This window comes from Sphingomonas epibiotica (assembly GCF_039615155.1).
Classification (GTDB): domain Bacteria; phylum Pseudomonadota; class Alphaproteobacteria; order Sphingomonadales; family Sphingomonadaceae; genus Sphingomonas.
In genome coordinates, this window is the sequence record NZ_JBDGHY010000002.1 from 223,511 (window position 1) to 334,427 (window position 110,917).

Consider the following 110,917-nt stretch of genomic DNA (forward strand, 5'->3'; position numbering starts at 1 on the left):
CCACCAAATCGTCAAGCGGGGTGCTGCCGACCACTTCGAACCCAAGGCTCAAGCCGGGATGCATCCACCCGCGCGTGGCCACCCCGGCGCCGCTCGGTCGTACGAAGCCATGGTCCTGCAGGACCGATTCCAGTTCGGGTTGGACGGGTTAGCACAAGTCGAAATTACCGGTCGAAACGGCGCTACTCGACCAATATTCGACGGCCGCACCGCCGACCAGGATTGGGCGAGGCTGTCCGGAGGCGCGCAACGCTTCGCTGACGCTGGCGAACATTCGCAACGCCGCCTCGAACGGTGCGCGCCATAATGTCACTCCGCCGCCTGCGCTCTTGCCGGATCGAGCAACGGCTTCAGATATTTTCCCGTAAAGCTCCCTTCGACCGCCGCGACCTTCTCCGGCGTCCCTTCGGCGACCACGCGACCGCCCTTGACGCCGCCTTCGGGGCCCATGTCCAAAATCCAGTCGGCGGTCTTGATGACGTCGAGATTATGCTCGATCACCACCACCGTATTGCCCTGCTCGACCAGCTGGTGGAGCACTTCGAGCAGCTTGCGCACATCCTCGAAATGCAGGCCGGTCGTCGGTTCGTCGAGGATATACAGCGTGTTGCCGGTCGCGCGGCGGGCCAGTTCCTTGGCCAGCTTCACCCGCTGTGCCTCCCCGCCCGACAGCGTCGTCGCCTGCTGCCCGACCTTGACGTACCCGAGGCCCACTTCGGCCAGCATCGCCATCTTGTCGCGGATCGGCGGCACCGCCTTGAAGAACTCGACCGCGTCCTCGACCGTCATGTCGAGCACGTCGGCGATGCTCATCCCCTTGAACTTCACCTCCAGCGTCTCGCGATTATAGCGCGCGCCATGGCACACGTCGCACGTCACATAGACGTCGGGCAGGAAGTGCATCTCGATCTTGAGCACGCCGTCGCCCTGGCAGGCCTCGCACCGGCCGCCCTTCACGTTGAAGCTGAACCGACCGGGCTTGTAGCCACGCGCCTGCGCCTCGGGCAGCCCGGCGAACCAGTCGCGGATCTGCGTGAACGCCCCGGTATAGGTCGCCGGGTTCGATCGCGGGGTGCGGCCGATCGGCGACTGATCGATGTCGATCACCTTGTCGAGATGCTGCAGCCCGGTGATCTTGTCATGCTTGCCCTGCACGATCCGCGCACCGTTCAGCGTCCGCGCGGCGGCGGCATAGAGGGTGTCGATGGTGAAGCTCGACTTGCCCGACCCCGACACGCCGGTGATGCAGGTGAATGTGCCGAGCGGGAGCGAGGCGGTCACGCCGGTCAGGTTGTTGGCGGTGGCATTGTGCACCGTCAGCTTCTTGCCATTGCCCTTGCGCCGCTTGTCCGGCAGCGGCACGGACCGCGTGCCATTGAGGTAGTCGGCGGTGATCGACCCCTTCGACTTCAAAATCTGCTTCAGCGTCCCCTTGGCGACGACCTCGCCACCATGCACACCAGCGCCCGGCCCCATGTCGATGACGTAATCGGCGGTACGGATCGCGTCCTCGTCATGCTCGACCACCAGCACGGTGTTGCCAAGGTCGCGCAGGCGGCGCAGCGTCGCCAGCAGCATGTCGTTGTCGCGCTGGTGCAGCCCGATCGATGGTTCGTCGAGGACATACAGCACCCCCGACAACCCGCTGCCGATCTGCGACGCCAGCCGGATGCGCTGGCTCTCACCGCCCGACAGCGTGCCGCTGGTCCGGTCGAGGTTCAGATAGTCGAGCCCGACATTGTTGAGGAAACCCAACCGTTCGACGATCTCCTTCAGGATCGACTGCGCGATCGCGCGCTGCTGCTCATTGAAATGCTCGGGCAGCCCTTCGAAGAAGCGCAATGCATCGACCACCGACAGGTGCGTCGCATAGGCGATGTCCTGCATCGCGACCTTCACCGCCAGCGCCTCCGGCTTCAACCGCGCGCCATGGCAGGTCTCGCACGGCTGCGACGCCTGGTATTTCGACAGTTCCTCGCGCATCCACGCGCTCTCGGTCGACAGCATCCGGCGGTTGAGATTGCCGAGCACGCCCTCGAACGGCTTCTTGACGTCGTACGACTTCTTGCCGTCGATGAAGGTCAGCGTCACGGGCTTGCCGGCGGTCCCGTGCAGGATCACCCGCTGCGCCTCTTCCGGCAAATCCTTCCACGCCGCGTCGAGCGAGAAGCCGTACGCCTTCGACAGCGATCCCAGCACCTGCATATAATAGGGCGAGGGCGGGTTGGACTTCGCCCACGGCACCACCGCGCCCTTCTTGATCGACAGTTCGTGGTTCGGGACGATCAGATCCTCATCGAACTCCAGCCGTTCGCCAAGACCGTCGCACGCGGGGCACGCCCCCTGCGGCGCGTTGAAGCTGAACAGGCGCGGCTCGATCTCGCTGATCGTGAAGCCGCTGACCGGACAGGCGAATTTCTCCGAGAACACGATGCGGTTGTCGGGAATGCCGGCACCCTTCAGCTTGCCGGTCTGGGGTGCAGCTTCGGTCGCACGGTCGCCCTGTTCACTGTCCAGCGGCGGATTGCCCGACTGCGCCTGCGCCACCGTCGTATCGACCAGATCGACATAGGCGAGCCCATCGGCCAGCTTCAGCGCGGTCTCGAAACTCTCCGCCAATCGCGTTGCGGCGTCGGCGTTCACCACCAGCCGGTCGACGACGATCTCGACATCATGCTTGAACTTCTTGTCGAGCGCGGGCGCATCCTCGATCAGATGGACTTCGCCGTTGATCCGCACCCGCTGGAACCCGGCCTTCTGCCATTCGGCCAGTTCCTTGCGAAACTCGCCCTTGCGCCCCCGCACCACCGGCGCGAGCAGCAACAACCGCGTCCCCTCGGGCAGCGCCAGCACCCGGTCGACCATCTGGCTGACCGTCTGCGCGCTGATCGGCAGGCCGGTGGCGGGGGAATAGGGCACGCCGACCCGCGCCCAGAGCAGGCGCATATAGTCGTAGATTTCGGTGACTGTCGCGACGGTCGATCGCGGATTGCGGCTGGTCGTCTTCTGCTCGATCGAGATGGCCGGCGACAGCCCCTCGATATGCTCGACGTTCGGCTTCTGCATCAGTTCGAGGAACTGCCGCGCATAGGCCGACAGCGACTCGACATAGCGCCGCTGCCCCTCGGCATAGATGGTGTCGAAGGCGAGGGAGGACTTGCCCGAACCCGACAGGCCGGTAATGACCGTCAGCGTATCGCGCGGAATGTCGATATCGACACCCTTGAGGTTATGCTCCCGCGCACCGCGGACGGAGATATGGGTCAGGCTCATGCGGTCCGTTCTATCTTCGTTCTTTTGGATTGGCTAGGGCGAGACATGGGGGTGCCACCTGCCGGTTTCGAGGGGGTCTTGCTGCGCCAGTCGAGCGAGCGGCGGTTCAGTTCGGCCAGATCGACCGTGCCGGCGATTACAGCCTCGCCCAGCGTCACCGCCCGCGCCAGCGCCGCCGGATCGGCGTGGATATAGGCCGGTCGGGCGCTGACATGGTCGTACCAGACCCCGCCAAACGCGTTGTCGAGCAGGATGCGCTGGAAACAATGATCGGCACGCACCGGCCAGCCGCGTGCAGCCGCCAGACCCGGCATCTCGCGCCGCGTCAGGTCGAGCCACCGGGCCCGCACCGCATCGATCGTCATGCCGGGAGGTCGACCGAAATGCGCCGCCACCGCGCCTCGACGAAGCTGTAAATGCCGAACGCCACAAAGCCGAGGCCGGTAGCGGTCAGCAGAAACTGTCCGCCGGTCTGGCTCTGCAGCGTCGCCAGCGCATGGGCCATGCCGCCGGCTTCATCGGCATCGGCCGCCCATGCCGCGCTGACGAAGAACAGCGCGATCAGCGCAAAGACCAGTCCGCGCGCGCCGTAGCCGATGCGACCGATGGTGCAGACATGGCCGGGCACCGGCGTGTCCCGCCCCAATTCGCGGGCGAAGCTGCAATCCCATGCCTTCTTCGCCTGTTGCAACGCCGCGCCGATCAGCCCGGCCGCGACCAGCGCCACCAGCACCCGGCCCATCGGCTGGTCCAGCAGCCACGCGGTCCAGTCGCGCGTACTCTCCTCACCGCCGACCCGGCCGCCGGCCGTGCGGGCATGGACCGCCAGTTTCGCGGCGGTCCACGCCAGGATGACATGGGCGATGCCGCTGATCGCATGGCCAGCGCGCTTGAACGCGCCCTTGGCGGTGGTGCCCTGCGCTTCGGGGTCGGTGATCGCTTCGGCCAGCCGCCACAGCGCATAGCCCGCAAGGCCCGCCGCCATCACCGCCAATATCCATTCGCCGAACGGTTCGTCGGCAAGGCTGGCGATCGCGCCCTGATTGTCGCCGACCTTGCCGCCGCGCAGCGCCGCATCGATCGCGAACCAGCCGACGAGGCAATAGACGATGCCGCGTGCCGCAAAGCCGAGCCGGGCAAGGAGCGTAGCGCCGGAGCGGGTGGTCATCGCACGCAAGCCTTTCGAATCGTTTCGCGCGGCCAACCATCTGCGCCCGGCTGCGGTTCCGAACGCACCGACTCTTGCGGTCCGATGGGGACGCTGGCAGCTTTGCGTTGGGGAATGGGGGAGGTTACGATGCGACTGTTGCTGTCGGCTGCGTTGTTGATCGGGCAGGCGGGCGCGGCGACCCCGCCACAGCCATTGGCTCCAGCCAGCCGCTGGACGGTCGAATACGCCGAAAAAATGTGCGTCGTCGCTCGTGGCTATGGCGATCCGGCGCATCCGATCTTCATTGCCTTCAAACCCACGCCCTTCGGCGAATTCATGCAGTCGGTAATTCTCGGTAGTCGCGCGCAACTCGGCAAGGAAGGGTGGTTCGATCTGACGTTGGAAGCGCCGGAACGCACCTTCGACAAGAAGCAGAGCGGAAACCGGCTCTATTTCCCGGAAGGCGACAAGGCGGTACTGACCTTCTACATCAGCCGCGCCGAATTCGAAGGACTGGTCGATGCTCCGACCTTCACCGTGCGTCCGAAGAACGGACCGGTCATCTCCGTCGCGCTGGCGATGACCAAGGCGCTGCTTCCGGCACTGAAGAAATGCGAAGTCGATCTGATGGAGCGGTTCGGCTACGATCCCGAAAAGGTCGCCGCGGTCGTAACCCGTGCGGAGGGCGAGCGTCCGGGCGAATGGATCAATCAGGACGATTATCCGGCGTCTTCGCTCTCGAAGGGCGAGCAGGGGGTGGTGGTGATCGCATGGACCATCTCCGCCAATGCTCGCGTGACCGATTGCAAAGTGATTGAATCCTCCGGATCGAACGATCTCGACGAGGCCGCCTGCGGTGCCATTCTCCGCCGTGGCCGCTACCTTCGCCCGGCACTTGATGCTGCGGGCAAACCAGTGGAATCCTATTCGACCCGCCGCGTAATGTGGCAATTGCCGCGCGGATAGGCGTTACCGCCCGAACGGCAACAACGCCTCGTAAACCTCCAGCGCCGGCTTGTCCTTCACCGCCACCCCCTGTCGCAACAGAAAGGCATGGCGGACGATCTCCGCCTGCTGCTCGATGCCATACGCTTCGAACGGCTTCCCCGGCACGATAGCGTAGCGATAGGTGCACAGCGGATGCCGCATCAGCGGCAGCCAATATTGCCCGCGATGCTGCGTCTGATGGATATGCATCATCTCGTGCAGGAACAGCGCGGCCAGATCGCGTCCGGCGCTCGCGAAATCGTCGCGGTACAGCGTGCCGCCCGGATGGAAATGGATGCAGCCGGTCGGGGCCATCGCCACCTGTTTCGGCTGGAAGAACGCCCATTTGGCATTCGCCACCCGCGCCCGGCCATAATCGATTTCGTCGCCGAACATCGTCCGGGCAAGCTCGACCTCGGCGGGGGTGAGGGGGCGTTTCATCGCCGACAGATGGGACCGGCCCCCGCGCCGGTAAAGGACGCGGGGGCCGGCAATCGTCAGAAGCGGTAACCGATCGCGAACTGGAAGATCGGATAGACCTTCACCTTGTCGACATCCTTCTGCAGCGACAGGCGCTCGGCCTCCAGATCGGCGCGGAAGGTCGCGTCGTTGCGCGCGGTGCCGGTCGACGTCAGCGGATCGATCTTGAACGATCCCTGGAAAAGCAAGCCGCTTTCCATGCCGAACATGAAGCCGCGACGGTTCTTGCCCGACCAGCCGAAGGTCAGCGCCGGCGAGAATTTCTTCGGCGCGGCGCTGGTGCTCAGCGTGCCGATCTCCTGCGGCGAATATTCGTTGCCGTTGATCTCGACATCGACATTGGGCGTGGCCGACATGCCGATCTCGTTATTGTTGATCCGTGCGCCGCCCGACAGGCGGAAATTCCCGCCAAAGGGATAGACATCGACCATCGCACCGAACGAATTCAGCTTGATCTTGCCGTCGAAGCTGACGTCCTCCGGCTCGAACGATGCGCTGACGTTCAGGAAACTCGCCCCGCCGCGAATGCCGACATGGTCCGACAGGCGCCAGCCGATCTCCGGCCCGATGCCGAGCGACCCTGCGGCGACCGCCACCGAAAAGGTCGAACCCGGATCTTCGTCCGTCGACGACATGGTCGGTTCGACGGGGCCGGCGGGCGCGGTCTGTGCCGCGGCGGGCAGGACGAACAGGCAGGTTCCGGCAATCGCGCCGGTCAGAAGCTTACGCATGATTCCCCCAAAGCTATGGTCCGGTGCGGCGTCGGCCTCCCCGACCGTCGCCGCGCCGCCTCAATCTATGAAACGGGCGGCGGCGGCATCCCTCAAATAAGGTATACCTGCCGCGGTCGCTGAATTGTACCACTGCCGGGCTAGGAGGGGTGACAGGTCGGCACAGTGGCAGGGGGCGGTGCGATGGATGTGACCGGTATCGTCGATCAGTTTCGGCGGGCGGCGTTCGGGATGGACGTTTGGCAGGATGGGTTGCGCGCCGTCGCGAACGCGACCGGGGCACAGGTCGTGCATCTCTCCGGTCTCGACCCGACCGGCGCGCCGATGGTGAACCTGATCCACGGGGTGACGCTCGACATGCTCGACCTCTTCGTCCGGCATGGCGGTTTCGATCCGCGAAGGAACCCGCGGGCCGGCGTCGGAGGAAAATGGCCCTCGCTGCGAACGGTTGTCGACGAGGATATCGTGACCGAACGCGACCGGGACGTGCTGCCGATCTATGGCGACCTGTTCGTACCTGCGGGGGCCGGCCGTGCCGCAATGAACCGGCTCGACATTCCGCAAATCCGAGGATTGCTGGCGGTCATGCGTCCCCGTTCCTATGCGGATGGGGGATGCATGGAGAGGCGACTGCTCGAAGCGATCACGCCTGCCATTTCCGAAATTGTGATGCAGGCGATGCAACTGGGCGGGCAACAGGACCAGATGATCCGGTCGACGGCCGAGGCGCTGGAGCGGTCGGTGCTGCTGCTCGACAGGACACGACGCATCGTGCTGATGTCGCAATCGATCGAGCATTGGTTCGAACAGGGCGGTCCGCTGACCGTGCGGGGCGGGGAGGTGCTTGCGCGCGACCCCGCCAGCGAAGCCGCGCTGGCAACGGCGATCGCCAGCGCCCGCGATCCCGCCCGATCGCTTCGCCCGGGTCGAAAGGTCGTGTTGCGGATGGCGGCGCCGCATCTTGCCGGCGGGGTCGAAAGGCTGATCGTCACGGTCAGCGCGGTGCCGCAACGTCCGTCCGGGCCGCTCGGGCGGGCGCAGGTAATGATCTCGGGCAAGCGGGTCGCGGAGCCCTCGGCGGATGTCTATTCCGAACTGTTCGACCTTACCCGCGCGGAGGCGAATATCGCGGTTCTGCTGGCGCAGGGGCATAAACTCGCCGCCATCGCCGCGCTGCGCGGTTGCAGCGTGCTGACCGTTCGGACCCAGTTGCGGACGATCTTCGAAAAAACCGATACCAACAGCCAGAGCGCGCTCGTCACCCGGCTACATGCCGTCGACTGACGTTCGGCGGTCCGTTCAGGGCGCCGGATCGCCCGCCGCCACCAGCTTCGCATCGACCGTAACCTTCGCCCCGTCCTCGAATGCGAAGGTCATCGGGGCGCTGGCGCCCGCGCGCAGGTCGGGCGACAGGCCGAACAACATGATATGCTTGCCGCCCGGGCTGAAGCTGACGGTCCCGTTGACCCTGACCCTGTCGAGCGGCTGCATCGCCATCATGCTGCCATGCCCGGTCATGCTCTCATGCAGCTCGGCCCGCTCGGCCGCCGGGCTGCTCACCCCCGTCAGCACCCGGCCTGCACCCCCGCCGCCATGGACGATCGCATAGCCCGCCGCCGGCCGTCCCGGCACCGCGGGCAGGCGTACCCACGCATCCTCGACGCTCGGCCCCTGCTGGCATCCGGCCAGCGCCACTGCCGCCATCAACGCCGCCCACCGTGTCTTCACGCCCACGCTCCTGTGCCGATACGGTTCCCTATGCCGCGCATAATCTTGCGGCAAGCCGAACCCTGCCTATATCCGCCCTCGGAACGATCGGCCGGCACCTCCCCGTGCCGGTCGTATCAACGCTTTATTTCAACCCGGGGGCCAATGAGGGACCATGGCTAAAGTTATCGGTATCGATCTGGGCACGACGAACAGCTGCGTCGCGGTGATGGAGGGCGGCAGCCCCAAGGTCATCGAGAACGCCGAAGGCGCGCGGACCACGCCGTCGATCGTCGCCTTCGCCAAGGATGGCGAGCGTCTGATCGGCCAGCCGGCAAAGCGTCAGGCAGTGACCAACGGCGACAACACGATCTTCGCGGTGAAGCGCCTGATCGGACGTCGTTTCGACGATCCGGTCACCAAGAAGGATACCGAACTGGTTCCCTACACCATCGCGCGCGGCCCGAATGGCGACGCGTGGGTGAAGGCGGGCGGCGAGGAATATTCGCCGTCGCAGATCAGCGCGTTCATCCTGCAAAAGATGAAGGAAACGGCGGAGTCGTATCTGGGCGAGACCGTGACCCAGGCGGTCATCACCGTTCCGGCCTACTTCAACGATGCCCAGCGTCAGGCGACCAAGGACGCCGGCAAGATCGCCGGTCTCGAAGTCCTGCGCATCATCAACGAACCGACGGCGGCGGCGCTCGCCTACGGTCTCGACAAGGACAATAACAAGACCATCGCGGTCTATGACCTTGGCGGCGGTACGTTCGACATCTCGGTCCTCGAGATCGGCGACGGCGTGTTCGAGGTGAAGGCGACCAACGGCGACACCTTCCTCGGCGGCGAAGACTTCGACGCGAAGATCGTGCAGTTCCTGGCGGACGAGTTCAAGAAGGTCGAAGGCATCGACCTGACCAAGGACAAGCTGGCGCTCCAGCGTCTGAAGGAAGCCGCCGAAAAGGCGAAGATCGAGCTGTCGTCGGCGCAGACCACCGAAGTCAACCTGCCGTTCATCACGGCCGACGCTACGGGCCCGAAGCATCTCGTCAAATCGATCACCCGTGCCGACCTCGAACGGCTGGTCGAGGATCTGGTCAAGCGGACGCTCGAGCCGTGCAAGAAGGCGCTGGCCGATGCCGGGGTGCAGGCGAGCGCGATCGACGAAGTGGTGCTGGTCGGCGGCATGACCCGCATGCCGCGCGTCCGCGAAGTCGTGAAGCAGTTCTTCGGTAAGGAGCCGCACACCGGCGTGAACCCCGACGAAGTCGTGGCGATCGGTGCCGCGATCCAGGCCGGCGTGTTGCAGGGTGACGTGAAGGACGTGCTGCTGCTCGACGTGACCCCGCTGTCGCTGGGTATCGAGACGCTGGGCGGCATCATGACCCGCATGATCGATCGCAACACCACCATCCCGACCAAGAAGTCGCAGGTCTATTCGACCGCCGACGACAATCAGGGTGCGGTGACGATCCGCGTGTTCCAGGGCGAGCGCGAGATGGCCGCCGACAACAAGATGCTGGGTCAGTTCGATCTGGTCGGCATCCCGCCCGCGCCGCGCGGCGTGCCGCAGATCGAGGTCACCTTCGACATCGACGCCAACGGCATCGTCAACGTGTCGGCCAAGGACAAGGGCACCGGCAAGGAACAGCAGATCCGCATCCAGGCCTCGGGCGGCCTGTCGGACAGCGACATCGACCAGATGGTCCGTGACGCCGAACAGTTCGCGGAAGAGGACAAGAAGCGTCGTGCTTCGGCCGAAGCCAAGAACAATGCGGAATCGCTGATCCACACCACCGAACGCCAGCTTGCCGACAATGGCGACAAGGTCGACGCCTCGCTCAAGGCCGAGATCGAAGCCGCCGTCGCCGAGACCAAGGCTGCGGTCGAAAGCGGCGACAGCGATCGCATGACCGAAAAGAGTCAGGCGCTGGCGCAGGTCGCGATGAAGCTGGGTCAGGCGATCTATGAACAGCAGCAGCAGGCCGAAGCCTCGCCCGCTGCCGACACCGTGCAGGAGAAGAAGGCCGACGACGACGTCGTCGATGCCGAATTCTCGGAAGTCGACGACAGCCGCAAGGCGTAAACCAACGCCCCTCCCTCTCCCCCATGGGGGAGAGGGTCGGGGAGAGGGGGTGTGTCGGGCGGGTCGTTTCGGACAGCCCCTCTCCCAAACCCTCTCCCCCATGGGGGAGAGGGCTTTTTGATGACCACCGAAGTCGATTTCTACGAACTGCTCCAATGCGAGCGCACTGCGGACGCGGGGACGATCAAGTCTGCCTATCGCAAGCTCGCGATCAAATATCACCCGGACAAGAATGCCGGCTGCAAGGATTCCGAGGCGAAGTTCAAGGCGATCAACGAAGCCTATGACTGCCTGAAGGATCCGCAGAAGCGTGCGGCGTACGACCGCTACGGTCATGCCGCCTTCCGCCAGGGCGCGGGCGGGGCCGGCGGCGGTGCGCAGGATTTCAACGGTTTCTCCGATATCTTCGAAAGCGTCTTCGGCGAATTCATGGGCGGCGGGCGGCAGGGCGGTCGTTCCGGCCCCCGGCGTGGCGCCGACCTGCGCTACGACATGGAAGTCACGCTGGAAGAGGCGTTCCACGGCAAGAGCACGCAGATCACCGTCGACGTCTCGACCAGCTGCGCCCCGTGCGGCGGCAGCGGCGCGTCGCCGGGGACCAAGGCGCGGACGTGTCAGACCTGTGCCGGCCATGGCAAGGTGCGCGCGCAACAGGGCTTCTTCGTCGTCGAACGCGCCTGTCCGACTTGCCACGGCGCCGGACAGGTGATCGCCGACCCTTGCCCCGTCTGCCATGGCGAAGGCCGGGTCGAACAGACCAAGACGCTGGAGGTCAACGTCCCCCCCGGTGTCGACGAAGGCACGCGCATCCGCCTGTCGGGCGAGGGCGAGGCGGGCGCGCGTGGTGCGCCGGCCGGTGACCTCTACATCTTCCTCCACGTCAAACGTCATCCGCTGTTCGAACGCGAAGGGACCGCGCTCCACGCGCGCGCGCCGATCAGCTTCACGACGGCGGCGCTGGGCGGGATGATCGAGATCCCCGGCCTCGACGGGCAAAAGCACAGCATCCGCATCCCGGCCGGCATCCAGTCGGGCAAGGAACTGCGCCAGCGTGGCGCCGGCATGCCGGTGCTGCAGGGGCGCGGCCATGGCGACATGGTCATCCATATCGAAGTCGAGACCCCGACCCGCCTGTCGGCCCGGCAGAAGGAATTGCTCGAAGCATTCCGCGAGACCGAGACCGGCGACGAATGCCCTGAATCGAGCGGTTTCTTCAGCCGCCTGAAGACCGCGCTCGGTGGCTGATTGGCGTCCGGCGGTGGCGAGCGACGCCACCGCCATCGCCGCGCTCGCCCGTGCCGAACTGGGCGACTATGGCGAGGCGGCCGAGCTCTACGCCGAACGCATCGCGCTTGCTCCGGACGGCTGCTGGGTGCTCGTCGACGAAGCCGACACGATCCTCGGCCACTGCATCAGCCACCCTTGGGTCCGCCGCGCACCACCGGCAATGCACACGCGGCTCGGCACGCTCCCGTCGCGAGCCGATTGCTGGTATCTCCACGATGTCGTCGTCGCGCCGCAAGCGCGCGGTACGAAGGCGGTCGAGCGTCTGCTTCCGATCCTGAACGCCGTCGCTATCTCGCGAGCGATCCCCACGCTTGCGCTCATCGCGGTTGGCGGTGCCGATCGTTATTGGTCGCGACAGGGTTTCGTCGCCACGAACGGCGGTGCCGAAGGCTTTGGGGCGGATGCGGTCTATATGGAGCGCTCGGCCTAGGCATTGTCTTTGATCGAAGGCGTTGGCCGCACGCTCCGGTATCTGCCGGGGAGAGGGGGAGGAAGCGGCGTCATCTGTGCAAAGGTGAGGCGACCAAGCCCAAGACCCTGTCGGCGCCGGAGTGCCCCGGCCGCTTTCCTACACGCCACCATCCTGCGACACCTGTTGCCGCTTCCTTGAACCCGTAAACCCTCCATCCGACGCCGGCGGACAGTTGCGCGTGAAACATGCGGCAAGTGTGAACTTAGTGAACTTTGGACCCGCAATTATCACCCCGCCGGACCCGAAGCCCGGCGGGGCGCGTCGATCACGCCTGTCCGAACACCCGCGCGAAGATCGTGTCGACATGCTTGTAGTGATAGCCGAGGTCGAACCGGCTCTCGATTTCTTCCGCCGACAGTGCGGCAGCGACGTCCGCATCGGCCTTGAGCAATTCGAGCAGCGATAGTTCGCCGTCCGATTCCCACACCTTCATCGCGTTGCGCTGTACGTAACGATAGGAAGCCTCGCGGCTCACCCCCGCCTGGGTCAGCGCCAGCAGCACGCGCTGCGAATGGACGAGGCCACCCATCTTGTTGAGGTTCTTCTCCATCCGCGCCGGATAGACGACCAGCTTGTCGATCACCCCGGTCAGGCGGGCGAGCGCGAAGTCGAGCGTGATCGTCGCGTCCGGCCCGATATAGCGCTCGACCGACGAGTGTGAGATGTCGCGCTCATGCCACAGCGCGACATTCTCCAGCGCCGGGGTGACATAGCCGCGCACCATACGGGCGAGGCCGGTCAGGTTCTCGGTCAGCACCGGGTTGCGCTTGTGCGGCATCGCCGACGAACCCTTCTGACCCGGCGAGAAATATTCCTCGGCCTCCAGCACTTCGGTGCGCTGCAAGTGGCGGATCTCGGTCGCCAGCCGCTCGATCGACCCCGCGATTACGCCCAGCGTCGCGAAGTACATGGCGTGGCGGTCGCGCGGGATGACCTGCGTCGACACCGGCTCGACGGTGAGGCCCATCTTCTCTGCGACATGTTCCTCGACCCGCGGGTCGATGTTCGCGAACGTCCCCACCGCGCCCGAAATCGCACAGGTCGCCACCTCGGCACGGGCATTCTTGAGCCGCGTGCGGCAACGATCGAACTCGGCATAGGCCTGTGCCAGCTTGAGCCCGAACGTAACCGGCTCGGCATGGATGCCATGGCTGCGGCCGATCGTCGGCGTCAGCTTGTGTTCGCGCGCACGCCGCTCAATCACCGCCAGCAGCTTGTCGAGATCGGCGAGCAAAATGTCCGACGCCCGCGCCAGCTGCACCGCCAGACAGGTGTCGAGCACGTCCGAACTCGTCATGCCCTGGTGCAGGAAGCGCGCCTCCGGCCCGGTCCGCTCCGAGACGTGCGTCAGGAAGGCGATGACGTCGTGCTTGGTCTCTGCCTCGATCGCGTCGATCCGCGCGACGTCGAAATCGGCGTCGTTCATCGCCCAGATCTTCTCGGCAGCCTCCTTCGGTACCACCCCTAGCTCGGCCAGCGCATCGGTCGCGTGCGCCTCGATCTCGAACCAGATGCGGAATCGCGACTGGGGTTCCCACAAAGCGGTCATTTCGGGGCGGGAATAGCGCGGAATCATGTGCGGGCCTTTCAAAACGGGCGAACGGTTGGCCGCGCACTAGCAACAAGTCGGGGATGAATCGAGCCTGTCCTGCGATAGACGAGCATCGAAAGGGGCTTCAATCGACGCCGAAACGACCTAAGTAGGTTCCGTCATCGCAAAGTCGTTCGGATGAAAATTCGAATGACTGGATGAAGTACCGAACCAATCCGAAAGGAGAAATTCGATGATGAAGCGTATTCTTCTCGCCAGTGGCGTTCTGATGTCGACCCCGGCATTTGCACAGGATGCCGCACCGGCGCAAACGACTGCCCCGACCGCGCAGACGGTCCCCGCAGAGCCGACGACGACTGCGGCTGATCCGGCGGCTGCTGCGACGCAGGCGGCTCCGACGACCCCGGCCGATCCGTCGACCCAGACCGCGCAGACCACTGCCGAAGCGGGACAGCCGGCCAGCGGCACGCAGATCGCGCAGATCGTCGAGGCCGAATTCCCGAAATACGACAAGAGCGGGAAGGGTCAGTTGACCGAGCAACAGTTCGGCGAATGGATGGTCGCGCTGCGCTCGGCGAGCGAACCGGGCGTCACTGCCGAGAAGCCCGAGGTCAAGAAGTGGGTGAAGCAGGCCTTCGCCCAGGCCGACAAGGACAAGTCCAAGGCGGTGTCGAAGGCGGAGCTGACCAGCTTCCTCAGCCAGAGCGCATAAACGTCGCCAGACGCTGATATCGAGTACGGCAGCCGGGAGCGATCCCGGCGGCCGTTTTCATGGGCCGACTGCCCGACCCGCCGTTGCCCCGGACCTGATCCGGTGCCCCGCTTCTTGGGTCGCAACGTTGATGCATTGGCGGCCTGTCAAAACAAGAAGGGGTTCACGCGAAGGGGTTGCGCGCCGGGCGGGCCGGGCGCGAACGGGAGACCTTCCTACCCGTTGCAACCGGGATCGAGGCTGCTGACGCGGGTGACGTCTTCGCAGGCGCAACTCCTCCGCGCCTCCGCGCCTTCGCGTGAACCCCTTTCTTCTTTCTACCGAACCCGAGCCGGATTCCCTACGACCGTAGCCCCCTCCGGCACATCACGCGTCACCACCGATCCCGCTCCAATGATCGCGTCGTCGCCGACGGTAATCCCCGGCAGCAACAGCGCCCCGCCGCCGATCCACACATTCGCCCCGATCACGATCGGCCGCCCATATTCCAGCATCTGCGCCCGCACCGCCGGATCGCGCGGATGGTCGGCGGTCAAGATCTGTACCCCCGGCCCGATCTGCGTCTTCGCGCCGATCGTCACCGCGCACACGTCGAGGATGACGCAGCCGAAGTTCAGGAAAACCCCGTCGCCCAGCGTGATGTTATAGCCGTAATCGACGTGAAATGGCGGCCGGACGTTGACGCCGTCGCCGACCGACCCCAGCCCAGCGCGCAGGATCGCCAGCCGCTCGGCCGGGTCCATCGCCAGCGTCGCGTTATAGCGTTCCATCCACCGCCCCGCCGCCGCGCAATCGGCGACCAGTTCGGGATCGCCCGCGTCATACAGGTCGCCGGCGATCATCTTCTGCTTGTTCGACAAAGTCATAGCATTCCTTGTGCGCGCAGGCTGGTATGCCCCTTCGCGCCGATGATGAGGTGGTCGTGGACGGTGATGCCCAGCGGCTTACCGGCGGCGGCGATCTGCCGCGTCAGGTCGATATCGGCACGGCTGGGGCTATGATCGCCGCTCGGATGGTTGTGGACCAGGATCAGCGCCGCCGACCCCAGATCGAGCGCGCGGTGGATCACCTCGCGCGTATAGAGCGGTGCCTCGTCGAGCGTCCCCTCCGCGACCAGTTCGTCGCGGATCAGCAGGTTGCGGGTGTTCAGATGCAGCACCCGGATCCGTTCGACCGCCTGATGCGCCATGTCGGCGTGCAGATAGTCGAGCAGCGCCTGCCAGTTCGACAGCACCGGCCGCGCCAGCACCTGCGCCTGCAACATCCGCGTCGCCGCACACTGTGCGATGCGGATCGCGGCGACCGCGGTATCGCCCATGCCGGAAACCTTGCCCAACGCTGCCGGATCCGCCGACAGCAACCCGCCGATCCCCCCGAATTCATGCAGCAGCGTCTTGGCCAGCGGCTTGGTATCGCGGCGCGGAATCGCCAGCGTCAGCAGATATTCGACCAGTTCATGATCAAGCAGCGCCTCGCCCCCATGCTTCAGCAACCGCCCCCGCAGCCGCGCGCGGTGGCCGGTACCGTCGGTTTCGGGCGGGGTGTTCATAAGGAATATGCCTAGCCGATCGGACGAGGCGGGGCGAGGGGGCGGCTCAATCCTCGTTCCCGGCCCGCCGATCGTCATCGGACGGCGAATAGTCGAGAATGTCGCCCGGCGTGCAGTCCAGATAGTGACAGATCGCCGCCAGCGTTGCGAAGCGCACCCCCTTCACCTTGCCCGATTTGAGTAGCGACAGGTTCGATTCGGTGATGCCGATCGCTTCGGCCAGTTCCTTTGACCGGATCTTCCGCCGCGCCAGCATCACGTCGAGATTGACGACGACCGGCATCAGACGAAGTCGGCCAGTTCGCGCTCGGCCCGGATGCCCGCCTCCAATGCCCAGATGGTTGCGTAGGCGGCCATCGCCAGCATCAGTCCAATGCCGACATCGGCAAAATCGACCATGATGTACCAGTATCCGCCGGACGGCGTGCCCAGCGACAACAGGCTAGCCCGCAGGCTGGCCGATACGGGCTGCGCGATGGCCCAGACGATCGCCGCCAGCGACGCTCGTCGAAGCCATTGTAGCGCGCGACCCAACGGGTTGGGGCTGCGATGACCCAAGTGACGCAGTGCTGCGCCGACGCCCAGAAGTAACAGGGCGAACGGCAAGGAACCGATCAGGACGACACCGAGCAGTCCGGCTCGTACGATCGGGCGGGAGACGTGCGCCGAAAGCCGTCGTTCCGCTTCCGGCGATGCGGCAACCTTTAGCCTTTCGTCATTATCCAACATTCCGGCGGGATCACTACGCCAGCGGCATCCGGTTTTGCAGTCGAACACGGGCGCCGGCCACAGGCTGATAACGAATGCCTGCGCCACGTTGCAGATCGCGAGCAACAGAAACACCGCCCCCGCAATCCGACAGAGCCGCGCCTTTCGCGCCGAAAGGTGGTACTTGTCCAACAGTAAGCTCTTTCTGTTTTACAGCAATTATTGTCAATGATACGACATTGGCAGCGGCGAAGCGACTGCCGTTTGCCGAAAGGGGTTCGGATGATTCGGTTGCAAAAGGGCGTCTTGGGCGCAGTGTTGGCGTTCGTCTCCACAACGGCGATGGCGCAGGCGGGGCCGGAAACGGCACCGCCAAGCGAAACGGCAGAGGTCGCCGTCGGCGTGCTGCATCACGGCACCAACTTCCACCCGCTCGGCAGCCGACTGATGTTCGACCTGCCCGACTTGCTGCCGGGCGAGTTCTATGAAGGGTCAGAGGAAGACGGCACGGTTGACGTGCAGATCGCCTATCGCACCGCGCCGTTGCGCATCCTGCTGAAACCGCGCCTGACCGCCAAGGCGCAGATCAATACCGCCGGACGCACCAGCTTCTTCAGCGCGGGGGCGGAGTGGCGCCAGCACATTCTGCGCGGCCGGGTCTATGGACAGGCGGGGATCGGCGTGACGGTGATCGACGGCTACCGTTTCACGCCCGACCCGTTCGAGCCGGACATCTCGAACCACGAGGCATGGCGGCGGTACGAGATCTATCGTCGTCGTACCTCGTTCGGCTCGAAAATTCTGTTTAATCCCAATGCGTCGATCGGGGTCCGGCTCGACCGGCGCTGGGCGGTCGAACTGGCATGGGAGCATTTCAGCCACCGCCGGATATTCTCCGACACCAATCCGGGGATCGACAATGTCGGCATCCGCATCGTCCGCCGGCTCGGACGCTGATGATCGCCATCGTCGCCGCCTTGATGCTGGCGCAGACCGCGTCGTCAACGGCATCGCCCGATGACGAGATCGTGGTGATCGGCGAACGTCTCCGCAAGATACGGGTAACGGCCAAACGTAATCGCCGGACAGGCGCCACGCGTTGTGTGTTGAAGCCGTCTACCGGTGATCCGCAACTCGATACAGGCATCTGCCAGACATATCTCGCCTGCCTACCCACGGCGCGGACCCTAGGAGAGTTGGAGGCGTGCATGCGCCCACCGCTCGAACGCGAGGTGAAAGCTTGGCAGGAACGTCGCAAGGCGGCGATGCAGAGGCGCTGACCGTCGGCGTCCTTTCCCTCTCCCGACGGGAGAGGGAGGGAGCGGCGCAGACGCGGAAGGGTGAGGGCCCCAGCGCCGATCGAGTTCGGCTCTGGAATCGGATGGTATGAACCTTACCGTTCGTTCTGAGTAGCAATTGAGCGAAGCCGAAATGGCGTATCGAAGGACCGCCGGGGGCAGATGCTTCGATACGGGTCTTCGACAAGCTCAGCCCCTACGCAGCACGAACGGAAAGCTTCAAACTCCCACCTCATCCCGCCGCAACGTCAGCACCTCGACCCCGGTCGCCGTCACCGCGACCGTATGTTCGAACTGTGCCGACAGCTTCCCGTCGCCGGTCACCACCGTCCAGCCATCCTCCTCGGTCTCGACCCGCCGCGTACCCTGATTGACCATCGGCTCGATGGTGAAGGTCATGCCCTCACGCAGCCGCACGCCTTTGCCCGGCTTGCCGAAGTTCATCACTTCCGGCGCCTCGTGCATCTCGCGGCCGATGCCGTGGCCGCAATATTCGCGGACCACCGAATAACCGTGCCGCTTGGCATGGCGTTCGATCGCGAAGCCGATATCGCCCAGATGCGCGCCGGGCTTCACCTGCCGGATGCCTTGCCACATCGCCTCCTGCGCCACCCTGACCAGCCGTCGCGCGACCGGTGCGACCTCGCCGACCAAATAGGTCTTGCTCGAATCGGCGATGAAGCCGTTCTTTTCCAGCGTGATGTCGAGGTTGATGATATCCCCGTCGCGCACGATCGTCCCGGCATCCGGCACGCCATGGCACACGACCTGATTGATCGAACAGTTCAGCACGAACTTGAAGCCATATTGCCCCTTGCTGGCGGGGCGCGCGGCCAGGTCGTGGGTGATGAAGCGTTCGACCAAATCGTTGATCGCCAGCGTCGACATGCCGGCAAGGTCGGTCTCGTCGAGCATCTCGAAAACGCGCGCGAGCAACCTGCCCGAAATCCGCATCAGCGCCAGTTCGTCGTGCGTCTTGACCATGTCAGGCGGCGATCGCGTCGGCGGGCGGGGTCTGGACGGCGGCCAACTCGGCGCGGACGATTTCGGTGAAAGGCAGCGTTGGGTTCGCTTCGGCCAACATGCCGATCTTCATCCAAAATTCGGCCTGTGCGTTGATCGACCGGCACATCACCGCACTCGCCCTGCGAACTTGCGCGTGCAAATCGTCGTCGATCTTCACGATCCCCATCGTCGTCGCTGCTCCTGAAACTCGATACGAACCATATATGGTTCATATGCTATGGGGTCAATGTGGCGTATCGGTTATGCGTAACCTTCGCCAACTTCCGTTGCGCAGCCGGAACCGTTTCGCGCCTCTCGCGCTTGACCCCGGCGGGCCGAACCGCGACGAACGGGACGAAGCAGCGGAGTGGGTGGTCTGGACGACGACGACGATCGGGCGGAACAGGCCGAAGCGTCGTCGCGCCGCGCCGGTCGCAGGCGGCGCCGCTTCGCCCGGGTGCTGCTCGTCGTCTGCCTGATCGTCCTCGCGCTGGCGGCGTTGCTCTGGACCCAGCGCCGCTCGATCGCCGACGATATCGTCCGCCGCGAACTCGAACGGCGTGGCGTCACCGCCCGCTATCGCGTCGCCGAAATCGGCTTTGGCCGCCAGCGTCTGGTCGATGTCGTCCTCGGCGATCCCAACGCGCCCGACCTGATCGCCGACTGGGTGGAGATCGATACCAGGGTCGAGCTGAACGGCGCGCAGGTCACCGGTGCGCGGGTAGGGCAAGCCCGTCTGCGCGCAACGCTGCGCCCCGATGGGTCCGTTTCGTTCGGGCAGATCGACCGTCTGCTCCCGCCACCCTCGGGCAAGCCCTTCGCCCTCCCCGATTTTACCGTCGCGGTCGATGACGGCCGTATCCGCCTCACCACCCCTTACGGTCTGATCGGCGCGAAGCTTGCCGGGCGGGGCAACCTCGCCAACGGTTTCGTGGGGCAGTTGGCGGCGGTATCCGAACGGCTGTCGCTAAACGGCTGCGGCATCGATCGCTTGGCGCTCAACGTCTCGCTCCGCACTGCTACCACCGGGCCGTTGCTGACCGGCCCGGTCCGCGCCCGGCAGGCTGCCTGCGGTGACGTCCGGTTGCTGTCGCCGGTCGTCCGCCTCGACGCGCGGCTGGGGTCTGGCCTCGATCATTGGCAGGGGCAGGCGGGCGTCAGCGCAGAAGCAGTCGACGCCCCGCAGACCCGCGTCGCCGACCTGTCGGGCACGATCGGCTTCAACGGCACTGCCAAGGGCACGCGCGGGACACTTGACCTTGCCTCGGGCCAGTTCGACCTGCCGCAACTGGACGGGGCAGGGCTGTCGATCGCTGGCCGCTACGAGGTCGGCGGCGTCCCGGCCTTTGAAGGGCGCATCGGCGCGCGCGGTGCGCGCCTGAACGATGGCCTGATCCGCCGCATCGAAGCGACAGGGCGCATGGCCGACGGCCTGCCGGTCGCACCCTTGTTACAGGCCGCGACGCGCGCCGCCGGGCAGGCGGCACGCCGCTTCGACCTGTCGGCCGAGGTTGCCGCCCGTCCGCTTGCGGCACGAATCGATCGGCTGGCCTTCATTGCCGCCAACGGTGCACGCGCGACGTTGCGCGACGGACCGGTGCGCTGGGTTTCGGGCAAGGGTGCGACGCTCGATGGAACGCTGGCGATGGGCGGCGGCGGACTGCCGGTGGCGAGCATCCGCCTGTCACATGCCGGACCCGGCGCGCCGGTGACCGGCACGGCCATCGTCCAGCCCTATGCTGCGGGCGATGCGCGCCTCGCCCTGGCTCCGATCCGTTTCCGCACGGCCGGCAACGGCGCGACCCGGATCGAGACGCGCGCTGAACTGAGCGGCCCGCTCGGCGACGGTCGCGTCGACCGGCTCGCGCTGCCGATTGATGCGCGATGGGACGGGGGCGGGCGGATGATCGTCAATGCCGACTGCGTGCCGGTCGCCTTCGATCGGCTGCGCGTGTCGGCGCTGAACCTGGACGCCACCCGCCTGCGGCTGTGCCCACAGGAAGGCGCGATGCTGCGGGTGGCTAATGGTCGGATCGGTGGCGGCGTCGGTATCGGCCCGACCCGCCTGCAGGGGCGGCTTGGCGGCACCCCGGTGACGCTCGCAGCGGCGGGCGGGCGCTTCGGTCTGGGCGACATGGCCTTCGCGCTCGATGGGGTGAAGACCCGGCTTGGCAGTCCCGAACGGGTCAGCGTCCTCGATATCGGCACGCTCACCGGCCGGATCGCGAACGGCACCGTCACCGGCCGCTTCGACCGTGGCGAGGGGCAGATCGGCAACGTTCCCCTGTTGATTCGTGACGCATCGGGTGACTGGAAGCTGGCAGGCGGGGTGTTGTCGCTGAATGGCGATGTCGGTGTCCGGGACGCTGCGCCCGAGCCGCGCTTCGAACCGCTGCGCAGCGATGATTTCCGTCTGACGCTGAACGGCAACGACATTCGTGCCGGCGGGACGCTGAAACATCCTACAAAGGGTGTGAAGGTTAGCGACGTGACGATCGTCCACGACCTTGCCACGGGGCGTGGCAACGCCGTCCTCGACGTGCCCGGCATCGCATTCGGCGATTCGTTCCAGCCCAACGAACTGACCCGCCTGACCTTCGGCGTGATCGCCGATGTGAAGGGCAGTGTGTCGGGCCGTGGCGATATCGCATGGACTCCGGACGGCGTCACCAGCACGGGCACCTTCCGCACCGCCGGCACCGATCTTGCCGCCGCCTTCGGTCCGGTCACTGGCCTGTCGGGCGAGATCCGCTTCACCGACCTGTTGGGGCTGGTCAGCGCGCCCGGGCAGGTCGCGACGATCGCCGAGGTCAATCCGGGGATCGCCGTCACCGATGGCGTCGTCCGCTATCGCCTGATCGAGGGGCAGCGGGTGCAGATCGAGGGCGGGCGTTGGCCACTGGGCGGGGGGGAGATGATCCTCGAACCGACCATCCTCGATTTCGCCGAATATCAGGAACGCCGCATGACCTTCCGGGTGAAGGGGGTCGATGGCGGGCTGTTCCTGCAGCAATTCGCGTTCGACAATCTCAACGCTTCCGGCACGTTCGATGGCGTTTTGCCGATGATCTTCGACGCCAATGGCGGTCGGATCGAAGGGGGTAGGCTGCAATCGCGGGGCAGCGGCAACCTGTCCTATGTCGGCGAAGTGTCGAAGGAGGATGTCGGCTTCTGGGGCAATCTGGCGTTTCAAGCGCTGAAATCGATGAATTATCGTGGCCTGACGATCGAGATGGACGGACCGATCGCCGGTGAGATGGTGACCGCGATCCGCTTCTCCGGGGTCAGCCAGGGGCAGGGGACGTACAGCAATTTCCTGATCCGCCGGCTGGCGCGGCTGCCCTTCGTCTTCAACGTGCGGATCAAGGCGCCCTTCCGCCAGCTGATCGATTCGGTGCAGAATTATTACGATCCGAAGCGGCTGATCGAACGCAATCTGCCGTCATTGCAGGCGGAGCAGCGCCGCCGCGAACAGGGCTTGCCGCCCGCGCCGCTCGATACCACCATTCAGCCTTCCGAAAGCGAGACCGTGCCATGACGCGAACCGTGACGATGCTGCGATCCCTGACGATTGGCGCCGCTTCCTGCGCGGCGGCCGGGTGCGTGAACGTCTCCGCGCCCGACAAGCCGATCGTCATCAACTTGAACATCAACATCACGCAGGAAGTGGTGTACCGTCTCGACGGAGAAGCGAAGACGCTGATCCAGGACAATCCGGGGATATTCTGACCATGCATGCTTTCGTGAAATACGGCCTCGCCGCAGCCGCCATCGTCGCGGTCGCCGGGATTGCCGGCACCGCATGGGCGCAGCGCGATCCCGCCTATCAGGCTGCGCGCGCGGCGGGGCAGGTGGGTGAGCAACCCGATGGTTATCTGGGCGTCGTCGGCGGCGGAACGCCGGAGCTGCGCGCACTGGTCGCCAACATTAACATCCAGCGCAAGGCGGCATATACGCGTGGCGCGCAATCGGGCGCGACGGTCGAGCAGTTCGCCTTCGTATCGGGCTGCAACCTGATCGCGCAGACCAAGCCGGGCGAGAAGTACAAGACGCCGGGCGGCAAGTGGGAAACACGCGGCAGCGGCGCCCCGGAGCGCGATCCGCGCTGCGTGTGAGGGATTAAAATTTTCTCAGATTGGGATAATTAAGTCCTGCACTGTTTGTGTCCGTTGGACCCACTTCCAGACCCCGGTTGTGCCAGCAGCCGGGGTCTTCTGCATTTGGGGACCGGCTGCCAGGCCGGCCCCTGCCTGCCGCTACTCTGAGCGGGCGACCTCGATGATTTTGAGGACCGAGGTCTCAAAAGCGATCACCAGCATCGCAATGCCGATGATCAATGTTGCAGCATTCATATCTCTATGAATCACCTCCTTCACGGCCGATGCGCCGACCGCGCCATCGGTGTAGCGCATCGGCTCGGTACGGCCTTCCAGCGTCGATACGAGTCTCAAGCATCCCCTTGCCTGTCACCTCCCGTTCATCGTCCGGAAAGCTTTCCGCGCGAACGCTATGGTTGACTCGAAACCGTCACCTTCCTAAAGCGCGCCTGCCTTGGCGGGCTCGCCATCCGGCGGATTCCGGCCCGGCCTGTGCAGGTCCAGGGAGGAAGCATGGCGGAGAACGAGCCCGGACTAGACCCCTTGCCTGAAGACGCCCGGATCACCTCGCTCGATGCGCGGTTGAATCAGGCGAAGAAGGACGAGGCGATCCGGACCGGTCAGGCGCGCGACGAAGCGGGGGAAAAAAACTACCGCCTCGGCAATCGCGTGCTGGCTGAACTGATCGGTGGAATGGTCGGGGGGGCGGTGATCGGGGGAACCCTCGACTATCTGCTCGGCACCTCGCCTTGGCTTCTGCTCGTGCTGCTGACCCTCGGGATCGTCAGCGCGTTCAGGAATATCATCAGGATTTCGAACCGGCGTCCGGACTGAAAGTTTCGGGCGCCTTGGCATATCGGGGCGAAGCGACGTGGCGCAGGCAGGCAAGATCGATCCGATGCACCAGTTCGAGGTGCAGACGATCTTCAACATTCCGCTCGGCGATACCGTCCTGCCGTTCACCAATTCGGCATTGTGGATGATCGTTGCGGCGGTCGCGTTGTTCGTGTTCATGATCGGCGGCATGAAGCAGCAGCAGGTGCCAGGTCGCTGGCAGATGGCGGTCGAGGGCTTCACCGGCTTCATCGACAAGCTGCTCGCCGCGAATATCGGGCATGAGGGGCGCAAGTACCTTCCTTACGTCTTCTCGCTGTTCATGTTCATCCTGTTCGCGAACGTCGTCGGGCTGCTGCCCTTCGGCCTGATCGGGCTGCACCCGTTCACCGTCACCAGCCACTTCACCGTGACCGGCGTCCTCGCCATCGCCAGCTTCTCGATCGTGCTGATCGTCGGCCTGCTCAAGCACGGCCTGCGCTTCTTCAGCTTGTTCGCGCCGAAGGGCACGCCGATCCCGGTGCTGCTGCTGGTTGCGCCGATCGAGTTCGTGTCGTTCATGGTCCGCCCGTTCAGCCTCGCGCTACGACTGTTCGTCGCGATGACCGCGGGCCATATCCTGCTCAAGGTGCTGGCGGGCTTCATCATCAATTCGAGCGCCGCCGGTGCGGGTATCGGCGTGCTGGTCAGCGTGCCGAGCTTCGCGCTGATGGTCGGCGTGTCGGCCCTCGAAATGCTGGTCGCCGGCGTGCAGGCCTATGTCTTCGCGCTGCTGACCTCGCTCTACATCAACGATGCCGTGCATCTGCACGACCATCACTGATCCCAACCCAAACAAAGATTTTTCCAAGGGAGTTTTCGACATGGAAGCAGACGCCATCAAGTTCCTCGGCGCCGGTCTGGCCGCCATCGGTGCCGGCCTCGCGGCACTCGGCGTGGGCAACGTCTTCGCCGCTTTCCTGCAGGGCGCACTGCGCAACCCGTCGGCCGCTGCCAGCCAGCAGGGCAACATGTTCATCGGCTTCGCCGCCGCCGAACTTCTGGGCCTGCTGGCGTTCGTCGTCGCAGTGCTGCTGATCTTCGTCGCGTAACTGCGCGACGCCCGGCGCGGGGTTTGCCCGCGCCGGATCTCCGGCTCTTTACGGGCCGGTTTCGACCGGGTGATGGCACCCGGTCGACCAGACCAATACGGGACGTTTCATGCCGCAAATCGAGCAGCTCGCCGCGACCTGGGGGTCGCAGGTCTTCTGGCTGGTGCTGACCTTCGGCATCGTGTTTCTGGTCGTCGGCCTTGGCATGGTGCCCAAGGTGCAGGGCACGGTCGACAAGCGCGACCAGGGCATTGCCGCCGATCTGGCTGCCGCCGATCAGGCGCGCAGCGCAGCCGACGCGACCGAAGCGGCATGGCGTGCCCGCGAAAATGCCAGCCGTGAGGCTGCGCAGAAGCTGCTGGCCGAAGCGCGTGCCAAGGGCGCCGCCGCCGCCGCCGAACGGCTGGCTGCTGCCAATGCCGATGTGCAGGCACGCGTCGCCCAGGCCGAAGCCGATATCGCTTCCCAGCGCAGTGCGGCAATGGTGCAAGTCGAACAGGTCGCTGCCGAAGCGGCTCAGGCGATCGTCGCCCGCGTATCGGGCGTGCAGGTCAGCGAACAGGACGCGCAGGGCGCGGTAAAGGCGGTGCTGCATGGCTAATTCCGAAGCGGCTGCGCATGTCAGCCCGACGCTGAACGAAGCGATCCACGAGGAAGGTCTGCCCAAGACCGGCGCGGATGCGGTCGAGAGCGAGCATGGCAGCACCACCGCCGCCAACCACCCCGATCCGACGGCGTTGGGCCTCGACGGCACGGCATGGGTCAGCGCTGCGATGCTGCTGTTCTTGATCGTGCTGGTCGTGAAGGGCGTGCCGGCGGTAATCGGCCGCCTGCTCGACGGACAGATCGCGGTGATCCGCACCCGGCTGGACGAGGCGCGCAAGCTGCGCGCCGAGGCCGAGGCGTTGCGCGACGAATATACTGCGAAGATCGCCGGGATCGAGGCACAGGCGGCCGAGATGGTCGCCCATGCCGAAGCCGAGGCGCAGGGGCTGCTGGCCAAGGCCGAAGCCGATGCCGCCGACCTGACCCAGCGTCGGGCCAAGATGGCGACCGACAAGATCGCCGCTGCCGAGCGTGCCGCCATTGCCGAGGTCCGCGCGACCGCCGCCGATGCCGCCGCCAAGGCCGCGACCGCGCTGATTTCGACGCATCTGTCGGGCGAGGCCGATCGCGCGCTGATCGACCGGACGATTGCCGGTCTGGGTGGCAACCGGCTCAACTGATACCATATTCCTGAAGCGTTCGCGCCGCCCCGCCGATCCGGCGGGGCGGCGTTTCGCGTTCTGGCAGCGTCTCTTTCGGGTTTCCGGCGCATGCCGCCTTACCGAGCCCGCAAGAGGAGAAGCGCCATGGCATGGGCCATTTTGGCGGTTGCGGTCGTGTGTGAGATAGTCTGGGCGCTGAGCCTGAAATGGGCGGCGGGGCAGGGCACGCTGGCCGCCTCCGCCGTGCCGATCACATTGTCGTTCGTGAACATGGGTTTGCTAGCGCTGGCGATGCGCGGCATTCCGGCGGGAACGGCCTATGCGGTGTGGACCGGGCTGGGCGCGGTCGGGGTCATCATCGGTGGTGCCATGCTGTTCGGCGAACGGATCGCCCTGGTGCAGGCGGGGTTCATGGTGCTGATCGTCGTCGGTGTGGTCGGCACCAAGCTGTTCGCGCAGGGGTGAAGGCGGCCAGCGGAAGTTGACGAAGGTTGCACATTTGCAACCTTGTGACGGACGGGGCTTCGGCACTTTCAGGGAACGCACGTATCGTAGTCGGGCTACTGCCTGTAGGACAGTTCCGATATTTAGCCCTACTTTACAGTTGCTTGCTTAGGGTTCCGAACAGCCGGGCGGAACCGAGCGATCGACCAACTACCCGAGTTGCACGGCTGCGCGGCGCGTAGATGCGGCGAAGTTGACGACGAGGTGTCGAGAACGTGTCGAGGCAAAAGGGCGCGAGCCCAAGTTAACGCTAACAGAATCGTTGGACAAGCGCGGCGCTGCCCGGAATACTGCCCTGATAACAAAGGGAGAGGACCCGTCATGCAAGCAAAGAACCCCGCGCGGCTGCGCAGGTTGGCGACGATCATCGGCACGGCGTTGACCGTCACCATGTCGCCGGCACTGGCGCAGAGCGACAAGATGGAGCCGATCGCGATTCCCGCGCAGCCGGACGCCATCCCGCTCAAGACCGGCACGCTGCCCGACGCCAAGGCGCGCGAGGCGTGGCATCAGCAATATGGCAGCGTGTTCGCGCGCAACGTCACCGATGCGACGCTGACGCCGTTCCTGCCCGATCCGGCCAAGGCGACGGGCACGGCGGTGATCGTCGCGCCGGGTGGCGGGTTTCGCACGCTGTCGATGCAGAATGAGGGCTGGGACGTCGCGAAGGCGCTGGCGGCGCGGGGCGTGGCCGCGTTCGTGTTGAAATACCGGCTGAACCAGACGCCGGCCGACATGGCGGGGTTCGAGAAATCGATGACCGCGATGTTCTCCGCCACCGCGCAACGCCCGCCACGGCCCGCCCCGGCCGCCGCCGCGACCGCGCTGGCACCGCAGATCGCCGACGCCAATGCCGCCTTCGCACTGGTCCGCTCGCGCGCAAACGAGTGGAAGATCGATCCTAACCGGATCGGCATGATCGGTTTTTCGGCGGGTGCGATGCTGACCATGGCGACGACGCTGTCGTCGGATCAAGCGAAGCCGGCGTTCATTGGCGACATCTATGGTCCGCTGGCGGCATCGAGCGTGCCCACCGACGCCCCGCCGCTGTTCGTCGCGCTGGCGGCCGACGACCCGTTCTTTGCCAATGGCGGGTTCGGGCTGATCGAGTCGTGGAAGGCGGCAAAGCGGCCGGTCGAGTTCCACCTGTACGAACAGGGCGGCCACGGCTTCGGCATGTATCAGAAGACGACGACCAGCACCGGATGGTTCGATGCGTTCGCCAAATGGATGGAGATGCATGGCTGGATGAAGCGGTGATAGACGCCGGGGATCGGGGGTGCGACTGCCTCAATACGTGATGACAATAGTTAGAACCGTTCGTGCTGAGTAGGGGCTGAGCGAAGTCGAAGACCCGTATCGAAGCACCTGCCCCAAACGGTCCTTCGATACGCCATTTCGACAAGCTCAATGGCTACTCAGGACGAACGGGTCCGGTTGATGTGATCCGACCCTGCGTATCCCCGCTAAGGCGGGGATACCGGGCGGCATAGGCAAGCCTTTGATCTACTTGGCCCTGGGCCCCCGCCTGCGCGGGGGTACCGGGGTTGGCCAGTTCGTTCGTTCCGAACAGACGACGGCGCGGCCTGTTTGGGAAGCGCAGCATCCCTTCTTCACGCCTTAGCCGGGTGGAGGCCGAGTCCATTTGCGCAGGCGTATCGGCAAGATGCCGGCGTCACCCAACTTGGCCCCGGCCTTCGCCGGGGTACGACCGTGCCCGCTCGTCACGATTTCGTCTTGGCAACGAGCGTGCTGGCTCGTTTCGGGACAGGGCAACGTGTGTGGCGGCAGCCGACCGTGCCCGCTTGGCGATAGCCGGGCCGCGCGCTAAGTCCTTGCGTGGGCGACCAAGCCCATGGAGGGACTGCCGATGAAACTGCTCCTGACCGCCGCGCTGCTGACGATGCCGATCGCCGTTTCGGCACAGACCGTGCCCACGGCCGCGCCCGCCGCCGCGAAGCTGACCATCGACAGCAGCATCGAAACCATCGCCGCCAACCCCAGGGGCAAGGCGATCCTCGACGCGACCTTTCCCGGCATGCTCGCGCACGAATCCTATGCGATGTTCAAGGGGATGAGCCTGAAGCAGGTCCAACCCTATGCCAATGGCCGGATCACCGACGAACAGGTGGCGAAGGTCGCCGCCGAACTGGCGAAGATCGGCTGACATGGTGCGTGTCGGCCTGATCGGATTCGGCCTTGCCGGTGCGTCGTTCCACGCACCGTTGATCGCGACGGTCGAGGGGATGGAACTGGCGGCGATCGCCACGTCGCGACCGACCGACCGGTTTCCGGCGGCGACGCGCCATGCCGATCCGCAGGCGCTGATCGCCGACGACAGCATCGATCTGGTGGTCATCGCCACCCCGAACGACAGCCATGCGCCGCTGGCACAGGCGGCGCTGGCGGCGGGGCGGCATGTCGTGGTCGACAAGCCGCTGGCGATCGATGACGAGGATGCCGTCGCGCTGGTGCAATTGGCGCGCGGGGCGGGGCGGTTGCTGAGCGTGTTCCACAATCGCCGCTGGGACAGCGATTTCCTGACGGTCGAGCGGTTGCTGCGCGACGATGCGCTGGGCGAGGTGATGCTGGCCGAGTTCCGCTGGGACCGGTTCCGTCCGGCGATCAAGCCCGGCTGGCGCGAGGAAGGCGGCCCGGGCAGCGGGTTGCTCAACGATCTGGGGCCGCACATGATCGATCAGGCGATCCGCCTGTTCGGCATGCCCGATGCGGTGGCGGGCGACGTGACGCAGCAGCGCCCGGCCGCCGGGGTCGACGATTATTTCGAGATCGTGCTGCGCTATGGCGCGCGGCGGGTAACGATCGGGTCGGCGTCGCTGGTCGCCGCACCGCGACCGCGCTTCGCGCTGCACGGGACCAAAGGCAGCTTCGTCAAATACGGCATCGATCCGCAGGAGGCGGTGCTGCGCGCGGGCGGCATGCCCGGCGACAGCGGCTATGGCATCGAGCCAGAGGCGCAATGGGGCATGCTGACCGATGGGGAAGGCGCCGCCCGGCCGGTGCGGTCGGAGGCGGGCGACTGGCGCGGTTACTACCGTGCGATGCGCGACGCGATCCGGGGCGAGGGCGCGGTGCCGGTCGATCCGGTCGATGCGGTACGCGGGCTGCGAATCATCGCCGCGGCGCGGGCGGGATGAAAATACAGCCCGTTATCGGCTGTTAACGCCTGTCCGGTACATATCGTCGGGCATGTTCGATCATCCCGACCTGGCGACGCTGCGCCAATGCAGCATCCTGTGCAGCGCCGCCTATACCGTGGTGTTCTTCTTCATGGCCGGGCGGCGGGCATGGTATATGTATTGGGGATGGGGCGCGTGCAGCTATTGCGCGTCGCTAATCCTCGCCGCGCTGGTCGGCGAACCATTTCCCGTCTGGACGCAAATGGTGACGGACGGGGTCATGGCGTTCTCGATGGCGCTGGTACTGGCCGGCGTCCGGCGGTTCGACGGGGTCCGCGGTTTCGTGCCATGGATATGGGGCGTGGTCGCGGCCACCGCGATCGTGCCGAGTGCGGCGGTGGCCGCGTTGGGGCGGGGACCCGCTGCGTCGGCCTGCTGGTCGTTGACGATGGCCTGCTGCTCCTTCGTCCTCGCCGTGCCGCTGCTGCTCGGCCGCACGAACGACGGTACCACCCGACCGCGCCGCATCGCCGGCTGCCTGCTGATGCTGTATGTCCCGGTCTATCTGATCGTCGCGGGCTGCCAGCTGTTCGCGCCGCAGGCGGCGGCGACGCTGGAGGGGGTGCCGTTCCTTGCCGATCAGCTGCTGTTCGGCGCTGCCAATCTTGCGCTGCTCTGGATACCCGCGTCGCATTCGGAGCATCGGTTGCGGCAGATGGCGCTGCGCGATCCGCTGACCGGGGTGTGGAACCGCGCGGCGCTGGCGGCGAGCGAGGCCGAGCTGCTGGTGCCCGGACGGGTGGCTCTGCTGATCGATGTCGATCGGTTCAAGGCGATCAACGACCGCTATGGCCATGGCGTGGGCGACCGGGTCCTGGTGGCGATCGCCACCGCCCTGCAGCTTAGTGTCGGCGGCGATTTCGTCGCGCGGCTGGGCGGGGACGAATTTCTCGTCATCGCCTGCGCCGACGATCCCGCGACGATCATCGACCGGATACGCGGCCACGCCGGTGGCGACGAGGCGGGGTTGCCGGCATGGACGGTCAGCATCGGTGCGGCGCGGATCGAAGCCGGCGACCGGTCGATCGACGACGTCATCCAGCGTGCCGACCAGTTGATGTACCGCGCCAAGGATCGGGGCCGCACGCCGGTTGCCGCATGACGCTGGCGTTCGTGCGCCGCACTTCCTAAATCGGCGGCGATGTCGGAAACACCCAACGCGCCCAATCGCTTCAACGAGGACAAGGCCAGCTTCACCGTGCGCGGATCGGACGCGCCGGATATCGATGCCGGGATCGCCGCGATCCGTAACGTGTTGGCGACGCTGCCGGTGCGGCCGGGCGTGTACCGGATGCAGGATGCGCGCGGCGAGGTACTGTATGTGGGCAAGGCACGGGCGCTCAAGAACCGCGTGGCGAACTACACGCAGGTGTCGCGCCTGACCAAGCGGTTGCAGCGGATGGTCGCGCAGACGCGGTCGATGACGATCGTCACGACCAATAACGAGGCGGAGGCGCTGCTGCTCGAAGCGCAACTGATCAAGCGCTATCGCCCGCCCTATAATGTGCTGCTGCGCGACGATAAATCGTTTCCGTTTATCCTGTTGCGGGCGGATCATGACTTTCCGCGCATCCAGAAGCATCGCGGCGCGCGGCGGGCCAAGGGCAATTATTACGGACCGTTCGCGTCCGCCGGGTCGGTGACGCAGACGCTGAACGCGTTGCAGAAGCTGTTCCTGTTGCGATCGTGCACCGACGGCTTCTTCAAGACGCGCGACCGGCCGTGCCTGCTGTATCAGATCAAGCGCTGTTCGGCGCCGTGCGTCGGGCGGATCGATCAGGCGGCCTATGCTGAACTGATCTCCGATGCGAAGGACTTTCTCGCCGGCAAGTCGACCAAGGTACAGGCAAAGCTGGGCGTGCAGATGCAGGCGGCGGCCGAGGCGATGGACTTCGAACTGGCCGCCGTGCTGCGCGACCGGTTGAAGGCGCTGACGTTCATCCAGGGGTCACAGGCGATCAATGCGGACGGGGTCGGCGATGCCGACGTGTTCGCGATGGCGTGTCTGGAGGGGGTGATCGGCATCCAGGCCTTCTTCATCCGCGGCGGGCAGAATTGGGGGCATCGCAGCTTCTTCCCGGCGCATACCAACGACGTGCCCGAGGATGAGGTGCTGTCGGCCTTCCTGATGCAATTCTATGAAGAAGTGCCGCCGCCCCGCAACGTGTTCGTCGACCGCGAACTGGCGGAGGGCGAGGTGCTGGCCGAGGCGATGGCCGAGCGCGCGGGGTTCAAGGTCGCGCTGTCGGTGCCGCAACGCGGCGTGCGGCGGCGGCTGCTCGATCAGGCGAAGCGCAATGCCGAGGAGGCGCTGCAACGGCGCAACGCGGAGTCGACGACGCAGGCGCGGCTGTTGCGCGAGGTCGCCGAACTGTTCGAACTGGAAGGGCCGCCCGACCGGATCGAGGTCTATGACAACAGCCATATCCAGGGGACCAACGCGCTGGGGGCGATGGTCGTCGCCGGGCCGGAGGGGTTCCGCAAGGGACAGTATCGCAAGTTCAACATCAAGCAGGCGCAGACCAATGACGACTTCGCGATGATGAAGGAGGTGCTGACCCGCCGCTTCGCCCGCGCGCAGGAGGAGAATCCGGATCGCGAGACCGACCGCGACGGCAATGGCTGGCCCGACCTGGTGCTGATCGACGGCGGCAAGGGGCAGCTGAGTGCGGCGAAGGCGGTGCTGGAGGATCTGGGCATCGAGGACGTCTGCATGGTCGGCGTGGCGAAGGGACCGCATCATGGCCGCGACGGGCGCGAGGTGTTCCACCTGATGGACGGGCGCGAGCTGACGTTGCCGGTCAATTCGCCGGTGCTGTTCTATCTCCAGCGGCTGCGCGACGAGGTGCACCGTTTCGTGATCGGCGCGCATCGCGACAAGCGGTCGAAAGCGATCGGGGCCAGTCCGCTCGACGAGGTGCCGGGCATCGGGCCGGCGCGCAAGAAGGCGCTGTTGATGCATTTCGGCACGGCGCGGGCGGTGCGCAACGCCAGCCTCGCCGATCTGCAGAAAGCGCCGGGGGTGAGCAAGGCGATGGCGCAGGGGGTGTATGACTATTTCCACGCCCGCTGAGCCGGTCGCGATCGACGCCGCGCTGTTGGCGCGCGCAAGGGCGGCGGGGGTGGATGTGGCGGCGACCTGTCATGCCGCGCTGGTGCGCGCGATCGACGAAGCGGCCTTGGCGGCGCAGCGGGCGGAAAGCGCGGCGGCGATCGCCGAATGGAATGACTGGGCGGGGTCGCCGCCGACCGGCTAGTGGGACGTGCTACGCCATGGCGCGTTGCAGGAAGCTGCGGATCGCCAGCCAGCGCTGTGCTTCGCCCCGGTCGCCGCGGCATAGTGCGCCGGCGGTCCGGGCGGCGGCGACCTGCAACGCGTTGCGGCCGTGCTGCGCGACGAGGAAGATCGCGTCGGTCCGGTCGATATCGTCGCTCATTATGCCTCCGATATGGTTTAAATTCGGCCGCGTAACGGCTTGGCCGGTGATCCTGTTCCGGGGGAATTTTCAAAGAAAGCGATCGAATTGCGTGGCTTGCATGGTACGCACAGGCAATATCGGCGCCGAACCGCGGAGAATGATGGTTAACGCATGCTTGGTCCCTAGCGTACTAAAGTTGCCGAACGTGCGCGATCGCTTCACCGCTTCTTTACGCGAAACGGGCAGGACAGCAGCATGACGACCCCCGTCTTCCTGACGATCGATACCGAATTGATGTGGCGGCACCACGCCGCCGACCTGCCGGCCGATCAGGTCGTGCAGCGCTCGCTCGAACCTGCCGGGGTCGGCGTGACGTGGCAGCTCGAACGGCTGCGCGCCTATGGGTTGAAAGCATGTTTCTTCGTCGATCCGCTGCCGGCGCGGCTGTACGGCATGGCCGCGATCGCGCCGACCGTGGGGGCGATATTGGCGGCGGAGCAGGAGGTGCAGCTGCATCTCCACCCCAATTGGACGCGCGCGGCGCTGGACGATCGCGGCCAAGCGCATGTGTTCGAACTGGTCGACCTGTCGCGGCAGGAGCAGCAGGATCTGCTAGGTGAGGCCCGCGACTTGTTGCGGGCGGCGGGGGCGCCCGATCCGGTCGCGTTTCGTGCCGGGAGCTATAGCGCCAACGACGTGACCCTCGATGCACTGGCGGCACTCGGCTTTGCCTATGACAGCAGCCATAATGGTGCGCACCATCCATGGCCGAGCATGATCGCGCTGTCCCCCGACGTGATCGCGCCGGTCGCGCATCGCGGGCTGATGGAGGTGCCGGTGACGACGATCGCGATGCCGGGCGGCGGGCGGCGGCATTTCCAGATTTGCGCGCTGTCGGCCGCCGAGATGCGCGCGGCACTGGCCCATGCCGCGGCGCAGAACCATGCGGCGGTGACGATCGTCAGCCATGGCTTCGAACTCGCCAACCGGAGCGGTACGCGCGCTAATGGGGTGCATGTCCGGCGGTTCGAAGCATTGTGCCGCACGCTTGCGGCACATGCCGATCGCCTGCCGACGACGCATTTCCGCGACCGCCCCGCGCTGCGGCTGGGGCAGGACGACCGACCATTGCCGGCCAGTGCGCTCCGGACCCGGTGGCGACAGGTCGAGCAGCTCTGGTCGAACCTGATCGAGGAACGCGCGGCGTGACGCAGGTCCAGCCCTGGCCGATCAAGTTCCAGATCGGCGCGCGGACGCTGTTCTCGGTGCGGCGGCGGCTGGCGCGCGTGCCGATGGAGTTGCGCGACGTGCTGGCGGCGGAAGTGCCGGTCCTGCCGCCCTTGCCCAAAGGGGCGGATGGCTGGTCGGTGACGTCGCTACCTGAGCCGCTGATGCCGGCCGTCGTGGCGGAGGCTGCGATCGTGTTCGTGCGGCAGCGCTATACGCGCTATCACACCGACCTGACGATCGGGTTCGATGCGTGGTTCGCGGGCTTGTCGGGCAATGCGCGGTCCTCGCTCAAGCGCAAGCGCAAGAAGCTGGCCGAGGTGAATGAAGGGTCGCTCGACGTCCGCACCTATCGCACCGCGCACGAACTGGCCGAGTTTCATGGTCTTGCGCGGCGGGTGGCGGAACGGACCTATCAGGAAAAGCTGCTCGGTGCGGGACTGCCGGCCGACGTACCGTTCCGCGCGGTGATGCAGGGCAAGGGCGCGCGTGGTGAGGCGTTCGGTTGGCTGCTGTTCGTCGGCGGGTCGCCGATCGCCTATCTCTACTGCCCGATGACCGACGGCGATGTGCGGTACGACTATGTCGGGCATGATCCGAGCTGGAGCGAATGGTCGCCGGGCAGCGTGCTGCACATGGAAGCCTTCCGCGTGCTGTTCGCCGACCCGGGTGCGCTGCGGTTTGATTTCACTGAGGGCGAGGGGCAGCATAAGCGGCAATTCGCTACGGGCGGGACGGCGTGTGCTGACCTACTGTTGTTGCGCGATAGCCGGAGCAATCGGGCGGTGGTGAAGGCATTGCAGGCGTTTGACGGGGTGGTGGAGCGGGTGAAGCGTGCGCGGGATTGGCCGGTGTTTGGGAGGCTGGTGACGCGGGTACGGCGGGGCTAGTGCTGGTTGTAACGTCGCCGACCTATGCTATGTTCATAGGCATGACGAAACTGCAGGAGCGCTGAATTGGCATATCGCTCCGTAGAGATTGCGAACGAGTTCCTGTCGCAGCCCGGTGCAGCGTCACAGCTCACGCAGATGCAACTTCAGAAGTTGACGTATCTGGCAAATGGCTGGAACTGGGCAATCAACGGCGAGCGGCTGGTAGCTGATCCGGTCGAGGCGTGGGATTACGGTCCGGTGTATCGCGACCTGTACGATCATACCAAATACTTCGGCCGGCAGCCGCTGCGTCGGTTGATAAGCAGCGACGATGGCGAGGCGGCGTGCTTCTTTGGAGCGAAGGATGGTAGGGGAGAACCGTACCGCGCTTCGCTGAACGATCGCGAGAAGGCGGTGATCGCGCAGGTTTGGAAGCGGTACGGCAACATGTCCGGCGCGCAATTGTCGGCAATCACCCATATGCGCGACACGCCATGGTTCACGACCTATACGACCCAAGGCAAGAGCGCGGAGATCGATCAGGCGATCATTCATCGTCATTACGACCTGCTTGCCGACCGTGCCCAGCAAAACGCAGCGTGACCCGGAACTGATATCGGACGCTCCGCTGGAGTTGCCGGACAGTACGTCAGATTCGGGCGATCGCGTATATTACAAGATGGCAATCGCTGCCGTATCCGAGCTGGAAGAAGTACGCGCCGAGCTCGATCGGGTGAAGGCCAAGCGAACGATCGATGAAGTCCGAGCCGGCATGCTGGAGGGTTATTCGAACCGCGTATTCTGGTTCGTTGCGGTGTATTGCGTTGCCGTCGGCGCGATGTTGCTGTTGGCCGGTTGGAAGCAAAAGACCGGCTTCGCGCTGTCGGAAACGATCCTCGGCATTATTGCCGGTAGCACAGCCGTGTCCGTCATCGGTTTGATCGGCATGGTCATCAGCGGCCTGTTCGGCGGAATACGCGCGGCGGCGGACAAGGCGTCGGGCAACTAGCGCGCCCGCTCATCCATGCACCTCAACACCACCGCCATCCTGCTTTCGGCCCGCCCCCATGGCGAGCATGGCGCGGTGGTGCGGGCGCTCACTGCCGAGGCCGGGGTGCAACCCGGATACGTCCGCGGCGGGCGGAGCCGGGCGATCCGGCCGGTGCTGCAGCCGGGCAATATCGTACGTGGCGATTGGCGGGCGCGGAGCGATACGCAGTTGGCGGCGCTTGGCGTCGAACTGGTCGAGAGTCGGGCACCACTGTTCGCCGAACCGGTGCCGGCGGCGGCGATCGACTGGATGTGCGGGCTGACCGCCTATGCGCTGCCCGAGGCGCAACCCTATCCGCGCATCCATGCGGCGCTCGACGGCCTGTTCGCGGCGATCGCGGCAGCACCGGCGGCGCGGGCGTGGATCGGGGCGCTGGTGCGGACCGAATTGCTGATCCTGTCCGAACTGGGCTTCGGGCTGGCGCTCGACGAATGCGTCGCCACGGGGGCGCGCGACGATCTGACCCATGTCAGCCCGAGAAGCGGCGGCGCGGTGTCACGTGGAGCGGCGACGGGACTGGAGCATCGGTTGCTGGCGCTGCCCGCCTTTCTGGCGGAGGGCGGCCCGGCGAGCTGGGAGGCGGCGTTCGACGGCCTCGCGCTCTCGGGGCATTTCCTGTCGCGCGACCTGCTGGGCGGGCGGGGGCAGGACGTGCTGGCGGCCCGCGAACGGTTGATCGAGCGATTGAAAAGGACGGTTGCGTGACCCGCCCGGCTTGGGGCAGGGGCTTTTGCCGGTGAAACGCGCAATCTTCGTGCGCGAAACAGGAATGACGCAATGGCCTTGATCGCGATACTGCCCGGCGACGGGATCGGACCGGAAGTGGTGGCGGCAGCGCGCCGGGTGCTCGATGCGCTGGGTCTCGACCTGATATTCGAGGAAGCGCCGGTCGGTGGCGCGGCGTACCGCGCGCACGGCCATCCGCTGCCGCCCGCGACGCTCGATCTGGCGAAGCGGGCCGATGCGGTGCTGTTCGGTGCGGTCGGCGATCCCGAATTCGACAACGTCGCGCGCGAGCATCGCCCGGAACAGGCGATCCTGGGCCTGCGCAAGGCATTGGGGCTGTTCGCCAATCTGCGCCCGGCCAAGCTGTTCGCCGGGCTGGAGGACGCCTCCGCGCTTCGCCCCGAAGTCGCCGCCGCGATCGACATGGTGATCGTGCGCGAACTGACCGGCGACGTCTATTTCGGCGAGAAAGGGCGGGGCACGACCGCCGAGGGGCTGCGCGAAGGCCATGACCTGATGCGCTACGACGAGGCCGAAGTGGCGCGCATCGCCCGTGTCGCGTTCGAGACCGCACGGACCCGCAACCACCGGCTGTGCTCGGTCGACAAGGCGAATGTCCTCGAAACCTCGCAGCTGTGGCGCGACGTGGTGATCGAAGTGTCGACCGACTATCCCGACGTCGCGCTGACCCATATGTATGTCGACAATGCCGCGATGCAGCTGGTGCGCAATCCGGGCCAGTTCGACGTGATCGTCACGGGCAACCTGTTCGGCGATATCCTGTCGGATCAGGCTAGCATGTGTGCCGGTTCGATCGGCATGCTGCCTTCCGCCGCGATCAATCAGGAAAAGAAGGGGCTGTACGAGCCGATCCACGGTTCGGCACCCGATATCGCCGGGCAGGGCAAGGCCAATCCGCTGGCAACGATCCTGTCGGCGGCGATGATGCTGCGCCATTCGCTGGGCTTGCCGCAAGCTGCCGACCGGATCGAGGCGGCGGTGACCGCGGCGCTGGTCGCCGGGCATCGGACGCCCGATCTGGGCGGGACGGCGACGACCGAGGATATGACGAACGCGGTGTTGGCCGCATTGTGATCCTTACGCGCTATCGTATCCCCGCGCAGGCGGGGATTCAGGGTAACGAACAGCGTCGCCCGTGGCTCTGGACCCCCGCCTGCGCGGGGGTACGGTAAGGGGGATATGACCCCGCTCGACCTTGCGATTGTCGTGCCCGTGTTCAACGAACGCGGCAACGTCCCCTTGCTCGTCGCCGCGCTCGACGCCGCGCTCGCCGGCATTGCGTGGGAGGCGATCTTCGTCGACGACGACAGCCCCGATGGCACCGCCGACGTGGTACGCGACATCGCGCGTAGCGATCCGCGTATCCGTGTGATCCAGCGCATCGGCCGGCGCGGACTTTCCACCGCCTGTGTCGAGGGGATGTGCGCCACCGCCGCGCCGCTGGTCGCGGTGATCGATGGCGATCTGCAGCATGACGAGACGCTGTTGCCGCGCATGGCGGCGGCGCTCAAGGCCGATCCGGCGCTCGATCTGGTGGTCGGCTCGCGTTTCGTCGCGGGCGGCGGGACCGGGGCATGGGATGCCGATCGCGTCGCCAAGTCGGCGCTCGCCACGCGCCTGTCGCGGCGGGTGCTGAAGGCCGACCTGTCCGATCCGATGAGCGGGTTCTTCATGATCCGCAGCGCGGTGGTGCGCCGCGTTGCGCCGCGCCTGTCGGGGATCGGGTTCAAGATATTGCTCGACATCCTGACCGCCGCGCCCGAGCCGCTGCGGTTCGCCGAACTCCCCTATGTATTTCGCACGCGAGCTGTCGGGGAAAGCAAGCTCGACCATGTCGTCGCGCTCGAATATCTGATCGCGCTGTACGACCGGATGTTCGGACGGGTGGTGCCGGTGCGCTTCGTGATGTTCTCGGCGATCGGCGCGGCGGGGGCGATCGTGCATCTGGCGGCGCTGGGGCTGCTGCTGGAGTTGGGCAGCGGGTTCGTGGCCGCGACGATCGTGGCGACGATGGTGGCGATGACGTTCAACTTCTTCCTGAACAATCACCTGACCTATCGCGACCGACGGCTGCGGGGCACGAAGGCGTTGCTCGACGGCTGGGTGTCCTTCTGTGCGGTGTGTTCGGTGGGGGCGGTGGCCAATGTCGGACTGGCGGCGTTCCTGTACGATGTACGGGGGGGGGCGTGGGCGCTGCCGGCGCTGGCGGGGATCGCGGTCGGGGCAGTGTGGAATTTCGCGCTGTCGTCGCGCTTTACCTGGGGGCGGTACGGGCGGCGTCGTGCGGCGTAAGGGTTTCACGCGAAGGCGCTAAGAGATTAGGATGTTCGCGCAAAGGCGCAAAGTGCGCAAAGAGGTTGCGTTTGCCGCGATAGCGGCTTCCGACCGTTATGGGGTAAGAGATGGCGATCTTCCGATCGCAACCCCTTGGCGTCCTTTGCGCCTTCGCGCGAAAATCTACTCTGTGCGAACTGATTCAACGCCAGCCATCGAACCACATCCAGCGGTTGAACGCCTGCGGTCCCGATAGCGGGGCGGCGGAGATGATCGGGTAGAAATAGACGAACAGCATGATCGCAGGCAGCGCGAACCATTCGTCGGCGCGGGCGAGGCGGCCTTTCGCATGGGCGTGGAAGGCGGCGGCGAGCGCAAGGCACAGCCAGATGCTCGACAGATGATAGTAATAATAGAAGCCCAGCGATTTGGGGATCACTGCCCAGACCGCCAGCGACCCGACCCAGAGCAGCCCAACCCCCAGCAGCGCCGGTGCCCGCCGCTTCCAGCCGCTCCAAAGGCACACCGCAACCGCCAGCAATCCGCCCCACATGATCGCCGGATTGCCGAGTAGCAGCACGCCGCGCTGCACCCCGTCATCGGGTTCGTAGAAATACCAGATCGGCCGGGCGAGCAGCGGCCAGCTCCACCAGCTCGACTGATAGGGATGCGCCGCCAGTATCTGCGTCTGGCGTTCGTACATGTCCCATTGGAACGGCAGCAGGCGGGCAAGGGTGAGCGGTTCGGATGCGTAGAAGAAGGCGGGGGTAAAGGTCGCGAAATAGGTGGCGATGCTGACCGTCCCGAGGATCGCCAGCGCCGGGATCAGCCGCAGCTCCGGCCAGTAATTGCGCCCGCCGCTCTTGCCCCACAGCAGCAGCACCCCGGCCCCGGCGACATAGGGCACCGCCGCCCATTTGACCCCGACCGCCAGCCCGAACAGCACCGCCGCCAGCATCAGCCGCCATGCCGGCCGGCCGCGCATCGACCAGAGCAAGGCGGCGATGGCGAGCGTCACGAACGCGCCGAGATACACCTCCAGCATCGCGGTCCGCGCTTCGACCAGCAAGGTCTGGTTGAGGATCGCCATCCCCGCGCCGAATGCCGCGACATGCGTCCGCCGGAACAGCAGTTGCAGGATGGCGAAGACGCCGAGCACGGTCGCGGTTCCGGCCAGCGTTCCCATGATCCGCCAGCCCCATGGATTGTCGCCGAGCAGCGCGATACCCAGCGCGATCAGTTCCTTGGCGACCAGCGGATGTTCGGGATTGGCCGGATAGGCGAGGGTCAGCAGGATGCGCGCGGCGGGGACGTAATGCACCTCGTCGAACGACAGCCTGCCCGGTCGGCCCAGCCCCCATATGAACAGCAATTGCGCCGCCACGCCGATCAGCAGCGCGGTGGTCCAGGGGCGATCGCGCAGACGGGAGAGCATGGGGGTGCATGTAGCGGAACCGCCGAGCCAAGCAAATCCTCCCCGCCCGGCGGGGAGGGGGACCATCCGCAGGATGGTGGAGGGGGTCGGCCATATCCGGCACCGTTGTGCCGCGCCGCGATCCCCCTCCACCAGCTTCGCTGATCCCCCTCCCCGTGCCGGGGAGGATTTTGGCGCGGTCGTGTAGCTTCGCGTTCTGCTGCACGGATTGTTAACGCTCGCCTATGACTTGCCACATTCGGTCCCTAACGGACCGTTCATGGCATTGATCGATACGTTCCTGTCGCGCACCGTTCGTCGCGGCACCCTGTCCCTGACCCACGCAAATGGCCGCACCGTCAGCTTCGGGAGCCCTGATCCGGCCTTTCCCGACGTTGCAATCCGTTTCACCAAGCCCGGTGTTGCCGGCCGGATCGTCCGCCATCCCGCATTGGGCGCGGCGGAGGCGTATATGGATGGCGAGCTGGTCATCGATCGCGGCGACATTCGCGATCTGGTCGAACTGCTGACCGGCAACACGCCATGGGGCCGTGGCGGCGGGTTGCAGCCGTCGCTGCCGATCCGCCTGTTCGATGCGGTCCGCCACCGGATCGACCGGGTCAATATGGCGCGCCGGTCAAAGCGCAACGTCGCGCATCATTACGACCTGTCCGACCGGCTCTACGCGCTCTTCCTGGACAGCGACCTGCAATATAGCTGCGCCTATTTCACCGATGCCGACAATGGTCTCGAACAGGCGCAGGCGGACAAGAAGGCGCATATCGCCGCCAAGCTGGCGATCCGGCCGGGGATGCGCGTGCTCGACATCGGTTGCGGCTGGGGCGGGATGGCGCTGTACCTGCACGAGAAGACCGGGGCCGAGGTGCTGGGCGTCACCCTGTCCGAAGAGCAGATCAAGGTCGCCCGCCGCCGCGCCGAGGAAGCGGGCGTCGCCGACAAGGTGAAGTTCGAACTGATCGACTATCGCCACGTTACCGGCCGGTTCGACCGGATCGTATCGGTCGGCATGTTCGAACATGTCGGCCCGCCGCAATATGGGACGTTCTTCCGCAAATGCCGCGAGCTGCTGACCGATGACGGGGTGATGCTGCTGCACACCATCGGCCGGATGGGCGTGCCGGGCGTCACCGATACCTTCACGACCAAATATATATTTCCCGGTGGCTACAACCCGGCGCTGTCCGAAATCGTGCGCGGCTATGAGGGCACCAAGCTGATTGCGAGCGATGTCGAGGTGCTGCGCGTGCATTATGCGCTGACCATCGATCACTGGTATGCGCGCACGGTGGCGGCGAAGGAGCAGATCGTCGCGCTGTACGACGAGAAATTCTACCGCATGTGGACCTTCTATCTGGCGGGTGCGGCGGCGGCGTTCCGCCATGGCGGCATGGTCAATTATCAGGTGCAACTGACCCGCGACCGCTGGGCATTGCCGCTGACGCGCGATTACATGGTCGAGGAAGAGCGACGGCTGCGAGGGTGAGCGAAATTTCCGATCATGACCGGCGGGCCGGTCCTGTTCGGTTGCGGATCCGGCAGTGTTGCGACGCGTGCTTCGAGCAGCGCTCGCCGTTCCGTGCCATCACCTAAGTGAATGATTGATATAATTAAACCTGCACGCAGGATTGCAACGGTCGCCAGTCGATCTTCGTCTGTGTCCGCGAGCGGGATGCAGGAGAGAAGTAATGGCAGACAGTAATGGCGGCGGCGGCCGCAACAATAATCCGGGCAATTTTGCCAATGACCGCGAAAAGGCTTCCGAAGCCGGACGCAAGGGCGGCCACGAAAGCAGCGGCAATTTCAGGAACGACCCGGAACGCGCGAGCGAAGCCGGATCGAAGGGTGGCCAGAGCAGCCACGGCGGCCAGAGCAACGGCTGAACGGTTGCGGCGGCGAACGGTCCGCCCATGCCGTTCGCCGCCATTCCGATCGGATCAGCCGACGGTGATACCGACGACTTTCCACTCGGTATCTTCCTGGTCCAGCATGACCGTTTCGACCTGTTCGCCGCCCGTGGCGAAGCGGGTGCGGAACTTGACCGATTGGTAGCCATAAGGCGGGGCGGGGACATATTCCTGTCCGATCAACGTCCGCGACACGACCGGGCCGAGCGGCGTGCGGACCTTTTCCGAGACGTTTGCCCAGACCTGCTCGGTATTCAACTTTCGAAAGGCGACGCCGAACCGGCGGTAGCTGTCGGTCCAGCGGCCTTGATCGACCAGTTCGAGGAAGGCGCGCGCCGCTTCGGGGGCAGGGGTCGCCGGTGCGGTCGCGGGGGGCGGTGGCGGTGTCTGCACCGTTGCCGGTGTCAGGGTAAGGGCCAGCAGGCCGAGGGCAAAGGTCATCAGAAACGCTCCGATCAGAAACCGGGGCGACCGGACGGACCGCCCCGCGCCGTCGTCCGGCGCGGTTTCGACATCGGTCGCGCTGCCGACCACGTCGTCCCCGTTTCTGTTGTCCCCCATATTTTCGGGGGTCGCGCCCTCCGCCTCGAACAGCATCCGCGCCGCCTCGCGACTGCTCGACACCGCCAGCTTGCGCCGTGCATCGCGGAGCCGTTCGTTGATGGTATGGACCGATAGGCCGAGCGTGACCGCCACCGACTTCGCATCATGCCCGCGCACGATCAGGCGCAGCGTCTGCTTTTCCTTGTCGGTCAGGGCGGCAAGCGCGGTTTCGGTCGGTTGGTGCATGGGGGTCGGCCTATGGCCGGGGCGGGGGTGGGACCACCCCTAAAAATTTGTGGGGCCTATTCCGGCCCTGTTGGCCAGCGACCCTGGTCCTCAATCCTCGCCGAAGCGATCCTCGACCAGTTGGGCCAACTGCCCGACCACCAGTTCCGCGCCGTCGCCCGATGCGCTGATCGTGATATGGTCGCCCTTGGCGGCGCCCAGCATCATCAGGCCCATGATCGACGTCCCGGTGACGCACGATCCGTCCTTCTCGACGCTGACCTCGATCGGTTGCGCGGCGGCCATCGTCACGAACTTGGCCGACGCGCGCGCGTGCAGGCCGCGCCGGTTGGTGATCTGCACCGTGCGCGTGATCGTCATGCCGCTGCTTCCCCCAGAACCTCGCTGGCGACCGAGATATATTTGCGACCCGCCTCCCGCGCGGCGGCTACCGCCTCGGCGACCTTCATCGCTTTCCGCGCGCCGCCCAGCCGGATCAGCATCGGCAGGTTGATGCCGGCGATCACCTCGATCCGGCCGGTTTCCATCAGCGAGATGGCAAGGTTGCTGGGCGTGCCGCCGAACAGGTCGGTCAGCACGATGACGCCCTGTCCGGCGTCGACCGCGGCGATCGCGGTGGCGATGTCGGCGCGGCGTTCCTCCATATCGTCCTCGGGACCGATACATACCGTCTCGATCCGCTCCTGCGGGCCGACGACATGCTCCATCGCAACGACGAACTCCTGGGCAAGACGACCATGCGTCACCAATACCAACCCGATCATGTTCGTCGTCGTTCCCACATCCGTCATGGCGCGCGCCGAGCGCCTTCCAGCGAATCCTGTGGCGCGGTGCCCAGATCGCGATGGTCTATCGTGGGCGAAAAACCCTGTTCGCGCAACCATGCCCCCATGCGTTCGGCGACATGGACCGACCGGTGTCTCCCGCCGGTACAGCCGAAGGCGATGGTGACATAGGATTTTCCCTCCGCCTTGTAGCGCGGCAGCAGGATCGACAGCATCGTTTCGAACGAGGCGATGGCGGCATCATAGGCCGGATCTGCCTGCACATAGGCGGCGACATCGGCGTCGAGCCCGGTGCCCGGCCGCAGCACCGGATCCCAGTGCGGATTGCGCAGGAACCGCATGTCGAGGACGATATCGGCGTTGCGCGGCACGCCCCGCGCGAAGCCGAACGACAGCACCGACAGCACCGGATCGGCGCTGCCCGGTGCGGCGAACGTCTCGCGCACCCATTCGGCCAGCGCATTGCGCGAGAAGTTGGTCGTGTCGAGCAAGCGGTTGGCGAAGCCGCGCAGCGGTTCGAGCACCTCGCGCTCGCGCTCGATCCCGTCGGCGGCGGTGCGATCGGTCGCCAGCGGGTGGCGGCGGCGAGTCTCGTTATAGCGCCGCTCCAGCTCGGCCTGGCTGCTGTCGAGGAACAGCACGCTGACCCCCAGATCGGGGCGGTCGCGGATCGACTTGACGATCGCCTCGGCATCGAAGCCGCGCGTCCGCGTGCCGATGCCGATCGCCAGTTGCCGGTCGGCATCGGCGGGGCTGGCGGCGATGAGGTTGCCGAGAAGGCGCAGCGGCAGATTGTCGACAATGTCCCAGCCGCTGTCTTCCAGCGTCTTGAGCACCGTCGATTTTCCCGCCCCGGACATGCCGGTGACGAGCAGGATATCGGCGTGACGCATTATCGGAGAATCCTGTCGAGCATGAGGTCGATCTTGGCGGGTGCCGACGCTTCGAGCAACGCCAGTCGGTAAGCGGGAATGGCGATCCCGGCGATGACCCGCGCCGCCGGTTCGGGCATGCGGTCGGGCGTACCGGCTTCGACGAACAGTGCGACCGGCACGCTCGCCAGGGTCGGCCGGTTGATGATGCCGATCCCTCGCACCTCGATCCGCCCGGCAATGGTGACGGGGGCGGTCGCGTGGAGCTTACCGCCCGCGGCATGAAGTAGCGTGTAATCGTCGCTGACCAGCACCGCGCCGCGATCGATCAGGCGCAGCGCGAGGTCCGATTTGCCCGATCCCGACGGCCCGGCGATCAGCACGCCGACCCCGCGCATCGCGACGCAGCCGGCATGGATCGGCGGTTCGCTCATGCGCCGACGATCGGCAGTTGCACGACGAAGCGCGCGCCTTCGCGGTTATCCCGACGTGATTCGGCGGCGATCATACCGCCATGCCCTTCGACGATGGTCCGGGCGATGGCAAGGCCAAGGCCCGAATGCTGGCCGAACGCCTCGCCACCGGGGCGGACCGAATGGAAGCGGCGGAACACCGCCTCGCGCTGTTCGGGGGGGACGCCGGGACCGTCGTCGGTGATTTCGATCTCGACCAGATCGCCGTCATTGCCGCCGCTGATCCGCACTTCGCCGTCCGGCGGCGAGAAGGAGATGGCGTTGTCGATCAGGTTGGCGAACACCCGTTCCAGCCGCGCCCCTTCGCCAAGCACCACCAGCGGATCGTCGCCGTCGCGCTCGAAATGCAGGGTGACGCCGCGTTCGACCCCGCGATCGACGCGATAGGCGACCAGCGCCGCGACCAATGCGGCCAGATCGACATTTTCGAACTTCGCCCGCGCCAATTGCGCGTCGAGGCGCGACGCATCCGAAATATCGGTGATGAGCCGGTCGAGCCGATGCACATCGTCCTGCACGATCGCCAGCAGCTGGTCGCGGAGATCGGGGTCCCTGACCGTCGCGAGACCATCGACCGCCGATCGCAGCGAGGCGAGCGGGTTCTTGAGTTCGTGCGTCACGTCGGCGGCAAAGGCTTCGGTCGCGTCGATCCGACTCCGCAGCGCGCCGGTCATGTCGGACAGGGCGCGGGCGAGCATCCCGATCTCGTCGCGGCGGCTGGGCAGGCGTGGGACGACTACCTCGCGGTCGCGGCCCAAGCGTACCCGGATCGCGGCGCGCGCCAGCATGCGCATCGGCCGGACGATAGTGCGCGCGAGGAACAGCGACAACAGCACCGACAGCAGCACCGCGACGGCGAGGACCATGCTCAGGCGGGCGCGTTCGGTCCGCACCGTCTGGGTGATGTCGCGGGCATTGACCGTCGCCATCAGCACCCGATCCTCGGGCAGCGGCGCGGCGGCGGTGACGACCGGCGTCCGGTCGGGCGCGCGCCACACCGTCGCCGCCGTGCCGCCGGTGGTGCGGACCGTCACCACATCGGGCCAGCGCAGACCACGACCAGGTGCGCGTTCGCGGTACAACGGGTCGCGGTCGTTGCGGACCACGGTATCGATCACCGCGTCCAGCGCGCGCGCCGCATCCTGCTGCCAGCCATCCTTGTCGGGATCGAGCAGCTGGAAATTGCGCACGCCCAGCTGTCGGCTGTCGGCGACCAGCCGCCCGCGCCGGTCGTAGATGCGCAGGCGCAGCCCCGATTTGCGCGCGAAATTGACCATTTCGTCGGTGCGCTCGTCGGGCGCCAGCAGCGTCAGCGCCTCGGCGATCAGCCGCACCTCGCGCTCGGCCTGCGCGACGCGGCCATCGACGATGCGTGCGCGGTAGCTGTCGAGATAGAAGAAGCCGCCCGCCAGCAGCGCGAGCGCGAAGATGTTGACGAACAGGATGCGCGGGGTCAGCGACACGCGGCCCGACCAGCGCAGCGACAGCGCGCCTTCGTCGGGTGGACGGTCGATGGGGTCAGCGTCGGGCATTCAGCGCATACCCCCTGGCCGCCAGCCAAAACCGTTCGTCCTGAGTAGCCGCTGAGCCTGTCGAAGCGGCGTATCGAAGGACCGCGACGGCAGGTGCTTCGATACGGGTCTTCGACAAGCTCAGCCCCTACTCAGCACGAACGGTTTGATACGATGTCACCTGCATCCTCAATCGTCGGCGAACCGGTACCCCGCGCCATACAGCGTTTCGATCGCGTCGAATTCCTTGTCGACCTGCCGGAACTTGCGGCGCAGGCGTTTGATGTGGCTGTCGATGGTGCGGTCGTCGACATAGATGTCGTCCTGATAGGCGGCGTCCATCAACTGGTTGCGGGTCTTGACGATGCCTGGACGGCTGGCCAGCGTTTCGAGGATCAGGAATTCGGTGACGGTCAGCGTCACATTCTCGCCATTCCACGTCACCTTGTGCCGCGCCGGATCCATGGCGAGGCGTCCGCGCTCGAGCACCGGTTGCGCGCTATCGGCGCTGCCCGGCTCACCCGGCTGGGCCGGTTCGGCCCTGCGCAGGATGGCGCGGATGCGCGCGATCAGCAGCCGCTGCGAAAACGGCTTGGCGATATAGTCGTCGGCGCCCATCGCCAGCCCGAGCGCCTCGTCCAGCTCATCGTCCTTGCTGGTCAGGAAGATGACCGGCAGGCGACTGCGTTCGCGCAACCGGCGCAGCAGTTCTAGGCCGTCCATGCGCGGCATCTTGATGTCGAGTACGGCAAGGTCCGGTGGATTCTCGGCAAACGCTTTCAACGCCACTTCGCCGTCGGAATAGACGCGCGTCGTGAAACCTTCGGTCTGCAACGCGATCGAGACGGAGGTCAGAATGTTGCGGTCGTCGTCGACCAGCGCGATCGTGGCGGTCATGGCCTGAGGTCCGTCTGCATCGCGTGCAGGGTTAGGCGAAAGGGGGGCAAGGCTCAATGGCTTCGACAGTTCAAATCATCATATAATTATTCGACTTTCTCCTTTCGTCTCATATTGGTCGCGTACAGCAAACATCATGTCGATATTCGTGTTTAACGCGTTTGACGCCATGCTTTCCCAAGCATAGAGGAAGCACAGCGAACTCGGCGCGGGACGGCGGACATGGCGTGCGCTGCCCGTGATTCGACAGGGAGAAGGGCAGCATGGCGATCGTGACGCCGCAATACGGGCTGGCAGCGATGGGAATCGAAACCGGCGCCGATGTGCATTGGAATCTGCAGACGCCGCAGCTCGTCGAACAGGCGGTCGCGCGCGGCGAGGGGCGGCTGGCCAAGGACGGCCCGCTGGTCGTCACCACCGGTCGTCACACCGGCCGCAGCCCGCAGGACAAGTTCATGGTCCGCGATGCGATTACCGAGGACACGGTGTGGTGGGGCAAGACCAACCGCGCGATGCAGCCCGAACATTTCGCGACGCTGAAGGCCGACTTCCTCGAACAGCTCACCACCGAACCGACGCTGTTCGTACAGGACCTGTTCGGCGGATCTCAGCCCGAACACCGGGTCAAGGTGCGCGTCATCAACACGCTGGCGTGGCATAACCTGTTCATCCGCACGATGCTGGTCCGGCCCGAAGCGGCCGATCTGGCCGACTTCATGCCCGACTTCACGATCATCGACCTGCCGACCTTCCGCGCCGATCCCGAACGCCATGGCTGCCGCACCGAAACGGTGATCGCGGTCAGCATGACCGAAAAGCTGATCCTGATCGGCGGCACGCAATATGCCGGCGAAATGAAGAAGTCGGTGTTCGGCCTGCTCAACTTCCTGCTGCCCGAGACGGGCACGATGCCGATGCACTGTTCGGCGAATATCGGCCCGAATGGCGATACGGCGGTGTTCTTCGGCCTGTCGGGCACCGGCAAGACGACGCTGTCGGCCGATGCCAGCCGCACGTTGATCGGCGACGACGAACATGGCTGGTCCGACACCGCGGTCTTCAATTTCGAAGGCGGCTGCTATGCCAAGATGATCCGCCTGTCGGCCGAGGCCGAACCGGAAATCTTCGCGACCACGAAGCGCTTCGGCACCGTGCTCGAAAACGTGGTGATGGACCCGGACACCCGCATGCTCGACCTCGACGATCCCAGCATCGCCGAAAATTCGCGCGCCGCCTATCCGATCGACTTCATTCCCAATGCCTCGGCCGACAATATGGGGCCGACGCCGCGCAACGTGGTGATGCTGACCGCCGATGCGTTCGGCATCCTGCCGCCGATCGCACGGCTGACCCCCGATCAGGCGATGTACCACTTCCTGTCGGGCTATACGTCGAAGGTCGCCGGCACCGAAATCGGTGTGACCGAGCCGGAACCGGTCTTCTCGACCTGCTTCGGTGCGCCGTTCATGCCGCGCCACCCATCGGTCTATGGCAATCTGCTGAAAGAGCGGATCGCCAAGGGCAATGTCGATTGCTGGCTGGTCAACACCGGCTGGACCGGCGGCCAATATGGCGAAGGGCGCCGCATGCCGATCAAGGCGACGCGCGCGCTGCTCAACGCCGCGCTCGACGGCTCGCTGGCCGATGGCGAGTTCCGCACCGATCCCAATTTCGGGTTCGAAGTGCCCGTATCGGTGCCGGGTGTGGACGCTGCGATCCTCGATCCGCGTTCGACCTGGGCCGATGGCGACGCCTATGACCGCACCGCCGCCAAGCTGGTCGACCTGTTCAACCATAATTTCGCGCAGTTCGCCGATGCGGTCGACGCCGGCGTCCGCGACGCCGCGCCGAAGACCCGCGAACTCGCATAACGGTCAGGAGAGGAGCGCCCCCGCCACGACAGCGGGGGCGCCGTTCCTGCGGATAACAATCGCTTTTTCCGCGTTATGCCCCCGACCGGCCGACAGGGAAGGGGAGCGATGTTCTACGACGCCAACGCCTGGCCGCCGCCGCCCGACGGCTATGAACCGCCCCGTCCGCCCGCGCGGCTGACCCGGCCGCAGGAGCGGGTGATGATCGGGACGATCGCGATCTTCCTGCTGGTTATGTTCGTCGGACCGCTTGCCGGATCGTCGGTGGTGATCGCGTTGCTGTCGCTCTTTACCTGAATCGCGTTACCCCCGCAGGAAGGTCCAGCGATCCCCCTCGGCACCGGCAAAGCGATAGCCGTCGCTGTCGAAGCCCTGCATCGCCTCGACATCGGTCACCCGGTGTTCGCACATCCACCGCGCCATCATCCCCCGCGCGCGCTTCGCGTGAAAGCTGACGAAGCGCGGCCCGTCCGGCCCGTTCTCGCGGAAATCGACATCGATCACCCGCACGCCGTCCGGCAGCTTGCCCGCCACCGCATGCCAATATTCCTGACTGGCGAGGTTCAGCACCACTCCGTCGCCGCTCGCCGCGATATCCTCCGTCAGCAGCGCCGCGATCCGCGTCCCCCAGAAGGCATAGAGATCGCTCGCCCGTCCCGGCGCCCAGCGCGTCCCCATCTCCAGCCGATAGGGTCGAATTACATCCAGCGGGCGCAACAGCCCGTACAGGCCCGACAGGATCCGCACATGGTCCTGCGCGAAGGCGAACCCGGGTTCCTCCAGCGATTGCGCATCGAACCCGGTATAGACGTCGCCCGCAAATGCCAGCAGCGCCGGCCGCTCGGGTGCCTGATCGAATTCGCGATAGCGCCGCGCGTTCAGCTCCGCGAGTTTGGGCGAAATCTTCATCAGTGTCGCCAGCTCGGCCGCCCCCAGACGCGCCGCACCGCGGGCGATCTGTCCGGTCGCTTCCCCCAGTCGCGGCATGCTGTGCTGCGGCAAATCGGGCAGGGCGGTATCGTAATCGAGCGTCTTGGCGGGGGAGAGGATGGCGATCATCGCCGCCGCCTATCGACCCGCAACGCCGCCGTCAAAGGGGGCCGAGGGAGCACAATCGTTCAACGCGCGTTCACGCGGTGTCCGGCATCGGACGACGCGCGCGCCCGCTTGTGCGGATGCGTCGTTGGACTTACAGGAACGACGCCTGCCGGGCGTCGTTCCGGCATCAGTTTTCGGGAGAGATCACGGCATGACGTTCGTTTCCAAGGCTGCCCTCGCCGCCATGCTCGGCCTGGGTGCAACCCTGGTCGTCGCCCCGCCGGCCGACGCCCAGAAGCGCAAGAAGGAAGAAGCCGCCCCCGCCGGCCCCCAGGTCAGCGAAGCGTTTCGCACCGCCATCCTCGCCGCCGACGCCGCGGTGAAGGCCAAGGACTTCGCCACCGCCGACACGCAGCTCGCCGCCGCGCAGGCCGCGATGACCGCCGGCAATCAGGACGAGGCTTATTTCCTCGCCCAGATCAAGGTGCAGGCGGCACAGGGCAAGAATGATCGACCGGCGCTCGCCGCGGCGATCGACGAACTGCTGGCCAGCCCGAAGCTGAAGCCCGAGGAGCGCGGCGGCCTGTATTTCAACCGCGGCATCCTCGCGCTCGACGCGAAGCAGGGCGACGCTGCCAAGCAGTTTTTCCAGCGCGCGCAGCAGGCCGGCTATAACGACCCCGATCTCGACCTGCGCCTCGCCCAGATCGAGATTCAGGGCGGTAATATCGACGCGGGCATCCAGAATATGGACAAGGTCATCGCCGCCAAGAAGGCCGCTGGTCAGCCGGTGCCGTCGCAGTGGTACGACTATATGGTATCGCAGCTCTACAAGGCGAAGCGTTCGGCCGATGCCGGTCAGTGGGCACGTCGCCAGCTGACCGAATATCCGACCCAGGCGAATTGGCGCAAGGTGTTGATCCTGTTCCGCGATCGTGCCGACAATAACGGCGCTACCCTCGGCAACCAGGCACGGGTCGACGTGCTCCGCCTGATGCGCGATACCAAGTCGCTCGCCGACCAGAACGACTATCGCGAATATGCGCAGGTCACGCAGGATATCGGCCTGCCGTACGAAACCGTCACGGTGATCGACGAAGGGCGCGCGCAGGGCAAGATTCCGGCATCGGCGACGGTGTTCAACGGCATCAAGACCACCGCGCAGACCCAGATCAAGGCCGATGGCTCGGTCGCGACGCTCGAAACCCGCGCGAAGGCGGGGGCGAATGGCCGTGCGGCGGCGGCTGCCGGCAACGTCTATCTGGCGAACGGCAACAATGCCAAGGCGATCGAACTCTATCAGCTCGCGCTGCAGAAGGGCGGCGTCGATGCCGACGAAGTGAACACCCGTATCGGTATAGCCCAGGCGCGCTCGGGCAATGCGGCCGACGCCAAGGCGTCGTTCGCCAAGGTCACCAGCGGCCCGCGGGGCGAGATCGCCACCTTCTGGACGCTGTTCGTCGATCAGCCGCGCATCGTTGCCTCGACCCCGGTCGTCGGCAACAACTGACTTCGTCTGTCGTCAGTCGAAGCGGCCCGGACAGGCGACTGTCCGGGCCGTTTTCGTTTTTTTCCTTAGACCTTTCCACACTCCAACCCGTTCGGTTCGAGCAGCTTCGAGCTTGTCGAGAAGCGTCCGTCGAGAACGCGGCGTTTGTGGCACGGCCTTCTCGACAAGCTCGAACCTGCGCTCGAAGCGAACGGACGGAGGGCGAGCGGCGGCGGGGTAAGGGGAAAGCAGGGCTACCGCAGCGCCACCGGGAAATCGCCCCGGTAACCCGAAGCCTACTCGGTAACCACCGGTATCCCCGGCAACGCCTTCGACGTCCGCACCGTCGGCGACGTCTTCACGCTCGCGACATTCGGCGCGGTGATCAACTGCGTCGTCAGCATCGACTGGAAGCTTTCGAGATCAGCCGCGACGATCTTCAGGATGAAGTCGATCTCACCGTTGAGCATATGGCATTCGCGGACCTCTGGAATCGTCGCGACATGCGCCTCGAACGCCGCCAGATCGCTGCCCGCCTGGCTCTTCAGGCTGACCAGCGCGAAGACGGTGATGGTGAACCCGAGCAGCCGTGGATCGAGCGCGGCATGATAGCCCTTGATCGCGCCCGCCTCCTCCAGCGCGCGCACGCGGCGCAGGCAGGGAGGCGCGGTCAGCCCGACGCGTTCGGCCAGTTCGACGTTCGTCATCCGCCCGTCCTCCTGCAGCAGCGACAGGATTTGCCGGTCGATACGATCGAAAGCCATAAGTTACGGTCCGTGGTTCTGTTCGAATGAAAGCCCTGCCTACAGCATCACAAAATTGCGCGGAAGCGTAATTGTCCCACATTGCGACGTACCGAAATTGAGCAGTTTCAGAATGCGTGTCACCGCGTTAAGGGTTCCTTAGCGCCGCGGCTCTGCGGGGTGCTTTCATGGGTGGCTGGTGCATTTCGACGACACTCTCGAAACGGTTCTCGCTGCCGATTTGTCGGGTGAGGGCGCGCGCGCGTCGGTGTGGCGGCAGCTGGTCGACCTGATCGGTCGCGGCCGGGTATCGCCCGATCCGCGCGCCATCGCCCTGCTGCACGACCTGCGCGATCATGTGCCGCGCACCGTCCGCATCGCCAGTGCCCGCGATCTCGAATTTGCCCGCCCCCCGGTCGACCTCGTCGATCTGCTCGCGACCGACGTGATCGAGGCGGCGCTGCCGGTACTGCGCGGTGCGCACCTGTCGGTCGATCAGTGGCAGGCGCTGTTGCCGCGCCTGTCGCCGCCGGCCCGCGGCGTGGTCCGCAATCGCCGCGACCTCGACCCTGCCGTCCATCGTGCGCTCGACAGCTTCGGCTCGGTCGACCTCGTGCTGGGCGACGACCGCCCGGTCGAGCAGGTCGCACCCGTCGCCATGGCGCCGGTGCCGGTCTCCGAGCCGTCCGTCGTCGAACCGCTTGTTCCCGAAACACGGCTCCCCGACCCCGCAGGCGAACCCGATCCCGCCGGTCCGTTCCGCATCGCCGACGTGATGGCCCGGATCGAGGCATTCGAGCGCGCGCAGGATGGCGCGCCGCCCCCGCCGCCGCCCGTCGCTCCGCAGGACAGTTTCCGCTTTGAGGCCGACGCCACCGGCCAGATCCGCTGGGTCGACGGGGTCAGCCGCGCACCGCTGATCGGTCTGTCGCTCGATTTCTGCGCGACGCCGGGCCATGCCCGGTTCGATGCGATCGCCGCCGGGGCGCTGCGCAAGCGGGCGCCGTTCCGCGATGCCCGCCTCACCATCGGCGGCGACAGCGACGCGACCGGCGAATGGTTCGTATCGGGCGTGCCGGCGTTCGACCATGCCACCGGCCGCTTCATCGGCTATCGCGGGACCGCACGTCGCCCCTATCATGGCGAGCGCGCCGAACCCAATCGCGACGCTGGCGTCGCACAGCTGCGACAGCTCGTCCACGAACTGCGCACGCCCGCCGGTGCGATCGCCGGCTTTGCCGAGATGATCCAGCAGGAATTGCTGGGTCCGGTGCTGCCGGTCTATCGCGACCGCGCCGGCGCGATCCTCAACCATTCGCGCGATCTGGTCGCGGTGATCGACGATCTCGACCTTGCCGCGCGGATCGACGGCGATGCGCTCGACCTGCGCGACGACCGGGTGGCGCTCGGGCCGTTGTTCGACGTGATCGCCGCCGATCTCGTCGCGCTGTGCGAATTGCGCGGGACGTTGCTCGAGGTCGAGCCGACCGACACTGCCGTCGCCGGCGATCGTCGTGCGGTCGAGCGCCTGCTCGCCCGCCTGCTCGCGACACTGGTGTCGGCGGGCGGGCGTGACGAATCGATCCATGTCCGCGTCGGCCTTGAAGGCGACGGCTATGTCGCGATCGTGCTCGACCGGCCACAGGCGCTCGACGCATGGCCCGGTGACAGCGTGTTCGACGTCGATGATGGCGAAGAGGACATGTCGCTGCTCGGCACCGGCTTCGCGCTGCGCCTCGCCCGCAATCTCGCCCGCGAACTCGACGGGACTTTGGTGTTCGGCACGGCGACGCTGACGCTGCGGCTCCCCGCCGCCAATGTCGTGGAAATCGGGCGGGCGCAGCGGCGCTGATGGTCCCGTTCCGGCCCGCCCAAGGCCGTCCGGTGACGTGGCGCGACGGGTTCGGCACGCGCTTCACCGTCTTCGTCGACACCGAGGAGGAGTTCGACTGGCGTGCGCCGTTCCGCCACGACGGTTGGGGGGTAAGCGCCGTCGCCGCCTTGCCTGCCGCGCATCGCCGCTTTGCCGGACATGGCGTTCAGAGCTGCTATCTGGTCGACTATCCGGTTGCGAGCGATCCGGCGGCGATCGACGCATTGCGCGGCGTCGTTGCCGATGGCCATGCGACGATCGGCGCGCAGCTGCACCCCTGGGTCAACCCACCATTCGACGAGGCATTGACCGCGCATAGCAGCTTCGCCGGCAATCTGCCGCCTGCGCTGGAGGCGGCCAAGCTCGACCGGCTGACCGACGCGTTGACCCGGATCACCGGCGCCCGCCCGAACGTCTATCGCGCCGGCCGCTATGGTTTGGGACCGGCGACGCTGGGGTTGCTGGCGGCACGCGGCTATGCGCTCGATAGCTCGATGCGCGCCCGCTACGATTACCGTGCGCAGGGCGGTCCCGACTATCGCGCGATCGGCAACGACGCCTTCCATACCGGTCCCGGCGAGGGCATCGTCGAACTGCCGCTGACCACAGTCTTCACTGGCCGGCTGCGTCGGGGCGGGCAGCGGCTGTACAAAGGCGCCGGCCGTGTCCCGCGCGGGCGCGGCGTGCTTGCCCGGCTCGGTCTGCTCCACCGCGTCGCGCTGACGCCCGAGGACATGCCGCTCGCCGACGCGCTGGAGGCGGTGCGGGTCGCGGTGGGGGAGGGGGTGCGCGTCCTGAACTTCGCCTATCATTCGCCCAGCCTCGTGCCCGGCCACACGCCCTATGTCCGGGACGCGGCTGATCTCGCCGCTTTCTGGCGCTGGTGGGATGCGGTGCTGAGCCTGCTGGGGAAGCTGCACGTTCAATCGGCATCGCCCGACGACATTCTCGCCGCCGCCACCTGAGTCTTTCGCGTCCCCGGCGCGTTACGCCGCGCGAAGGGAATTGCCGATGCTCACGCCCCAAGACGAACACTGGATGCGACAGGCGATCGCCATCGCCCGCACCAAGGGCGACGACCCGTCCTGTTCCCCGCTGGGGTCGATCATCGTCCTGGGCGACCGCGTCCTGTCGGCCGAACCCAACCAGACGCAGGAACTGCCCGACGCGACCGCCCATGCGGAGATGATGGCGATCCGCCGCGCCTGCGAAAGCGAGCGCGACATGGAACTGCGCGGCGCGACGCTCTACTCGACGCTCCAGCCGTGCGGCATGTGCACCATGGCCTCGATCTGGTCGAAGGTCGCCCGCGTCGTCTACGGCGCCGGCCGCGACGACGTCCACGAAATGTATTTCGAGGACCGCCACATCGACACGCTGACGTTCATCGGCGACGCGTATCGCGACGACATCGTCATCGAGGGCGGGTGCCTGCGCGAGGAATGCGCGGCGCTGTACTACGGGCCGGACGATGATGTTCCGAAGGAGGAACAGGGCAACCTGTAACTCCCTCTCCCCTTAAGGGGAGAGGGAAGGGGCCCGTCCGGCGCAGCCGGATGGGAAGGGAGCGGGGCACAGAAAAGGGGCCGGAAGCACGAAGCCTCCGACCCCTTGTTCTGCTTGTCGGCCGCCGCGGGATTAAATCCCGCGGCGTCGGTCGGGGCCTTGCCCCGCCGGCCGGCGCCATCCGTCTCCGTCTTAGCGAACGCTAAAACGGTGCGGATCAGGCGCCTGCAACCTCGGCCGTGTCGACCTTGATGCCCGGGCCCATCGACGAGCTGACCGCAACCTTGCGGACATACTTGCCCTTGGCGCCCGACGGCTTGGCCTTCACCACCGCGTCGACCAGTGCATCGAAGTTTTCGCGCAGGTCGGCGGCCGAGAACGACGCCTTGCCGATGCCCGAATGAATGATGCCGGCCTTTTCGACGCGATATTCGACCTGGCCGCCCTTGGCCGCTTCGACCGCAGCCGCGACGTTCATCGTGACGGTGCCGAGCTTCGGGTTCGGCATCAGGCCCTTCGGACCCAGGATCTTGCCGAGACGACCGACCAGACCCATCATGTCCGGGGTCGCGATGCAGCGATCGAAATCGATCTTGCCGCCCTGGATCGCGTCCATCAGGTCTTCGGCGCCGACGACATCGGCACCCGCCGCGGTGGCTTCCTCGGCCTTCGCGCCGCGGGCGAACACGCCGACGCGCACGGTCTTGCCGGTGCCCTTGGGCAGGGTCACGACGCCACGGACCATCTGGTCGGCGTGACGCGGATCGACGCCCAGGTTCAGCGCGACTTCGATCGTCTCGTCGAACTTGGCGGTCGCATGGGTCTTGGCGAGCGCAATGGCTTCATCGACGCCGTACAGCTTCTGCGCGTCAACGGCAGCGGCGAGGGTCTTCGCCTTCTTGGTCAGCTTGGCCACAGTCTTAACCCTCCACCACTTCGAGGCCCATCGCGCGGGCCGAACCTTCGATGATCTTCGTCGCCGCGTCGATGTCGTTGGCGTTCAGATCCTTCATCTTCATCGTGGCGATTTCGCTAAGCTGCGACCGCTTGATGCTGCCGGCCTTCACCTTGCCCGGTTCCTTCGAACCCGACTTCAGGTTGATCGCCTGCTTGATGAGGTACGTCGCCGGCGGCGTCTTGGTCTCGAAGCTGAACGAACGGTCGGCATAGACGGTGATGATCGTCGGCAGCGGGGTGCCCTTCGGAGCATCGCCGGTCTGCGCGTTGAACGCCTTGCAGAATTCCATGATGTTCACGCCGCGCTGACCCAGCGCCGGGCCGATCGGCGGCGACGGCTTGGCTTCGCCCGCCGGCACCTGCAGCTTGATATAGCCGGTAATCTTCTTGGCCATGGTTCACTCTCTTTCAAGTTTAGCGGTTCGTGCGGCGCAATCCTGTCGGACCGGCCTCCCGCCATGGTTTCCAAAACTGTCGTTTGGGAAGCGGCGCGCTTAGCGCAAAGCGGCCCCCCTTGCAATGTAGGATTTCGCCTGATCCGATGGGGTCATGCCAGCCTCCGCCCCACGTCCTTATACCCGCAAACAGGCGTTGCAGAACGCCGCGTTCCCGACCGAACTCGAACGCAGCGGCAACGCCCGCGACGCCGCGCGCACCCTCGGCCTCAACCGCTCGATGCTCACCAAGCGGCGAAACGCCGACCCCGACTTCGCCCAGCGCTGGGAAGCGGCCCTGACCCTCGCCGCCGCCCGCCTTGCCAAGCCCGAGCAGACGGAAGGCCCGGCGCGCGTCGTCCGCTCGAAAGGCCGCCTGCAACTGCGCGTCTCCAAGACCCGCACGATCGACCGCGACGCCGAACAACGCTTCCTCGCGGCCTTGAGCGCCACCGCGAACGTCCGCCTCTCCGCAGCCGCCGCCGGCTTCGCGCACTCCAGCTTCTACGCCCGCGCGCGCAACCACCCCGGCTTCGCCCGCGAAATGCGCGTCGCGCTGGCGGTGGGGTCCGAACGGCTGGAAGCGGCGCTGCTCGAAAGCTCGCTGTCCGAGGCGAACGTCCACGACCATTGGCGCCACAACGATCCCCCGCCGATCCCGGCGATGACCGTGCACCAAGCGATGCAGATGATCGCGTGGAACGACAAGCGGGCGAAGGGACTGGTGGAACCCGACCTCGCCCCGAAGCGCGGCGAGAGCAACGCCGCGTATCTGGAGCGCAAGGCGAAGGACTATCGCGCCAAGTTGCTGCTGGCCGAGGAGGAGATGCGGATGGTGGAATATGCGCAGCTGGAGTGGCGGCGGGGTGGCCGCAGGACGCAGTGGGAGCCGGGCGGTTGGGAGGTGGCGTTGGAGATTGCGCTTCGGAAGGGGTGAGGCTCCATTATTTCATAGTAATGGCAGGCGATGCAGAAATTCGAAAACACGTGCTACTACTATGCTCATAGTCGGGTTCATTGAGAAATATTTCGCTAGTAGTACTTCATTTGCCAAAGCCCATTTTCCAAACGACGCTACCATTACCGCAGAGCCAGAAACTGTAAAGCTCTTCTTGTAATTCCACAAATACCTAAAAATGAGTCTAATAAAATTCGAAGCTGAAAAAGATGTAACTATAGATCGCGGAGAATGATCGGAGTATAGAAATATATCTTGAAGGGCGACATTTGCTCTGTCGGATAAAATTCGATCCTTCGCTGCACTTGCAAGTAGCGTCCGCAGGTCGGATAGGTTTGAATTTTCAGGAGTAACTTCGGGACTAAGGAGCATTCGATCTGCTTTTGCAAGGTTGGTATGGCTGTTGACCAACGCATTGTGAAGGCGGACGGTTTGTACCAAGGATTGTAGTGCGGACGGTTTCAGAGGTGGAATGTCTGAATCCTCGTTCCAATTTTCCTGAAATATGACTTCCTTACGAAGAATGTCTCCTCGCATTACGAGCAGCATCTCGTCTGTCCAAACTCCGCCATTCAATGTTTCAAGATAATCTTCAATTTTACTACGAAGCAAAGATGCCGAGTTGTCATCGCATAAATCTAAGAGTCTTGTTGCATTTCTTACAACTTCATTCGATACGGTGGTGCGTATTTCAGCAGTTTCGGTAGTTCGTTCTTCCAAAACATCTATTTTAATATCTTCTACGATAGAAAACCGTAGTCCAGCTGGATTTTGTTCTTTATTTGCTTCTAGTTCAAGATTTTCTTCTACGACATCTACGATCGTAGCGGCAAATTCCTCGCAAATCTGCTTCTCGCTTTGTTGCCAAAAAGCCTCCGGCATCAGGGCGATTTTGCGTTCGATTTTTGGCCACAGTGCCGATGGTATATCATCTGATGTGATGCCCATGAGGCGAAATCTTAGCCAAATGAGCCACACCGACCAACTCGGGTCAAAAGCTAGAAGATGGGAGTTTAGATTTTGCCAAGACCTTGTGTCTGCAAAGGTTACGCTTAACGGAGGGGGAAGGCCTCGGTTATGTTTAATGCGGTCAAAATCGTCCTCTGCCGCTTGCCATACGTCAATGAGGGGCAATGAGCGACCCTCGTTCCGCGTTACATTGTTTACCAAGTCGCCAGCAGATTGAAGTGCTCTACGCACGTTTTCTACACTGCCAACGCGTGTTTCATCCAGAATGGTGCTCAGAGAAAGACGCACAGTTCGTGCAACTGAGTTGAAGCTAGATTGATGCTGACTCAAGGCTATAACAGACCGCGTAATAGCGGCTATTGTGTCGGAGTCGTAATGGTCTAATGCGCTACGCGCTGTTAATAGTCCCCGGAATACTTTAATTATTACAGGCGAGGACGCCTCTTTGGACTGTCTCGTTAGCGCTAGATTGTTTGCAACATGCGTTAGTGCTCTGGCAGCAGTACGGTATGCAATCCTGCCAGTGTGGTCCTGAATTGATCGATCTAGCTCAAGCTTGAGAGTGTGCCATGACATCGCAGTGGTATGACGTTCAAAGTCACAGGCTTCAATAACGCTGCTGGGATTAAGATAGCAAAAAACGGCGCAGGGCCTTCGCCCTACGCCGCTAACGTCGGTCGGGTTTGCACCCGCCGGCCGGTCGGTCGCCGTCTCGAAATTAGCTCGCGCTAATTTCGTGCGGCCAGCAAGTAAGGCGTGGCCTTACTTGCTTCTCTCGACCTGCTCGAAATCCAGTTCGACCGGCGTTGCCCGCCCGAAGATCGACACCGAAACCTTCACCTTCGACTTGTCGAAGTCCAGTTCCTCGACCACGCCGTTGAAGCTCGCGAACGGGCCGTCCAGCACCTTGACCGAATCGCCGATCTCGAAATCGACCTTGATCTTCTGCTTGGTGGGCGAGGCGGCGGCCTCTTCCTTGCTGTTGAGCATCCGCGTGGCTTCCGCCTCGCTGATCGCCTGTGGCTTGCCCGACGATCCGAGGAAGCCGGTGACCTTCGGCGTGTTCTTGACGAGGTGATAGACCTGGTCGCTCAGGTCCAGCTTCGCCAGCACATAGCCCGGCATGAACTTGCGCTCGGACTGCACCTTTTTGCCGCGACGGACTTCGGTCACATTCTCGGTCGGGACTTCGATCGCTTCGACCGCATGGTCGAGGCCGAGGCGCGTCGCTTCGGAGAGGATCGAATCGCGGACCTTGCCCTCGAACCCCGAATAGGCGTGAATGATGTACCAGCGCGACATGCGTATCCTTTGGACTATTCGAAGGGGGTAGGGGACGGGCCGGTTACTGGGCGAGCTTCAGCAGCGCCTTGACGATCGCGTCGAACGCCGAATCCACGCCGAGGAAGAACAGCGCGAGCAGCGTCGTCATGATGACGACCATCACCGCGGTCATCACCGTCTCGCGACGCGTCGGCCACGTCACCTTCGCGGTTTCGGCCCGGACCTGCCGCATGAATTCGACTGGGGTAACCTTCGCCACGTGCCTGACCTTCGTTAACGGTTGACCGACCGCGGGACACAAGGCCCCGTCCGGTTCCTTCTGGAAACCGGCGCTGCCCATCCACGCTGTCGGATTGGGCATGGTATCTAGCGATCTAGCGCGAAGGAAGCAAGCGCAGGGGAGAACGGGGCGGCACCACCGCCGCCCCGTGGCAGATCAGAAGCGGACGCCGATCCCGACCCGCGCCTGGACGCGCATGAAATTGACGCCGTCATACAGCGTCTCCTTGGTCATATACTGGGTGGCGGCCACATCGCCCTTCAGATAGGCGCCACCGCCTACGCCGAATTCGGCGCCGGCACCGATATGGTAGCCGTTGTAATTCTCGTTGGCCGAGAAATCGAGCGAGGTGCCCGGCGCATCATAATCCAGCTTCAGCTTGGCGTTCGAATAGCCGCCGCGCAGATAGAGCTGCGACCGCACACCCATCGGGAAGCCAACGCGGACACCCGCATATTGCGCGGTGCCGGCCTTCTGGCACAGTTCGTCGCCGCCGAAGATCTCGTCGCACTGCTTCTGGGTGGACTTGCCGATCCCGGCATAGGCGCCGAGCAGCACCTTGCGGCTGACGGCGAAGTCGTACCCGATCTCACCGCCGAAACCGATGCCGTCATAGCCGTCATAATATTTGGTATCGTCTTCGTAGTAATTGCCCTCCAGCCGGTCATAGCCGACCGTCGCCTCAATCCGCAGGCCCTGCAACGGATTGCGCGGCAGGCGCTCGCGCATTTCGGGGTAGGGCTGCGGCGCGGTCGGTGCGACCTGCGCGGCGGCGGGCTGGGCGAACGCCATGGTTGCGGCCAACACGGCCGCTGCCTGAAACTTCATCGATAATCCCCCTTCGGTCCGCGCGGTTGTCGCGTCGGACGGCGGGCCGTTATCGTATAAGGGTTACGAAGTCGCCCATACTTTGGTCCGGTTCAGAGCAAACTGACCGCCGCGAACCCGCCGACCAGCGCGACGACCAGCAACGTCCCGATCAGCGTCAGCCGCTTCTCGATGAACGTCTGCACTGGCTGTCCATATTTCTTGAGCAGGAAGGCGATCAGGAAAAAGCGGAAGGCGCGGGTGATGGTCGCGGTCAGCACGAACATCGCGAAGTTGAACTTCGCTAGCCCCGACGCGATCGTCACCAGCTTGAACGGGATCGGCGTCAGTCCCTTGAGCAGAATGATCGCCGCGCCATATTCGGCGAACCCGGCCTGGAACTTCGCGGCCTTGTCCTGCAATCCGTACAGGTTGATGACCCACGCCCCGACCGTGTCCCACAGGAAATAGCCGATCGCATAGCCGACCATGCCCCCGATCACCGACGCGATCGTACAGATCGCGGCGATCTGATAGGCGCGACTGCGGTGTTGCAGGATGACCGGCACCAGCACCACGTCGGGCGGGATCGGAAAGAACGAGCTTTCGCAGAAGCTGACGACGGCAAGGCTGCGGACCGCATGCCGATGGTTGGCAAGGCGAAGCGTCCAGTCGTACAGCGCACGAAACATCGTCGGCATCCATTCGGGGTCGGCGCGGGGTGCGGTCGGTCGCAGCGAGCAATATCGTGGACCAGCCCGCTGATCGCGCCGGGCTTAAAGCATGGAACGTAACGGCCGCGCAACCGCATAAACCGCGCGGTCCGGCGTTTCGGACATTGCGGCGGGTTCACGCCCGGTCGATGCCGGCCAATCGCCGTGCCTGTCGCTTTTTACCGCAACATGTCGGTGCCTGAACGGTTGAAGCGGCATGGCTCCCTCGACCGTCCCCTTCGCGCTCGTCGTCGACGATGATCCCCTGATCCTGATGGATACGACGATCATCCTTGAGGATGCCGGGTTTCGGGTCCACGAAGCGATGGACGGCGACGAGGCGAAAGGCGTGCTGGCCGAACATTGGGAAAGCATCGTCCTATTGTTCTCCGACGTCGACATGCCGGGATCGACCAACGGCTTCAGCCTGGCGCGCCATGTCGACGACCAATGGCCGCATATCGAAATCGTCATCGCATCGGGGCATGTGCTGCCGGAAGAAGGCGACATGCCGGCGCGAGCGACGTTCATCTCCAAACCGTTCAACGCGCGGATGGTGCATGAACATCTGGCGAAGACGCTGCCCGACGACAAGAAGCCCGAACCGCTGGCCAAGGCGATCTGACGATATCCGAGGTCGGCGAGCGCTATGGCGTGCTGACAACAGGTAGAACCGTTCGTGCTGAGTAGGGGCTGAGCGAAGTCGAAGACCCGTATCGAAGCACCTGCCCCAGAAGGTCCTTCGATACGCCATTTCGACAAGCTCAATGGCTACTCAGGACGAACGGGTCAGGGTCTCGTCATCCGACTCTAAGTCCGCGACAGCGGTCCGCTCGCGACGACGGGGCCGGTCGGCGTCGAGGTCGGCGAACCGCCCAACGGCTCGATCGAAACCGCCAGCACTTCGTCGCTCGTCGGCAGCGTCCGCTCGGCGGCCGGCAGCACGAGCCGGGTGGCGCCGGTGCGGTCGAGCAGGCCGATCGAATGCGGCACGCCGTCGCGGATGATCCACAGCTGCGCGTCCTTGCCCTCGCGCGCCAGGCCGGCGGCGACGACGCGAACCTCGCGATCGGCAAGGTCGATCGACGCGGCGAAGGGGGTTCCGTTCCGGTCGGTCGGCACGAGGACGGCCAGCATCGTCTGTTGCAGCGGCGGCGCGGGCGATGGCGCGACCGGCGTGTCGGGTCGGACGAGCAGCAACGCCACCGATGCGGCGATCGCGCCGGCCAAGGGCACGAACGCCCACCGGAACCGCGATCGGGGTGCCGCCGCCGGGGGAAGTATCCGGTCGATGCGGAACGCGGGTGCCGGTTCCGCGCGATATTCGTCGAACATTGCCGCGAAACGTTGCCGCCACCCTTCGACCTCACGGGCGAAATGCGGGTCCGACAGCGATCGGCGCAATGCCGTCGCCTTTTCGTTACCCTCCAGCAGCCCGAGCGCGAACTCGGCCGCCATCATATCGGGATCAGGATCAGACATCGCCGACACATCCACGCAATTGCAACAACCCGCGTCGAACCCAACTCTTCATCGTCCCGATCGGAACGTCGCGGGCATCGGCGATTTCGGCATAGGTCATGCCATGGACGAACGCGGTACGGATCGCGTCACGCTGCGGCGCGCTCAGCTCGTCCAGACAGTCATATAGCCGCTGCACGGCTTCGGCGCGTTCCGCCGCGACGCGTTGATCGGGCCGATCGTCGGCGACGTCGACCGCCTCTTCGATCGGACGCGTCGCCCGTCGACCGCTGGCCCGGACCCAGTCGATCGACCGGTTGCGCGCGATCGTCGCCAGCCACGCGATCGGATAGATCGAGCCGACCTGAAACGCGCCCGCTCGTTTCCAGATGATCGTGTACACTTCCTGCAACACGTCTTCGGCCGAACTACGGTCGCCGCAGATGCGCAGGCAGATGCCGAACAGCCGCGCCGACGTCATGCGGTACAGTTCGCCCAGCGCATCCCGGTCCTCAGCTGCGACCCGGCGGAGCATTTCGCATAGCTGGATCCGCTCGTCCAACGTGTCCGTCGTCATATCCAGCACTCGTCCCTACTCGGCCCGTCGTCGATCGGACCCGCCGTGGTTATGCGCCAATGCGTTAGCGGACAAGGGGCAAGGGCGGGGATGCGTCGCGTGATCGTCTTTCGATCGCGGCGCGCATGCGGAGCCAAGGCAGCATCCGGAAGGTCTTGATAATCCCGTTGTCGACCGCGCGCCGTCCGACCCGGCGACGGCAGTGCGCTGGCACGAGTGGAGGGATTCGAACCCCCGGCCCTCGGTTTTGGAGACCGATGCTCTACCAGCTGAGCTACACTCGTGTGCGGACGCGGCCTCTATCCCGGACGAACCGGAAGGGCAAGGCCGATTTGTGGTTAGGGGAGCGGGCGCTCGTAGGAAAGCGAAAAATGCCGCCCCGAACGATCAGGCGGCGATGGCGTAGGGCTTGATCTCGCCTTCAAGATACAGCTTGCGCGCCTTGGCACGGCTGAGCTTGCCCGACGACGTGCGGGGCAGGGTGCGCGGCGGAACCAGTTCGATGACGCAGTTCATGCCGGTAACCGACCGTACGCGCTCGCGAATTTCCTCGCGCAGCCGCTGACGCTCGCCCTCGTCCGAAGCGCGGCACTGGACCAGGACGGCCGGCGTCTCCTCACCGCCCGGGGTAGTGATGGCGAAGGCGGCGATGTCCCCGGCCTTGAACCCGGGAAGTTGTTCAACCGCCCATTCGATGTCCTGCGGCCAGTGATTCTTGCCGTTGACGATGATCATGTCCTTCGCCCGGCCGACGATATAAACATATCCGTCAGACAGATAACCCATGTCGCCCGTGTCGAGCCAGCCATCGACCATGCAGGCGGCGGTCGCTTCGGGATCGCGGAAATAGCCGCTCATCAGCGACGGCCCCTTGCACCACACCTTGCCGATCGCGCGCTCGGGAAGCGGCGTGCCGTCCTCTTCGCGGATCTCGATCGCCATGTCGCGGACCGGTTTCCCGCAATTGACGATCGCGCGGTAGCGCTGTGGCCGGTCAGCGCGGCCGGCATGACCGGAAAGCTCGGTTTCCTCGACCAGTTCGACGATGATTCCTTCGCCCGGCGGCATGATCGCCACCGCCAGCGTCGCTTCGGCGAGGCCGTAGGACGGCAGGAAGGCCGACGCCTTGAAGCCGGCATCGGCAAAGGCGTCGACGAACGACTGCATCACATCGGGACGGATCATGTCCGCGCCATTGCCCGCCAGCCGCCAGCGCGACAGGTCGAACCGGTCCGCCGCCTTGGTCTGGCTCGACATGCGCCGCGCGCAGATGTCGTAGCCGAAGGTCGGCGAATAGGAGATCGAATTACCCTGGTTGCGCGTGATCAGGTCGAGCCACGCCAGCGGTCGCCGCGCGAAATCCTCGGTCTTTAGATAGTCGGTCGATACCTGATTGGCGACGACCGACAGGAAGCAGCCGACCAGCCCCATATCGTGATACCAGGGCAGCCACGAGATGCAGCGATCTTCCTCGACCAGTTCCATGCCGTGGCTGTGCGCCGCCAGATTGTTGAGCAGCGCCGCGTGCGTGATCTCCGTACCATGCGGGAAACGCGTCGAGCCGCTGGAATATTGCAGATAGCAGATGTCGTCGGTCGACGCCCGCGGCAGGTCGGCGACCGGCGCATCCTTTGCCGAAAAGCTTTCCCAATCAATTCCTTCGACGCCGGCAATCCGCGCGGCTTCGCCCGCCATCGCTTCGAGTTCAGCCGGGTAGAACAGCGTTTTGGGATCGCAGCTGTCGAGCTGGACGCGAAGCTGTTCGACATAGGCCTCGCGCCCGCCGAACGACGTGGGCAGCGGCAACGGCACCGGCCACGCACCGGCATAGACCACGCCGAAGAACAAGGCGGCGAACTCGGCGCCGGTTTCGGCGATCAGCGCGATGCGGTCGTTAGGCCGCACCCCCTTCGCGATCAGGCGATACGCCTGTTGCAACGCATCCTCGCGCATTTCGCGAAACGGGTAGGCCCGCTTCAGCGTGCCGCGCGCGTCATGGAAATTCAGCCCGCGCGTGCCTTGCGCGGCGTAATCCATCGCCTCGCCCAGCGTGGCGAAGTCCGCGAACCGGCGCGGCAAAGCATCGACCGTCGGGGTCGCTTCCAGCGCGATTGCAACACTTCCTTCAAGATTCGTCGTCATTCTTGTCCAACTCTCGGCACCGTTCGCACGCGTTCGCGGCGTTCGAAGCGTGTCGCCATAGCGGCAAAGTACCGCCCGGCACAGTTGATTTCAAAATCGCGACCCAGTGTGGCACAAACATGGCGCATGTCCCGTGACCCGCGTCGTCCCTTACAGCCTCTCGACCAGCCCGCTCTGGAACGGGTCGCCTTACGCTATGTTGAACGCTATGCCACGACGCGGGCGAAGCTGGTCGCCTATCTGACCCGAAAGCTGCGCGAGCGCGGGGCGGACGGCACGGTCGATATCGCGGCGCTGGCCGACCGCATGGCCGAACTGCGCTATGTCGATGACCGTGCCTTTGCCGAGGCGCGGGCGGCAGCGATGACGCGGCGGGGGCTAGGCGCGCGACGGGTGCGCGACGCGCTGCGGCATGCGGGGGTGGCAATGGACGATAGCGACGCGGTGGTCGATACGCTGGACGAGGGGGCGGAGGCGTCGGCCATGGCCTTTGCCCGGCGCAAGCGGATCGGTCCGTTCGCTGCCGAGGCGGTCGAGCGCGACCGCCGCGAAAAGCAGATCGCGGCGATGGTCCGTGCCGGCCACGCCCCGACGCTGTCCCGCCGAATCGCCGCCATGACACCCGGTGACGCGGAGGAGTGGGCCGGCGATTGGTAAATTACAAAGAAACCGTCGCGTTCATGAAACATCGTGTTACAAAGGGCGCCAGGGGGTAAGCAACGATGCGTCTGGAAGCGCGAACGATTGCCGATGATTGCGCGGTTCCGCCGGCGGCGGCAGCGGCGGTGTCCCATATCCGCGACGATGTGATCACGTCGGTGCGTGGCGTCATCAAATGGTTCGACGTCACGCGCGGTTTCGGGTTCGCGGTGGCCGACGACAGCAGCCTGGGCGACGTGCTGATCCACTTTTCGGTGCTGGAGCCGCATGGCCGCCGCACCCTGCCCGAAGGCGCGATCGTCCTGTGCAATGCCGCCCGACGCAGCCGCGGAATGCAGGCGGTCGAAATCCTCGAGATCGACCTGTCGCTGGCGATCGAACCGGTCCGCCGCGCGGTCGAACGGCCCGACCGGATGGCGTTGGCCGAACAGGCAGGACCGTTCGAACCGGTTTCGGTCAAATGGTTCAATCGACTGAAGGGCTATGGCTTTCTGGTCCGCGATGGCCAAGCCGGCGACGTGTTCGTCCATATGGAGACGCTGCGCCGCGGCGGCATCGAGGAAGTCGAACCCGACCAGCGGCTTGTCGCCCGCATCGTCGAGGGGCAGAAGGGGCCGATGGCCATTGCGGTCGAAACGGGCGAGTAACGGCGTGACAAGTTTGCGATTTTCAGGGCTGGCGGCGGTTGCGCTGTTGGCGGCGATCGGTGGCTGCAAGGGTGAAACCGCGGCCAAGGAAACGGTGTCAGAACATGGCATGACGATCAAGCCGGTCACGATCACCACTGCCGATGGCAAGGCGCATATCTTCAAGTCGGAAGTCGCCGCGAACGAGGCGCAGCAGCAGCAGGGTTTGATGTACCGTGCGCGACTGGCGCCCGATGCGGGAATGTTGTTCGCGCCCTATCCTCCTGACGGCGGACCGCCCAAGGCGGCAAGCTTCTGGATGGAGAATACGCCGAACGCGCTCGACATCCTCTTCATCCGTGCCGACGGCACGATCGCGACCATCGGCGAGAATGCCGTGCCGTTTTCGCAGGCGAAGGTCGAATCGGGCGAACCGATCGCGGCGGTGCTGGAGATTGCCGGTGGACGGGCGGGCGAACTGGGCATTGCCGCGGGCGACAAGGTGACGTGGAAATGATCCGCCCCATTGTCGCGGGCGTGGGCAGGCGCTAAGCGAGCGCGCATGGGAATCCTCGCGAACGTCTTCACCTGGTGGAATGGTGCCACCTTCGGCACCTGGCTCGGCTTGCGCGGCAAGACGCAGGTCGGGACCGACCATCTCGGCAACGTCTATTACCAGGGCGGTCGGGACACCGCGGGCAATCCGCGCCGCTGGGTGATCTATTCGGGATCGAACGATGCGAGCCGCGTGCCGCCCGAATGGTTCAGCTGGCTGCACCATCAGATCGAGGGCACGCCCGACGAATCGCTGCCGCCGGTGCGCCAGTGGCAGCAGCCGCCGGTCGAGAACCAGACCGGCACCGCGCTCGCCTATCGCCCGCCGGGCGTTCTCGACAAGGGTGGCGCGCGCGTACGGGCAACCGGTGATTACGAGGCGTGGAGCCCCGACGCGTGAATCCACGCCGCTGGCTGGTCGGGCTGGCGATCGTCCTGATCCTGACAGTCGCGGGCTGGTTCGGCTGGCAACGCTGGCACCGTCCGGCGCAGACGACGCGGCCCGCCTCTGCGGAGATCGCGGTACCCGACACGGTCCGTCCCAATCCGGGTGCCCCGGAAGTGGTCAGCGTCGATACCGGGCTGGACAGCAACCTGCTCGCCGGGGCGACGCCGATGGCCGATCGGGTCGCGGTCGTCGGCCTGCTTAACAAGCGTAACGGCGAAACCCGCGACCTGACCCTCAAGCCCGGACAGGCGACACGCGTCGGTGACGTGATCGTCCGTCTACGCGCCTGTGAGCGCACCGCGCCGTGGGAGCAGGAGCAATATACCGGCGCGTTCGTGCAGGTCGATGTGCTGGGCGCGGATGCGAAATGGCGGCGGCCTTTTTCGGGTTGGCTGTTCAAGGAGCGTCCGGCGCTGAACGTCGTGCTGCACCCGATCTACGACGTCTGGCTCAAGAGCTGCACGATGTCCTTCCCCGACAGGGGGCCGGACACGGTATCGGCGGGTGCCGCCACGGCTTCGTCGGGCACGGCACCGCGCCGGTCAAGCGCGTCGAACGCGGCGGTGGCGGGTCCCGAGGTGCCTGCTGAATCGAACCCCAGCGCACCGGCCAACAGCAACGAATAGGTTTTGCGCGGCACCTCGATCGCGCCCATCGTCGCCAGATGGTCGGTCAGGAACTGGCAATCGAGCAGTTTGAAGCCGCCGACGCGCAGCCGTGCGACCAGCCATGCCAATGCGACCTTCGATGCGCTGGGTGCGCGGCTGACCATCGATTCGCCGAAAAATGCCTGACCGAGTGCGAGGCCGTACAGCCCGCCGGCCAAACGTTGACCGTCCCAGACCTCGACCGAATGGGCGAGCCCCATTTCGTGCAGGCGGATGAAGGACTGTTCGATCGTGCCGTTGATCCACGTCTCCGGCCGGTCGGACGCGCTTTCGGCGCACAGGCTGATGATATCCTCGAACGCATGGTCGGCGGTGACGCGGTAGCGATTTGACGCGATCAGCTTGCGCAGCGAGCGCGACAGATGGAAACCGTCGAGCGGCAATATGCCGCGCAGCTTCGGTTCGACCCAGTAGATGCCGGGCGCGTCGCGATCGTCGGCCATCGGAAAGATGCCACTGGCATAGGCACGCAGCAGCGTTTGCGGGTCCAGTTCGAACAGGGGCGCCATCGGCCGCACCCTATCGCCCTGCACGATGCTGGCAATGGTCCCGGCCGCTCATTCGCCGGCGAGATAGCGCGCGACCGGTTCGATCATATCCTCCGGAATGCGGCGGGCGATGACGGGCATCGTCGCCTGATCCTTGCGCGCGTCGACCACTTCCTTCTCGCCGCGCCAGTGCCGCAGCCGTTCGGCGATATAGACCGCGCGCTGGCCGTCGATCACCGGGAAGCGCTTGGTGCCGGCGGCGTCATGGCAGCTACGACAGGCGGGAAGCTGCTTGTCGGGCAGGCCGCGCTCGACGATCCGGCGGGCGGCGACGTCGCTGTTGCCGCCGCGTCCGGGCGCAATTCCGGGCATGGCGGCGAAGCGGCGGGCGAGCGCCACGCGTTCCTCCGGCGTCAACTGCGCGGCGGCGTTCGACATGACCGCGCTCTGGCGCTTGCCGGTCGCATAGGCTTCGAGCGCGCTGGCGAGATAGGCGGGGTCCTGTCCGGCAAGGATCGGGATGTCCTTTTGGCCACGACCCAGGCCGTCGCTGCCATGGCATCCGGCGCAACTGTCGAACCGGCCATTGGCCGCGCCGAAGCCTTGCGCGTTGCTGCCGGCAAGGACGCGATACTGCTCGGGCGTCATCGTTGGCAACAAGCGGACGAAGGCGACCATGCGCTTGACTTCGTCCGGGCGGTCCTTGGCGGCCCAGGCAGGCATGCCACTGAATTTCACGCCATGTTCGAGGATCCAGAACAGCTGGCGGTCGGTCCATTCCTTCGCATTCTTCGACAGGTCGGGGGCGGGGGGCGTCGCCTTCTGCATCAGCGGCAGCGGACGCACGCCGGGCGCGCCGTGGCACGATGCGCAGGACGATGCGTAATAGCCCGCCGCGCTGACGAGGCCGCGATCGTCCTTGGCGTCCTTGGGCGTCGAGAAGGCAGCACGGGTCTGCACCGAATTGCGCATGACCCAGTGCAGGAACCAGTCGGTGATCGCCCAATGGCCCGACGACGCGGCGACGTTGAACAGCCCCGACCACGCATAGGCCATGCCGAGCGCGAAGATGCCGAGCAGCGTGACGATGACGCGCTTCCACGTCAGGCGGATGGTCATGGCTGCGGCTCCGGTTGGCGCAATAAAGTGGCGAGCAGCGCGAGGCCGCCGAGGAAATAGCTGGCGGCACCGACCAGCAGCATCACGACCCCGCCCAGTTGCTGGTCGGCAAGCGCGTCGTGATGCCCATGCGCCATCGCCGGGTAGAGCGGGCGGGGGGCAAGGCCGATCAGCGCGCCGAGCAGCGTCATGTGCATCGAGGTCAGCAGCAAAGCCCCTACGCCCGCCGCACGGCGATCGGGACCAGCGCCAAGCACCGCCGCCCAGAGGAGCCATCCGGCGGTGAGGAACATCGCCTGTTCGACGATCATCGCCGCGATATTGCTGTCGGCGAGCAGGCGCAGCGCGGGCAGATGCCACCCCCAGACGGTGGCCAGTTCGACCAGTGACATGGCGAGCGGGGTGACGACATGCGGCCAGCGCTGCGCCGGGTCATAGCCGCTGCCGGCGAGGCCGAAGGCGATCAGGGGCGCTGCGACCGCGACCGCGATCATGTGTCCGGCCATATGCCCGACCATGCCCGCCTGTGCCGCCGCTGCCCAACCGACCGGCAACAGTACCAGCCCTGCGATCAGGCTGACGCGTCTCATCGGCAATCCGTCAGGAACAGCACGGGCGCCGCGGTGAAGAGGACGCCGACGAAGCTCAGCGCGGCGAGCAGCACGGTCGAGAAGGCGAGGAAGCGCATACGGTCGCTGTCGGTGCCTTCCTCGTGCGGCGGGGTGTCGCCGGGGACGCGCGACTGGAGATGGGCGATGATCCCGGCACCGGCGATCAGCAGCAGCGCGACAATGGTGCCGACGGCGTAGAGGATCGGCAGCCGGGGGAAGCCGCCGACCTTCGCGCAATGGATCGCCGCCCACAGATAGGAAAACAGGAAATGTGCCGCCCAGACGGTCGGCGGGACGATCAGCGTCCAGAGCGTCACCTTCAGCCGGGTGACCATGCCATGCAGCCCGCGTTTCATGCGACCCCCGGGAACAGGCCGATCGTCGCATAGGTGACGATGGCGGTCAGTGCCATGAAATGCTGATAGACGGTGATGTTCCGCAGATCGGCGTCATAGCGCGGCGTCATCCGTCCGGCGATGCTGCGGGCCAGCGTATAGCCCTGCATGATCGCGCCGACCCCGGCATGCGCGGTGGTCCAGATCACCAGCACCCATACGATCGCGGGATAGCTGTGCAGTTCGGGATCGAGCCCGGTGGTCAGCGGTCCCTGCAACCCCGCCCAGATCCCCGTCAGGCTGGCAGCGATGCCGATCACCTGCAACAGCCGCGCCACACCGACGATCCCGCGCCGGTTTGTTTCGCGCGCTGCCACGGTCGTACCCCAGCTCAATGCCGCCAGCGCCAACGCAACCATCGGCCAGAAGCTGCCGGGGCCGTCCATGCCCGGACCCGAGGGCGGGAATTCGGGATGGACCGTCCAGAAGAAATAATAGCCGAACACCAGCCCAGAAAAGGCGGTCGCGTCGGCCATCATCGTGATGAACATCGCCCACCATCCGGGCGCGGCCGAGCCGGAGACGTAGAGCGGCAGTTCGATGCCATGCCCGATCGGCTTGCAGTCCTTTTCCGGGATTTCGGCGGTCCCGGTCCACAGCCAGTAGAGGACGAACCCCAAGGTCGCGACCGCGCCGGCCAGCGACCACCAATAGAGGTGATAGGTGGTCAGGATGAACACGCTGCCCAGCGCGATCGCGGTCAGCATCGGCACCCAACTGGGCGTGCCCAACCGCACGACATAGAGCGGGCGCGCGTCGAGCACGGTGGTCACGATCGTCTCGCGCCGCCCTTCCTCGGCATCGGGCAGGAAGAAGCGGCCTTCATCGACCTTCTTCACGAAATCCTTCTGGTCCCAGATCGGATAGCGGCTTTCGATCAGCGGGACCGAACGGATGCCCCAATCCTCGTCATCGGGATGCGCCAGCCATTCGAGCGTACCGGCATTCCACGGATTGCGCGGCGCCTTTTGCCGCCATGGCGAGCGGGCGAGGTCGAAACAGATGATCGCGGTACCGGCCGCGAACAGATAGGCGCCGATCGTCGAGGCGAGGTTGAGATAATCGATGCCTAGTTCGCTGGGATAGGTGAAGACCCGGCGCGGCATGCCGTACAGGCCGCTGAAATGCATCGGGAAGAAGGTCAGGTTCGCCCCGACGAACAACGTCCAGAAGGCGGTGCGCCCGAGCCGGTCGGACAGTTTCTTGCCGGTAATCAGCGGCCAATAGTAATAGAGTCCGCCGAACAGCGGCAGCAGCGTGCCGCCGATCAGCACGTAATGGAGATGCGCCACGACGAAGTAGGTGTCGTGCGCCTGCCAGTCGAACGGCGCGATCGCAACCATCACGCCGGTCAGCCCACCGATGACGAAGATGGCGAGGCTGCCGGTCGCGTAGAGCAGGGGCGTCGACCATTTGACCTTGCCCGCCCACAGCGTCGCGATGAAGGCGAAAATCTGGATGCCGGTCGGGATCGCGACCGCTTCGGATGCGGCGGAGAAAAAGGCGAGGCTGATCTTGGGCAGGCCGGTCGCGAACATGTGGTGGACCCACAGGCCGAACGACAGGAACGCAGTGCCGACCGCCGCGAGCACGATCCCTGGATAGCCGAGCAGATGCCGCTGGGCGAAGGTCGGGATCATCATCGCGAACAGCGCGATCGATGGCAGGAAGACGATATAGACCTCCGGGTGGCCGAAGATCCAGAAGAGGTGCTGCCACAGCAGCGGATCGCCGCCGCGCGCCGCATCGAAGAACGGCCAGTTGAGCAACCGCTCCATTTCGAACAGCACGTCACCCGCGATCAGCGGCGGGAAGGCGAACAGGATCATCACCGCGACGACAAGGATATACCACGCATAGAGCGGCATCAGGTTCAGCCGCATCCCCGGCGGGCGGCATTTCAGCACGCCGACGATCAACTCGACGGCGGCGGCCACCGACGACACCTCGATAAACGACAGGCCGAGCATCCAGATATCGGCACCCAGCCCCGACAGATCGGTGCGGGTGGTGAGCGGCGGGTACATGAACCAGCCGCCATCGGGCGCGGCATTAAAGAAGATAGACCCGCCGACGAACACCCCACCCAGCAGGAACGACCAGTAACCGAAGGCGGAGAGGCGCGGGAAGGGCAGGTCGCGCGCGCCCAGCAGCTGCGGCAACAGGATGATCGACACTGCTTCAAACATCGGCACGGCGAAGAGGAACATCATCATCGAGCCGTGCAGCGTGAACAGCTGGTTGAAGGTGTTCGCCGACACCAGGTCGTTTTCCGGCGTCGCCAACTGCGTCCGCATGATGAGCGCGAGGACGCCCGCGAACAGCATGAAGGCGAAGGCGGTCAGCGTGTACCACACGCCCACCCGGTTGTTGTTGCAGTCGGTCCAGCGCAGGAACAGTCCCTGTGGCGGTGCCCATACGGCGCGGAGCCGGTCCTCCTGCGCGGCGCGGAGCGCGGGGTCGTCTTGCGCGTGCAGGCTCATTTCATGCTTTCCAGATAGGCGGCGATCGCTTGCGCATCTTGGCGCGACATTTGCGGATAGGCGGGCATGCGCGCGCCGGGTTTGACCGCCGGCGCATCCTCGATGAAGCGGACCAGCGCGGCGCGGCTCATCGGCTGGGTGCCTGCACCGAGCGACGTGCGGCTGCCGATATGGGTCAGGTCGGGACCGATTTGCCCGGCGGCGTCGGTGCCGGCAATGGCGTGGCAACCGGCGCAGCCATTGGCGGCGAAGGCGCGCGCGCCCGCAGCCATAGCGGCGGCGGGGGCGGCAGGGCGGCCCTCGTTCGCCAGCCACGCGTCGAACGCGGCCGGCTCCATGGCGACCACATCGAACGCCATCAGCGCGTGGCTGAGCCCGCAGAACTCGGTACAGACACCGCGGAACGTGCCGGGCCTGGTCGCGCGAACGATCAGGCGGTTGGTCCGCCCGGGGATCATGTCCATCTTGCCGGCCAGTCCGGGGATCCAGAAGCTGTGGATCACATCGCCGGCGGTCAGGTCGAACTGCACGGTGCGGCCGACGGGGACGCGGATTTCATTGGCGGTGACGACCGGCGCGGCCCCGGGCGGCTGATACCGGACGCGCCACCAGAATTGCTCGCCCTCGACGGCGATGCGCAGATCGCCTTGCGCGACCGGCAGCGGCCGCATCGCGGGCAAGCTGTAGAGCAGCAGGCCGAGCAGGACGACCACCGGCAACACGCCGCCCACCCAGCCGATCAGCCGCATGCCGCTCGACAGCGTCAACCGTCCCTCGGGCGCGCGGACGGCGGTAATCATCAGCGCGGCGACGCCGGCGGCAATCACGATCGCACCGACCAACATGACGATGGTCAGATGACGGACGGTCGCCGCCTCTTCCCCGAAAACGGTCAGCGCCGATTGATGCCGGTTACAGCCCCCCAGCACGAACAGCGCGGCCATACCGCAATTGGCTTTGACGCCGCGCATAATCCCCCTTCGACCCGCGCCGTTGTATACGGCACGGTAGCGAAACGAGATGTTGGCGCTTGCGTTCCGCCATGATGTCGATCGGTCCAGGGCGCGCCGGCCGTAGCCCCGATCAAGCCCCGTCGTGAGAGGTGGAGAAGCTCAGCCGATCCAGCCGCCGGTGAAGCCTGCCCGTTCCAGCCCGCGACGGATATGCGGATTGCGCCGCATCACTTCCCAGATCATGCCGCTGCGCTGGTTCTCGATCATCAGCACGATCGGTCCTTGATCGATGCCGAGATAGTCGCCGTCGACCCAGCCGATGCCCGGAACCAGCTTACCGTGCTTGAGCGGTTCGTCGGTGCGGGTCAGCGTCGGGTTGAAGGAATCGAGGAAGCCATATTTGTCGTAGATACCCGCGCCGTAGCGCGCGTGCATCTTGGCCACCATCGGCGTGACGATTTCCGGCGCAAAGGCGATCGATCCGAGCGCCGCGGTCGGGGCCAGCGTGCCGTCGTCGCGCTCGCCGGGGCCGCGTGCCGAATAGCTGAAGAATTCGCGCGCCCGGCCGTCGATCGTCACCGTGAAGTCGCCGGGACCGTCGCAGGCGGTCAGGCCCCAGCAATCGTTGCCATAGCCGACCTTGCCGCCCGGATTTTCATTGGCATAGGCGCGCTGGGCATAGGTCGCGCGGCGGCTGTTCTCGAAATAATCGATGTCCTTGGACGCGATATAGGCATCGCGGATGCCACGAAAATCGATCCAGACATGGCTGTACTGGTGGCCGAACATCGGCGCGAACTGCAGGTGCGGCTCGCCATAAGCGTTGCCCCAGCTCTTCTCGAACTGCTGTGTGAGCGCGCCCCATGTCGCGGGCGGCAGTGGATGCGTCGGGCTGGCCAGCGCCAGCACGTACAGGATCATCCCCTCGTTATAGATGTTCCAGTCGGACCGGATGAAGCCGCTCTCGGGATGCCACCCCATCGATACGAAGGGCGGGCGCGGCACGATCCAGTCCCATTCGACCGCGCGATAGAGTTGCTCGGCAAGGTCGCGGATGCGTGCCTCACGCGCGTCGGCGCGGTCGAACCAGCTCTGCGCGAACAGCACGCCGCCCAGCAGCAGCGCGGTGTCGATCGTCGACAGCTCGCATTTGGCGAAGCGCAGGCCCTTGGTCACACCGAGGAAGTGATAGAAGAAGCCTTTATAGCCGCTATACCCGGTTTCGCCGTCGCCCTGCGGCGCCCTGGCGAGGAATTCGAGGGTGGTCAGCGTCCGTTCGGCATGTTGCGGGCGCGTGATCCAGCCATGTTTCTCGCCGACGCCGTACGCGGTCAGCGCAAAGCCGATCGCGGCGATCGAGGCGAAGCTGGGCGTCGGCCAGCGATCGGGCGCAAGTCCGGTCGCGGCATCGGTCGTGTCCCAGAAGAAGCGGAACGCGCGCTCCTGAATATCCGAAATCAGATCGGGCGTAGCGCCGGATACGACCCCGGTCCGTGCGGTGCATCCGGCGACGAGCGCAGCGGTGCTGGCGGCAAGGAAATGGCGGCGATCGATCACGGGCAAGCCCCTTTTACTGGATACAAAAATGCCGGGACAGGCAGATGCCAGTCCCGGCAGGGTAGGGAAGGGTTAGAAGTTGAAGCCCGCCGACAGCTTGATCGTACGCGGCTGATTGCCGCCGATGCTGAACGACGAACGCTCGCCATAAACCGATTGCGATCCGTCGGTTCGACTGTTGTCGAGCGCGTTGTTGTTAAAGTCGATATAGTTGCGATCGTTCATCAGGTTGATGATGTCGACGCGGAAGCGGATCCGAGCGGTATCGTTGATGAACCGGATCGGAATATACTTCGTTGCGGCGACGTCGAGCTGACGACGACCCCATTGATCGCCCAGGCTATCGCGGAACCGGCCGACGAAGTTGCGCTGATACGGGTTCGCACTGTCGAACGACGTCACCATGAACATCGGCGATTCGATCGAGAACTTGCTCGATAGCGTCAGCCCGATCGGTGTGTCGGCGCTACCCGCCATGACGAAGCGGTGGCGCGGCACGCCCGCCGACCGTAGCGTTGGGTAATCGTCGATCGAGGGGAAATCGAGGCTGAAGGTTTCGCCGAACTGCCGGTTTTCCGACGCTTCGGTGAAGGTATAGGTCGCGTCGAGGCTCCACGGCGACGTCGGCGAATAGGGCTTGGTCAGTTTGACATAGGCCGAATCCGCGTCGGTCTTTAGGCCGTTATCGCCGATGATGATCGAACCGAAGCCCGGCGGCGTGAAGCCGAACGGCGACTGCGGCGTCGGATTCTGTGCGGTCGGGGCCGGCGCGAAGAACGACCCGTCGGTACGACGGTTACCCAGCAGATACACGAATCCGTCGCGGCTGGAGATATGCTGATAGCCGAATTCGAGTTCGATCGGATTGAACCGCGACCGGAAGCCGAGCGAGAACTGGTCCGAATAGGGCATCTTTAGGTCGTTCTTGATGAAGCGCAGTTCGCGTCCGCCGCCCGTGCTGCTCTGAGCCAGCTGCGCGCGGCCTTCGGCGGTCAGGTAGATCGGGTTCCACGCGATGCAGGTCGATGACGGCGTGCAGGGGTTCAACTGGTCCGCGCCCTGGAACAGGAACGTCCGCTGCTGGAAGGCGCCCACCGAAAGTTCCTGCTGCAGGAAGTCGAACTGGTTGCGATCGTAGGAGCGACCAAAGCCGCCGAAGACGGTGAAGCGACCGTCCTCGTCGACGCGATAGGTGAAGCCCACACGCGGCTGGATCGCCCCCATGAACGCCTTCCGGTTGTTTCCGGTCGAGATATAGTCGTTGATGTTATAGTCGGCGTTCTGCAGGTTCGGATACTGCGCTGCGGAGATCGCGGTCAGGTTCGACTGCGGCGTGACGAAGTCGAGGAATGCCGGGGTCCGTTCATAATCCCAGCGTACGCCGAGGTTCAGCGTCAGGCGGTCGGTAACATCCCAATCGTCCTGCGCGTAGATGCCGAACTGGAAGTTTTTCGATTCGATGGTCGAGCTGCCGAAGCCGCTGGGCGCACCGAAGACGAGGCGGTAGGGAACATCGGTCTGGAAACCGGTCGGGCTGAACAGGTTCACGTCATAGGTATAGGAACCGTTGATGTTGTTCTGTTCGAGCGTGTTGAGGTTGACCCACTTCGCCTTTACGCCCGTCTTGAAAGTATGCCCTTCCAGGCCGGTGAAGGTGAAATCGTTCTGGACGGTCCAGCCCTTCTGGCCCTTCTCCTGGAAGTTGGTGCCGCCACCGATACGCAGCAGGTCGATACGTCGCGAGCCGGTGTCAGTGATCTCGGTGCGCTGGAAGAACTGGTTGATGTCCTGTTCGACCGGGCGCGGCGACCACACGACGTCTTCGTACGACACGCGGAAATCGTTGATCCAGTTGTCGGCGGTGTGCTGCCAACGGGCAAGGCCGCGGATGTCCTTGACCGAATTGTTGGTGCGGGTGGAAAACGCACTGATCCCGCTGCCCAGATCGTCGCCGCTTTCCTTGCGATACTTGCCCGAGAATTCGAACAGGTCCTCGGCGGTCGGCGAGACGTCGATCTTGCCGAAGATCAGGTCTTCGTTGAACGTGTTGGTAAAGTTGCCGAAGCGCGAGCGCAGCTCGGCCGGGATCACGCTGATATCGACGCCGTTGCCAGGCAACACGTCGACCGGTCGTTCCTGCCGCTTGCCTTCATAGCTGACGAAGAAGTGGGCAATGTCCTTGACGATCGGACCGCCCAGCGCGACGCCGTACTGCATGTCCTTGGTATCGACCTTGGCGACACGCGTCGGGAACAATTCGGTCGGGCGGCGGTCGCGCAGATCCTGATTGGTGTAATCAATGAACCCTTCGCCATGGAACTCATTCGTGCCCGACTTGGTGCCTGCGACGATCGCGACCGAGCTGACCTGGTCGAACTCCGCCTTATAGTTCGACGACAACACCTGATATTCGCCGATGGCGAGCTGCGGGAAAGGGTTACCCGGCGATGAATCCTGACCAGTCACGCCGTTCTTCAGGACATAGTCCTTCTGGCTGACGCCATCGATGAACACGTTGACCGAGTTCGATCGCTGCGCACCGCCCTGCAGGCGGGCCTGACCGTTGGCGCCTTCCTCGACGAAGCGGACACCCGGTGCGAGGTCCGCAAAGGCGAGAAAGTTGCGATTGTTCTGCGGAAGCTGTTCGATCAGACGCTGGGTGATGTTGATGCCGACCTGACCACCCGACAATGTACGAATACGGCTACCGGTGACGACGATCTCGTCGTCGTTCGACGCAACGCTACCGGGATCGGTTTCGGTCGTTTCCCCTGCCGGAGCGGCTGCGGCGGTCGTCAGATCGATGTCGAGCCCGGCATTCTGCCCGACCGCAAGCGTGAATTCGTCCGAATTGCGCGTGCCGTTGGTCAACTGGATCTCAAGCCGGTAGGTCCCGGCGCGCAAGGACGCGAAGTTGTACGTACCATCCGTCCCTACGGTTGCGACGCGGCGAATACCCGTTGCGACTTCCACAGCCGTCACCTGCGTGACGCGATTATCGGCTGGCGACGTGATCGTACCGCGCAGCGACGCCTGTCCAACCTGGGCATAGGCAGCAACCGGAGCGACGACCGCCCCCGTCGCCAGCGTGGTCGCTGCGGCGAGTGCCGCGCGGATCATGGTCTTCCTCATGCGTTTATTCCCCTTGTTCCCCGGTGTTCCGGGTCTTCCCTTGGTGAAGTGGTCTCGCGCACGATCAGGGTCGGCGCGCGAAGTTCGATGCTGCGGTCGTCGGCCCCGCCGATCTGGTCGGTCAGGCGTGCGATGGCGCGTTCGCCGAGTTCGGCGATGTCGATGCGCAACGTGGTAAGCGTCGGCGAGATGAGTCGGGCGAGAGGGATGTCGTCGAAGCCGGCGACCGCCACCCGGTCGGGCACCGCCACCCCGGCACGGCGCAGTCCCATCAGGACGCCGATCGCCATCATGTCGTTCGCGGCGAATACCGCATCGACGTCGCTCCCCTCCCGAGCCATTTTTTCCGCTACGGAAACGCCCGACTCTTCGAGAAAGGTTCCGCGTTCGATCAACGGTTCGAGGCCGGCGGCGGCGATGCCGGCGCGATAGCCGTCCATCCGTTCCTCCGCGTCGATATTGCCGACCGGCCCCGCGAGATGCAGGATGCGGCGGCGGCCGGTCGCGACCAGATGATCGACCATCGTCCGGGCGCCCGCGACATTGTCGAGGCGCAGTTCGGGACGCGGCTGGTGGTGCGGCGCGCAGTTGACCAGCACGACGGGAACCCCGGCCGGCAGATGCGCGAACAGCTGATCGGGATCGATATGCGGCGCCATCACCACCATGCCGTCGACGCGCCCGCGCATCGTGCGCAGCGCCTCGACGCCGCGGGCCGGATCGGCATGCATGTTCGACAGCAGCAGTTGCAGTCCCCGCGCCGAAGCCTCGCGGTCCATGCCGCGCAAGAGTTCAGAGAAGAATTCGCCGTGCAGTTCGGGCAGCACGACGCCGATCGCGTTCGATCGCGCAAGGCTCAGCGAGCGCGCGCCCGCATGCGGTACATAGCCGAGCTTGGCGGCGGCGGCGTGCACCCGTTCGCGTAGTTCGGGACGGACATTGTCGTGACCGTTCAGCACGCGCGACACCGATGCGACGGATACGTCCGCCGCGCGAGCCACATCGCGGATGGTGGCGTTCGCCATGCCGTTGACCATTCCACTCCCTGCGTCGCCGCGCCCATCGCGGCGAATCCGTCGGCTTCTCACCGATCGCTCTTGATGTAACCGGTTACATGATCTTAAAACGCGCTTCAACCACAGATTCGAAACACAAGCGCATCCATTTCGTTGCGCAAACGAGACAGAGGGGATCGCATGGAAGACATTCGCATTTCGCGACGGGCGATGATGATGGGCGCCGGCGCGATCGCCGCGTGGAGCGCGTCGCCGGCACCGGCGCTGCTGGCGCAGGCGGGCGACCGGTTGCCCGCATCGGTCGAAGCGCTGATCGGGCAGATGACCGTCGAGGAGAAGGCCGGGCAGCTAACGCTGATGGCTGCCGCCTGGGCGGGCGGGGCGGCGAATGCGCTCAATCCGATCAGCGCGACGGCGACGTTCGACGAACAACTGGCGCAGGTTCGCGCCGGACGGCTGACCGGCGTGTTCAACGGCAACGGTGCCGACATGGCGCGGCGGATGCAGACCGTGGCGATGCGCGAACAGCGGCTGAAGGTGCCGTTGCTGTTCGCCGCCGACATCATCCACGGCTTCCGCACCGTATTTCCGATGCCGCTGGCCGAGGCGGGGACGTTCGACGCCGATCTGGCCGAGCGGACGGCGCGTGCGGCGGCGGTCGAGGCGTCGGCGGCGGGGATCGACTGGACCTTCGCACCGATGGTCGACATCGCCCGCGACCAGCGCTGGGGCCGTGGGATCGAAGGGGCGGGCGAGGATCTGCTGCTCGGCAAGACGATGGCCGATGCGCGGGTGCGCGGGTTTCAGGGCCGGCGCGGCCTGACCGCCGACGATGCCGTCGCCGCCTGTGCCAAGCATTTCGCGGCGTACGGCGCGGGGGAGGCGGGGCTCGACTACAACACCGTCGACGTGTCCGAACGGACGCTGCGCGAAACCTATTTCCCGCCGTTCCAGACCGCCTTCGCCGCCGGCGCGCCGACGACGATGGCCGCGTTCAACGAATTGTCGGGGGTGCCGGCGACCGCCAATCCCTGGCTGCTCGACACGATCCTGCGCAAGGAATGGGGGTTCGGCGGGCTGGTGGTGTCCGACTATACCGGCGACGAGGAACTGATCGCGCATGGCTTTGCCGCCGATGCGCGCGAAGCGACGAAGCTTGCCTTCCTCGCGGGTGTCGACATGTCGATGCAGTCGGGTTTCTATATCAAGCATCTCCCCGATCTGGTCGCCAAGGGCGAAGTGCCGATGGAACGGCTCGATCAGGCGGTGCGCCGCGTGCTGGCGCTCAAGGCGCAGCTCGGCCTGTTCGACAATCCGTTCCGCCGCATCGATCCGCGTCGCGAAAAGCAGCGGGTGCGCACGCCGCAGCATCTGAAGCTGGCGCGTGAGGCTGGGGCGCGCTCGATCGTCATGCTCAAGAACGACGGCGACCTGTTGCCGCTGCCGAAATCGGGCAAGCGCATCGCGTTGATCGGCCCGTTCGTACAGGGGCAGCGCGAGTTGATCGGGACGTGGAACGTCTATGGCTCGGACGCGGAGGCGGTCGACCTGCTGACCGGCGTGCGTGCCGCCGTCACCGATCCGAAGCTGGTCAGCGCGGTCGACGGATCGGGCATCACCGATCCGATCCCCGGCGGGATCGAGGCGGCGGTAATTGCCGCGTCACAGGCCGATATCGTGCTGCTGGCGATCGGTGAATCGCAGCGCATGTCGGGCGAGGCGCAGTCGCGCGTCGATATCGGCATCCCGAAGGCGCAGCTCGATCTGGCGGAGGCGGTTCTGGCGACCGGCAAGCCGACGGTCGTCCTGTTGCGCAATGGCCGGGCGATGGTCCTCGACAAGCCGGTGCTCGATGCGCGGGCGATTCTGGTCACCTGGTTTCTCGGGTCGGAAAGCGGCCCTGCGACCGCCGACATCCTGTTCGGCGACGTATCGCCATCGGCGCGGCTGCCGGTCAGCTTTCCCTATGCGACGGGGCAGGAGCCCTATTATTACGCTCACAAGACGACGGGGCGTCCCAACCCGCCGGGGCCGCTGGCCGAGTATAAGGCGCGGTATCGCGAGGGGCCGAATGCCGCGCGTTTTCCGTTCGGGCACGGGCTGACTTATGGCCGGATCGCCTATAGCGACCTCGATCTGGGCGACGGGCGGCTGAACAGTGACGGCGCGTTACGGGTGCGGGCGCGGGTCACCAACAGCGGAACGCGGGCGGCGACCGAGGTCGTGCAGCTCTACATCCACGACGTCGCCGCCAGCATTACCCGGCCGGTGCGCGAGCTGAAGGCGTTTCAGCGCGTGGCATTGGCTGCCGGGGAATCGAAGGTCGTCGAGTTTACGCTACGCGCCAACGACCTCCGCTTCATCGGGGTGCAGAACCGGCCGGTGGTCGAACCGGGCAGCTTCCGGGTCTGGGTCGCGCCGTCCGCCGAGGCGGACGGGGTGAACGGCAGCTTCGTGCTGGCGTAACCTTGCTCCCTCTCCCCTTCAGGGGAGAGGGCCGGGGAGGGGGGAAGCCAAGCAGGCACGACGCTCGCGACTGCCCCTCTCCCGCAAGCGGGAAGAGGGCTTTAGGGCACGCACCCACATTGTCGGTCGGCGCGTTAACCCCTTCACCACGAAGGAGAACCATCATGACCGACGGCAAGCAACCCAATCAGGCGGTCGGCTCCGGCAGCGACACCGCCAAGCCCGACGGCGTCAACACGTCGCCAAGCGGCGGCGAGTCAGGCGGCGGTGCCTATCCCAACCCGCATGACGACAGCGACGCAGGCCGCTTCGACGGCGGCCAAAGCCTGAAGGACTATCACGGCAGCGAGGGAGCCAAGGAGAACGACGCTACCGGCACCGAAGGATCCGGATCGGCATAACCCAGATCCGCGCTGATCGTTCGCGCGGTCGCGGCAACCTGCGGGCCAATCGCTTCAACCTTGTCGGGGGTCAGATATTGCGCGGCGGTGGCGATGCCGATCGCGGCGACGATGCCCCCTGACACGTCGCGGATCGGCGCGGCGATCGATCGGATGCCGTCATTACCGACACTGTCGTGGATCACATGGCCGCGCGCTATATTGGCGCGCATGTCGGCAACCCATTTGTCGATCGCCGCGGATTCGGTGGCACCGGTCGCACGGTATAGATCGGCCAGCCGCTTGCTGTTTTCGTCGAACAGCAACGCCTTGCCCAATCCGGTCTGCGCCACCGGCCGCCGGTCGCCCGGACGGGTCGATACCTCCAGCCGCTGCCGGCCCGCCGCCCGGTCGAGGTGCAGAGAATGGTCGCCGTCGCGCCGCCCGAGGAACACGCACAGCCCGGTATCGACCGACAGCGCCTCCATCCGCGCCCGTGCGACGCGGACCAGATCGATACGGCGATGCGCGGTAAAGCCCAGCTGCAGCAGCGTCGGCCCCAGCGTCAGCAATCCGCGCTCGGCCTGCGCAACATAGCCGCGTTCGACCAGCGCTGCGGCCAGCCGGTGCGTCGTCGTCCGGCTGAGGCCCAATACCCGCGCCAGTTCGGCGACGCGCAATGGTTCGTCGCGCAACGCCTCGACCAGGTCGAGGCCGCGCATCAGCGTCTGCGTGCCGCGCGACGCGCTGGACGGTTCTTCGCTATCGTCGTTCATCGCGCCGACATTGGATCAGCGCGGCGCGTTACGCCAGCATGTCTTGCGCCATGACAAGCGTACCGAGCGGACCGGCCTCTTCCCCCAGGGCCGCCGGCACGATCCGCTCCGCGATCGATCCGGCATCGACATAGCCCAGATAGCCGCCAAGTGCCGCGACCACCCGTTCGCGCACCATCGGCAGCACCTGAGGCTGGCCGAGCCCGACCCCGCCGCCGACAATGATACGGGCCGGGGAGAGGGTGAGGAACAACATGGCGAACGCTTCACCCAGCGCATCGGCGACGTCGCGCCATGCCGGGTCTTCGGCCGACAGCAGATGCGCGGGGCCACCGGTCCGGGCTGCGATCGCAGGCCCGCTGACCAGTCCTTCCAGACAGTCGCCGTGAAAGGGGCAGGCGCCGGCGAAGGCATCGTCGGTGCGACGGCGTACGCGGATATGCCCCGCCTCCGGATGCATCACGCCCGTGACCGGACGGCCACCAGCGATGATCCCCATGCCCACCCCGGTGCCGACGGTGACGTACAAGAAGTCGGACAGGCCGACCGCTGCGCCGAATGCCCCTTCGCCCAGTGCCGCGCCGGTCACGTCGGTGTGAAATGCGACCTTGTCGAACCCTTGCGCCAGCGGGGCGACGATCTCGGCCCCGGCCCAATGCGGCTTGGGGGTCGGCAGCATCGTGCCGTCGGCGACCGAGATCGGGCCGAAACTGGCAATGCCGATCGCGGCGGGACGATGGTCGTGGCGCCATTCGGCCAGCTTTGCCGCGACCGCGCCCAGCGTTTCGTCGGGCGTGGTCGTCGGCACGCGGAACCGATCGATGATCTCGCGCCCGCGTCCGATCACCGCAATCGATTTGGTTCCACCCAGTTCCACGCCGGCAACGATCCTGTCGGAATGCATTTCGATCCTCTCTCGTCGAACGGCCGGCGTTGTGCCGCACCACGGCGTGGCGTCGCAAGTCATGCTGGCGACCATGACCCGCTATCGCCTTTGGCAAACGTTTGCAACGTTCCAATACGTGCCGATATTTTCGCTGGCGGACGGTGAGATTTTGTTCGTACAAGCAGCTTCATGGAGCAGGATGCACAAAAGTCTCGGGTGCGGACCATCGCCGATCTGGCACGGCTGGCGGGGGTATCGCCGGGGACGGTGTCCCGCGCGCTGGCCGGCAAGTCCTTGGTGAACGCCGAAACCCGCGACCGCATCCAGGCTTTGGCGGCCGAACACAGCTTCCGCCCCAACCAAATGGCGAGCCGGCTGAGGACGCAGCGCACCGGGGTGATCGGCGTGGTCGTGCCGCTGGGACATGAGCGGCGGCAGCATCTGTCCGACCCGTTCTTCATGACGATGCTCGGCTTCCTCGCCGACCGGCTGACCGAGGACGGCTATGACCTGATGCTGTCGCGCATCATTCCCGACGCGACCGACTGGCTGGAGCGGATTGTCGATTCGGGGATGATGGACGGCGTGTTGCTGATCGGCCAATCCGACCAGGTCGATACGATCGAGCGCGTGGCACGCCGCTATCGCCCGCTCGTCGCGTGGGGCAGCAGCGACTTGCCGGGACAGGCGCATTGCGCGGTCGGCACCGACAATATCGCCGGCGGGCGTCTGGCGGGTGAGCGGCTGATCGCGCGCGGAGCGCGGCGCATCGCGTTCCTCGGCGAACTGCGCGCGCCCGAAATCCGCCAGCGTTACGAAGGGGTCGCAGCCGCCGTGGCGGCGGCGGGTATCGAGCATCCGCCGATCCAGCTCGACACGCATCTCGCCTCCGACATCATGGTGCAGGAAGTGACCGCGCATCTCGACCGCGTCGGCGGCGAGATCGACGGCATCGCCGCCGCCTCCGACGTGATCGCCCTGACGACGCTGCGAGTGCTGGCGGATCGCGGCGTCCGCGTGCCCGAAGACATGCCGGTGGTCGGCTATGACGATCTCCCGCTTGCGCTCAGTGCCGTACCGCGCATCACGACCGTGCGGCAGGACATCGCGCGCGGTGCCGACGAAATGGTCTCCGCATTGTTTCGCCGCATCGCCGGCGAGGACGCGCCGTCGGTCATGATGCCGCCGGTGCTGGTCGAACGCGATTCGGCATAAGCGGGTAGGGGGCATCAACGCCCTTGCGCAGGCGTGGCCGGCAACGCTATCGCTCGCGCCGCAGGTGGGGCCTGTAGCTCAATGGTTAGAGCTGGCCGCTCATAACGGCTAGGTTGCGGGTTCGAGTCCTGCCGGGCCCACCAACCTTTCTTCTCATCGGCTCCATAAAGCCTCACTTTTCGAGGCGTGGCAACGGTTTTGGTGAGCCGTTCTTCTCAAGACTTCTCACGCGATACCCCCAATTCGCGGCGCACGAGGGGGTACGCAGGGGGGTATCGATTCGCGAAATGGGGGTATCGGTTTAGCGTTGCGGAACTGCGGGGCGACCGGCAGGTACCGTCGATCGAACAAGGCTGAATGGGCCACGATAATGACCTGGTATCAACAACTTCTGATTTCCCTTTCGACCGGCGTCGTCGCTGCACTGCTGACGACATGGTTGGCGTTGGCGCGGTTTTATCGCGAGCGGTCTTGGCAAAAGCGGTTTGATTCCTGTGCTGATGTGATTTCCGCTCTCCATGACCTAGACCGCATGGAAGAGCTTTGGCTGAACGAGCGAATGTTCGACCATGAATATTTACCCGAGTACCGGGCAGACATCGAGAAGCACGGCGAGCAGGCGCTGCGCTCTCTCCGGCGATACGCCGACCTTGGGCCACTTGCGTTACCGGCGAGCGTCAGCGCCGCTGTCCAAGCGTTCATGCGCGACAATACAAAAGCGGCGACGGTTAGCGAGCCTTCAGACTTTGTGCCCGCGATCCAGCTGACCCGGCAACTCATAAGCGATGCTCTCGAAACCATACCGCACCTTGCGGCTACATCCCTTGGCTTACGGAATGGGGAAGGCGGACTCGGCCATCGTATCTGGCCAACATTCGTCAATCGCCTTCGGGAATAGTCTCTCGATTAACAGTCGAGCGGAAAGCGTTATTTTTCAGTACGCGTTCACCGGTTTTCACGCTCTGTACCGCGTTGCTACCCTCTGGGGATATCGAATTTGTCTGAATGGCGGCTGGCGTCGAAAGCTGTGTCGGTTTTGGACCGTGTCACCACTCGACATTCGGCAGGCGATCGGCGACGGTTCAGGTCGATAGCCGGGCAGGGAAGGACCGTCGATGACCGACACCGACGAACGACAGGCGCGCATCGCTGCGATGTCCGACCATGACCTGCGCCGGGCCTATATCGAGAATGACGCCGAAGCCGGCGACCCCGAGCAGGATGCGCTCGCGGACGAGATCGAGCGTCGTGGTCTCGACGTTTAATGCCAAGCCCCGACGAGGTTCGCGCCACGCTGGTCGCGCTCGCCGAGGATCGCGGCGACAGTCTGTCATCCCTGTCGCGACTGATCGGCCGCAACGCCGCCTACCTGCACCAGTTCGTAACGCGCGGGACGCCGGCGCGGTTGGACGAGGCGGACCGGCTGGTCCTAGCGAAGCACTTCCGGGTAGACGAACGGCGGCTGGGCGCGCGGGAGCCGTGGACGCCAGCCGAGGCGGCGGAATGAAGCGGCCGACGTTGTTCCAGATCGAGGCGACGGTTATCGCGGTGCTGATGGCGCTGGCGATCACGTCGACGGTCGCGACCGTCGTGCGGTGGCTGCTCGCCTAGTCCTTCCATGCGCCTGACTGGCGCAGCTGCCTCACGATCCCATTGAATGCGGCGGTGACCGTCTGCGCCCGGCCGAGCTCGTGCTCGCCGCCCGCGCCCTCCCAATACGACACCAGCGGCCAGCGCTCGCGGCAGTGGGGCAGCAGGCAGCGCAGCGCCAGCCGCACCGCATGCGTGTCGACGCGCTCTTCGCCGCATTGGGTGACGCCGTGGCGGAGGACGGCGACCGCCAGTTCGATGATGACTCGCTCGTGCCGCCCCATCCGCCTATGGAACGGAAAGAGAACATCAACGCAAGGATTCGATATGGCGTGCCGGCTCTTTCAGCAAGCTGTGCGCCGTCGTCGATGCCTTTTGGGTGCGCGTCATCGGCGACGACCCGGAACCGAAGAATGACTGCTGCCCGGAGTGCGGCGGGGTCGATCGATTCGATGGCTACGGCGTGTGCCAGCATTGCGAGCCGATGTGACGCGCCGGTTTTTATACTACTCGCCCTGCATATTCCTTCGTCAGCGCGGGCAGTCCGCCCGTAGCGGCTGACCGGTCGCGGCCAGCACCGCGCATTGCAGCCGAACGAGCTGGGCACGAATGCCGCCCGCGACGTCGAGCACGTCAAGCTGCGACCCCAACGCAGCCGCGCCGTCCTGCCCGCCGTCAGCGCTGCGCCGCGGCTGAGGCAGGTTCGCCGGTCTGGCCAGCAGATGCGCCGGGATCGTCGCCGTTGGCGATGGCGGTCGCGCGGTCGATGAGACGCACCCCGTCAGCATCAACGCAGACGTTGCGATAAACAGGGCGCTCGGTGACGGTGTTCGTTTCACGGTAGACCTCCCGGACCTTCTCTTGGCGATCGGTTTCCTTGGCCGCGCCCGCCGTCTCGCCGGTCGCAACGTTCGTCTCGCGCTTGTCGCGTTCGGCTTTCACCGCCCGCTCGACCGCCGCTTGCTTTCCATCGGCGATTGCGCGCCCGTCGCGCCGGCCAGCGATGTAGGCGGCGGCGAGCAGCGCCACGGCGACGATTGCGCCGATGAGGGTGAGGTAGGGGCGGATCGCGCTCATCGGGTCGGCCTTGCTGGTGGCGGCACGCCTTCCGGCCTCGGCGGCGGCATCGCCGGTATTCGACCTACCCCCACCGCCCGCCGGTCACCGTTCACGCGTCGCGTGACCAGCTTCGCTGCCCAGATCGTGCCGACCACGATCGCGATCACCAACACGACCAGCAGCACCGGTCCCCACATCAACGGGAACAGGATGAAGATGTAGAGCGGCACCCGGTCAATCGGGTAGCGGGCGGTGGCATGGATATGCAGCAGCCAGCCGACGACGACCGCCGCGCCGATTGCGTATAGCGCGGCCCAGATCACAGCGACGCGTACTCACGCACCGCGTCGAAGCTGGGGCACGCCTTCGCGACCTTCGGATAGTCCCGGTGTCCCTTGATGACCGCGCCGGGATGCGACTGCTCCAACACGCGCAGCAGGTCGAGCATGGCCGCCTTCTGCGCGGGGTTTCGGGTGTCCTTCGGCGTCTTCCCGTCCGCGGCAACACCGCCGACATAGACGATGCCGATGCTGTTCGCGTTGTGGCCGGCAACATGCGCGCCGACCAGCGCCTTCGCACGACCGATCTCGATCGATCCATCCAGCGCGACGAGAAAGTGATAGCCGATGTCGCTCCAACCCTGCGCCTTGTGCCAAGCGCGAATGTTGGCGACGTGGAAGGGCTGACCTTCGCGGGTCGCAGTGCAGTGGACCGCGATCGAGGTAATGCCGCGCGCGATCGGGGCGGACGCGGCAGCGCGCCACGCCGGTTGTGCCGTCGTCATAAATGATTCCTTAACCATTATGGATTTAGTTTTTGGTCGTCCGACCGGGTTCGGGCACTGCGGCCAGAAGCAGACCCCGCTCGCCGGTTCCCTCCCAGGCCGAGCGACCGGGGTCTGCATTCGTTTATTCCGGTTTCGCCCCGCTCAATTGGCTGGCGACTTGCCGGGCGAGCACAAGCACGAACCGCATGGTGGCGAAGCCAAGCCATCCGGCACTGATGCCGGCGACCAGCACGGACCAGACCGGCCAGTTGAAATGAATAGCGGCAGCCCCTGCGATGGAGCCGAACGCGGGCAGTAGCGAGCACATGACGAAGAGGTCGCGCCAAGTGACCGGCTTGCCCGCCTCGATCTTCTGCCCCACCCGCAACACCTGCCCGGCAAACACAGCGAAGGCCGCCAGCAGATATGCCTTCCATTCGTTCACAGCGTCACCAGCCCTATCCCGAGGCCGCTGACGATCAGCGCGCTCGATACGAGGAAGCTCGCCGTCCGGCGTTGCGACGTGGCGGCGTGTATGAAGGCCATGCCGGTGATCGACATCAACGCAGCAAAGCAGTCGGTCAGGACGTCGAAAGTTTCCCATGCGTCAGCTGACTTCGAAAGCAGTTTCATGACATTGCCGGTGCAACCGATCGCGAACCCGAAGCCGATCAGTATGGACCCGGCGAACAGAAGCGTGCCGCTCCACGGGGTCGTAATTGCCCGGTTCAGATCGAGATGCAGCTGATCGACGGCGTGGACGAATTGCTTGCGGCAGAAGCGTTTCTCCGCCTCCTCTGCCCGGGCCAGCCGATAGGCGGCCCGCATGATAGGCAACAGCCAGTGGATCGCAGCAACGGCGAAGCGTAGCCCGAAGAGCATCATTGCCCAAATCGCAACGACGCTGGCGACATGCCCGGGCGGGCTCACAGGGACGCGCACCAGCGCGCCCGAAGGGGCGTGTTCATAACGGCAGTCCTTTAAGGGTCAGGGTTGGGGAGGCAGCCCGAGGAAAGCGGTTTCGACGTTGCGGCGGCAATGGCCCGGCGCTTCCCCCAGCAGCACGAACAAGCCGTCGATCAGCGGCGCGACGATCGCGGCCCACCATGCCTGCCGCATTTGAGCACGGCCCACATAGCTGCTGATCGTCTCATCGGCGGACGGGCAAACGTTGGTCAGGTGCAAGAGATAGGCTGCGCCGACGATCGCCACCTGTGCCAACTGGTCGAGCGACACCAGCAACTGCCGCACCACTTCAGCCAGTCGGCGCATCGGGCCAGCCCCCTTCGACATCGATCGCCGCCAGCGCCTCGACATTGCCTGCCGCCTCGATCGCGGACCGCTTCGCCAGCGCGACGGCATGACAGGCGGCAACATGCTGCCCGACCGCGACACCCAGCGCGATCATCGCGGCGGCATCGTGCGTCACGCTGCTGTTGTCCTGCATGGTCCAATCGATCGAGAACGGAGCGCCGCCCGCCTGCGCGATCATTGCCAACTGCACCGCGCCAGCCACTTTCCGCTGGCTGTCCGGGCCGCTGTCAGCACGGCCGAGCGGCGTCGAGCACCCCCACCATTCCGCCCGATCGCGTGCCGCCCGCACCGCTTCCCAAACCAGAGCACGCTGCTGATTAATCGTTGGCGCGGGTGGAATGATCCGTGTGAAGCCTGTTGCCTCCCACACCCACTCGACCGGCACGACCTCCGGGTCGTCGCACGGTACCAGGTCGCACGTGTCGGGGCAGTTCATCATGAGCGTCTGCAAATCTTGGGCAGATACGATCCGACTGACGACTGCATCGGCGTGGCGAACGATCGCGTACCGCATCACTTCTTGAACTCCGAAATCGCGATGGACGCCCGGAAAACGTAGTAGATACGGGTCCCGCTCGACGTGCTCAGCACCAGATCATAGGTGACGGGGCCGGCGGCAGGGTTGTCGAGAAACCAGAACGAGTAAGGTGCGCGGGCGCTTGCCGTACTGACCGTGATCGGGTTCCCGATCCGCACCGTTTGACCGTTCTGGGTGCGATTGACGTACATTTCGGCGCCACCCGAACTGGTGCCGGCGGACACCGAAGTCTCGTACTGGATGTCGATGCGGGTGTAGCCGAGGCCGGAGGCGTTCAACGCGGCGGACTGGGCGATCCGGACCTCACCGTTGCTGGCTTCCTCGCTGCCGCCGGAAACAGCCACGCTCGATGTCACCGCCTGATTGGCGATCTTGTCCGTGATGATGCTGTCGCGGACCAGCAGGCTACCGTCCACGATCATATCAGCGTCGACGTAGAAGACGCCGCGCTGGCCATCCGACTTGGACAGTCGGACCCTAGTCGAGCCGTCGACAGTGGTGCCGACCACTTCCCAATAGACCGAAGTGCGGCCATCCGCAGCGGCCAGCACGGCGGCCTGCTGACTAACCGTGGCGGCGGTCCCGTTGTATTCGCCCCGAAGCTGCTGCACCGTCTGCGCAACCGCGCCGGCCTTCGCGTCGGCAATGGCCGTTGCCCGATCCTCAATCCGGGCGGACAGGACGTTGCTGGTCTCGTCGATCCGGCCGTTGACGGCACCGATCGTGTTGCCAAGTCCGCTTGCCGCCTCGCCGCGCAACTGCGCTTCAAGCGTGGCGGTGCGGCTTGCCGCCGCATACCGGTTCGGCAGATCGGCCAGCGTTTCTTCGTTCGCTGTAATGCGCGCCAGCACGCCGCCGGGCGCGTTCAGCGCGGCATCCGCCTTGCCTGCCTTGATCTCACCATCGGTGGCGGGACGCAGCGCGAGGCGGTGCCAGACCATGTACTTGGCTGCCATGCCGCGACCGAAGCCTGCCCACCCATGCATGGCGTGGACGTTGATCTGGTCGCGGCCATCAAGATCAACCATCTTCGTCCACGACCGGGTCTCGCCGGGCCGATCGCCGACCAGTCCGTTGATGTCGGGATCAGAACAGAAGTCGATGTTCCAGACGCCGTTCAACGTGACGCCCGCGCCGCGCGCCCCCGAACCGTCGAACCCGGCGGTGACCTCGATCACCCACTTGCCGGCGCCGGCCGTGTAGATCGTCTGGACGAAGCCGCTCGATACCTCCGCGACATCGTTCAGCGTCTGAACACAGTACTGGCCGCCACCGCGACCCGGCGCCAACCTGTTGGTGCGGAAGTTGCCTTCGGCAAGCCACACCGACCAGCGCGACGGCAGTACCCCGCCGTCCGGCCAGTAGTTGAAGTTGTCATTAAAGACGATGCTGGTGCTGACGGACGATGCCGCTGCCTCAAGCGTCGTCGCGCGCGTGCCTAGCGCTCGGTCAGCGTCGGCATAGGCGCGCGTCACTTCCTCGGCTTTCGCCCCAATGCGTGCATCGACCGTACCAAGGCTGGCTTCGATGGACTGCGCCCGTTCGGCGAAGGCCGCATCAGCGCGAGCCAGCGCGTCGGTCGTGTCTTTGACCCGCGCGACGGTGCCGAGCAGCACGGGCGAGGCGCGCCCGACGCTGTACGGGTTCCATGCCGTCTGCCCCTCGCGGGCGGGGCCGACATAGGGGCGCAGGAACCATGCGTAACTGTCGGCTTGGCCGCTGATCGTATCCAGCTTCCGCAGGATCAGATAGCCGTTGACCGCGCCGTCGGGCACGCGTGCCGAGACGACACCGGCACGAGCATAATACGACAGACGGTCACCGAGATTGTTGACTGGACCTACGACCGGCGAAGGGATCGCCGTCAGGTACGCGCCGGTCGCATCGCGAAATGCCAGGAACAGCGTGACCGGCGCCCGATGACAGTTCACCAGCGCGGAAAATTGTAGATACTCACCAGCGGTGACCGGGAAGGTCGAGCTTGCCCATTCGAGATACGCCGACCCGTCACCCCCGTTTGGCGGCCCAAATTGCAGGATCGACAGCACGTTCTCGCCCGGCGGATGGTACGGGTCGCCGGCAACGTTCAGCCCTAAAAACGGAGCAGGATCGAGCGGACCGCCGGGCGTATGCGTGCCGGTCGACCACCCGTCCGTGGTCACCAAATCGCTGTTCGGGACCATATTTCCGCCGCCGGGCGAGAAGGTCGTCTCCACGGTATCGACACGTCGTGCCACCGCCCCATCGCGCTCGATCGCTGTCGTATCGACGCGGCCGATCTCGGCTCGCACAGCGCTATCGTCGTAGCCGCCATCGGCGACGATGCTGTCGATCCGCCGTGTCAGGGCGCGGTCGGCGTCGGCATAGGCCGTGGTAATCTCTTCGGCCTTTGCCGCAATACGGCTGTCGACCGTGTCGAGGCTGGCCTCGATCACCTCCGCTCGCTGGGCGAAGGCTTCGTCGGATCGAGCGAGCGCGTCGGTCGTGACCTTCACATCGGCACGGACTGCGTCGTCGCCCTCTGTCACGCTGGCCGACACGATGTCGATTTCACGGGCCAGCGCGCGATCGTCGTCGGCACGAACCAACTGCTCGTTGGCAATGATCGCGCGAATGTCGCGATCATCATAGCCGCCGCTCTCGGCAACAATACTATCGATCCGGCGGGAAAGGGCTTCATCGGCCCCTTTCGCCCGGTCAACCTCAGCAGCGAAGTCACGCACCGCATCGTCGATCGCCAGATCGGCCGCATCGATGCGGGCATTGGCGTCCGCTGCCGCCTGATCGGCCGCCTGCCGCGCATCATCGATCCGCTGATTGGCGGTCGCTACGGCGAGGTTGACTGCCGGGATAGCGACATCGTTGATCTCATCGACACGGGCCAGCAGTTCATCTGCAGGCCGGCCACCGACAGCGTTCGTGTCCTTCGACGTGTTTTCGCCGGTCACATCGGCGTAATCGACCGGGCGACCTTCGCCGACAACGGCACCCCACGGCAACGGCACATCGATAGCGATATCGTCGAGAACGTCCCCCGCCACCAGCCTTGGCGTGGGCGGTGCCGTTCCAGTCCGACCAAGCGCGAAATCGTGCTTTGCCGCCGTCTCCCCGCGAAGGATCAGTTCGACGGTCATGTTGACCGGATCGACGGTGCGTTTCAGCACGACGCAGGGCTGATTGACCAAGCCGTCATCCGGCAGATGAACGATGAGAAGATCGCCGGCCCCATACCGCCGCAAGCGCGGCTTGCAGGTCACAACGATTTCGCCCAGTTCCCGTGCGTCGAGCAATTCGTACGCGGCAAGCTGCGCCGCCTGATCCTTCGACTGGACCAGATTGTATTGCCGCTCTTCCGCCTTTTCCTCGCCGTCCTCGGCAAGGTAGCTCGCGATCGTCACGGCGGTCGAAGGGACATATTCCCACTTGTGGTCAGCCGACCGATATTTCGGCACGATCGTGTTGAGCCGGCTTTCCCAGCCTTGCATTGCGCCGACTTCGACTTCGTCATTGGCAAGGTCATATTCGGTGATCGTATCGAGCGCGACGCGCGGCGCCGACAGCTTCAAACCCAGCTTTCCTCCGATCCAGCAACGCTCCGCGCCGCCGGCCGCAAGGATGTTCTTCATGTTGTCGTCGCGGTTGCCCGGCTCGTGAATGACGCCGTCGACCTTCCAGCCATTGGCATCGCACACGTTGGCCAGCGCCACGAAATCGGCGACGCGAATGCCGTCGATCGGAATGCCGGGACCGAACGTCTTGCGATACGGGGCGTCGGGTTTCAGTTCGTCCCGTTCCCATGTGCCGAGCGCATAGCGCAGCCCGTGCAAGCCGGGGCAGCGCGACCATTCCCACGTTGCCTTGGCGGCAGCGAACGCAGCGGTATCGGTCGGATCAGCCCACCGGTGCGGCCCGCTGCCGCCCGGATATGTGCTGTCCTTGCGCGGATCGTAGCACAGCACACCCCGCCACACGGCACCGGTCTGGGGAACGCCTGCCGCGAACCGCTTGCCGTCCTCATCGAACCGCAGGCACCATGAGATGGCGGCATAGCTCGATAGCTTGTGCTGCGGCCCCCAGGTCTGCGCGCCGTTCCAGTGCGTCGACAGCGCCGCCGGTTCGGGCGTGCGGCCGAGCTGGTGATAGACGTACAGATGGTTGGCCGCATAGCCGGTCGCGGCGTTGCCGTTGAGCGTGACGGGCACGAAGTCGAGATAGGGCGCGACGAACCCGGCGATCGGGCCGGCTCCCGAATAGACGTCGACCAACACCATGTACGGGTTGTTGACCTTCGATACCTTGCCGCCGAACCCTTCCTGATTGATCCGGTTGCCGCCGTAGTAGGTCTCACCGATCAAATACGGTTTTGGCTGATTGGCGCCGATCGAGATCCGATTGACGCTGCCCGACATGGCCGGCGGCTTCTTGGCGGTCAGCTGCGCGGTGACGTTGGCCGCAACGGCGACCGCCGCCGCGATAGGCTGGTGCGGCCCCGGAATGAGGGCAGCGATGCCGGCAACGGTGCCAATGAATTTCGCAACGCCGCTCACAGTCGCCACGCCCCCTTGAATGCCAGTGGAATGATATTGACGATGCCACTGCCAAGATGTTCGGCATGGTAGCCGGCCACCATCTGGCCGCCGCCGATCGGACCGGACCCCGTCTGCCCGGTCGACACAACGATCGCGTCAAACGGGTCGTCGGTACCGCTGTCCATCAGGGCCAGATCGCCGACCCACATTGCGGCAGGCGCGATGCGAGGCAGCATCGAGTCGAGCAACGCTTCAAGGGTCGCGTGCCCCGTCCCGCGCAGCGCCTTCATGGCGCCGATCGCCGAATAGAAGCGGGGTATGGCAGGCGGCTTGTGACCCAGCGCCCGCATCTGTGCGCGTGCCAAGTGGATGCAGGTCCCACCGCTATCCCAGCCGAACGGGCGAGCACGAAACCGCGCGACCACTTCCGCCGTATTCTCGGCTCGAACGTGAAGGTTCATCATGCGCGCTGCACCCCTCGCGGCGGCGACACGACGCCCCACGGAATTTCGACGTCCATGCCGACGGCATTGTCGAAGCCGCGCTCGCCCGGAAACACGCGCTGGTGCGCGGGCGAGGTCAGAGCGTTGCCGTCGTTGCGGATCAGCAGCCGTTGCGACCGAGTGACGCACCCGATGTCGAGGGCGCGCGTGCCGGTCTGCCGGCGGATGACGGTCTTGTCCGTCTGCCAGTCGGCCATGAGATCGGGTTCGCCGATCAGTCGACCGGTGGCTTCGTCGACTTCTCCGATCCACATGCGGAGCCGGGAATTTTGGTAGTCTGGCTGTGACAGTTCCGCCGCGGCCGCAGCATTCGGTGGTAGGAAAGTAATCGTCCCGGCCGGTAGTTCGTCGCCGGTCCCTTCGGTCAGCGCCTCGAACGCGTCGACCGTCCCGAACACGTCGTCGATCGACTGATATAGCTGCCCGGCATAGGGCACCATGCCGCCGTCACACAGCAACACGTCCCGGCCGGGCAGTTCGAGCTTCAGCAGCCCGACCAGCGTCACGCGATCCATCAGGCGAACCGCAATTCTTCACCGTCGACGATGAAACGCACGGTAAGTTCGGCGCCTTCGGTCGTCTGGTGCAGATCACAAAGAACCTGCTTTCCAAGCACCTCGCCACTATCCGCACATAGCATCATTGCCTTGCCGCCCGCGACGATTGGCGCGTCCACTACCTTGATGATCATGCCACTTCCTCAATCGTGAATTCAATACGGGTGTTATGGTCGACCGCCAGTTCCCAATCCTGCTCGCTGCCGTCGATCAGCCCTTCGATCATCGGCCGCACGAAGTGCACGCGCGCACCATCGGCGAAGGCACGGCGAAGCATGGTATCGTCGACCGATAGCGTTGCCCGTCCGTCGATCCCGGCGCCGGCATCGGTACCGACGTTGTGCAGGTAATGCTGACCGCTGCTCGACTCGATCGAGAACCAGAATCCCTCGCGAACGATCGCGTACGGCGGCAGTCCACGGACGCGGATCGATCCGCCGGTCTGGCCTGCACCATCGACCACAACGCCCGTTCCGCAACCCGACTGGTCAACCGACAGCAGCGGATACGGCACGCGCAGACCCTTGCGCTTGGCCCGGATCAGCCGCGACACGACGACCCGCGCACCGTCCTCATCGTCGAGCGGAGGCAGCGTCATGGCGATGCGGTAGTGGTTGCCCAACCGGTCGACCCGGAGGGCGCTGGCACCGCGCTGGACGCCCCCCCGATCGACGATCGAGGCAATGGCACCGTTCGGCACGATGTTCGGCGGAAATTCGAGCATTATGCGAGCCGCTGCCTGTTCTGCATTGCCGCCCGGCGGCTTGTCGTTCGCTGGGACTGAACGTTCACGTCGCTGGAAATGCCGACGACGCGCGACGCGAAGCCGGGCGCTTCCTCGATCCTGACTGTCGCCGGAGCGTTTCGGCCACCGCGCAGAGCGCTGTTTGGATGAATGGTGCCGGCGCTGTCGGGCACGAACGGTTCCGCCATAAGAGAGGTTGATTGTCAGCGGGCCGGTCACGCCATTCCGCGCCACGTTGACCGTGTTGCTGACCGTCTTCGTGCCAGTATCGCCCTCGGTGACAGTCGCAGTCGGCGCGGCGAAGCTGATCGTCGCGGCGGGCGCGGGCGTTGCGGCGGCAACGGTCACGGCAGTCGACGTGGCAACGACATTACCTGTGCCGGTATTCTCCAGAACGAGCGAGCCCTGCGCTCCGGGAACGATGGTCGTACCGCTGCCGATCGATGTGCCGTTCAGCAGCCAGCGGCGCGAAAGGACTGAGCCGCCGTTGCTCATAGCGCCGTCAATCGCGGTGAACGTCGTGTTCTGGTCACCGCTCGTTGGGCTGATCGACGGGTTCGAAGTGAACGCCGGGATCGAGGCAGACACGATCGTCACGACATTGTTGCGAGGACTGAAGGTCGCGCCCGCAAGCGTCTCGACCAAGCCCTGCACCGAGCCAGCAGACCCGGCCCCGTTGTAGCTATAGGTGCGCGCTGCGCTATTCACGGTCAGGCCGGGGACAGTGCTCGTGATCGTCGAGCCGGTCGTCGCGTTCAGGATCGTGCCGGTCGATGCCACGCCAGCAACCAGCGCGCCCGACAGAACGAGATCGTTCAGTGTCGGCACGAAGATGATGGGCGTGGAGGGTCCACGACCGCCGCGGGTCGGCATGAAGGCCATAGATGCAACCTCTTTCGATAGGGGCGGGCCTCAGCCCTCGCGGATCGCTTCAGCGAGCGGGAGAAAGTCGATCGTGAACGCCTCGCCGTCGTCGCGCGCGAGGGTCAGCTGCATTGCATCGCGGTCAAAGGCGCCGGCGATGATCGAAGCACCGTCCTTGCCGTCGATTGCGGGGAGCGGTGCAGCCGCCTTGCCGGGCTTGCCGCGCTGGGCCGACAGCATCCAGCCATCTCCCGGCAGCGGGCCGGGGTTGTCGGTCTTCGCGCGCCATTCGCAGCCATTCAGCGACACGACGTCGAGCGCTCGGTACGAGCCGTCGGGATCGAACAGACCGTGCGCTTGGCCGGGATAGGCGTCCTTGCCGTCTTTCGCCGGCGGGATCGCCGCGACAGCGTCGTCGACCATCTGCTTGATGACCGCCGGGTCAGCATCCTTGCCGGGGTCGCCGTCCTTGGGCGCTGGCAATTCGGCAACCGCAGTCCGAACCGCCTCGGTCAGCACGTCAGCGTCATAGTCGCGGCCGACGACCGGCCCGAGGTCTCGCGTTGAGCCATCGGTCAGCGTGACGACGAGGTTACCGCCGCGGTCGATCAGCGCGCCAGCGAGGCCGACGCCATCTTTCGGGACCGGGATAGCCGACGCAGCCTTGCTGACGGCGTCATCGACCAGGGGGCGGACATCGTCGAGCGTGATGCTGACACCATCCTTCGGCGCCGGAACCCGGGCCATGTGGCGCGCTACGCTTTCATCGATCAGCCGAGCGACGGAGTCCATGTCGACTTCCGCATCCTTGCCGTCCTGCGGGACCGGCAGCGCCGCGACGGCATCGCGCACGATCGCAGCGACGGCGTCGGTATCGACGGCGGGCGCCTCGCGGCCCTCGATCGCGTCCAGTCGCGCCCGCAGCGCCGCGTTCTCTGCCAACACCGGTTCCAGCGCGGCGGTAACATGCTCGCGCACGATCAGCGCCGTCGCCGCTGCAAGCGCCTTCGTGTCAAGCATTCAGCGCCTCCCGGAAGTCTTTCTCGAACAACGCGATCAGGGCACGCTCCTGTTCGGCATCCGCGTCAGGATCCGGCTCCGGCTCGGCCGGGGGCTCTGGCAGCGCCGGCGGGGGGGGCGGGTTCTTCGCCATTTCGGCCGCGACGCTCAGCGGTATATCCTGCTGCTGCACCCACGGCTCCTCGCCGCCCTTGACCGGAGCGAGCTCGAAATCCTGCCGCGCGACATTGCGGTCGAAGATGCCGGCCTGGGTGCCAGCTGCCCAACCTTCGACCCGAACCTTGAACTCGCTGCGCAGCAGCGCGGAGGTGTCGAGCTCGAGATATTCCTCGGGCTGGCCGCCCAGCTTGAACAGGTTGCCGATCGCCTCTTCGACGTGGTTCAACAGGAAGCCGAGGCCGCCCGCGCGCCACGACTGCATCAGCGCCTCGGTCGTGGCGTAGGCGGTCGACGCAGCGCCCAGCACCTGCAACGGGACGCGGTAGACCTGCGCTATCGCCTCACTGGACAGGCGCAGGATGCTTGCCAGTTCGGCGTCTTTGTTGGTCGAACCGATAGGGCTGGGCTTCAGCCCGTTCGACAGGATCGCTGTACCGCCGCTGTTCAGGCCCTTTGACTGCTCGTCCCACGAAGTCCGCAGCATGCGAGTCTGCTCGATTGTCAGGGTGGCGTCGGTCGATAGGACGAACGACGGGCGGCTCTGGTTGATGAAGAAATTAACCTGGTTCGACAGCGCGGCGTTGCCAGCGGCAAGCTCGAGCGCCGCTGCGACCATCGGGGTCTCGCCGACCAGCGGATGGCGCGGGGTGTGCAGCCGGATATGCAGCACGTCGCGGGCCGGAACGGTGATGCGAGGTCCGAACCGCCGATCGACGATCGGGTTTCCGCCCAGCGAATAGAATATCGACCCATCAACCGCGAGCACCGGGTGGCTGCTGTCGCTGTCCATGAGGTGCAGTTCAATCGGCTCGAACCGGTTGTTGCGCACCACCAGGGCATAGGCGTTGCCTTCGTCCAGCAGGTATCGGACAAGGTTCAGCAGGAAATCGCTGATCGACTGATAGTCGTTCGGGCGCTTGATGGTGCGGGCCAGCGGCGAGTTCGGCACGCGCTGACGACCTGTTTCGGCCGCCCAACGCCAATGATTGCCCGGGCACATTGCGACCGTCTGCGCATAGGCAGACACGCATGCCTCGACCATCGACGACCGCGCCGATCGCGGCGGCGACATGCCGGTCTGCCACCAGTTAATGGGCGCGTTCATCGGCAGCCAGTCGCCGGTGAGGGCAACTGGCGGGGTCTCGGTCCCGGCCTTCTCGGTCGTGTCGGGCAGGCCGACGAGCGACCGAACCCGAGACAGAAACCCCGCCACGCGGGCTTATTCCGCCTGCTGCTTGGCGTTGCGGCCGGCGCGCGAGGCGCGGGTGCGATATTCGGCCTGGCCGCCGGCTTCGACCTGGCGCTCTTCGGGGGCTCCGTGGTCTTCCTTGCCGTCGAGCGTTTCGAGCGTCGGCGTCGCCAGCTTGGCGACGTCGATCTCTTCCTGCGTCGGCGTGGGCTGGACGCTGTCGGTCCGTTCCATCGCGGCGGCGTTCTGCGCTTCGAGACCCTTGCGGTTCTCGGCGAGGATTTCTTGAGGCGTCGGCATGTAGTTCGCTCCTACGGTTTTGCTTCAGGCGGACTGGCGAAGGTCTGCGAGCGCCAGTTTCTCGCGCAACAGGTAGCCCTCGAGACCCCAGACCTTGCTTTCGGCCTGCTTGCGGGCGAGCGCGTTGCCGATCGTTTCGTCATAGTTCGCCGGGCTGGCGCAGGCGCTTTCGCCGGTGACGGTGAAGCCATTTGCGAGTGTCAGGACGCACACGGTCAGGGTTTCGGTCAGACGGTGATACGCCTCTCCAACAATCACCTCCGAGATGCGTTCGGGCGTAACCTTGGCCGCCGGGCGGGCGGCAATAGCGGCATTCAGTTCGGCATCGTTCATGACGATCTCCGCATAAGGTGCCGGCCGGGTCGAAGCCCGGCCAGCGGGGGTTACCAGGTGACAGACGTGCGGACGACGACGGTGCCGGTGCGGCGCATGGCCCACGACACGTCCATAATCATCCGCAGCGCGAGGCTATCGGTCTGGAACATGGACTGCACGCGCCCGCCCGACGGCACGGCACCTGCTGTCGCGATCTGCGCGGGGGTCGTATCCTCCATGTGCAGCGTCGCCTGATCCGACACGTCGAACCGCGGCACGTCGCCGGTCGCCGACATGAAGTCGGCGGCGTCGACCAGCGCGACCACCCCGACCGGAACGGTCGACGAGATCAGGGCCGGGTAGCCCATGAAGTTGCCGTTCGCGAGCTCGGCCTTGAACGGGAACTGGCCGGTGTTGTCCTGAATGAGGCCGGCGCTGATCGCCTGACCCGGGTTCATCAGCCACACCGGGTTGCGGATGTTGCCGTTCGTCGAGCCCGTCAGGTCGATGAGCATGCCCTTCACGTCGGCGACCAGCGCCGCCATGCCGCCGCCCGCGGTGCCCGCCGCGGTGATCGCACCGTTTCGGATACCGGCCGGGCGCACCGCGGTTGCGGCGAGGGCGTCCATCAGCACCACGTCGAGCGCGATGCTGGTGTCTTCCTGGATCGCCGCGCGCAGGATCTGCTCGATCTGCGGCGTCGAGTGCTCGGTGATCTCGCGCGTCATGGTGGTGATGACCGCCATCTTCTTCGGGGTCAGCGTCGTGCTGGTGAACCCGCCCTGACGGACCGGGATCGGCGCACCTTCACCGACGAAGCTTCCCGCTACCGACGGGTTGGCCGCACGCGACGGCAGCGACACCTTGCCCGCTCGACCGAAGCCGAAGCGACCGCCGATCGCCGACAGGCGCGGATAGATCGAGGTCGGCAGCAGTAGGTCGAAGAACTCGCCGATCGCGGTCTCGACCAGCACGCCAGCCCATGCCGGGGTCACGGTGTCGGCCGGGACGGTCGCCGAGCGGGTCATGATGTCCAGCACGGCTTTCGTCGCGACATCTTCGCCATAGGCTTGCTGAAGCGCGACCGTGGGCGACACCTTGCGGACGTGGGCGATCAGCCCAACGGTCATCGAGCGGAAGATGTGATCGACGGGCTCGACCTTCTTGGCGGCCACCGCGAACGGGCGGCGCTGGTCTGCGGGCGCGGTGCGCTGTTCGATCGTGCGCGGCTCGACCACGATGGTCGTCCCGGCCGCGCCAGTGCCGGTGCCGGCGAGCGCCGCCTCGGCGCGCTTGAGCGAAAGGAGGGTGGCGTCCTTCTTTTCGATTTCGGCGGTGATCGTGTCGATTTCGGCGCCGTTGTCGATCGCGGTCTGAAGGTTGTCGCGAAGCTGCGTCAGGTCGTCCTGCACGCCTTCGATGCGCTGTGCGAGCGTCGTCATGTTCGGTTTCCTCGAAAGGGATTTCTGCGTGGCGGGCTCGCCGGGGGTTCGCGCGTCGCGGGCGATGGTCGCAGTGTCGGGCTCGACGAAGATCAGCGCCTGTGTGTCGCGGGAAAGGTTGAGGCTCTTGGCGACCTGCAGTGCGTTCGGGTTCGCCGGAATGGCGACCACGCTGCACTCGACCAGTTCGCTTTCGGTGAAGCGGATGCCGCCATTGCCGATCGGTTCGGATTTCAGCCCGCGGAAGCCGACCGACACCGCACGCAGCATCTTCGCCTCGATGAACGCGCGGATTTCGTCGACTCGCGCGCTGATACCGGCCGGCAGCATCACCAGTTCGCCGATCAGCTTTCCGGCCTCGACCCGCAGGTTCTTCCAGTTGCCGATGACGAACGACGAATCGTGTCCGAACAGCGCGATCGGGTTGCGCTTGAAGTTCGTCAGCTTCCAGCCGGACGGCTCGACGACGTCGCCGTACCGGTCGACGGTCGCGTCGGACATCACGAAGGTATAGGGATCGTCGCCGGCCGCGCGCGCGACCGCCTTGTGCAGAACCTGCATCGCGTGCTCCTTGTCAGCCGATCATCGCCATCGGGTCGAATGCGGGGGTTTGCGGCGCCATCGCCACGCCCAGCGCCATCACCAATGCGACAGCGGCGTCGATCTTGTTCGCGGCGCGCTCTTTCGCGAGCCAGCGGTTCTCCCAACGGTCCTGATCGGTCACCGCCGACATGATGGCGGAGATCAGCACCGGGTTGGTCTTGAGCCTGATACGGCGCTCAAGCATCGCCTCTTCGAGCGCGCGGAGCGATCCGGGCATCCACAGCCCCTCGGGCTCTTTCCCTTCCGCCTTTGCCGCCGCGATCATCGCGGGCGTCGGCTTGCCCTTCTTGGTGCCGCCCTGCGGGTGTTCGACGAAATTGATCGCCAACCCCAGCTGGTGAACCTCTTCCTCGAACCGGCGGAACGCGTACCGGTCATACCCGACCATGCCGATGTCGAAGTCCCGATCGTCATCGGCGAGCGACTGCGCGACGTGATCGAACCGGATGCTCTGGCCGGGCGGTGCCTGAAGATGCCCCTCCCTGACCCATACCTCGTACGGCGCTTTGTCCCGCGCCGCCCGCGCTGCGAGCGTGTCACCGGGCGTCCATGCCTCGATCCACGCATCGTACGTCGGTTTTTCGACGACGACCGGCTCGCCCTCCACGATTACGGTCACCGGCACGCTGCCGGTCTCGACGACGCACGCCTTGGCAGTGATGTCGCGGCTTTGCGATAGGTCGAGCCCCTGGGACACCCTCTTGCCATGGTGGATCGCCGGGTCGAAGTCGGCGAGGCAGGGTTCGAGCACCGCCCGCGTCATCCATGCCGCCTCGGCGTCGGTCCAGACGCAGAAGTGGAGCCTCAGAATGCCGTTCAGTTTGCCGGGGATCGCCTTCGCCTGGGCGACGACGTCCGCCAGATAGTCCTCGGTGATCGTCACGCCGAGCAGCGGGTTCGCCTTCGCCCAGCACGACCGATCGTTCAGCGGGTCATCGCCAGGGTCGAGCGAGCAAACGAAAGAGAATGTCGTGTCGTCGATCGGGACGCCCAGATAGGCCGGATCGTCGTCCTTGGCGTCTGGGTTGCCCGCCGCCACGCGCACCGCGTGTTCGTGCTCCTCCCAGCAGATGCTGTTGCGGTCGGTGCCGCTGTTCGTAATCATCGCCAGCAGGGGCTGGCGGCGAAACTTGAAGCCGCGTTCGATCATCTCAACCGCGTCGCGGTTCGGATGCTCGTGCATCTCGTCGGCGAGGCCGAAGTGCGGGCGCAGACCCGACCCCGATTTGCCAGCCGAACGACTGAGCGGTTTGAAGAACGACGAGGTTTTCAGCCACGCCATGTTGTACCGCCGGCCCGGCCCTCCGCTCATCGTGATGCGCGATTTCAGATCGGGCGACTGCTCGACCATGCTGACGGCGTCATTGAACAGGATCTTCGCCTGATCGCGATGCGCCGCGACGGCGTATATCTCCGCGCCGGGTTCGCCATCCGCCATCATACCGTATAGGCCGACGCCGCCGATGAACGGGCTGTTATGTGTCGGCACAAGATGCTCGCCCGCCAGATACATGCGGGAGGGGCTATCTACGCTTATGCAGCGCACGGGCACGGACGGCACCGGGTCACAGGCCACGATCATCCGCCCGCGTGACAGCGACCTAGTTTTTGGCTCTTGCCTCTGTCGTGCGGCCTTTCGCGGCATCTTGAAGATTGGGCGGTTCGCATAGGCCCAGAACTGAATACGATAGCGGGTGCCGACCTGCCTGCCGTTGAGTACCGAAGGCGAGGCCGTCATCGTCGGCTTGAAGCCAAGCGACCTGATGAGCTTTATCGCATCGGCGGCAAGCCGCTCGCAACAGAGCGTCAATTCTGACTGACCACCTGTCGCGATCGTGCCGTCCGTATCCATCAGGCCTTGCAACAGCGCCATGCGCTGGCTTTCCCCGGCCCAAAGGTAGATGTCCGGAATGTGCTTGCGTCCTAGAACGCCCAACGTCCTGAGCCGTGCCTGCATTGAACCGTTACGGGCAGCCTGCGAACGACCGTTCGAACCAAGGATTACGCGCGCTGTCGTGCCTGAATGCTTGGCACGCTCTTGAACCTCGACACCCTCCGCTTTGATCGCCTCGACCACGGCCCAATCAGCATACGCCACGGTCAACCGAGCATCGGCACTGTTGCCGTCACCCAGCCAAGCACCGAAGGTGTACGGCGGGATCGGCAAATCGACGTCCGGTAACGTCAAAGGCCCTGCGATAGCGACACGGTGGTTCCACTTGGCCTGCGGGTGCTTTGAGCCGCTGGCCGGGACCGTTAGCGTTCGCGCGATCTCAGATGTGGTGCGGATCGCCGGCTTACCCTTGCGCGGTGCATCGGCTCGTTTTGGCCCTTTTGCGCCGCCTGTCCGTAGCGCCGATGTAACCCACAGGTGATCTGCATCGGCAACAACCTCAGCGCCGTCCGAAAACCGCAACAGATAGCAGTCATGATTTTGCATGACCTCTGTTGCGCCAGTAACGTTGCATGGCTTCCCGTTTTCATCGAACACCCGATCCCCGGCGCGCAAGTCGCGCATCAGTTTCCAGCCTTCCGGCGTCGGGATGATGGTGTCGAGAGACAGAGCTTTACCGTTCCCTTTCCCTTCTTCTATATACGCCCGCCGAAACCTTCTAGTGCCATCGGCGCGCAGCCAGCCGAAGATGTTGCCCAGCTTGAACGCCTGGCTGGGGTGCAGCAGGAACGGGCGACCCTCGAATTGCCCGCCGTTCAACCGCAGCTTCTGCTCATAGAACCGGCAGACCCGCTCGACCTTTTCGATCGAGTAGGTCAGCCCGCGCTCATGCCCCAGCCGCAGGTCGTCGAGATGGCGGCGACAGGCGTTGCGGATATGCGGACCGGCCACGACCTTACCCGCGACGACCTTGACCGCCCACTGCGTCCCGCGATCGGTCGGCAGCTTCGGACCCTTAGTCGTCGAAGAACTCGTCTTTCTTTTTCTCGTCGCCGCCGGCCGCGCGGTTGCGCTCATCGGTCAGTCCGAGCTCGCTCATATACGCGCGCAGCTGCCCGTGCTTGGAGGCGGGGAACACGACCGGCGCAAAGCGAAACTCCTGCCACAGTTCGCAGAACGCGATAGCGGCTGGCTCGCGCGATCCGTCCAGCCAGTCGGCCGGCTCGATGTAGCGTTTCCATGCAGCGAGCGCCTCGCCCTTCATGCCCTTGGGGCGCTGCAGCTTTCCGAAGCTGGCGACGACGGTTTCCGTCGCTTCCTTGGCCTTCGCTGCGCTCCCGTGCCGGGTGACATTGTGCGTACCGTCGACCAGCCGCAGCGCGACGGGCTTCGGCTTGGCGCCGCGCGTCGCCATGGCGGCCTCCAATCAATCCACGCCGTTCGCTTTTTCACGAACGGAAACGCCGCCCCGCCCGTTGCAGATTGGCCATTCTCAGAACATCAATGTGCAAACGCGCGAATTTCGGACCCGTGTCGGTCCTAGGCGCGACGGCTCCTGAACTTCTCGACACCCCCCCCTGGGGGCCGCGCAGTCAGCCGCGATCGACCGTCACGACCCCGTGCGACGTGACGGTCACGATCTCGTCGGCGACGGGGTCGACCACCAGCTGTCCGCGCTCGTCCGTGAGGCAGTGCCGAACCGTGCCAGCGTCCATATCGTAGGCAACGACCTTATCGATCTCGACACCGTCCAGCTTGACGATGAGCGGGATCAGCGACGGGTCGAAGTCCTTATCGTCGACCGACACCCGCGTCGGGATCATGCGATCGGCCATCCGTCGGCTCCTATTTCGGTGCGGCTGCGGTGCCCGCGGTCAGCCGCGCTCTTGCGGTCGTGACAGGGGCGACACAGGGGGCGAAGGTTCGATCGATCGTCGGTGCCGCCGTCCGCCTTCGCCTTCATGTGGTCGACCTGCGTTGCCGCCGTAACGACGCCGCGCTCGACCAAGCAGACACGACACGTCGGCTCTTCGGTGAGCACCTGCTTGCGCAGCTTGTCCCATGCCGTGCCATATCCGCGCTCGTGCCGGCTCTTGCCGCCGTGGTGCCAAGGTTTCCGTGAGGTCATGCCGTTGATACCAATGCGTCGCACAACTGGCGAAGCGTCGGGCTTCGCCTAGTGGCGCGGAGGCGATCCACTCGTAAGAGCAACCGACGCTGACCCGCATCAAGCCGCTAAGGCGGCGGCGCCCGTGGTGGGCTGCATTTGTTCTACCGCATCTGGGGGCAGGGTGGAAGTCTCTATTTCGATCGTCATCCATCCGCCAAACGCGATCATCGTCCTGCGTCCGTTACTCGACTGAACGACGCCGGGCATGCCGGCATACGGTCCCTCCGCCAGGCGGACGGCTGCACCGGGCTGATAGGTCCGGCGCTGGGCGCGGGGGAGGGCGCGGCGTTCGACGACCCGCAGGCGCTCTACCTCGCTATCGCGCACACGCACCACATCGCCCAGGTACCGGAACAAGGAGAACGACGGGTAAGGATTGCTCGGAAGGCAAAGGATGCGGAGGAGGTCCGGGAGATGGCGGGCTCGAACGAAGACGAACGTGGGCATGATGGCGGCCGGTTGCGCTTCCTTCGCCTTGCGCGTCCGGCACACTCGACGCTTGACCATCTTGGTCGGCGTCCAGGCATCGAACCCCGCCGCCGTCAGCGCGGTCGCAAGTGGCAGCGTGCGTGCGCCACCGGTCCGCAGGATACACCACCGATCGTCCATGTCGCCCAGCCTCTCGATCCCCCGAACCATTTTACGCTGCCTTCTCGTCTGGAACATAGGCGGAACGGTCACCGTCGACCACCGTGCCGCGCGCCTCGCTGATCTGCTCCGGCGTCAGCCACCCGTGGGCCACGCCGATACGGCACAGCGCATCGGGTATGGCCGCGATCGTAGCCAGCGACAGCGCCACCGGGCCGGTCTGGTCGTCCTCACCGGCTGGTGCGGGCAGGGCAACGAGGCTGTCGCGCAGCTTGGCGATGCGGGTGGCGGCCATGACGCGCGACGCCATGATCTTCGCAGCTTCTTCACGGATCACGCCGTCGACCTCGTTGTGAAACCGCATCGGCCGCCGCAGCGCCGCTTTCGTCGCGCGCACCACGACCTCCCCGGCCAGATCGTCCAGGCTGGCCTGCATCGCGCGCACCCACGCGCCCGACTGGTCGGCGCTGCCGTTGGGCGATAGCTTCAGGTACAGCAGCGCCAGCCCGTCGCCGAGCGCGGTCGTGAACTTGCCGGCTAGGTCCGGCTCGCTGCGCGACCGCCCGTCCGGCTCGGTTTCCGCCAGCGGCCGGGGCGAGCGCCTCAGGATGCGCTCGACCTCCGCCAGATCGGTCGCGTCACAGTCCGCCATCACCCGGTCCGGATTCCACACCGCGCTGCATGCGAGATTGGCGGCGCGCTTCCACCGGTCCGCTCGGTCGGTCGTGGCGATGTCGTTGGCCATTGCGGAGCACTCCTTCGATGAAACTGACGGGGTCGATCGCGCCTTCGCGCTGTGCGGTACCGAGGGCGGCGATGACCGTCTCGGGGCCGTGGGCCTGCCGCCACTTGCCGAGCACTTGGCGGGCCTTCGCCTCGGGCATCGCGGCGGCAGTGAGGAGGGCGATGCCGCTGTCGAACATCACCTTGACCGGATCGGGCATGGGCTGGGCGGCGGCAAAGCGGACGACGTTTCCGGCTGGCGGCGACGCGCCGGCGCCGGAAGCGTCAGCTTCCGAACTAGAGTCTCTCTGTCCCTCTCCCTGTCC

Annotated in this window: 122 protein-coding genes, 2 tRNA genes and 1 pseudogene (2 of these 125 cut by a window edge); 52 read left to right on the plus strand and 73 right to left on the minus strand. The window is 65.4% G+C overall.

Features of this window, described 5'->3' with window-relative positions; genetic code table 11:
* From AAIO73_RS04710 to AAIO73_RS04725, 4 genes are all read right to left on the minus strand, one after another.
* Positions 1-52 carry the beginning of a hypothetical protein gene (locus AAIO73_RS04710; RefSeq protein ID WP_345876600.1) on the minus strand. The gene continues 164 nt to the left of window position 1, outside the view, so 52 of the gene's 216 nt are visible here — the first part of the coding sequence; the start codon lies at positions 50-52; its stop codon lies off the left edge, out of view.
* A gap of 257 nt (positions 53-309) precedes the next feature.
* Positions 310-3,273 carry an excinuclease ABC subunit UvrA gene (gene uvrA, locus AAIO73_RS04715; protein ID WP_345876601.1) on the minus strand — a complete coding sequence of 988 codons (2,964 nt, stop codon included), beginning with the start codon at positions 3,271-3,273 and terminating at the stop codon, positions 310-312.
* On the minus strand, positions 3,270-3,638 hold the full coding sequence (locus tag AAIO73_RS04720; protein WP_345876602.1) for a GCN5-related N-acetyltransferase: 369 nt from the start codon (positions 3,636-3,638) through the stop codon (positions 3,270-3,272). Before AAIO73_RS04720 ends, uvrA begins: the two co-directional genes overlap by 4 nt.
* Entirely contained in the window at positions 3,635-4,441 is an 807-nt protein-coding gene (locus tag AAIO73_RS04725) for a DUF1206 domain-containing protein (RefSeq protein WP_345876603.1), read from the minus strand. Before AAIO73_RS04725 ends, AAIO73_RS04720 begins: the two co-directional genes overlap by 4 nt.
* Before the next feature lie 129 nt (positions 4,442-4,570).
* On the opposite strand from AAIO73_RS04725, the gene AAIO73_RS04730 reads away from it, so the two are divergent.
* Positions 4,571-5,389, plus strand: a complete 819-nt coding sequence (locus AAIO73_RS04730) for an energy transducer TonB (protein ID WP_345876604.1) — start codon at positions 4,571-4,573, stop codon at positions 5,387-5,389.
* A gap of 3 nt (positions 5,390-5,392) precedes the next feature.
* On the opposite strand, the gene AAIO73_RS04735 is transcribed toward AAIO73_RS04730, so the two are convergent.
* Positions 5,393-5,851: a vgr related protein gene (locus AAIO73_RS04735; protein WP_345876605.1), complete on the minus strand. Its 459-nt coding sequence runs from the start codon at positions 5,849-5,851 to the stop codon at positions 5,393-5,395.
* 56 nt (positions 5,852-5,907) lie between these two features.
* Complete coding sequence (locus tag AAIO73_RS04740) at positions 5,908-6,621, minus strand: hypothetical protein (protein WP_345876606.1); 714 nt, start codon at positions 6,619-6,621, stop codon at positions 5,908-5,910.
* Positions 6,622-6,804: 183 nt separating this feature from the next.
* On the opposite strand from AAIO73_RS04740, the gene AAIO73_RS04745 reads away from it, so the two are divergent.
* Complete coding sequence (locus AAIO73_RS04745) at positions 6,805-7,905, plus strand: helix-turn-helix transcriptional regulator (RefSeq protein WP_345876607.1); 1,101 nt, start codon at positions 6,805-6,807, stop codon at positions 7,903-7,905.
* 15 nt (positions 7,906-7,920) lie between these two features.
* Here AAIO73_RS04745 and AAIO73_RS04750 read toward each other — a convergent pair whose 3' ends face one another.
* The gene (locus AAIO73_RS04750) at positions 7,921-8,349 is read right to left on the minus strand and encodes a copper chaperone PCu(A)C (RefSeq protein ID WP_345876608.1); all 429 of its coding nucleotides are present in this window, start codon (positions 8,347-8,349) and stop codon (positions 7,921-7,923) included.
* A gap of 154 nt (positions 8,350-8,503) precedes the next feature.
* Here AAIO73_RS04750 and dnaK point away from each other — a divergent pair, with 154 nt between their 5' ends.
* From dnaK to AAIO73_RS04765, 3 genes are all read left to right on the plus strand, one after another.
* A complete protein-coding gene (gene dnaK / locus AAIO73_RS04755) occupies positions 8,504-10,414 on the plus strand; it encodes a molecular chaperone DnaK (protein WP_345876609.1) in 1,911 nt (636 codons plus the stop codon).
* Between the two features lie 120 nt (positions 10,415-10,534).
* Positions 10,535-11,659, plus strand: coding sequence for a molecular chaperone DnaJ (gene dnaJ / locus AAIO73_RS04760; RefSeq protein ID WP_345876610.1), 1,125 nt, complete (start codon positions 10,535-10,537; stop codon positions 11,657-11,659).
* On the plus strand, positions 11,652-12,131 hold the full coding sequence (locus tag AAIO73_RS04765; RefSeq protein ID WP_345876611.1) for a GNAT family N-acetyltransferase: 480 nt from the start codon (positions 11,652-11,654) through the stop codon (positions 12,129-12,131). Before dnaJ ends, AAIO73_RS04765 begins: the two co-directional genes overlap by 8 nt.
* A gap of 307 nt (positions 12,132-12,438) precedes the next feature.
* Here the strand turns inward: AAIO73_RS04765 and purB are convergent, their stop codons facing one another.
* On the minus strand, positions 12,439-13,749 hold the full coding sequence (gene purB, locus AAIO73_RS04770; protein WP_345876612.1) for an adenylosuccinate lyase: 1,311 nt from the start codon (positions 13,747-13,749) through the stop codon (positions 12,439-12,441).
* 208 nt (positions 13,750-13,957) lie between these two features.
* On the opposite strand from purB, the gene AAIO73_RS04775 reads away from it, so the two are divergent.
* Positions 13,958-14,437, plus strand: coding sequence for an EF-hand domain-containing protein (locus tag AAIO73_RS04775; RefSeq protein ID WP_345876613.1), 480 nt, complete (start codon positions 13,958-13,960; stop codon positions 14,435-14,437).
* Between the two features lie 317 nt (positions 14,438-14,754).
* On the opposite strand, the gene AAIO73_RS04780 is transcribed toward AAIO73_RS04775, so the two are convergent.
* Genes AAIO73_RS04780 through AAIO73_RS04795 form a run of 4 tightly spaced genes read right to left on the minus strand, consistent with a single transcriptional unit; the run spans position 14,755 to position 16,886 of the window.
* Complete coding sequence (locus AAIO73_RS04780; RefSeq protein ID WP_345876614.1) at positions 14,755-15,303, minus strand: sugar O-acetyltransferase; 549 nt, start codon at positions 15,301-15,303, stop codon at positions 14,755-14,757.
* Positions 15,300-15,986 (minus strand): RadC family protein, encoded by a 687-nt coding sequence (gene radC / locus AAIO73_RS04785; protein WP_345876615.1) that lies wholly within the window; start codon positions 15,984-15,986, stop codon positions 15,300-15,302. The genes AAIO73_RS04780 and radC overlap by 4 nt, the downstream gene beginning before the upstream one ends.
* A 46-nt stretch (positions 15,987-16,032) precedes the next feature.
* Positions 16,033-16,269, minus strand: coding sequence for a helix-turn-helix domain-containing protein (locus tag AAIO73_RS04790; protein WP_345876616.1), 237 nt, complete (start codon positions 16,267-16,269; stop codon positions 16,033-16,035).
* Positions 16,269-16,886, minus strand: coding sequence for a hypothetical protein (locus AAIO73_RS04795; RefSeq protein WP_345876617.1), 618 nt, complete (start codon positions 16,884-16,886; stop codon positions 16,269-16,271). The genes AAIO73_RS04790 and AAIO73_RS04795 overlap by 1 nt, the downstream gene beginning before the upstream one ends.
* A 90-nt stretch (positions 16,887-16,976) precedes the next feature.
* On the opposite strand from AAIO73_RS04795, the gene AAIO73_RS04800 reads away from it, so the two are divergent.
* Positions 16,977-17,651, plus strand: coding sequence for an acyloxyacyl hydrolase (locus AAIO73_RS04800; protein WP_345876618.1), 675 nt, complete (start codon positions 16,977-16,979; stop codon positions 17,649-17,651).
* Complete coding sequence (locus tag AAIO73_RS04805) at positions 17,651-17,974, plus strand: hypothetical protein (RefSeq protein WP_345876619.1); 324 nt, start codon at positions 17,651-17,653, stop codon at positions 17,972-17,974. The genes AAIO73_RS04800 and AAIO73_RS04805 overlap by 1 nt, the downstream gene beginning before the upstream one ends.
* A 237-nt stretch (positions 17,975-18,211) precedes the next feature.
* On the opposite strand, the gene map is transcribed toward AAIO73_RS04805, so the two are convergent.
* Positions 18,212-18,976, minus strand: coding sequence for a type I methionyl aminopeptidase (gene map / locus AAIO73_RS04810; RefSeq protein WP_345876620.1), 765 nt, complete (start codon positions 18,974-18,976; stop codon positions 18,212-18,214).
* Position 18,977: 1 nt separating this feature from the next.
* Positions 18,978-19,184 carry a ParD-like family protein gene (locus tag AAIO73_RS04815; protein WP_345876621.1) on the minus strand — a complete coding sequence of 69 codons (207 nt, stop codon included), beginning with the start codon at positions 19,182-19,184 and terminating at the stop codon, positions 18,978-18,980.
* A gap of 180 nt (positions 19,185-19,364) precedes the next feature.
* Between AAIO73_RS04815 and AAIO73_RS04820 the strand changes: the two genes are divergently transcribed.
* Genes AAIO73_RS04820 through AAIO73_RS04830 form a run of 3 tightly spaced genes read left to right on the plus strand, consistent with a single transcriptional unit; the run spans position 19,365 to position 23,112 of the window.
* Entirely contained in the window at positions 19,365-22,535 is a 3,171-nt protein-coding gene (locus AAIO73_RS04820; RefSeq protein WP_345876622.1) for an intermembrane phospholipid transport YdbH family protein, read from the plus strand.
* Positions 22,532-22,726: a YnbE family lipoprotein gene (locus AAIO73_RS04825; protein ID WP_345876623.1), complete on the plus strand. Its 195-nt coding sequence runs from the start codon at positions 22,532-22,534 to the stop codon at positions 22,724-22,726. Before AAIO73_RS04820 ends, AAIO73_RS04825 begins: the two co-directional genes overlap by 4 nt.
* Before the next feature lie 2 nt (positions 22,727-22,728).
* On the plus strand, positions 22,729-23,112 hold the full coding sequence (locus AAIO73_RS04830) for a YdbL family probable chaperone protein (protein WP_345876624.1): 384 nt from the start codon (positions 22,729-22,731) through the stop codon (positions 23,110-23,112).
* A 141-nt stretch (positions 23,113-23,253) separates the two neighbouring features.
* Here the strand turns inward: AAIO73_RS04830 and AAIO73_RS04835 are convergent, their stop codons facing one another.
* Positions 23,254-23,448 (minus strand): hypothetical protein, encoded by a 195-nt coding sequence (locus tag AAIO73_RS04835; protein WP_345876625.1) that lies wholly within the window; start codon positions 23,446-23,448, stop codon positions 23,254-23,256.
* Positions 23,449-23,607: 159 nt separating this feature from the next.
* On the opposite strand from AAIO73_RS04835, the gene AAIO73_RS04840 reads away from it, so the two are divergent.
* The 12 genes from AAIO73_RS04840 to AAIO73_RS04895 all read left to right on the plus strand — a co-directional run bounded on the left by AAIO73_RS04840 (position 23,608) and on the right by AAIO73_RS04895 (position 33,188).
* Positions 23,608-23,928: an AtpZ/AtpI family protein gene (locus tag AAIO73_RS04840; protein WP_242116122.1), complete on the plus strand. Its 321-nt coding sequence runs from the start codon at positions 23,608-23,610 to the stop codon at positions 23,926-23,928.
* A 37-nt stretch (positions 23,929-23,965) separates the two neighbouring features.
* Positions 23,966-24,751, plus strand: a complete 786-nt coding sequence (locus AAIO73_RS04845; RefSeq protein WP_345876626.1) for a F0F1 ATP synthase subunit A — start codon at positions 23,966-23,968, stop codon at positions 24,749-24,751.
* Between the two features lie 40 nt (positions 24,752-24,791).
* Positions 24,792-25,019 carry a F0F1 ATP synthase subunit C gene (locus AAIO73_RS04850; protein ID WP_055998526.1) on the plus strand — a complete coding sequence of 76 codons (228 nt, stop codon included), beginning with the start codon at positions 24,792-24,794 and terminating at the stop codon, positions 25,017-25,019.
* Positions 25,020-25,128: 109 nt separating this feature from the next.
* Positions 25,129-25,620: a F0F1 ATP synthase subunit B family protein gene (locus tag AAIO73_RS04855; RefSeq protein ID WP_345876627.1), complete on the plus strand. Its 492-nt coding sequence runs from the start codon at positions 25,129-25,131 to the stop codon at positions 25,618-25,620.
* Positions 25,613-26,245 carry a F0F1 ATP synthase subunit B family protein gene (locus AAIO73_RS04860; RefSeq protein ID WP_345876628.1) on the plus strand — a complete coding sequence of 211 codons (633 nt, stop codon included), beginning with the start codon at positions 25,613-25,615 and terminating at the stop codon, positions 26,243-26,245. The genes AAIO73_RS04855 and AAIO73_RS04860 overlap by 8 nt, the downstream gene beginning before the upstream one ends.
* Positions 26,246-26,371: 126 nt before the next feature.
* Positions 26,372-26,692: a DMT family transporter gene (locus AAIO73_RS04865; RefSeq protein WP_345876629.1), complete on the plus strand. Its 321-nt coding sequence runs from the start codon at positions 26,372-26,374 to the stop codon at positions 26,690-26,692.
* A gap of 429 nt (positions 26,693-27,121) precedes the next feature.
* A complete protein-coding gene (locus AAIO73_RS04870) occupies positions 27,122-27,991 on the plus strand; it encodes an alpha/beta hydrolase (protein WP_345876900.1) in 870 nt (289 codons plus the stop codon).
* A gap of 610 nt (positions 27,992-28,601) precedes the next feature.
* Entirely contained in the window at positions 28,602-28,898 is a 297-nt protein-coding gene (locus tag AAIO73_RS04875; RefSeq protein ID WP_345876630.1) for a hypothetical protein, read from the plus strand.
* A gap of 1 nt (position 28,899) precedes the next feature.
* A complete protein-coding gene (locus tag AAIO73_RS04880; RefSeq protein WP_345876631.1) occupies positions 28,900-29,889 on the plus strand; it encodes an oxidoreductase in 990 nt (329 codons plus the stop codon).
* 52 nt (positions 29,890-29,941) lie between these two features.
* The gene (locus AAIO73_RS04885) at positions 29,942-31,033 is read left to right on the plus strand and encodes a GGDEF domain-containing protein (RefSeq protein WP_345876632.1); all 1,092 of its coding nucleotides are present in this window, start codon (positions 29,942-29,944) and stop codon (positions 31,031-31,033) included.
* A 39-nt stretch (positions 31,034-31,072) separates the two neighbouring features.
* Positions 31,073-33,004 carry an excinuclease ABC subunit UvrC gene (uvrC, locus tag AAIO73_RS04890; RefSeq protein WP_242116130.1) on the plus strand — a complete coding sequence of 644 codons (1,932 nt, stop codon included), beginning with the start codon at positions 31,073-31,075 and terminating at the stop codon, positions 33,002-33,004.
* Positions 32,982-33,188 carry a type II toxin-antitoxin system CcdA family antitoxin gene (locus AAIO73_RS04895; protein ID WP_345876633.1) on the plus strand — a complete coding sequence of 69 codons (207 nt, stop codon included), beginning with the start codon at positions 32,982-32,984 and terminating at the stop codon, positions 33,186-33,188. Before uvrC ends, AAIO73_RS04895 begins: the two co-directional genes overlap by 23 nt.
* Positions 33,189-33,197: 9 nt before the next feature.
* Here AAIO73_RS04895 and AAIO73_RS04900 read toward each other — a convergent pair whose 3' ends face one another.
* Positions 33,198-33,368, minus strand: a complete 171-nt coding sequence (locus tag AAIO73_RS04900) for a hypothetical protein (protein ID WP_345876634.1) — start codon at positions 33,366-33,368, stop codon at positions 33,198-33,200.
* Positions 33,369-33,605: 237 nt separating this feature from the next.
* Between AAIO73_RS04900 and AAIO73_RS04905 the strand changes: the two genes are divergently transcribed.
* From AAIO73_RS04905 to AAIO73_RS04935, 7 genes are all read left to right on the plus strand, one after another.
* A complete protein-coding gene (locus tag AAIO73_RS04905) occupies positions 33,606-34,559 on the plus strand; it encodes a polysaccharide deacetylase family protein (RefSeq protein ID WP_345876635.1) in 954 nt (317 codons plus the stop codon).
* Complete coding sequence (locus tag AAIO73_RS04910; RefSeq protein ID WP_345876636.1) at positions 34,556-35,467, plus strand: GNAT family N-acetyltransferase; 912 nt, start codon at positions 34,556-34,558, stop codon at positions 35,465-35,467. The genes AAIO73_RS04905 and AAIO73_RS04910 overlap by 4 nt, the downstream gene beginning before the upstream one ends.
* Positions 35,468-35,533: 66 nt before the next feature.
* Positions 35,534-36,052: a Panacea domain-containing protein gene (locus tag AAIO73_RS04915; RefSeq protein WP_345876637.1), complete on the plus strand. Its 519-nt coding sequence runs from the start codon at positions 35,534-35,536 to the stop codon at positions 36,050-36,052.
* Positions 36,021-36,458, plus strand: coding sequence for a hypothetical protein (locus tag AAIO73_RS04920; protein WP_345876638.1), 438 nt, complete (start codon positions 36,021-36,023; stop codon positions 36,456-36,458). Before AAIO73_RS04915 ends, AAIO73_RS04920 begins: the two co-directional genes overlap by 32 nt.
* A 15-nt stretch (positions 36,459-36,473) precedes the next feature.
* Entirely contained in the window at positions 36,474-37,205 is a 732-nt protein-coding gene (gene recO, locus AAIO73_RS04925; RefSeq protein WP_345876639.1) for a DNA repair protein RecO, read from the plus strand.
* 72 nt (positions 37,206-37,277) lie between these two features.
* Positions 37,278-38,321 (plus strand): 3-isopropylmalate dehydrogenase, encoded by a 1,044-nt coding sequence (gene leuB / locus AAIO73_RS04930; RefSeq protein ID WP_345876640.1) that lies wholly within the window; start codon positions 37,278-37,280, stop codon positions 38,319-38,321.
* A 105-nt stretch (positions 38,322-38,426) separates the two neighbouring features.
* Positions 38,427-39,539 (plus strand): glycosyltransferase family 2 protein, encoded by a 1,113-nt coding sequence (locus AAIO73_RS04935; protein WP_345876641.1) that lies wholly within the window; start codon positions 38,427-38,429, stop codon positions 39,537-39,539.
* Between the two features lie 184 nt (positions 39,540-39,723).
* Here AAIO73_RS04935 and AAIO73_RS04940 read toward each other — a convergent pair whose 3' ends face one another.
* Entirely contained in the window at positions 39,724-40,956 is a 1,233-nt protein-coding gene (locus tag AAIO73_RS04940; protein ID WP_345876642.1) for a phospholipid carrier-dependent glycosyltransferase, read from the minus strand.
* A 259-nt stretch (positions 40,957-41,215) separates the two neighbouring features.
* Between AAIO73_RS04940 and AAIO73_RS04945 the strand changes: the two genes are divergently transcribed.
* Both AAIO73_RS04945 and AAIO73_RS04950 read left to right on the plus strand, forming a co-directional pair.
* Positions 41,216-42,439 (plus strand): class I SAM-dependent methyltransferase, encoded by a 1,224-nt coding sequence (locus AAIO73_RS04945; RefSeq protein ID WP_345876643.1) that lies wholly within the window; start codon positions 41,216-41,218, stop codon positions 42,437-42,439.
* Positions 42,440-42,641: 202 nt separating this feature from the next.
* Positions 42,642-42,836, plus strand: a complete 195-nt coding sequence (locus AAIO73_RS04950) for a con-10 family general stress protein (protein WP_345876644.1) — start codon at positions 42,642-42,644, stop codon at positions 42,834-42,836.
* Between the two features lie 54 nt (positions 42,837-42,890).
* On the opposite strand, the gene AAIO73_RS04955 is transcribed toward AAIO73_RS04950, so the two are convergent.
* The 7 genes from AAIO73_RS04955 to AAIO73_RS04985 form a co-directional block, all read right to left on the minus strand.
* Complete coding sequence (locus AAIO73_RS04955) at positions 42,891-43,649, minus strand: helix-turn-helix domain-containing protein (protein WP_345876645.1); 759 nt, start codon at positions 43,647-43,649, stop codon at positions 42,891-42,893.
* A gap of 90 nt (positions 43,650-43,739) precedes the next feature.
* On the minus strand, positions 43,740-44,009 hold the full coding sequence (locus tag AAIO73_RS04960; protein WP_242116141.1) for an HPr family phosphocarrier protein: 270 nt from the start codon (positions 44,007-44,009) through the stop codon (positions 43,740-43,742).
* Positions 44,006-44,413: a PTS sugar transporter subunit IIA gene (locus tag AAIO73_RS04965; protein WP_056454184.1), complete on the minus strand. Its 408-nt coding sequence runs from the start codon at positions 44,411-44,413 to the stop codon at positions 44,006-44,008. Before AAIO73_RS04965 ends, AAIO73_RS04960 begins: the two co-directional genes overlap by 4 nt.
* A gap of 23 nt (positions 44,414-44,436) precedes the next feature.
* Positions 44,437-45,327 carry an RNase adapter RapZ gene (gene rapZ / locus AAIO73_RS04970; protein ID WP_345876646.1) on the minus strand — a complete coding sequence of 297 codons (891 nt, stop codon included), beginning with the start codon at positions 45,325-45,327 and terminating at the stop codon, positions 44,437-44,439.
* The gene (locus AAIO73_RS04975; RefSeq protein WP_345876647.1) at positions 45,327-45,740 is read right to left on the minus strand and encodes an HPr kinase/phosphorylase; all 414 of its coding nucleotides are present in this window, start codon (positions 45,738-45,740) and stop codon (positions 45,327-45,329) included. Before AAIO73_RS04975 ends, rapZ begins: the two co-directional genes overlap by 1 nt.
* The gene (locus AAIO73_RS04980; RefSeq protein WP_345876648.1) at positions 45,737-47,311 is read right to left on the minus strand and encodes a sensor histidine kinase; all 1,575 of its coding nucleotides are present in this window, start codon (positions 47,309-47,311) and stop codon (positions 45,737-45,739) included. Before AAIO73_RS04980 ends, AAIO73_RS04975 begins: the two co-directional genes overlap by 4 nt.
* 168 nt (positions 47,312-47,479) lie before the next feature.
* Positions 47,480-48,187, minus strand: coding sequence for a response regulator transcription factor (locus AAIO73_RS04985; RefSeq protein WP_345876649.1), 708 nt, complete (start codon positions 48,185-48,187; stop codon positions 47,480-47,482).
* Positions 48,188-48,450: 263 nt separating this feature from the next.
* Here AAIO73_RS04985 and AAIO73_RS04990 point away from each other — a divergent pair, with 263 nt between their 5' ends.
* Together AAIO73_RS04990 and AAIO73_RS04995 are read left to right on the plus strand one after the other, a co-directional pair.
* Positions 48,451-50,058: a phosphoenolpyruvate carboxykinase gene (locus AAIO73_RS04990; RefSeq protein ID WP_345876650.1), complete on the plus strand. Its 1,608-nt coding sequence runs from the start codon at positions 48,451-48,453 to the stop codon at positions 50,056-50,058.
* 108 nt (positions 50,059-50,166) lie between these two features.
* Positions 50,167-50,355, plus strand: coding sequence for a hypothetical protein (locus AAIO73_RS04995; protein ID WP_242116147.1), 189 nt, complete (start codon positions 50,167-50,169; stop codon positions 50,353-50,355).
* 6 nt (positions 50,356-50,361) lie between these two features.
* Here the strand turns inward: AAIO73_RS04995 and yaaA are convergent, their stop codons facing one another.
* Positions 50,362-51,117, minus strand: a complete 756-nt coding sequence (gene yaaA / locus AAIO73_RS05000; RefSeq protein WP_345876651.1) for a peroxide stress protein YaaA — start codon at positions 51,115-51,117, stop codon at positions 50,362-50,364.
* A gap of 190 nt (positions 51,118-51,307) precedes the next feature.
* Here yaaA and AAIO73_RS05005 point away from each other — a divergent pair, with 190 nt between their 5' ends.
* Complete coding sequence (locus AAIO73_RS05005; protein WP_345876652.1) at positions 51,308-52,606, plus strand: tetratricopeptide repeat protein; 1,299 nt, start codon at positions 51,308-51,310, stop codon at positions 52,604-52,606.
* Positions 52,607-52,881: 275 nt separating this feature from the next.
* On the opposite strand, the gene AAIO73_RS05010 is transcribed toward AAIO73_RS05005, so the two are convergent.
* Positions 52,882-53,349, minus strand: coding sequence for an Lrp/AsnC family transcriptional regulator (locus tag AAIO73_RS05010; RefSeq protein WP_056454156.1), 468 nt, complete (start codon positions 53,347-53,349; stop codon positions 52,882-52,884).
* Positions 53,350-53,527: 178 nt separating this feature from the next.
* Between AAIO73_RS05010 and AAIO73_RS05015 the strand changes: the two genes are divergently transcribed.
* The 3 genes from AAIO73_RS05015 to AAIO73_RS05025 are packed head-to-tail and all read left to right on the plus strand — an operon-like array spanning position 53,528 to position 56,707.
* On the plus strand, positions 53,528-55,180 hold the full coding sequence (locus AAIO73_RS05015; RefSeq protein WP_345876653.1) for a histidine kinase dimerization/phospho-acceptor domain-containing protein: 1,653 nt from the start codon (positions 53,528-53,530) through the stop codon (positions 55,178-55,180).
* Positions 55,180-56,166 (plus strand): polysaccharide deacetylase family protein, encoded by a 987-nt coding sequence (locus AAIO73_RS05020; protein ID WP_345876654.1) that lies wholly within the window; start codon positions 55,180-55,182, stop codon positions 56,164-56,166. Before AAIO73_RS05015 ends, AAIO73_RS05020 begins: the two co-directional genes overlap by 1 nt.
* Before the next feature lie 46 nt (positions 56,167-56,212).
* Positions 56,213-56,707, plus strand: a complete 495-nt coding sequence (locus tag AAIO73_RS05025) for a nucleoside deaminase (protein WP_345876655.1) — start codon at positions 56,213-56,215, stop codon at positions 56,705-56,707.
* 217 nt (positions 56,708-56,924) lie between these two features.
* On the opposite strand, the gene rplA is transcribed toward AAIO73_RS05025, so the two are convergent.
* Positions 56,925-57,623, minus strand: coding sequence for a 50S ribosomal protein L1 (rplA, locus tag AAIO73_RS05030; protein WP_288411390.1), 699 nt, complete (start codon positions 57,621-57,623; stop codon positions 56,925-56,927).
* Between the two features lie 4 nt (positions 57,624-57,627).
* On the minus strand, positions 57,628-58,059 hold the full coding sequence (rplK, locus tag AAIO73_RS05035; RefSeq protein WP_242116154.1) for a 50S ribosomal protein L11: 432 nt from the start codon (positions 58,057-58,059) through the stop codon (positions 57,628-57,630).
* A gap of 154 nt (positions 58,060-58,213) precedes the next feature.
* Between rplK and AAIO73_RS05040 the strand changes: the two genes are divergently transcribed.
* On the plus strand, positions 58,214-59,035 hold the full coding sequence (locus AAIO73_RS05040) for a hypothetical protein (RefSeq protein ID WP_345876656.1): 822 nt from the start codon (positions 58,214-58,216) through the stop codon (positions 59,033-59,035).
* A 12-nt stretch (positions 59,036-59,047) separates the two neighbouring features.
* Here AAIO73_RS05040 and AAIO73_RS05045 read toward each other — a convergent pair whose 3' ends face one another.
* The 5 genes from AAIO73_RS05045 to AAIO73_RS05065 all read right to left on the minus strand — a co-directional run bounded on the left by AAIO73_RS05045 (position 59,048) and on the right by AAIO73_RS05065 (position 63,097).
* A complete protein-coding gene (locus AAIO73_RS05045; protein ID WP_345876657.1) occupies positions 59,048-60,313 on the minus strand; it encodes a hypothetical protein in 1,266 nt (421 codons plus the stop codon).
* A 474-nt stretch (positions 60,314-60,787) separates the two neighbouring features.
* A complete protein-coding gene (gene nusG / locus AAIO73_RS05050; RefSeq protein ID WP_055759843.1) occupies positions 60,788-61,327 on the minus strand; it encodes a transcription termination/antitermination protein NusG in 540 nt (179 codons plus the stop codon).
* 43 nt (positions 61,328-61,370) lie between these two features.
* Positions 61,371-61,568 carry a preprotein translocase subunit SecE gene (gene secE, locus AAIO73_RS05055; RefSeq protein ID WP_056454132.1) on the minus strand — a complete coding sequence of 66 codons (198 nt, stop codon included), beginning with the start codon at positions 61,566-61,568 and terminating at the stop codon, positions 61,371-61,373.
* 177 nt (positions 61,569-61,745) lie between these two features.
* The gene (locus AAIO73_RS05060; RefSeq protein WP_345876658.1) at positions 61,746-62,417 is read right to left on the minus strand and encodes an outer membrane beta-barrel protein; all 672 of its coding nucleotides are present in this window, start codon (positions 62,415-62,417) and stop codon (positions 61,746-61,748) included.
* Positions 62,418-62,509: 92 nt separating this feature from the next.
* On the minus strand, positions 62,510-63,097 hold the full coding sequence (locus AAIO73_RS05065) for a YqaA family protein (protein WP_345876659.1): 588 nt from the start codon (positions 63,095-63,097) through the stop codon (positions 62,510-62,512).
* 229 nt (positions 63,098-63,326) lie between these two features.
* Here AAIO73_RS05065 and AAIO73_RS05070 point away from each other — a divergent pair, with 229 nt between their 5' ends.
* Positions 63,327-63,734, plus strand: coding sequence for a response regulator (locus AAIO73_RS05070; RefSeq protein WP_345876660.1), 408 nt, complete (start codon positions 63,327-63,329; stop codon positions 63,732-63,734).
* 185 nt (positions 63,735-63,919) lie between these two features.
* Here AAIO73_RS05070 and AAIO73_RS05075 read toward each other — a convergent pair whose 3' ends face one another.
* From AAIO73_RS05075 to AAIO73_RS05090, 4 genes are all read right to left on the minus strand, one after another.
* On the minus strand, positions 63,920-64,591 hold the full coding sequence (locus AAIO73_RS05075) for an anti-sigma factor (protein ID WP_345876661.1): 672 nt from the start codon (positions 64,589-64,591) through the stop codon (positions 63,920-63,922).
* Positions 64,584-65,147 carry a sigma-70 family RNA polymerase sigma factor gene (locus AAIO73_RS05080; RefSeq protein ID WP_345876662.1) on the minus strand — a complete coding sequence of 188 codons (564 nt, stop codon included), beginning with the start codon at positions 65,145-65,147 and terminating at the stop codon, positions 64,584-64,586. The genes AAIO73_RS05075 and AAIO73_RS05080 overlap by 8 nt, the downstream gene beginning before the upstream one ends.
* 208 nt (positions 65,148-65,355) lie before the next feature.
* Positions 65,356-65,431: transfer RNA gene (locus AAIO73_RS05085), tRNA-Trp, on the minus strand.
* Positions 65,432-65,534: 103 nt separating this feature from the next.
* A complete protein-coding gene (locus AAIO73_RS05090) occupies positions 65,535-67,289 on the minus strand; it encodes a fatty acyl-AMP ligase (RefSeq protein WP_345876663.1) in 1,755 nt (584 codons plus the stop codon).
* A gap of 126 nt (positions 67,290-67,415) precedes the next feature.
* On the opposite strand from AAIO73_RS05090, the gene AAIO73_RS05095 reads away from it, so the two are divergent.
* From AAIO73_RS05095 to AAIO73_RS05115, 5 genes and pseudogenes are all read left to right on the plus strand, one after another.
* Positions 67,416-67,946, plus strand: a complete 531-nt coding sequence (locus tag AAIO73_RS05095; RefSeq protein WP_345876664.1) for a regulatory protein RecX — start codon at positions 67,416-67,418, stop codon at positions 67,944-67,946.
* A 65-nt stretch (positions 67,947-68,011) separates the two neighbouring features.
* Positions 68,012-68,596, plus strand: coding sequence for a cold-shock protein (locus AAIO73_RS05100; RefSeq protein ID WP_345876665.1), 585 nt, complete (start codon positions 68,012-68,014; stop codon positions 68,594-68,596).
* A gap of 4 nt (positions 68,597-68,600) precedes the next feature.
* On the plus strand, positions 68,601-69,092 hold the full coding sequence (locus AAIO73_RS05105; protein WP_345876666.1) for a DUF192 domain-containing protein: 492 nt from the start codon (positions 68,601-68,603) through the stop codon (positions 69,090-69,092).
* 45 nt (positions 69,093-69,137) lie between these two features.
* Entirely contained in the window at positions 69,138-69,530 is a 393-nt protein-coding gene (locus AAIO73_RS05110) for an NADH:ubiquinone oxidoreductase subunit NDUFA12 (RefSeq protein WP_242116166.1), read from the plus strand.
* Between the two features lie 215 nt (positions 69,531-69,745).
* Positions 69,746-69,979: pseudogene (locus tag AAIO73_RS05115) on the plus strand (DUF2155 domain-containing protein); the annotation flags it as partial.
* Between the two features lie 35 nt (positions 69,980-70,014).
* Here the strand turns inward: AAIO73_RS05115 and aat are convergent.
* The 9 genes from aat to AAIO73_RS05160 all read right to left on the minus strand — a co-directional run bounded on the left by aat (position 70,015) and on the right by AAIO73_RS05160 (position 82,009).
* A complete protein-coding gene (aat, locus tag AAIO73_RS05120) occupies positions 70,015-70,755 on the minus strand; it encodes a leucyl/phenylalanyl-tRNA--protein transferase (protein ID WP_345876667.1) in 741 nt (246 codons plus the stop codon).
* Between the two features lie 48 nt (positions 70,756-70,803).
* Entirely contained in the window at positions 70,804-71,853 is a 1,050-nt protein-coding gene (locus AAIO73_RS05125; protein WP_345876668.1) for a c-type cytochrome, read from the minus strand.
* Complete coding sequence (locus AAIO73_RS05130; RefSeq protein WP_345876669.1) at positions 71,850-72,443, minus strand: cytochrome c oxidase assembly protein; 594 nt, start codon at positions 72,441-72,443, stop codon at positions 71,850-71,852. The genes AAIO73_RS05125 and AAIO73_RS05130 overlap by 4 nt, the downstream gene beginning before the upstream one ends.
* Entirely contained in the window at positions 72,440-72,820 is a 381-nt protein-coding gene (locus tag AAIO73_RS05135; RefSeq protein ID WP_242116170.1) for a hypothetical protein, read from the minus strand. The genes AAIO73_RS05130 and AAIO73_RS05135 overlap by 4 nt, the downstream gene beginning before the upstream one ends.
* Positions 72,817-75,342 (minus strand): cytochrome c oxidase subunit I, encoded by a 2,526-nt coding sequence (gene ctaD / locus AAIO73_RS05140; protein WP_345876670.1) that lies wholly within the window; start codon positions 75,340-75,342, stop codon positions 72,817-72,819. Before ctaD ends, AAIO73_RS05135 begins: the two co-directional genes overlap by 4 nt.
* Positions 75,339-76,313, minus strand: coding sequence for a cytochrome c oxidase subunit II (coxB, locus tag AAIO73_RS05145; RefSeq protein ID WP_345876671.1), 975 nt, complete (start codon positions 76,311-76,313; stop codon positions 75,339-75,341). Before coxB ends, ctaD begins: the two co-directional genes overlap by 4 nt.
* Positions 76,314-76,454: 141 nt before the next feature.
* A complete protein-coding gene (locus AAIO73_RS05150; RefSeq protein ID WP_345876672.1) occupies positions 76,455-77,852 on the minus strand; it encodes a glucoamylase family protein in 1,398 nt (465 codons plus the stop codon).
* Positions 77,853-77,924: 72 nt separating this feature from the next.
* Positions 77,925-80,984 (minus strand): TonB-dependent receptor, encoded by a 3,060-nt coding sequence (locus AAIO73_RS05155; protein ID WP_345876673.1) that lies wholly within the window; start codon positions 80,982-80,984, stop codon positions 77,925-77,927.
* Positions 80,981-82,009 carry a LacI family DNA-binding transcriptional regulator gene (locus tag AAIO73_RS05160; RefSeq protein ID WP_345876674.1) on the minus strand — a complete coding sequence of 343 codons (1,029 nt, stop codon included), beginning with the start codon at positions 82,007-82,009 and terminating at the stop codon, positions 80,981-80,983. The genes AAIO73_RS05155 and AAIO73_RS05160 overlap by 4 nt, the downstream gene beginning before the upstream one ends.
* Before the next feature lie 171 nt (positions 82,010-82,180).
* Between AAIO73_RS05160 and AAIO73_RS05165 the strand changes: the two genes are divergently transcribed.
* Positions 82,181-84,466, plus strand: a complete 2,286-nt coding sequence (locus AAIO73_RS05165; RefSeq protein ID WP_345876675.1) for a glycoside hydrolase family 3 N-terminal domain-containing protein — start codon at positions 82,181-82,183, stop codon at positions 84,464-84,466.
* A 164-nt stretch (positions 84,467-84,630) separates the two neighbouring features.
* A complete protein-coding gene (locus AAIO73_RS05170; protein ID WP_345876676.1) occupies positions 84,631-84,867 on the plus strand; it encodes a hypothetical protein in 237 nt (78 codons plus the stop codon).
* On the opposite strand, the gene AAIO73_RS05175 is transcribed toward AAIO73_RS05170, so the two are convergent.
* On the minus strand, positions 84,804-85,622 hold the full coding sequence (locus AAIO73_RS05175; protein ID WP_345876677.1) for an IclR family transcriptional regulator: 819 nt from the start codon (positions 85,620-85,622) through the stop codon (positions 84,804-84,806). The genes AAIO73_RS05170 and AAIO73_RS05175 overlap by 64 nt on opposite strands.
* Positions 85,623-85,650: 28 nt before the next feature.
* A complete protein-coding gene (locus AAIO73_RS05180; protein ID WP_345876678.1) occupies positions 85,651-86,499 on the minus strand; it encodes an ROK family protein in 849 nt (282 codons plus the stop codon).
* Positions 86,500-86,697: 198 nt separating this feature from the next.
* Here AAIO73_RS05180 and AAIO73_RS05185 point away from each other — a divergent pair, with 198 nt between their 5' ends.
* From AAIO73_RS05185 to AAIO73_RS05205, 5 genes are all read left to right on the plus strand, one after another.
* Positions 86,698-87,723 carry a LacI family DNA-binding transcriptional regulator gene (locus AAIO73_RS05185; protein WP_345876679.1) on the plus strand — a complete coding sequence of 342 codons (1,026 nt, stop codon included), beginning with the start codon at positions 86,698-86,700 and terminating at the stop codon, positions 87,721-87,723.
* Between the two features lie 67 nt (positions 87,724-87,790).
* Positions 87,791-87,866 (plus strand) — tRNA-Ile (locus AAIO73_RS05190).
* Between the two features lie 227 nt (positions 87,867-88,093).
* Positions 88,094-88,621, plus strand: a complete 528-nt coding sequence (locus AAIO73_RS05195; protein WP_345876680.1) for a hypothetical protein — start codon at positions 88,094-88,096, stop codon at positions 88,619-88,621.
* 217 nt (positions 88,622-88,838) lie between these two features.
* Positions 88,839-88,988 (plus strand): hypothetical protein, encoded by a 150-nt coding sequence (locus tag AAIO73_RS05200; protein WP_345876681.1) that lies wholly within the window; start codon positions 88,839-88,841, stop codon positions 88,986-88,988.
* On the plus strand, positions 88,988-89,230 hold the full coding sequence (locus AAIO73_RS05205; RefSeq protein ID WP_056455968.1) for a hypothetical protein: 243 nt from the start codon (positions 88,988-88,990) through the stop codon (positions 89,228-89,230). The genes AAIO73_RS05200 and AAIO73_RS05205 overlap by 1 nt, the downstream gene beginning before the upstream one ends.
* 100 nt (positions 89,231-89,330) lie before the next feature.
* On the opposite strand, the gene AAIO73_RS05210 is transcribed toward AAIO73_RS05205, so the two are convergent.
* The 25 genes from AAIO73_RS05210 to AAIO73_RS05330 all read right to left on the minus strand — a co-directional run.
* Complete coding sequence (locus AAIO73_RS05210) at positions 89,331-89,597, minus strand: hypothetical protein (RefSeq protein ID WP_345876682.1); 267 nt, start codon at positions 89,595-89,597, stop codon at positions 89,331-89,333.
* A 391-nt stretch (positions 89,598-89,988) separates the two neighbouring features.
* Positions 89,989-90,390, minus strand: coding sequence for a hypothetical protein (locus tag AAIO73_RS05215; protein WP_345876683.1), 402 nt, complete (start codon positions 90,388-90,390; stop codon positions 89,989-89,991).
* On the minus strand, positions 90,387-90,695 hold the full coding sequence (locus AAIO73_RS05220; protein ID WP_345876684.1) for a hypothetical protein: 309 nt from the start codon (positions 90,693-90,695) through the stop codon (positions 90,387-90,389). Before AAIO73_RS05220 ends, AAIO73_RS05215 begins: the two co-directional genes overlap by 4 nt.
* Positions 90,692-91,156, minus strand: a complete 465-nt coding sequence (locus AAIO73_RS05225) for an N-acetylmuramoyl-L-alanine amidase (protein ID WP_345876685.1) — start codon at positions 91,154-91,156, stop codon at positions 90,692-90,694. The genes AAIO73_RS05220 and AAIO73_RS05225 overlap by 4 nt, the downstream gene beginning before the upstream one ends.
* A 124-nt stretch (positions 91,157-91,280) precedes the next feature.
* The gene (locus AAIO73_RS05230; protein WP_345876686.1) at positions 91,281-91,583 is read right to left on the minus strand and encodes a hypothetical protein; all 303 of its coding nucleotides are present in this window, start codon (positions 91,581-91,583) and stop codon (positions 91,281-91,283) included.
* On the minus strand, positions 91,580-92,080 hold the full coding sequence (locus AAIO73_RS05235) for a hypothetical protein (RefSeq protein WP_345876687.1): 501 nt from the start codon (positions 92,078-92,080) through the stop codon (positions 91,580-91,582). Before AAIO73_RS05235 ends, AAIO73_RS05230 begins: the two co-directional genes overlap by 4 nt.
* Positions 92,081-92,125: 45 nt before the next feature.
* Positions 92,126-92,410, minus strand: coding sequence for a hypothetical protein (locus tag AAIO73_RS05240; RefSeq protein WP_345876688.1), 285 nt, complete (start codon positions 92,408-92,410; stop codon positions 92,126-92,128).
* Entirely contained in the window at positions 92,394-92,903 is a 510-nt protein-coding gene (locus AAIO73_RS05245; protein WP_345876689.1) for a DUF4376 domain-containing protein, read from the minus strand. The genes AAIO73_RS05240 and AAIO73_RS05245 overlap by 17 nt, the downstream gene beginning before the upstream one ends.
* A gap of 62 nt (positions 92,904-92,965) precedes the next feature.
* Positions 92,966-97,546 carry a hypothetical protein gene (locus AAIO73_RS05250; protein ID WP_345876690.1) on the minus strand — a complete coding sequence of 1,527 codons (4,581 nt, stop codon included), beginning with the start codon at positions 97,544-97,546 and terminating at the stop codon, positions 92,966-92,968.
* Positions 97,534-97,983 carry a DUF6950 family protein gene (locus AAIO73_RS05255; protein ID WP_345876691.1) on the minus strand — a complete coding sequence of 150 codons (450 nt, stop codon included), beginning with the start codon at positions 97,981-97,983 and terminating at the stop codon, positions 97,534-97,536. The genes AAIO73_RS05250 and AAIO73_RS05255 overlap by 13 nt, the downstream gene beginning before the upstream one ends.
* Positions 97,980-98,537, minus strand: coding sequence for a hypothetical protein (locus tag AAIO73_RS05260; RefSeq protein WP_345876692.1), 558 nt, complete (start codon positions 98,535-98,537; stop codon positions 97,980-97,982). The genes AAIO73_RS05255 and AAIO73_RS05260 overlap by 4 nt, the downstream gene beginning before the upstream one ends.
* On the minus strand, positions 98,537-98,713 hold the full coding sequence (locus AAIO73_RS05265) for a hypothetical protein (RefSeq protein ID WP_345876693.1): 177 nt from the start codon (positions 98,711-98,713) through the stop codon (positions 98,537-98,539). The genes AAIO73_RS05260 and AAIO73_RS05265 overlap by 1 nt, the downstream gene beginning before the upstream one ends.
* Complete coding sequence (locus tag AAIO73_RS05270; protein ID WP_345876694.1) at positions 98,710-100,206, minus strand: hypothetical protein; 1,497 nt, start codon at positions 100,204-100,206, stop codon at positions 98,710-98,712. The genes AAIO73_RS05265 and AAIO73_RS05270 overlap by 4 nt, the downstream gene beginning before the upstream one ends.
* 30 nt (positions 100,207-100,236) lie before the next feature.
* A complete protein-coding gene (locus AAIO73_RS05275) occupies positions 100,237-101,208 on the minus strand; it encodes a hypothetical protein (RefSeq protein ID WP_345876695.1) in 972 nt (323 codons plus the stop codon).
* A complete protein-coding gene (locus AAIO73_RS05280) occupies positions 101,201-102,472 on the minus strand; it encodes a phage portal protein (protein ID WP_345876901.1) in 1,272 nt (423 codons plus the stop codon). Before AAIO73_RS05280 ends, AAIO73_RS05275 begins: the two co-directional genes overlap by 8 nt.
* Before the next feature lie 114 nt (positions 102,473-102,586).
* The gene (locus tag AAIO73_RS05285) at positions 102,587-102,856 is read right to left on the minus strand and encodes a hypothetical protein (RefSeq protein ID WP_345876696.1); all 270 of its coding nucleotides are present in this window, start codon (positions 102,854-102,856) and stop codon (positions 102,587-102,589) included.
* A gap of 24 nt (positions 102,857-102,880) precedes the next feature.
* Positions 102,881-103,189 (minus strand): Gp49 family protein, encoded by a 309-nt coding sequence (locus AAIO73_RS05290; RefSeq protein WP_345876697.1) that lies wholly within the window; start codon positions 103,187-103,189, stop codon positions 102,881-102,883.
* A gap of 50 nt (positions 103,190-103,239) precedes the next feature.
* Positions 103,240-105,174, minus strand: coding sequence for a phage major capsid protein (locus AAIO73_RS05295; protein ID WP_345876698.1), 1,935 nt, complete (start codon positions 105,172-105,174; stop codon positions 103,240-103,242).
* Between the two features lie 13 nt (positions 105,175-105,187).
* Positions 105,188-107,929 (minus strand): terminase TerL endonuclease subunit, encoded by a 2,742-nt coding sequence (locus AAIO73_RS05300; RefSeq protein WP_345876699.1) that lies wholly within the window; start codon positions 107,927-107,929, stop codon positions 105,188-105,190.
* Between the two features lie 196 nt (positions 107,930-108,125).
* Positions 108,126-108,524: a hypothetical protein gene (locus AAIO73_RS05305; RefSeq protein WP_345876700.1), complete on the minus strand. Its 399-nt coding sequence runs from the start codon at positions 108,522-108,524 to the stop codon at positions 108,126-108,128.
* Positions 108,525-108,702: 178 nt separating this feature from the next.
* Positions 108,703-108,945, minus strand: coding sequence for a hypothetical protein (locus AAIO73_RS05310; protein WP_345876701.1), 243 nt, complete (start codon positions 108,943-108,945; stop codon positions 108,703-108,705).
* The gene (locus AAIO73_RS05315) at positions 108,930-109,238 is read right to left on the minus strand and encodes an HNH endonuclease (protein ID WP_345876702.1); all 309 of its coding nucleotides are present in this window, start codon (positions 109,236-109,238) and stop codon (positions 108,930-108,932) included. The genes AAIO73_RS05310 and AAIO73_RS05315 overlap by 16 nt, the downstream gene beginning before the upstream one ends.
* A gap of 99 nt (positions 109,239-109,337) precedes the next feature.
* On the minus strand, positions 109,338-109,889 hold the full coding sequence (gene nusG, locus AAIO73_RS05320) for a transcription termination/antitermination protein NusG (protein WP_345876703.1): 552 nt from the start codon (positions 109,887-109,889) through the stop codon (positions 109,338-109,340).
* 31 nt (positions 109,890-109,920) lie between these two features.
* Entirely contained in the window at positions 109,921-110,520 is a 600-nt protein-coding gene (locus tag AAIO73_RS05325; protein WP_345876704.1) for a hypothetical protein, read from the minus strand.
* On the minus strand, positions 110,507-110,917 hold the 3' portion of the coding sequence (locus AAIO73_RS05330; RefSeq protein WP_345876705.1) for a DUF1376 domain-containing protein. 552 nt of this gene lie beyond the right edge of the window; 411 of the gene's 963 nt are visible here — the last part of the coding sequence; the start codon falls outside the window, past its right edge — the gene reads right to left on this strand; it ends in the stop codon at positions 110,507-110,509. The genes AAIO73_RS05325 and AAIO73_RS05330 overlap by 14 nt, the downstream gene beginning before the upstream one ends.

Coding starts and splice junctions, on each gene's coding strand:
- AAIO73_RS04735 (WP_345876605.1), bottom strand. CDS start 5,851: ATGAAACGCCCCCTCACCCCCGCCGAGGTCGAGCTTGCCCGGACGATG.
- ctaD (WP_345876670.1), bottom strand. CDS start 75,342: ATGAGCCTGCACGCGCAAGACGACCCCGCGCTCCGCGCCGCGCAGGAG.
- AAIO73_RS05110 (WP_242116166.1), top strand. CDS start 69,138: ATGGGAATCCTCGCGAACGTCTTCACCTGGTGGAATGGTGCCACCTTC.
- AAIO73_RS04860 (WP_345876628.1), top strand. CDS start 25,613: ATGGCTAATTCCGAAGCGGCTGCGCATGTCAGCCCGACGCTGAACGAA.
- AAIO73_RS05070 (WP_345876660.1), top strand. CDS start 63,327: ATGGCTCCCTCGACCGTCCCCTTCGCGCTCGTCGTCGACGATGATCCC.
- AAIO73_RS04905 (WP_345876635.1), top strand. CDS start 33,606: ATGACGACCCCCGTCTTCCTGACGATCGATACCGAATTGATGTGGCGG.
- AAIO73_RS05270 (WP_345876694.1), bottom strand. CDS start 100,206: ATGGCCTTCATGCCGACCCGCGGCGGTCGTGGACCCTCCACGCCCATC.
- AAIO73_RS05010 (WP_056454156.1), bottom strand. CDS start 53,349: ATGGCTTTCGATCGTATCGACCGGCAAATCCTGTCGCTGCTGCAGGAG.
- AAIO73_RS04815 (WP_345876621.1), bottom strand. CDS start 19,184: ATGGGGATCGTGAAGATCGACGACGATTTGCACGCGCAAGTTCGCAGG.
- aat (WP_345876667.1), bottom strand. CDS start 70,755: ATGGCGCCCCTGTTCGAACTGGACCCGCAAACGCTGCTGCGTGCCTAT.
- AAIO73_RS05090 (WP_345876663.1), bottom strand. CDS start 67,289: ATGACGACGAATCTTGAAGGAAGTGTTGCAATCGCGCTGGAAGCGACC.
- recO (WP_345876639.1), top strand. CDS start 36,474: ATGCACCTCAACACCACCGCCATCCTGCTTTCGGCCCGCCCCCATGGC.
- nusG (WP_345876703.1), bottom strand. CDS start 109,889: ATGGACGATCGGTGGTGTATCCTGCGGACCGGTGGCGCACGCACGCTG.
- AAIO73_RS05205 (WP_056455968.1), top strand. CDS start 88,988: ATGCCAAGCCCCGACGAGGTTCGCGCCACGCTGGTCGCGCTCGCCGAG.
- AAIO73_RS04840 (WP_242116122.1), top strand. CDS start 23,608: ATGGCGGAGAACGAGCCCGGACTAGACCCCTTGCCTGAAGACGCCCGG.
- AAIO73_RS04830 (WP_345876624.1), top strand. CDS start 22,729: ATGCATGCTTTCGTGAAATACGGCCTCGCCGCAGCCGCCATCGTCGCG.
- coxB (WP_345876671.1), bottom strand. CDS start 76,313: ATGCGCGGCGTCAAAGCCAATTGCGGTATGGCCGCGCTGTTCGTGCTG.
- AAIO73_RS04740 (WP_345876606.1), bottom strand. CDS start 6,621: ATGCGTAAGCTTCTGACCGGCGCGATTGCCGGAACCTGCCTGTTCGTC.
- AAIO73_RS05260 (WP_345876692.1), bottom strand. CDS start 98,537: ATGGATCGCGTGACGCTGGTCGGGCTGCTGAAGCTCGAACTGCCCGGC.
- AAIO73_RS05060 (WP_345876658.1), bottom strand. CDS start 62,417: ATGAAGTTTCAGGCAGCGGCCGTGTTGGCCGCAACCATGGCGTTCGCC.
- AAIO73_RS05240 (WP_345876688.1), bottom strand. CDS start 92,410: ATGCGCCGACTGGCTGAAGTGGTGCGGCAGTTGCTGGTGTCGCTCGAC.
- AAIO73_RS05065 (WP_345876659.1), bottom strand. CDS start 63,097: ATGCCGACGATGTTTCGTGCGCTGTACGACTGGACGCTTCGCCTTGCC.
- AAIO73_RS05020 (WP_345876654.1), top strand. CDS start 55,180: ATGGTCCCGTTCCGGCCCGCCCAAGGCCGTCCGGTGACGTGGCGCGAC.
- AAIO73_RS05135 (WP_242116170.1), bottom strand. CDS start 72,820: ATGAAACGCGGGCTGCATGGCATGGTCACCCGGCTGAAGGTGACGCTC.
- AAIO73_RS05095 (WP_345876664.1), top strand. CDS start 67,416: ATGTCCCGTGACCCGCGTCGTCCCTTACAGCCTCTCGACCAGCCCGCT.
- AAIO73_RS04900 (WP_345876634.1), bottom strand. CDS start 33,368: ATGAGCGACGATATCGACCGGACCGACGCGATCTTCCTCGTCGCGCAG.
- AAIO73_RS04935 (WP_345876641.1), top strand. CDS start 38,427: ATGACCCCGCTCGACCTTGCGATTGTCGTGCCCGTGTTCAACGAACGC.
- AAIO73_RS05305 (WP_345876700.1), bottom strand. CDS start 108,524: ATGGCGACGCGCGGCGCCAAGCCGAAGCCCGTCGCGCTGCGGCTGGTC.
- radC (WP_345876615.1), bottom strand. CDS start 15,986: ATGAACACCCCGCCCGAAACCGACGGTACCGGCCACCGCGCGCGGCTG.
- AAIO73_RS04805 (WP_345876619.1), top strand. CDS start 17,651: ATGATCGCCATCGTCGCCGCCTTGATGCTGGCGCAGACCGCGTCGTCA.
- AAIO73_RS05210 (WP_345876682.1), bottom strand. CDS start 89,597: ATGGGGCGGCACGAGCGAGTCATCATCGAACTGGCGGTCGCCGTCCTC.
- AAIO73_RS05100 (WP_345876665.1), top strand. CDS start 68,012: ATGCGTCTGGAAGCGCGAACGATTGCCGATGATTGCGCGGTTCCGCCG.
- AAIO73_RS05185 (WP_345876679.1), top strand. CDS start 86,698: ATGGAGCAGGATGCACAAAAGTCTCGGGTGCGGACCATCGCCGATCTG.
- AAIO73_RS04850 (WP_055998526.1), top strand. CDS start 24,792: ATGGAAGCAGACGCCATCAAGTTCCTCGGCGCCGGTCTGGCCGCCATC.
- AAIO73_RS05225 (WP_345876685.1), bottom strand. CDS start 91,156: ATGACGACGGCACAACCGGCGTGGCGCGCTGCCGCGTCCGCCCCGATC.
- nusG (WP_055759843.1), bottom strand. CDS start 61,327: ATGTCGCGCTGGTACATCATTCACGCCTATTCGGGGTTCGAGGGCAAG.
- AAIO73_RS05125 (WP_345876668.1), bottom strand. CDS start 71,853: ATGACCATCCGCCTGACGTGGAAGCGCGTCATCGTCACGCTGCTCGGC.
- AAIO73_RS05165 (WP_345876675.1), top strand. CDS start 82,181: ATGGAAGACATTCGCATTTCGCGACGGGCGATGATGATGGGCGCCGGC.
- AAIO73_RS05285 (WP_345876696.1), bottom strand. CDS start 102,856: ATGCCGACGCCTCAAGAAATCCTCGCCGAGAACCGCAAGGGTCTCGAA.
- AAIO73_RS04985 (WP_345876649.1), bottom strand. CDS start 48,187: ATGACCGCCACGATCGCGCTGGTCGACGACGACCGCAACATTCTGACC.
- AAIO73_RS04995 (WP_242116147.1), top strand. CDS start 50,167: ATGTTCTACGACGCCAACGCCTGGCCGCCGCCGCCCGACGGCTATGAA.
- AAIO73_RS05265 (WP_345876693.1), bottom strand. CDS start 98,713: ATGATCATCAAGGTAGTGGACGCGCCAATCGTCGCGGGCGGCAAGGCA.
- AAIO73_RS04955 (WP_345876645.1), bottom strand. CDS start 43,649: ATGCACCAACCGACCGAAACCGCGCTTGCCGCCCTGACCGACAAGGAA.
- AAIO73_RS04780 (WP_345876614.1), bottom strand. CDS start 15,303: ATGACTTTGTCGAACAAGCAGAAGATGATCGCCGGCGACCTGTATGAC.
- dnaJ (WP_345876610.1), top strand. CDS start 10,535: ATGACCACCGAAGTCGATTTCTACGAACTGCTCCAATGCGAGCGCACT.
- purB (WP_345876612.1), bottom strand. CDS start 13,749: ATGATTCCGCGCTATTCCCGCCCCGAAATGACCGCTTTGTGGGAACCC.
- AAIO73_RS04945 (WP_345876643.1), top strand. CDS start 41,216: ATGGCATTGATCGATACGTTCCTGTCGCGCACCGTTCGTCGCGGCACC.
- AAIO73_RS04725 (WP_345876603.1), bottom strand. CDS start 4,441: ATGACCACCCGCTCCGGCGCTACGCTCCTTGCCCGGCTCGGCTTTGCG.
- AAIO73_RS04975 (WP_345876647.1), bottom strand. CDS start 45,740: ATGAGCGAACCGCCGATCCATGCCGGCTGCGTCGCGATGCGCGGGGTC.
- AAIO73_RS04745 (WP_345876607.1), top strand. CDS start 6,805: ATGGATGTGACCGGTATCGTCGATCAGTTTCGGCGGGCGGCGTTCGGG.
- AAIO73_RS04730 (WP_345876604.1), top strand. CDS start 4,571: ATGCGACTGTTGCTGTCGGCTGCGTTGTTGATCGGGCAGGCGGGCGCG.
- rplK (WP_242116154.1), bottom strand. CDS start 58,059: ATGGCCAAGAAGATTACCGGCTATATCAAGCTGCAGGTGCCGGCGGGC.
- AAIO73_RS04720 (WP_345876602.1), bottom strand. CDS start 3,638: ATGACGATCGATGCGGTGCGGGCCCGGTGGCTCGACCTGACGCGGCGC.
- AAIO73_RS05075 (WP_345876661.1), bottom strand. CDS start 64,591: ATGTCTGATCCTGATCCCGATATGATGGCGGCCGAGTTCGCGCTCGGG.
- AAIO73_RS04950 (WP_345876644.1), top strand. CDS start 42,642: ATGGCAGACAGTAATGGCGGCGGCGGCCGCAACAATAATCCGGGCAAT.
- AAIO73_RS05175 (WP_345876677.1), bottom strand. CDS start 85,622: ATGAACGACGATAGCGAAGAACCGTCCAGCGCGTCGCGCGGCACGCAG.
- AAIO73_RS04990 (WP_345876650.1), top strand. CDS start 48,451: ATGGCGATCGTGACGCCGCAATACGGGCTGGCAGCGATGGGAATCGAA.
- leuB (WP_345876640.1), top strand. CDS start 37,278: ATGGCCTTGATCGCGATACTGCCCGGCGACGGGATCGGACCGGAAGTG.
- AAIO73_RS05080 (WP_345876662.1), bottom strand. CDS start 65,147: ATGACGACGGACACGTTGGACGAGCGGATCCAGCTATGCGAAATGCTC.
- AAIO73_RS05315 (WP_345876702.1), bottom strand. CDS start 109,238: ATGACCTCACGGAAACCTTGGCACCACGGCGGCAAGAGCCGGCACGAG.
- AAIO73_RS05195 (WP_345876680.1), top strand. CDS start 88,094: ATGACCTGGTATCAACAACTTCTGATTTCCCTTTCGACCGGCGTCGTC.
- uvrC (WP_242116130.1), top strand. CDS start 31,073: ATGTCGGAAACACCCAACGCGCCCAATCGCTTCAACGAGGACAAGGCC.
- AAIO73_RS04885 (WP_345876632.1), top strand. CDS start 29,942: ATGTTCGATCATCCCGACCTGGCGACGCTGCGCCAATGCAGCATCCTG.
- AAIO73_RS05200 (WP_345876681.1), top strand. CDS start 88,839: ATGACCGACACCGACGAACGACAGGCGCGCATCGCTGCGATGTCCGAC.
- AAIO73_RS05255 (WP_345876691.1), bottom strand. CDS start 97,983: ATGATGAACCTTCACGTTCGAGCCGAGAATACGGCGGAAGTGGTCGCG.
- AAIO73_RS05290 (WP_345876697.1), bottom strand. CDS start 103,189: ATGAACGATGCCGAACTGAATGCCGCTATTGCCGCCCGCCCGGCGGCC.
- AAIO73_RS05275 (WP_345876695.1), bottom strand. CDS start 101,208: ATGCTTGACACGAAGGCGCTTGCAGCGGCGACGGCGCTGATCGTGCGC.
- dnaK (WP_345876609.1), top strand. CDS start 8,504: ATGGCTAAAGTTATCGGTATCGATCTGGGCACGACGAACAGCTGCGTC.
- AAIO73_RS04855 (WP_345876627.1), top strand. CDS start 25,129: ATGCCGCAAATCGAGCAGCTCGCCGCGACCTGGGGGTCGCAGGTCTTC.
- map (WP_345876620.1), bottom strand. CDS start 18,976: ATGGTCAAGACGCACGACGAACTGGCGCTGATGCGGATTTCGGGCAGG.
- AAIO73_RS05280 (WP_345876901.1), bottom strand. CDS start 102,472: ATGAACGCGCCCATTAACTGGTGGCAGACCGGCATGTCGCCGCCGCGA.
- AAIO73_RS05005 (WP_345876652.1), top strand. CDS start 51,308: ATGACGTTCGTTTCCAAGGCTGCCCTCGCCGCCATGCTCGGCCTGGGT.
- AAIO73_RS05215 (WP_345876683.1), bottom strand. CDS start 90,390: ATGAGCGCGATCCGCCCCTACCTCACCCTCATCGGCGCAATCGTCGCC.
- AAIO73_RS05155 (WP_345876673.1), bottom strand. CDS start 80,984: ATGAGGAAGACCATGATCCGCGCGGCACTCGCCGCAGCGACCACGCTG.
- AAIO73_RS04965 (WP_056454184.1), bottom strand. CDS start 44,413: ATGATCGGGTTGGTATTGGTGACGCATGGTCGTCTTGCCCAGGAGTTC.
- AAIO73_RS05025 (WP_345876655.1), top strand. CDS start 56,213: ATGCTCACGCCCCAAGACGAACACTGGATGCGACAGGCGATCGCCATC.
- AAIO73_RS04960 (WP_242116141.1), bottom strand. CDS start 44,009: ATGACGATCACGCGCACGGTGCAGATCACCAACCGGCGCGGCCTGCAC.
- AAIO73_RS05170 (WP_345876676.1), top strand. CDS start 84,631: ATGACCGACGGCAAGCAACCCAATCAGGCGGTCGGCTCCGGCAGCGAC.
- uvrA (WP_345876601.1), bottom strand. CDS start 3,273: ATGAGCCTGACCCATATCTCCGTCCGCGGTGCGCGGGAGCATAACCTC.
- AAIO73_RS04800 (WP_345876618.1), top strand. CDS start 16,977: ATGATTCGGTTGCAAAAGGGCGTCTTGGGCGCAGTGTTGGCGTTCGTC.
- AAIO73_RS05040 (WP_345876656.1), top strand. CDS start 58,214: ATGCCAGCCTCCGCCCCACGTCCTTATACCCGCAAACAGGCGTTGCAG.
- AAIO73_RS04790 (WP_345876616.1), bottom strand. CDS start 16,269: ATGCCGGTCGTCGTCAATCTCGACGTGATGCTGGCGCGGCGGAAGATC.
- AAIO73_RS04775 (WP_345876613.1), top strand. CDS start 13,958: ATGATGAAGCGTATTCTTCTCGCCAGTGGCGTTCTGATGTCGACCCCG.
- yaaA (WP_345876651.1), bottom strand. CDS start 51,117: ATGATCGCCATCCTCTCCCCCGCCAAGACGCTCGATTACGATACCGCC.
- rapZ (WP_345876646.1), bottom strand. CDS start 45,327: ATGCGTCACGCCGATATCCTGCTCGTCACCGGCATGTCCGGGGCGGGA.
- AAIO73_RS05160 (WP_345876674.1), bottom strand. CDS start 82,009: ATGGCGAACGCCACCATCCGCGATGTGGCTCGCGCGGCGGACGTATCC.
- AAIO73_RS04865 (WP_345876629.1), top strand. CDS start 26,372: ATGGCATGGGCCATTTTGGCGGTTGCGGTCGTGTGTGAGATAGTCTGG.
- AAIO73_RS04870 (WP_345876900.1), top strand. CDS start 27,122: ATGTCGCCGGCACTGGCGCAGAGCGACAAGATGGAGCCGATCGCGATT.
- AAIO73_RS05310 (WP_345876701.1), bottom strand. CDS start 108,945: ATGGCCGATCGCATGATCCCGACGCGGGTGTCGGTCGACGATAAGGAC.
- AAIO73_RS05325 (WP_345876704.1), bottom strand. CDS start 110,520: ATGGCGGACTGTGACGCGACCGATCTGGCGGAGGTCGAGCGCATCCTG.
- AAIO73_RS04875 (WP_345876630.1), top strand. CDS start 28,602: ATGAAACTGCTCCTGACCGCCGCGCTGCTGACGATGCCGATCGCCGTT.
- AAIO73_RS04895 (WP_345876633.1), top strand. CDS start 32,982: ATGACTATTTCCACGCCCGCTGAGCCGGTCGCGATCGACGCCGCGCTG.
- AAIO73_RS04940 (WP_345876642.1), bottom strand. CDS start 40,956: ATGCTCTCCCGTCTGCGCGATCGCCCCTGGACCACCGCGCTGCTGATC.
- AAIO73_RS04980 (WP_345876648.1), bottom strand. CDS start 47,311: ATGCCCGACGCTGACCCCATCGACCGTCCACCCGACGAAGGCGCGCTG.
- AAIO73_RS04880 (WP_345876631.1), top strand. CDS start 28,900: ATGGTGCGTGTCGGCCTGATCGGATTCGGCCTTGCCGGTGCGTCGTTC.
- AAIO73_RS05295 (WP_345876698.1), bottom strand. CDS start 105,174: ATGCAGGTTCTGCACAAGGCGGTCGCGCGCGCGGCCGGCGACGATCCC.
- AAIO73_RS05130 (WP_345876669.1), bottom strand. CDS start 72,443: ATGAGACGCGTCAGCCTGATCGCAGGGCTGGTACTGTTGCCGGTCGGT.
- AAIO73_RS04825 (WP_345876623.1), top strand. CDS start 22,532: ATGACGCGAACCGTGACGATGCTGCGATCCCTGACGATTGGCGCCGCT.